Origin of the sequence: Pseudomonas sp. NS1(2017) (assembly GCF_002269425.1) — a bacterium.
Lineage (GTDB): Bacteria > Pseudomonadota > Gammaproteobacteria > Pseudomonadales > Pseudomonadaceae > Aquipseudomonas > Aquipseudomonas reactans.
On sequence record NZ_CP022960.1, the window covers coordinates 94429 to 179355 of the forward strand.

Consider the following 84927-nt stretch of genomic DNA (forward strand, 5'->3'; position numbering starts at 1 on the left):
GATTTCTTCAACAACTTCAACCACTTGCGCTTCAGATCTCTCGTCAGCGGGAGGCGAATAATACAGCTTTAAAATTCGTGGTCAACCCCCGCATGGAAATTCTTTTTCCTCACCGAAGACCCCGTCCGGGCGGCGCCGTCAGAAGCTGTACTTGAAACTGGTCATGAAATTCCGCGGTGCGCCATAAACACTCCAGCTGTCCGCATACGCATAGTAGCTACGATCAAATACGTTATTCACATTGAGTGTGGCGCTCAGGTTCTTGCTGATGTCGTACCGTGCCATCACGTTGGTCAGCGCATAACTCCCCTGCTCGAACGTATGCAGATCCATCCCCGTCTTGCTCTGCCAGTTCACGCCACCGCCCACGGTGACCTTGTTGAACACCCCTGGCAGCCGGTAAGTGGTGAACGTCTTTAAACTATGCCGCGGGCTGGTTGTGACAATGCGCTGATCGTCCTGATTGGTGCTCACGCTGTACGCATACCCCGCCGACGCCTGCCAGCCTTCGCTCAACTCACCGTTAAGCTCCAGTTCCACGCCCTTGGTGGTCGTGCCTTGTTCCAGGCGGTAGATATCCGGCGCTCGCACATACACCGCCAAGTTGTCCTGGTCGATCTTGAACAGCGCCAGGCTGGCATTGAGTTTGTCGTCGTTGAAGCTGCCTTTTACCCCAACCTCGTATCCGGTGCCTTCCTGCGGGTCGAGGGCCTTGTTGTTTTCGTCGTGGATACCATAGGCCTGCGGGTTGAAGATTTTGGTGTAGCTGGCGTACACCGCCCACGCCTCGCTCAGGTCGTAGACAATTCCGGCGTAGGGCAGGAACACGCCGTTACGGGTTTCCTTGCTTTCGGTGTTCTGGGACGGGTCGGCGTAGACGCTGACTTCGTTGTTGCGCTTCCAGTCGGTGACACGGCTGCCTAGGATGACAGCAGTGTTGTCGGTGACATGGAAGCGCGAGGTCAGGTAGGCGGAGTACTGGTTTTCTTCGATGTGCGTCTTGCCCACTGGCGTGGTATCCGGTCGATTGGCGCCACTGCCGTTCCAGTTGAAAATGTTGGGCACAGTGCCGTCGTAGCCGGTCCAGGAGCCGAACCAACCGCCGTGACTTGGGGTATTTTCGTTGTAGCGCGACATCGTGACGCCAGCGATCAACTCATGCTCGCGCCCAAACAGGCTGAAAGGGCCGGTAAGGTAGGCATCAAGGTTGTTCTGACGCGGCGTGCCAGACCAGCGGTTTGGATATAGATAGGCGCCCTGCCCCGTGGCCTGGTCGATATCACCATTCATATAGTTGATCAGTTCGTCGAATTCATTCTGGGTGTGACTGACTTCCACTTTGCCACTCCAGCCGTTATCGAACTGGTGCTCTATAGATGTGAAGACGTTGGTCTGCTTGCGGTCGTTGTACGCCCAGTCCGGTGCGCTGTTGGCCGAACGGCTGAAGTTTGTGCGATTGCCATTGCTGTAGAACATCTGGAAGCCGGTGCGCAGCGGGTCGTTGACCTGGTTGTTGATGTAGCTGAAGCCCACCGTGAGCATGGTGGCGTCGCTCAGGTCGAACTCGGAAATGCCGTACACCAGTTGCGAGTCGGTGTTGACGCGGTCGACCCAGGAGTTCTGCTTCTTATAGTCCACCACCAGGCGCCCGCGAATATTGCCGCTGTCGTTCAAGGGCCCGGACACATCAAAGCCGGTGCCATAACGGTCCCAACTGCCCGCCTCGCCAGTGATGCTGGCCTGGGCTTCGGCGGTCGGGCGCTTGCGGATCAGGTTGATGGTCGCTGAGGGCGTACCCGAACCGCTGATCAAGCCGGTGGCGCCGCGCACCACTTCAACACGGTCGTACATCGCGGTGTTCTGCGTGGTGTTGTCCAAGCGCGCCGAGGTGGGGACGCCATCGATTTCGAAGTTGTTGATCTGGAAGCCACGGGACCAGTAAGTATCGTTCTCCGCGCCCACGCCGACGCGCAGCACAGTGATGCCCGGCGTCGCTTCCAGCACTTCGGTAAGGTTGGTGAGTTTCTGGTCGTCGAGGCGCTGGCGGGTGATCACCGTGAGCGATTGCGGGGTTTCTTTCTGGGTCAGGTTCAGCCGCGTCGAACTGCTGGACGAATACGTGGTGTACAAACCGGTGCCTTCGGTTGTCGAACCCGGCGCCATGCCGGAGATCGACACCGCGCCCAATTGCAAAGCCCCGCCTGCACCCGGCTGCAGTTGATAGCGCCCCTCGCCGGCCTGCACCACCGTCAGGTCACTCCCCGCCAATAGCGTTTGCAGCGCCTGGTCAACCGTGTAACTGCCGCGCAGCGCCGCACCGGTCTTGCCGGCGGTGAGCGCGGCATTGCCCGCCAGGTAGATGCCGGCCTGGGTGGCGAGTTGGTTGAGTTGGTCGGCCAGGGCACCGGCTGGTAGATCGTAGGTCTGCACGCTCGATTGTTCAGCGGCTACCGCCAGTGGCGCCATGCTCAGGCTAGAGGGAATGGCCAAGGCAAACGCGATAGCCAGCGCCAAAGGTTGTGGTGAGTTACGCAGGAATGAGGACATAAAACAGTTCCGGTCGAAGGAGGCATCAAGCCGTTGTCCTTCTCTAATTCGAATGAGCAGCCAAAACCGGAAGCACGAGATGCAAAAAAATGTCAGCGCGCAACCACCGTGGTCCACCAGGCGAAGCGCCGCTCGATGCGCACGGGCAAGACCTGCTCAAGCATGGCCAGCACCTGATCGGTGTCTTGCAGTGGATAAGTGCCCATCACCCGAAGGTGGGCGACCTGAGGGTCGATGCCCAGATGGCCATGTCGGTAGCTGGCCAGTTCACCAATGAAGTCCCCCAGCCGCATATCGTTCGCCATCAATACGCCTTTTGCCCAAGCCTCGCGCCCAGGTTGGGCACGTTGCGTTACGGCCAGACGCTGTCGATCAAATAGAACGCCCTGCCCCGCCGATAGGATGCGGCGTTGATCAGTGTCCCCACAGGCAGCCTCTACGCTGCCCTCGAACACATTGAGCAACGTGTGCCCGTCCTGCTCACGCACGCTGAAGCGCGTACCCAACGGACGCAAGCGGCCTTGGGGTGTTTCCACCACGAACGGTCGCCCGTCCTTGCCGGTGTTGATCAGGACTTCGCCACTATAGAGTTTCAACTCGCGCTGGCCGGCGCTGAAATTCACATCCAACGCCGTACCGCTGTTAAGCCAGATGCGCGTCCCGTCAGCCAACCGTTGCTCACCCAACACCGTGGTGCTTGTATGGAAATCCGTGTTCCAGCCCCCCGACAACCAGCGCTGTTGCCAGCCGGCCCAACCCAACAAAGTGCCGCCCATGAGCACCGACAACCCGCGCAACACTTGGCGCCGCGAACGCTGAGAATGCCGCAGACTCTCCAGCGTCTTGCTGGCTCCCACAGCATCGTCCTGCAACGGCGCAAAGCGCTGGCCTACACGTGCGACATAGCTCCAGGCCAGCCGGTTGACCTCACTGTGGGCATGCCATTGGCGCCAGGCCTCATACAACGGCAAGGCATCGGGCTCGGCACTCAGGCGGGCGAACCAGTCGGCGGCTTGTTGCAGGGTGGCGTGATCGAGGCCACCAGGGTTGGTGCTCATGACAAGGCACCATCCAGTTCAGCCTCCAGCACCATGCACTGGAACATGGCCTGGCCAATATATTTGGTGACCGTGCGCTCGCTCACCCCAATACGCAGCGCGATCTCGCGATAGTTCAAGCCCTCGATCTGAGCCAGGCAGAATGCCTCGGACACCTTAGGCGGTAAGCGATCAAGCATCGCCTGCAAATGCACCAGGGCCTCCAGCACCAACGCGCGATGTTCTTCCGAAGGGACACAGTCTTCAGGCCGGCTCGCCAACACCTCAAGCCAGGCCTGCTCTACCTGCTTGCGTCGGAAGAAATCCACACACACATTGCGCGACAAAGTGCTGAGATATGCACGCGCATGTCCATCGCTGCCGAATTCACGCGGATGGCTCAACAACCTGACGAAGACATCGTGAGCCAGCTCGGCGGCATCACTGACATTGCCGAGTTTTCGGGCCAGCCAGCGTTGAATCCAGCCGTGATGGGCCGAATACAGGCTGCCAACACTGAAAGGTGCGGCGACGGGCTCGGGAAGCGGGGGCATACAAAGCCCTACGAATAAGAATTGTTCCCAATGGTAATGAGAAAAACTGGCCACTACAACGAGCAAAAGCCACCGCACTGCAACAGTAGGCGTGTAGCCCAGGTCTTTTTTTTCCGTCACAGAACAGGGATCATCACCCTCCCCTACTCCCCCCAAAGACGCCGAGGAAGCGAAACCATGGAATTGACGCTGGAAGCGGTTGCGCTCTTTGCACTGAAGCTGGTGCACGAGACGGACGGCGGCAGCCCGGTTTTACGGGATGATCCGGTGATGGAGGGGTATGACCGCGAGGTGTTTGGGTTGTTGGTGCGGCAGGGGGATTTGGTTGGGATTCAGATGAAGCTCAATGAATGCCTGACGCTGGCGCTCGATTCCCTGGGTGGCGCCGAGACCGTGATGGGCCGCGAACTGCAACGGCTGGCGGTGGATGCACACCAAGCGTCGACATTGGATGAACTCAACGCCCCGCTCGGCGCACTCAAGGACTATCTCAAAGCCGTCCTATAAAGCACAACTCAACGCCGCCCTTCCACCGCCATCCGCACCGCCAACCCCATCAACACCGACCCCATCAACCAACGCTGCACCACCTGCCACCCCGGCCGAGTGACGAAAAACACCGCGATGGAACCCGCCATCGTGGCAATCACCGCATTGACGCTCACACTGATAAAAATCTGCGTAAAACCCAGCACCAGCGATTGCGCCAGCACACTGCCGTGACCGTTCGGGTCGATGAATTGGGGCAGCAACGACAAGTACATCACCGCCACCTTGGGGTTCAGCAGGTTGGTGACCAGGCCCATGGTGAACAGCTTGCGCGGGCTGTCCTTGGGCAGGTCCCGCACCTGGAACGGTGAACGCCCACCCGGTCGGATCGCCTGCCAAGCCATATACGCCAAGTACATCGCCCCGCCGAAGCGCAACGCGTCGTAGGCAAAGGGCACCGCCATCACCAAAGCGGTGATCCCCAATGCCGCGCACAGCATATAAACCAGAAACCCCAACGCCACGCCGCCCAGGGAGATCAACCCGGCCGTGCGCCCCTGGCAGATCGAACGAGAAATGAGGTAGATCATATTCGGGCCGGGGGTGAGCACCATGCCGAGTGATATCAGCGCATAGGCCAGCCAGTTGGACAGTTCAGGCATGATGGGGCTCCGTTTTTTGAAACATCTGGCCAAGGTTGTAAGGTTGGCCGCCATGGTAGGGCGTTCAAAATGCCCGCGTTAGATACAGATCCGCGAGCCAAACGGCATACACCCAAGAGGCAGGCCCATGATCGACTTCAACAACAAAGGTTTCTTCAAACTCAAGCAAAACAACGAATACGCCGAACGCGTCGCCGACCTGCTGCTGGACGGTGAAGAAGTGGTGGATGCGTATAAAGCCATGCGTGATGGGGTGGTGTTTACCACCAAGCGGATTATCGCGGTGAATGTGCAGGGGATTACCGGTAGCAAGAAGGATTTCACGTCGCTGCCGTACAAGAACATCGTCGCGTATTCGGTGGAGACGTCCGGGACGTTTGATCTGGATTCGGAGTTGGAGATTTACTTTTCGTCGCTTGGGAAGGTGAAATTCGAATTTACCGGGAAGACCTCGATCGTCGAAATCTCGCGGTTGATTTCCAAGCACCTGTTGGGCTGATCAACAGGTAAGAAAAGACCTTGGCGTCCCAAGGTCTTCTTTACTGCAAACCCGAATTGAACAGATGCACCCTGCGTGGTTTGTCTGCAACAAATGAAAATCGCAGTCACCAAAATGGATCGTCAGGCTGAACCCATCACCCTTCTTCCGACACACATCCTCCAAGCACTACTTCACCACTCCCTTGCACCACCTTCGCCAGCAACAGCAATGAAACCAACACGCCTATGGCTCCCACCACCGGTAGAGCCCCCAACATCCCGGCTTGAATTACCAATCCCCCCACGATTGCACCCGCTGCCATGCCGAACTGAATCATCGACGTGTAGAAACTGAAGATGATGCTGGTTGATTCCGGCGCCAGGCTGATCAGGCGCAATTGCAATGCAGGTCCCGAGGACCACGCGGACAAGGACCAGGTAATCAGCAGGACGCACATGGCCCAGGCGATGTGCCCGAAGAATGCAAACAGCGCCAACGTTGCGCAATGAATCAGCAGCCCGCCCAACAGGGTAAAGACATAGCCCGACTTATCGGTGAACCGGCCACCCAGTTGCGAACCGATGATGCTGGCCACGCCGCACACCAGCAGCATCACACTGATTCCGCCCTCGGCCATGTATGTAATGCCGGACAAGTATGGGGTGATATAGGAATAGATGATGGAAAACGCGCTGATCCAGAACAGCGTCATTACGTAGAGGATGGAAATCTGTTTGTTCTTGAATAGCTTGAGTTGCTGGATGAGTGGAATCGCTGTTTCGCCTTCGGTATTGGGAATCCAGAGGAGGACTGCGACCAACGAGAATAAAGTAAGCGCACCGATACCGACGAAAATGAACCGCCAATCCATGAGGCTGGAGATAACCCGCCCCAACGGGACACCGACCACCAAGGCCGCGCTGAAGCCCATGACGACAGTTGCGATAGCACTGGCCTTTTTACCCGGTGGCGCCAACAGTGCCGCCAGGGTCAACAGCACCACTTCCACCACGCCAGCGCTAAGGCCCGCGACTGCGCGGGCGACGTTGAGCAGGCTGTAGCTACTGAACGCCAGCATGATCACGTTGGACGCTGCGAACATGAGCATGAACAGGACCAACAGTTTTTTACGGTCCATGCGTGCTGTGAGGGTAATCACAATCGGTGTGCCAACGGCAAAGGCGATAGAGAACACCGTGATCATCTGGCCAATCACCGGGATCGGCAGCTTCAAGTCTTGGGAAATCAGCCCCAGGATCCCAGCGATGATGTATTCGGCCGTCCCCAGCAGAAAACTGATAAACGCGAGCAGGAAAATTCTCATGGCGTTGGACATATCAGCGATTTCCCACGGTTGACGAGTGGGAAGGTTTTCTCGAATCGAATGGGTTCTCGGTGTTCATTACGTCACCCTTGTGCCTGCCCCATGGCGGAGCTGATAGGAAATTTATTCAATTAGTCAATTAGCTAATACACTAATTTTGTAGACAAATGAAAACCTTTAAAGCCACGCGTTCATATCGTTTTTACCGCCTCCGCAAACGCGTCCATCCCCCGTGGAACACGCTTGAAATAGGTGAACTTGCCGACCCGTAAGGAGCTCAGGAAGCCCGCTTGCACCAGAACCTTCAGATGGGCTGACGCTGTGGGCGCGGAGATGCCCAGCTTTTCGGAGATGTACAGGCCGCAAACCCCCTCATGCTCATCAAACTCGCCTACGGCGAAGTGCAGTTTTGGCTCCTTGAGCAATTCAAGGATCTGCAACCGGTTTGGGTTGGCGAGGGCGTTCGTCTGGATCAGGATTGAAGTCATGGCGAAAGATTAGTTTATTAGCTAATCGTTTGGCAACAAGAAATGGAAGGCCTGCGGAATAATTTCCCGCAGACTTTTCCCACGCACCCTATCGAACAAAGCCAATATCTGCCACCGGCTCCCCCTCGTACGCTCACTCCCTCGCACAAGGAAGTGAGCCGACATGTCAGAACGCTTTTACCCACCCACAGAAGAAGAGTTACGCAAACGACGGATCCTGACCCCGCAGCCATCGCGTGTGCCGTATTCGCCGTCTGTTGATTACTTCGAGGCATCCCCTGCCCCGCCACCCGCGACAGCCAAACCTCCCGGCTGCGTCTTTATCAAGCCCTGCCAACTGCCTGACGGCATCACTCATTACTTCAACCCAGCCGGTTATGTCCCGCTGGAGCTGATCAAGGAGTACAGCCATTTAAGCCTGTTGGGTGGGCGTGAAGTGGACAGTCGAGGGACGGTTACCTTACGCAAGATCAGTGGTAGCGCTTTGCCTGCTGGGTTGGGGCAATTGGCATTGCGTTCAGCAGTTTTGGAGTCCGCGGCTACTGCCGTCGTGTCCGCTGCTGGTGGATTGTTGACAGGTTTGGTGGCGCTGGCTTGGCCGTCGGAACTGGGCGATAGCGCGCTCTACAGCGAAGCGCAATTGCGCTCGATGCAACGGGCGCGTTCGCAGATGCGGATGCATATCGAGCAAAAGGAGGACGGCACGCTCAAGGGGTATGGTTTTTACACAGGCAACAACCCTGACTGGCAGATGATTGATGTGGTGCAGTTCCAACACCGTGGCGATCAGTTTGTGGGGGATTTGGGTGAGGGAGCGGAGCTGATTTGGACACCTGCCGTTGATCCCAGTGACACGTTAGGTATTCCGGCTTTGGAGGCTGCGCCGCAAGCGCCAGTGATATGGATTTACCCGCCGACGGAGAAAGCGGCGCAGATTCTGGTGAACCCGATTTATCCGCCGGAGTATCGGGATTTCATTCTAGTGTTCCCGGTGGAGTCGGGGGTTCGGCCGCTGTATGTGGTAGTGAGCATTAAGGCTGGGGATCACAAGTACCACAAAGCTCCGAGTACAGAAAAAATAACTGGATTTGAGAACCTGATAAAAGCAAAACCCATGACTCCCAGACAGGGAGGCGCCGGCCTAAGAGAGCGCTGGATTGAGGAAAAAGGGCGGAGGATCTTTGAATGGGACTCTCAGCATGGGGAGTTGGAAGTTTATCTAGCAAGTGATGGGAGCCATATCGGTGCGTTCGACTACGTAACCGGCGAGCAGTTAAAAGGGCCGAAGAAAAAACGAAACATCAAAAAATATCTGTGAGGGATACATGGGACTAAAGGTGAGATTGGAATGGTTCGACAGAACCACCGAGTGTCTAAGCGGTATGGAGGAGTCAGCGAATTTAGGAGACGATTACTCCGTGATTTCCAAGCTTGGGCTATCGGTAGATGAGGACGTCAACAACGGTATGTTTGAGCTACGGCGTGAGTGGCTGCCACAGATACAGGCGCACTTTTCTCATGAAATTAAGCTTTCAGAAAGTGACTACTTCATCGCGTTTGATTACGAAGATGCAAGCGAATGACACAGACGTAGAAGATTCAGCTTCATGCGCCGACTGTCACTGACCAATAAAAAACTCCGCAACGTCCCCAGGCATCTCAGAGCTTGCGAATGGGGGTTGGTCGTCCCCCTCGCCCCTTACCCCTCCTTCACCTCACTCCCCGCCCCCCCAATCAACACCCGATTCCCCGGATCCGTAATATCAAACACCTGCAGCGCACACGCCGAACGGTTGAGCAGGAACTGAAACTCCACCAAATACACCTTCGCCTTCTCCGGGCTGAACGTGCTCATCACCGGCCCGCAGCTGTAATAAGCCCCATTGCCCTGGCTTCTCGCCGAGCTGGACACGGTGAGTTTCTTGCCAGGGTCCGCCTGAATCTCCAACTGTGGAAACCGCTTGAACCCCGCACTCGCCACCGTTTGGTTCAGCTTGGCGATCCAGTTGAAGACCTTGCCTTCACCGGTATCCATCACAGTGCCGAGAGTTTCCAGGCGTTGGTCGGGGTCGCCTTCGCGGCGGATGGCGAACTCGACGGGGTTGGTGCCGCCGCTGGCCTTCATGATGACCTTGGCGTGCTCCGCATCTACGGCCACGGTTTTCTGCCGCAGTTGAATGCCGTCCTTGAGCAAGCTGGGCGATGAGTCGCGTTGGTTGGATTGGCAGGCGCCCAGAGCCAGGGCGAGGGAGAGCAGCGCGATTCGCTTCACGGGGGATGTCCTTATCGGGGTGAAAGTGAGTAATGACTGGACCCGCGCTTAAGCAGAATGTTCCTCCACTATGCCGATTCGTTAAACACCAACTGCGCGCACAACCCACCTCGCTCCCGGTTATGCAGTGCCAACCGACAGCCGATCTTGCCCACGATCATTTCGACAATCGCCAAGCTCCCCCCCGCGCCATTGGCGTTGCCTCGACGTTCAGAAACGTGCGCGAGTGATCACTTGGGCTGGAAGGTTTCCAGATACGCCAGGATGTTTTCAATTTTCTCCTGGTCACTGATGCCCCAGAAAATCATGCGCGTGCCGCTCACCACTTTCTTCGGTGCTTCGATGTAGGCGGCGAGTTTGTCGCGCGTCCAGACCACGCCGGAGTTTTTCATCGCGTCGGAGTACTGATAGTCCGTGGTGGTCCCGGCCGGCCTTCCGATGATGCCGTTGAGCTCTGGCCCGAACCCACCTCGCGCACCTTCGCCGATGCTGTGGCAGCCTCCGCAGGTCTTGGTGAAGAGCTTGCCGCCGGCCTCGGCATCGCCGGCTGCGAAGGCGGGGCTCGCGTTGAGGACCAAGGCGAGGGTGAACACGGCGTACTTCATGGACGGCTCCACAACAGGTAGAGAGAGGATTATGCCTGTTTGTCCGGCCCCAATGGCCACTCAGGTCATGATTCACGTAGCGCCGCAGCCCTCTGAACGACCACCCATCGCCTCAAATACATCCAATCGAACCTATCGGGCGGTGGTCTACTCCACCTTACTGAACCCTGATGGTGGAGTAACGATCATGGCTCAGCCATCGATTTTGGTATTGGAAGACGACGAAATCATTCGGGCGTTGATGGTGGATGTGCTGGAGGATTTCGGCGCGGTGGTGACGTCGTTTCCCTCGGCAGATGAAGGGATGATTTATCTGGAACGGGGCGATGATCCGGTGGACCTGATTGTCAGCGACATTCAGATGCCCGGTTTGCTCAACGGCTATGACTTGAGTCGGGTGGTGGCCCATCGTTGGCCAACCGTGCCGGTGCTGCTTACCTCCGGCAACACCAAGTTGGCCGCGCAACTGGGTGGTTCTGTGCGTTTTTTACCCAAACCGTGGAGCACCGAGATTTTGCTCAGGTGCGTGCAAACCGCCCTGACCCAGCAAGGATCGTCCATGCATTGATAGCGTCACGACATCATTTAAACCGAACTTCGCGCCAAGCGCTGCGGTCATTGATGAGCAAGGAGCGACTTTTCTGATCCGCTGGTCAGCCTTTTCGCCTTGTGCGTTCAGAAGAAGGCTTTGAGGTGTGTAGAATCGTCGCCCATTTCCACGCGTCATTCATGGTCGAAAGGCCCACAGTTCGAGCTTATTGAATGCATTCACAGGCCCCTGACGTTGGTGCGCCCTCATTGCTGGAAGCGTTGCGCACAGGCACGGCCCTGCTGCATGTGGCGCTGGAAAAGCGTCTGCCGTTTTTCTCAGAACGACTGGATGCTGATTGGTACCTGCGCTTACTCCAGGCGTATTACGGGTTTTATGGTGCAGTCGAGTCAGCACTGTACGACAGTGGCTTGGTTCCTGACGGCTACGACTGCGCGTTGCGTGTGAAAACGCCGACGCTGGTCAGTGATCTCAATGCCCTAGGCCTGGATGACCGAGCTGTCGACACCCTGCCCCGTTGCCTTGAACTCCCCACGTTCGACACTCCCGCTGCCTGCCTGGGCGCCTTGTATGTACTCGAAGGCGCGACCCTGGGCGGCCAGGTACTACGCCGGGAAATGAACCAGCGCCTGAGTGTGAATGCAGACAACGGTGGTGCGTTTCTCAATATCTATGGGGTTGAGACCGGCCGACGCTGGAAAGACTTTCTTGATTACCTGGCCGACCAGCCACTCGACGCGCCAGCCAAACAGCGCGCAGTGGACGCTGCCCGATCAACATTCAGCTGCTTTGAGCAATGGCTCGACAGCCAGGAGGTACTGCTATGAAACCCGAAGATTTTGAAGAGCTGCTTGCCAACTGTGCCGACGAGCCCATCCGTTTCCCCGGCGCCATCCAGCCCCACGGTGTGCTGCTGACGTTGTCGGAGCCGGACCTGAACATCATCCAGGTCAGCGCCAACATCGCCACGTTGTTCGGCCATGCCGCCGAGGCGTTGCTGGGCCAGTCACTGCACACGCTGGTAGGCGCGGAGCACGCCAAGGCGGTTGCCGTCATGGCCGAAAACCATACGTTCTTCGACGCCCCCCCTTTGCATGTCACATTCAACGGCGCGGAATTCGAAGGCCTGCTGCACCGCCATCAAAATGTGCTGGTGCTGGAGTTCGAACCGCTGCTCAAGGATTTCCGCCCACGGGCGCTGAATGGTCGCACCAGTGACCTGGGCAAAATGCTGCAGCGCTTGCAGTCGGCGAAAACCCTGCAAGCGCTGTACGAAATCAGCGTGACTGAAATCCAGGCCATGACCGGGTACGACCGGGTACTCATCTATCGCTTTGAAGACGAAGGCCATGGCCAAGTGATCGCCGAAGCGTCGGCGCCGTCCATGGAGCTGTTCAACGGGCTGTTCTTCCCTGCGTCCGACATCCCGGAGCAAGCCCGCGAGCTGTATCGCACCAATTGGCTACGCATCATCCCGAACGCGGCCTACGAGCCCGTGCCCCTGCTGCCCAAGCTGCGTCCGGACACCGGCCAGCCATTGGACTTGAGCTTCGCCACCCTGCGCAGCGTGTCGCCGATTCATTGCCAGTACATGCAGAACATGGGCGTGTTGTCGTCCATGAGTATCTCGCTGATGAAGGGCGACAGGCTGTGGGGCCTGATCAGTTGCGGCAACCGTGAGCCGCTGCTGGTGCCCAATGACCTGCGCACGGCCTGCCAGACCATCGGCCAGGTGCTGTCGCTGCAGATCAGCGCCATGGAAGCCCTGGACCTGAGCCGTCAGCGTGAAGAGAAAGTCGAGGCCCTGGCCTTGCTTGATCAGGCGATGAAGCGCTCGGAAGCAAACGTGTTCGACGGCCTGGCCCAGCAAGGTCAGTTGCTGATGGACCTGACCCTGTCCGGCGGTGTCGCGATCATTGAAGACAAGCAACTGCACCGCTACGGCAACTGCCCGGAGCCGGCGCAGATCCGTGCTTTGCACAAGTGGCTGCAAGAGGGTGGCGAGCCAGTGTTCTCCAGCCATAACCTGTCGTCGGTGTACCCGCCGGCCGCCGAGTTCCAGCAGGTCGCCAGTGGCGTGCTGGCCATGAGCCTGCCCAAGCCTGTGGATAACGGCGTGCTGTGGTTCCGCCCGGAAGTGAAGGAGAACATCAACTGGAGCGGCGACCCGAAAAAACCGCTGGATCTGGAAAACTCCGACGCCGGCTTGCGCCTTCGCCCACGCACCTCGTTTGAAATCTGGAAAGTGGAAATGGCCGGCATCTCCACCAAGTGGAGCCATGGCGATCACTTTGCCGCCAACGACCTGCGCCGTTCGGCCCTGGAAAACGACCTGGCCCGCCAGGTGCTCCGCGAACAACAAGCTGTGCGCGCCCGCGATGAACTGGTGGCGGTGGTGTCCCACGACCTGCGCAACCCGATGACGGTGATCTCGATGCTGTGCGGCATGATGCAGAAGGCCTTCAGCTCTGACGGCCCACACACATCGCGACGAATTTCCTCTGCCATCGACACCATGCAGCAGGCCGCCGGACGCATGAATGTGTTGCTGGAAGACTTGCTCGACACCTCGAAAATCGAGGCCGGGCGTTACGTGGTGCGGCCAGTGATCCTGGATGTCAGCCAGATTTTCGACGAGGCCTACTCACTGCTGGCGCCCCTGGCGATGGAGAAAGGCATCGACCTGTCGTTCAACGCCGAGCCTGGGCTGCAAATCAATGCCGACCCGGAGCGTCTGTTCCAGGTGCTGTCGAACCTGATCGGCAATGCCATCAAGTTCACCCCGCGCCAGGGCAACATCGGTATCAGCGCCATGAGCAATGGCGAAGAAATCGTGTTCTCGGTGCGTGACTCCGGTGAAGGTATTGCACCGGAACAACTGCCTCACGTGTTCGATCGCTACTGGACGCAAACAGAAAACAACCCGACCGGCAGCGGGCTGGGACTGTACATCACGCAAGGCATCGTCCAGGCCCATGGCGGCAAGATCGTTGCCGAGAGTGAGGTGGGTCGCGGCAGTGAGTTCCGGTTCACGGTGCCGAAGGTGATTGACGACTCGCATACCTGATGGACCTTGGGCTAAACAGGTAACACCACCACCGCCTCCAACCCTCCACCCTGGCGCTCGGCCAGGGTCAAGGTGCCGCCATGTTCCAGCACAATCGCCCGAGCGGTAGAGAGCCCCAAGCCGACACCGCCCGTGCTTTTGTTGCGTGACCCCTCAAGGCGATAGAACGGCAGAAACACCTGCTCACGATGCTCAACGGGAATGCCTGGCCCACGATCGAGTACGCGAACCACCACCTCTCCATTCCTCTGCTGCAACTCGATCTCCGGCGCGGTGCCGTAGTGAGTCGCGTTGTCCATCAGGTTGGTCATCACGCGCTTGAGGCCCAACGGTCGGCCGAAGTACACCAGGCGCGGCGGGCCGCGAAAGGTCAGGTCAATGGCCTGGTCGCGGTAGTCGTCGATCAGGGTTTGCAGCAATTCCGCGAGGTCCAGTTGGGTGGCTTGTTCCAGGCGAGCATCGTCGCGGAAGAATTCCAGGGCGGTGTTGATCATGGCCTGCATTTCATCCACATCGCGAAACAGCTTTTGCTGCTGATCAGCATCCTCGATGAACTCACCACGCAGGCGCAGGCGGGTCAACGGCGCGCGCAAGTCGTGGGAAATGGCCGCGAGCATTTGGGTGCGGTCCTGGATGAAATGCCGCAACTGCGCCTGCATGCTGTTGAAGGCGAGGATCGCCTGGCGGATTTCGTGCGGGCCGACCGGCTCGATGGGTGGTGCCCGAAAGTCGGCACCAAAGCGCCGTGCGCCTTGAGTGAAGTGCTGCAGAGGGCGGGCCAGGCGGCGAGTCGCGACCAGGGTGACCAGCGCGGTCGAGATCAGCACCAGCAGCACCACGATCAGGCTGCGTGCACCATCATCCAAACCCCAACTGCGCGACGGCGCGCTGAACATCAGCCAGGAGCGGTCAGCCAATTGCACCAGCAGCGCATAGCGGCCGTTGCCGCCGGGCCAGTCAGACGGCTCATACGCCTCCATCGGACGAGGTGGCCCTTGGAGCAGGTGCTTGAACACCTGCTCGCCCGAGTGGAAATCAGGATCGGCCAGAACGGGTAACCCCAATGCCTGGCGCTGCGCGGCCCAGGTCACCCTGAACCCTTCGTCACCTACCGCTTGGGCCAGACGTGAACGTTGCGACGGATCGGAGGCCTCGACCACGCGCACGACCACGGCGATCCTTTCCAACAACCCGATTTCAGTCAGCGGTGGTCGCGCCCACACACCTGCCATTTGCACAAACAACGCGTTGAACGCCAATGCAGTCAACATCGCAATCAGGATGGTCAGGGCGATCCAGCGCGCCACAGTATCGCGTGGGCGCCTCATGAGCGGGTCACACTGGCGGTGAATTGGTAGCCACCGTTGCGCACCGTGCGAATCATCGCCGGGCGCTTGGTATCGAATTCCAGCTTGCGCCGCAAGCGGCTCACTTGTACGTCGATGCTGCGGTCGAACGCATCATGGCTGTGGCCGCGCGCCAGGTTCAGCAGTTGCTCGCGACTGAGCACCCGTTGCGGGTGCTCGACAAACACCAGCAGCAGGTCAAACTCGCCGGATGACAATGGGATCATCACCTGGTCGGGCGAACGCAGCTCGCGGCGCGTGAGGTCCAGTTGCCAGCCGGCAAAACGGATCAGCGGGCGCGCGGCATCGCCCAAGGGCGGCCGGCTCTCCCCCGCCCGGCGCAACACCGCACGCACTCGGGCCAGCAATTCACGCGCGTCGAAAGGCTTGCTCAGGTAATCATCGGCGCCCATTTCCAGGCCCACCACGCGGTCACTGAGTTCGCCCATGGCGGTGAGCATGATCACCGGCGTGGCGTATTGCTGGCGCAAGCGCTGGCACAGCAACAGGCCGTTGTCGCCGGGGAGCATCAGGTCGAGGATGATCAGGTCGGCGGGCTGGCGCTCCATGGCCGCCCACAGCTCGATGCCACTGGCCACGGTCTCGACCGCATAGCCGTGTTGCAGGAAAAATTTCTTCAGCAGGGCGAGGACTTCAAGGTCATCGTCCACGATCAACAGGTTGCTCACCGACGGTCTTCACTGGGCTTGGACAAGGTGCCATCTAAAACCATTCGGCGCGGCGCGTCATATATTTCAACCGTGCAATAAAGCGTCAACGCCGCAATAAACCAGACATCTTTGCGCAAGACCGCAATGCCAGCATCGGCTTCCTTTTTGCGGAGACTGTACCCATGCGCTCGCTGACGTACCCCCAGCATCTGGCCCGCCAGGCCGTGCTCTTGCTGACCGTGTCTTACCTGACGGGCTGTGCGAGCCCGGCGCCCGTAACGCCCACTACGCAGTGCGCACAGGTGAACTACCCGGTGTATGACCCGGCGGAGCCGGTCAACCGTGGCGTGTTTGCATTCAACCGTGCGGTGGACGACTACGCACTGACTCCCGTGGCTCGCGGCTACCGCTACCTGCCGGATTTTTTCCAGCAGGGTGTGCATAACTTCGCGAGCAACTTCAGCGAGCCAAAGGTGTTTATCAACGACCTGCTGCAAGGCAATCCCCGGCGCTCGGTCAATACCCTGGGGCGTTTCGCAGTGAACACGACGGTGGGCGTGGTGGGGCTGTTCGACGTGTCCGACAGCCTGGGCATCCCGCGCCACACCGCTGACTTCGGCCAGACATTCGGCGTGTGGGGCATGGGTAACGGCCCCATTGTCGAGTTGCCATTGCTGGGCACCAGCAACAGCCGGGACGCTGCGGGAAAGGTCTTGAGCTTCCTGGTTTCGCCACTGGGGGACAGCGACACGGTGCAGACCCTGGGCACCGTCAGCCTGGTCGGCGGTACGGTCGATACACGGGCATCATTGCTGCCACTCACCGATAGCCTGCAGAAACTGCCGGATTACTACAGCGCGTTGCGTAATGTGGTGGCGGACAATCGTGCGGCGTTTGTGCGGGAGGGCAAGCAAGGCGCTACCTCTCCCGGCCTAGACAGTTGCGCGAACAGTGCCTCGGATGACTTCTGAAAGCGCCAGCCACCCCCTGGTCATACCTTGCAGCAGCGCGTTTATAGCTGACCCGTTTCGTCCTCTATAAGTTTGGCCTCACTTCGCTCCAACAGGCGAAGTAACCCTCTACTCACTAGAAGGAAACATCCATGCTTAGCGCAATCAATCACTCACTGGGCAGCTTTCAATACTCTCCCCTGCAGCAGGATGATGCAGAGCCCCAGCGCAGGAAGCGCAGCATTGAAGCAACACATACGCAACAGAGCGCCGCTGATCCTGAAGGCACGGCCGCCAATGATCGGCGCCGTAAAACCGGAGGTGGGCTAGACAGCCTCGGTAGAGGCAATCTGCTTTAAACCGCATTGGACGAAGGGCAGTGCACGGCCCTTCGTACTCTCCCTTAACAAAACCATGACATTCACTGGATTAATCTTGCCGGTCCAATCCAGCCTGGAAATCTTGCCTGCATGCCGCTCACCGACACACTGCCCGCCGTACTGGCTGGTCCACTGCTGCGACGCCTCGAACCACGGCGCCTGGTGGTGTGGCTGGTGGGGAGTCAAGCACTGGCATTGACCCTGCGGCTCCATCTGCCCTCACGAATCCTGGAGGTCCCCCTTGACCACTGTCAGGTCGTACCCGTGGGGCGCCATGCCTTTATCCATCTGATCGATGTGACACTGGACAACGCACTGCCCCTGGACGTGGAGATCAGCTACGACCTGCTGTTCGACAACACCGGCATCGCCGACTGGGCACCGCACCTGCTGTACGCCAACGCCCAGTTCCCGAGCTTCGTGCTGCACAGTCGCATCCATCAATTGGTTCACGGCTCATGCCGCAAACCCCATCACAGCGCCGACGAGGGTCTGCTGTGTGTCGATCGCCTGTTGGCCGCAGCCCAAACGCCTGCCGACCGTCCGGCGCTGCTGATGATGAGCGGCGACCAAGTCTACGCCGACGATGTCGCCGGGCCGATGCTGCGTGCAATCCATGCATTGATTGCACGCTTGGGTTTGTTCGATGAATACCTGGAGGGCGCTGTGGTAGATGACAGCGCCAGCCTGTATGGACACGGCGCCAGTTACTACCATCGCGCCGATTTGCTGCCGGCGCTGGACAGCAACGAAACCCTGCGCGAACGCTTCTTTGGCGGTGTGAAAAAGCCGATCTTTACCAGCAGTACCGCTGACAATCACCTGGTGACCTTCGCCGAAGTCATCGCAATGTACTTGCTGGTGTGGTCGCCGACGCCCTGGACGCTGATTGCGCCCCAACCTCCGCATCTGAACGCCGAACGAAAGCAGCGTTACGCCCGTGAGCAGGTCCAGATAGAGCGATTCCGCGACGGCCTGCCAGGCGTCGCACGGGTCTTTGCGCACCTATCCACCTTGATGATCTTTGATGATCACGACATCACCGATGACTGGAACCTCAGCGCCCAGTGGGAAGAAACCGCCTACGGCCACCCCTTTTCGAAGCGCATCATCGGCAACGCCCTGCTGGCCTACCTATTGTGCCAAGGCTGGGGCAACCAACCGGATGCGTTTGGGGAACTGATCAACCAGACCCAAGCGCTCACTGCTCAGCCGCAAGCCAACCATCTTGACGCCACCGCGCAGGATGAACTACTCGAAACACTGCTGAAATTTCAACGCTGGCACTACGTACTGCCCACCACCCCTGCCTTGGTAGTGCTCGACACCCGCACCCGGCGCTGGCGCAGCGAATTTACGCTCAAGCAACCTTCCGGCCTGCTGGACTGGGAAGCCTTGAGCGAACTGCAACAGGAACTGCTGGACCACCCCTCGGCCATCATCGTCTCACCCGCGCCGATCTTCGGCGTCAAGCTGATCGAGACGGTGCAGAAAATCTTCAGTTGGTGCGGCCACCCTTTGCTCGTCGATGCGGAAAACTGGATGGCCCATCGTGGCGCCGCCCAGGTGATCCTCAATATCTTCCGCCACTCGCGCACGCCGGGTAACTACGTGATCCTCTCCGGTGACGTGCACTACTCGTTCGTCTACGAAGTGCTGATCCGCCATCGCAACGCCGGCCCCAGGATCTGGCAGATCACCAGCAGCGGTATCAAGAACGAATTCCCACCACGCTTACTGGAGTGGTTCGACCGCCTCAACCGCTGGCTCTACTCACCCCGTTCGCCCCTAAATTGGTTTACGCGCCGCCGTACCATGCAGGTGGTGCCACATATTCCTGAGCATGCCGAAGCCGGTGAGCGGCTATGGAATTCGGCGGGGATTGGCCAGGTGTTTTTCAATGAGCGAGGTCAGCCTGAAGCGATTTACCAACACAATGCGGATGGGAAGGTGCCGACGAGGATGGTGGCGCCAAAGTAAACTTTCCCACGGGCATAAAACCGAGTTCATACCAAACTATCAGGGATGTCCCAATCAGATGTTTTAACTGAATTTTCCTGAATAAATTCAGTTCCTTAATCCACCAAAAAAAGTGCCAGGCTCTGACCATTCTTCGCGATAAGTCTCTTCAATCGCCGATGGTCACATGAACCTTTTTTGGTACACTCGCCCGTGAGTGGCTGATGGATCTACCAAAGGAAGCAAGAAAACTCATCGGGATAGACATCAAGTCCGTCCAATATGGGTGGCCACAGGGGATGCCTCTGGTTCGAAAGCTTGAACACCAGCTTTGGGAAATAAGAGTCGACCTTGGAAAAGGTATCGCACGGGTTATTTTTACGCTGGTTGATTGCGAGATGGTACTGCTACACGGCTTCATCAAAAAAAGCCAGAAAACGCCTTTGGTAGAGATGGACACCGCACGACGTCGCAAAGGCAACCTATGAGGTTTTTCCATGAACAAGCATATCGGTTCAAATTTCGATGAGTTCCTCAAAGATGAAGGGCTCATTGAAGAGGTATCTGCCGGTGCATTAAAGCGCGTTATCGCCTGGCAATTAGTCGAAGCAATGAAGTCTCAGAAAGTCAGTAAAAAAGCACTGGCTGAGCGCATGCATACCAGCCGCACCGCAGTGGACCGGGCATTGGATCAGAACGATGCTGGTATGACGCTCGCCACATTGGCCAGTGCGGCAAGGGCACTGGGCCAGCGAGTTGAAGTTCGGCTTGTACCTGATCCAGACGCAAGCCCTTCGTTCACCTGAACCACTCTCCATCAAACGATCAAAATAGAGTAATGGCAATCCGCCTTCCTCCTTAAGCCGCACATCTGCCCTATTCAAAGCCTCCAGCCCGCGTTGTACAGTAGCCCCAGCCACGGAGTATCGGCGACAACCATGGCAGGCTTCAGGTGCCTGCCTACGCAAGGAAATGCGCAGATGAACGAGACCTCCGACAATAATCCGTTAAAGCAGGATTTCTCTCACTTCAACGCCGACATGCTGCACACCGTCCTGGAGCTGGTCAGTGACGGGATCTGGGATTGGAACGCCAATACCGGGTTCGTCTACCGCAACCCAGGCTGGTACGAAATGCTGGGCTATCATCGCCATGCACTGGAGAACAGCGTATTCACTTGGGAGAACGTGATCCACCCGGATGACTACCCCCAGGTGATGAAAGTGTTCGACGACTACATCCACCGTCGCGCCCCTCACTACCAGGCCGAGTATCGTTGCCGCAAAAAGGATGACAGCTACCTGTGGATCGAAGACCGCGGCTACGTGATTGCGCGCAATGAGGATGGCTCGGTGGCGCGCATGGTGGGCGCCCACCGCGATATTCATCTAAGGAAATGCGCCGTCGAACAGTTGGAACGGCGCAATCAATCCCTTGAAGCGCTGGTGGCCGAACGCACCCGCGAGCTGTCACGGGTCAATCAACAGTTGCAACTGCAGTTGGATGAAAACCGCGCCTTGGCCGAAAGGGATGCCCTGACTCTGGTCGCCAATCGCTACCGCCTTGAAAAAGTGTTGCTGGAAGAGTGCGACCGCGCCCAGCGCTTTCGCCTGCCGCTGGCACTGATCGCCATGGACATCGATGATTTCAAGTCGATCAATGATCGATACGGTCACGGTGTGGGCGATCAGACGCTGGTGCAGGTGGTTGAATGCCTGCAAAGCTGTATTCGCCCAGGTGACCTGTTGGCTCGATGGGGTGGCGATGAGTTTGTGCTGATCCTGCCGAAAACCTCGGTGGAAATCGCAAAAACAATGGCGGCGAGTGTGCGTCTGAAGTTGAAGAACAGCCCGCTCCGGGACGACTTCAAGGTCACCCTGAGCCTGGGCGTGGCCGAGCGTCAAACGGATGAGGCCCCCGCCGCCTTGATTGCGCGCGCCGATCAGGCGTTGTATCGCGCCAAAGCGGCGGGGAAGGATGGAGTGTCCGAATAACACCCCAGCGTGTCAGCGAACCGGCGGTGCGTACTGGATGCCGCCGTTGTTCCACAGTGCATTAAGCCCGCGCTTGATCTTCAGCACGCTGCCTTGGCCGATGTTGCGCTCGAACACTTCGCCATAGTTACCCACCTGCTTGACGATCTGAACTACCCAATCCTTGCGCAGTTTCAGGTCCTTGCCGTATTCGCCGTCCGCCCCCAGCAACCGCGCGACATCCGGGTTCTTGGTGGTCTTGGCCTGCTCTTCGACGTTCTGCGAGGTGATGCCCATTTCCTCGGCGTTGAGCATCGCGAACAGGGTCCATTTGACGATGCTGAACCACTCGTCATCGCCTTTGCGCACCAACGGCCCCAGCGGTTCCTTGGAGATCACTTCCGGCAACACCACGAACTCATCCGGGTGGGCCATCTTGATGCGCTGGGCGTACAGGCCCGACTGGTCGGTGGTCAGCACGTCGCAACGCCCGGCCTCAAGGCCCTTGGCGCTTTCATCAGCGGTATCGAAGGTGATCGGCGTGTATTTCATCCCGTGGGTGCGGAAGTAATCGGACACGTTGAGTTCGGTGGTGGTGCCGGCCTGGATGCACACCGTCGCGCCGTCCAGTTGCTTGGCTGCGGTGACGCCCAGTTTGTTGTTCACCAGGAAGCCAATGCCGTCGTAATAGGTGACGCCGGTGAACACCAGGCCCATGCCCGAGTCGCGGGAACTGGTCCAGGTGGTGTTGCGTGAGATCAGGTCGATTTCACCGGATTGCAGCGCGGTGAAGCGTTCCTTGGCGGTCAACTGGGTGAATTTCACTTTCGACGCATCGCCGAAAACAGCCGCCGCTACCGCGTGGCACACGTCCACATCGATACCGGTCATCTTGCCCTTGCTGTCTGGTACGCCGAAGCCCGGCAGCCCGTCACTGACGCCGCACTGGATAAAGCCTTTTTTCTGGATAGCGTCCAGGGTCGTGCCCGCCTGGGCGGTGCTCGCCAAGCCCAGCACGGCGGTGGCGCCGATGGCGGCCAAAGTAGTTTTGAATGGGTTCATGCAAGGCGCTCCCTGTCATTCCTTATTATTCGGCGCCCCACAGCCCGCGCCGGTTTATAGTGCTGCCGGGCAGTATCAACGGCTTTGCGCCACTGCCACAAACGACCTTTAGGCAAAGGCTCCTTCCGATTTGGAATGAAGTGCATGATTTCAAAACGCTTGACCCCTTCGATGACGGCCCTGCAATGCTTCGAAGCCGCCGCCCGCCATTTGAGTTTCACCCGCGCCGCCGAAGAGCTGCACCTGACCCAGAGTGCGGTGAGCAAGCAGGTGGCACAGTTGGAAGAGATGCTTTGCCACAATCTTTTCGAACGGGTGCGTCAACGCCTGTACCTGTCGCCGGCGGGCTCGTTGTACCTGGCCGAGGTGCACAAGATCCTCACCCAGGTGGACATCTCCAGCCGCTACATCCTCACCTACGGCGGCGAGACTGAAGTGCTGCGCATCGCCACCCAGCCAACCTTCGGTGACCGCTGGCTGGTGCCCAAGCTCAAGGATTTCGCGGCGAAACATCCGAATATCCATCTGGACGTGCGCAACGAGCTGGAGCCTTTCGACGTGTTGCAGGCCAAGGCCGACATCGCGTTCTTCTTCGGCCAAGGCTCATGGCCGGGGGCGACCTGCATTGAGCTGTTCCGTGAGGCCGTGGTGCCGGTGTGTGCGCCAGGATTCGTCGCCGAAGGCAGCGATGCGTCGTCGCGCCACACCTTGCTGCAATGCACCTCGCGTCCGGAAGCCTGGCACGAATGGTTCCTGGAACAGGGCCTGCACTCGCAGAACAGCTACCACGGCCCGCGCTTCGACACGTTCTACATGTGCATCCGCGCGGCGCAATCGGGCTATGGCGTGGCGCTGGTGCCGCAGTATCTGGTGGCGGATGAACTGGCCCAGGGCAGCCTGATGATTCCCTGGAACTACGCGATGCCCAGCAGCGGCGCGCACTTCATCGCCCATGCCGAACATGCTGGCGAGATTCCCAAGGTGAAAGCCTTCCTCAACTGGATGGTGGAGTACGTCGGCGCACATCCCGACTTTCAGTCATGACCCGGCGACTTTATTTCGTTTGCGGCAAAGGCGGGTGCCCGGCTTAGATAAAAACAAGCCCGTCACTGCCGAGTCCCCGATTCATGAGCCGCGAAACCATCAGCCAATCGATTTCCATCGTTCACCCCATCAGCCTCAGCCACGGTAAAAACGCTGAGGTCTGGGACACCTCGGGTAAACGCTATATCGATTTTGTCGGCGGCATTGGTGTGCTCAACCTCGGGCATTGCCATCCCGGCGTGGTCGAGGCGATTCGTGACCAGGCGACCCAGCTGACCCACTACGCGTTCAATGCCGCCCCTCACGCGCCCTACATCGAGCTGATGGATCGTCTTACCGCATTTATGCCGGTGGACTACCCAATCAGCGGCATGCTCACCAACAGTGGCGCGGAAGCAGCGGAAAACGCACTGAAGATCGTGCGCGGCGCCACCGGCCGCACGGCGGTGATTGCGTTTGATGGCGCCTTCCACGGTCGTACCCTGGCCACACTCAACCTCAATGGCAAGGTTGCGCCCTACAAGCAAAAGGTCGGTGTACTACCCGGCCCGGTGTATCACCTGCCCTACCCCAGTGCCGATAACGGCGTGACCTGCGCCGAGGCACTGAAGGCCCTGGACCGCCTGCTCAGCGTGGAAATCGACGTCAACGACGTAGCCTGTTTCATCATTGAGCCGGTACAGGGCGAAGGGGGGTTCCTCGCGCTGGACATCGAATTCGCCCAGGCGCTGCGACGCTTTTGCGACGCGAACCATATCCTGCTGATTGCCGATGAAATCCAATCAGGCTTTGGCCGTACCGGCGAGCGTTTTGCTTTCTCGCGCCTGGGGATCGAGCCTGACTTGATCCTGCTAGGTAAAAGTATCGCCGGCGGTGTGCCGCTGGGCGCCGTCGTTGGGCGCAAGGCGCTGATGGACAATCTGCCCAAGGGTGGCCTGGGCGGTACCTACTCCGGCAACCCCATCGCCTGTGCGGCAGCATTGGCCACCCTCGACGCCATGACCGATGAACACCTGAAAACCTGGGGTTCACAGCAGCAAGAAGCCATCTTCAGTCGTTATGAGACCTGGCGTGCACAAGGCCTGACACCCTACCTCGGCCGCCTGACCGGCGTGGGCGCCATGCGCGGCATCGAACTGGCCAACGCCGACGGCACACCCGCACCGAAACAGCTGGCCCAGTTGCTCGGCCTGGCGCGGGACGCCGGTTTATTGCTGATGCCCAGTGGCAAGTCACGGCATATCATCCGCCTGCTGGCACCGCTGACCATCGAGCCTGCGGTGCTGGAGGAAGGCCTGGATATTCTCGAGGCCTGCCTCAAGCAGTTGGACTAGTAACGCGCATCGACAGGTTTACCGCCGTTCGGCCAGTCCTTGACCTTGTCCGGGAAGTCCGGCCGCGGTTGGCCTGAGAAATACGCCGCCACGTCCACCGCTTCCTGGTCCGACAAGCCACCCTGCCCCAACGGGAATTTTTCGTGAAAGCCGATCGGCATGTTGCGTTTGACGAACGCCGCTGCCGTGTAGGTGCGGGCCATGCCGGCACCTATATTGAACGATTGATCGCCCCACAGCGGCGGGTAGATCAGCTCTCCGTCGGCACGTGCCAGGCCCTGGCCGTTGTCGCCATGGCACACCGCACATTGCTTGGCGTAGACCTGTTTGCCATTGGCCAGGTCCGGCTTGATCGTCGGGTCGACCTTGCCCACACCGCGCCCGGCCACCTTGTCTTCGGGGCGGGTGTTGTTTTTCATCCAGTCGAAGTAGGCGACCATCGCTTGCATGTCTGCCGATTGCGGCGGCAGGGGTTTGCCATTCATCGAGCGGCGGAAGCAGCCATTGATGCGCTCTTCCAGGGTCACCACCTTGCCCGCGCGCGGCGCATAACTGGGGAAAAACGCAGAGACGCCCACAAACGGCGAGCCGTCCGCCACCGTGCCGGCGTTGAGATGGCAACTGGTGCAATTGAGTGAGTTGCCGACGTTGTTGGGCAGCAACTCCTTGGTTTGCAGGTGCAGGCGCATACCACGAACCACTTGGTCGGCGTTGGGCGCCGCAAGCAACTCGGCCAGACGCGGGGTTTTGAAGGCCGATGAATCGGTGGTGGCCGGGTTGAGTTGGTCACGCAGTTTCTTCACTTGGGCAGCGCTGATCGGCGTACCTTCGTTGCCCCAACGGGTGCGTACAAAGCTGAGGATCTCGGCGATTTCCTGATCCTTCAAACGGGCGAAACCCGGCATGGTGTAGACCCGTGGATGCGTCGCCGTTTGTGCGGTTTCCCAGCCGGTGAGGGTGATGTGCAGCAGTGACGTCGGGTTGCTGGACGCAATGCTCGGATTGCCGGCCAACGGTGGGAACAGACCTTTCACGCCCGTACCATCGCTGCGATGACAGTCGCTGCAGAACTGCATGTAACCCAGTCCGCCGCGACTGGTGAACAAATCTGCAGGTGGCACGGCAGGGGCCTGGGCCACGGACGGCATGGGCAAGTCGTCTTTACCGGGCGGTAGGGATTTCAAGTAGCTGGCGATTGCCGTCAGATCGTCGTCGCTGAAGTGCTGGGTGCTGTGGTGAATCACATCGGCCATGTTGCCGGCGACCGTGGCAAAACGGTTTTGTCCGGTCTTGAGCAGTTGCACGGTGTCTTCCACGGTCCACAGGTTGCGCAGGCTCAGGGCACGCCAATGCTCGACGGTTTCACCGGCCAAGTAGTGCTGGCCGCTGGAACCCTCGTCGCTCATGGCTTTTTCCTGGAACGCAATGCCCCGTGGCGTGTGGCATGAGCCGCAATGGCCCAGGCCCTGGACCAGGTAGGCGCCACGGTTGAGCAGCTCATTTCTTTGCGGATCCGGCATGAAGGGCTGTTTGTCGAGGAAGGCAAAGTTCCACAGTGCCAGCCCCCAGCGCTGGTTGAACGGGAAGCCCATGTCCGCCTCAAGATTGGCCTGCTGCACCGGCTCGACGCCTTGCATCAGGTAGGCAAACAGGGCACGCATGTCGGCTTCGCTCATCTTGGCGTAGGACGGGTATGGCATCGCCGGGTACAGGTTCATCCCCGTCGGCGTCACGCCTTCGCGCATGACGCGGTCGAACTGCTCGAAGGTGTAGGCGCCAATCCCTGTCTCACGGTCCGGCGTGATGTTGCTCGAATAGATCGTGCCCATCGGAGTATTCAGTTCCAGGCCGCCGGCCATCACCTTGCCTTGCTTGGCGGTGTGGCAGGCGATGCAGTCGCCCAGTTGCGCGACGTATTTGCCCTGTTCGATCAGCGAAGCGTCGGGAACGTTGGCGTGCAGGGGAAGAGACAAGCAGAGCGTCGCCCCCAGCAAGGCCAGGCGGGAAAGGGAAAGCGCCATCGCATTAGTCCTTTAATAACCTGGCGTGGAGCGGTCCCCTCAGCGCAGGTCAGTGGTCGTTTTTATGGGTTCATCAGGCCTCTGTGTTGTAACGGTTTTGTGGGCGGGGAGTGTTGATGTGGGTCAGGGGCAGATCACTGGACAAAGGCGTCAGTACTCAACGACTATCCGCCACCTCCCTACTGCACGGACGCACACCATGCTCGACATCCTCCAAGGCACGCCCATTTGGGTCTATGCCATTTACCTGTGGATTTGCTACTACGGCATCAAGGCCTGCGTGGGTGGACGCGAAAATCGTCGCTCGCTGGTGATCCTTCCGGTGGTGCTGGTGGTGTGGTCGTTGATGTCGTTGGCACCCTCAATCTTGTCGAGCGGCGCCTGGGTCGCCGGCGCGGTGCTGGGCAGCCTGGTGGGGATGGTGCTGTTCAACGTTGAAGGGGCGCAGCTGGATGCCAATGGCGAGACCCTGGTATTGCCGGGCACCTGGAAAACCCTGCTGATCTCGCAACTGTTCTTTGCGGTGAAGTACTACTTCGGTTACCAGCAAGCCGTGCATCCGCTGCTGCTGAGCACACCGACGATGTTGATGGCAGTTGGCGGCGTATCGGGGTTTACCGTAGGTCTGTTTTGCGGACGAGCCGTACGGCTGCAGCGGGTGCTGACGGCGTTGCGTCGGGATAAGGGCATTGTGCTGCCTTGACCTGACCTCCCTCCCCCCTGAAAATGCCCGACGCTTTTTTGTCCTCGTTTACTGAAGTAGTGAAATTTCAATGTCCGATTCTTACACCGAAAAATCCGCCCCCGAAGAATCCGTAGTCGCCTTGCCTTCCAAAGCCGACTACGAAAACGCCATCAATCTTTCACAGCATCTGCCTGCGGCCAAGATCATCAGTGAGATGGTGCTGGACGCTTTCCACACGTCCAAGGAAAGCGACCAGATCCGCGAACTGCGCGTGGCTATCCGTCAGGCCCACGATGCTTTCGACGACGACAAGGCCTACGACCTGATGGGCCAGCTCAAGCAACTCAAGGACGCCGAAGCCGCCGATAACGCTGCCCTGGAAGACCTGAGCAGCAAGTTTTCGATCAGCCGCATCCTGTCCAGCTTCAAGGACGATCCTGAATTCCAGGAGTTGGTCTACGGCCTGGCGTTGAAAGTGCTGAACCAGAGCCACCAGGCCATCAGCAACCCGAGCGCCGGCAAGAGCAAGGCCTCACGACCCAAGAAAGAAGCCGAAGTGTTTGTGATCAGTAAGGATGGCATCAGCGTCACCCTGCCGCTGCGCACGCCGCGGTCCAAGCTGAACGTCGACCGTGAGGCGTTCGAGTTCCTGGGTTTCAGCTTCGTGGGTGAAGGGGATGAAGCGGAGTTGGAAGTTGAGAGTTTTGTGGATAACACCGGCGCCGAGCAGCCGCTGAGCCGCAAGAGCGTGATCACTGCGCTGCAGCAGCAGAGTGCGTTTGATGGGTACAGCATCGCGCAGCAGTAACACCGCTAACCCCATGTGGGAGCGGGCTGGCTCGCTCCCACAGTTGTTTTGTGTTGCTTCAACTGACCTGCGCTGCAAACACCTCGCGAAACCGCGCCATACCCCGTTTGTCCCCCACCGTGACCCGTACCCACTGCGGCCAGCTGTCAAACACCCGACCAATCATCACGCCCTGCGCCGCCAGCTTCTCGATCACCTGCTCCGCGGGTTGCTTCACGTCGATCATGAAGCAATTGGCCTGGGAGGCGGTGCAGGTGAATCCACGCCCCTTCAACCAGGCCATGGTTTCATCACGCAGTTGATTGTTGAGCGCCTTGCGTTGTGGCAACAGCTTTACGTCCTCCAGGCTGGCAAGACCGCCGAGCAAGGTGGTGCCGGCCGGCACGTTGTCGCCGCCAAATACGGCGAGGCGCTCCAGCAACGCCGGATGCCCGACCGCCAAGCCCAGGCGGGCTCCGGCCATACCGTAGATTTTCGAGAAGGTGCGCAGCACCAGCAGCTCGTCGTGGTCCTTGACCCAACTGACCACGCTGGGTACGTCAGCGAAGTCGATGTAAGCCTCGTCCACCACCAGCACGCTGCCTTTGGGTTTGTTCGTCAACGCGTGGCGGATGGCGTCGACGGGCGTAACGGTGCCGGTGGGGTTATTGGGGTTGCACACGTAGAGCATGCCGGCTTGGGGATCGGCGGCGAGCATGGCCTCGATGTCGTGGCCGTGGTCGGCGTTCAGGCTGACTTCCTTCACCGGCGCCTTGTTCGCCTGCGCGGCCTGGCGCGGTACTTCGTAGGACGGCGCCGCCATCACCAGGCCGCGAGTTTCGGTGGTGAACGCCAGCACTGCATAGCGCAAGGCCGCCATCGAACCGGCAAAGACCGCCACCTGTTCTTCGGCAATCCCCTGCTGTTGGGCAAACAGTCCTGCCAACGCATACATATGCCCGTAGGGATAAAGCCCAGCGGTGGCGATACCTTGCCGCATCGCCTCACGCGCAGCGCTTGAGGGGCCATAGGGGCTTTCGTTGTAATTGAGCCGCACCTTGTCAGGCTTCGCCGGCGGTGGCGTCGCCATGGCCCAATCGAGGCGCCCCAGCAGTGGCAGGGCTGCGCCCAAGGCGAGAAGAGACCGACGACTAACGCTGACCATGTGGCAACTCCTTGTTGGCGAGGGATGGATTCGCACAGCACGTACAGAAGGGTATGACGATAAAAATACCCGGCGATTTAAACCTGCGCCCAAGAAAAAGCCCCGCGGTTCTCTCGAAGGCGGGGCTTTTTCACTGCGGGACCACTCAGTGAGCGTAAGTCAGCAACAGCTCTTTCGGCACTTGGAAATCCAGGGACATCATCACGCTGAGCGCGGTGATGGTGAAGATCGAGAACACGAACAGCTTGCGTGCCCAGACGGTGTCATCCACCGCCTTGTAGCCGGTCCAGGCCATGTACAACCAGTACATGCCCATGGCGGCGGCGACGGCAAGGTAGCTCATGCCGGCGTAGCCACTGAAGGTCAACATCAAGGTCGCCACGAGGAAGGCCAGGATGTACAGCAGGATGTGTTTCTTGGCGACCTGGATGCCACGTTTAACCGGAAGAACCGGAATCGACGCAGCCAGGTAGTCATTGAAGCGGAAAATCGCGATGGCGTAGGAATGCGGCATCTGCCACAGGCTGAACATCACCAGTAGCGTCAGCGCGGCCATGTCGAAGCTATTGGTTACAGCCACATAACCAATCACCGGCGGCATCGCCCCCGACAGACTGCCCACCAGCGTGCCGTGAACCGACTTGCGCTTGAGGTACAGGCTGTAGAGGCCGACGTAGATGACAAAGCCGATCACGGCAAACAGCGCCGCCAGCGGGTTGGCCACCTTGTACAACAACGCCACACCGGCAACACCCAGGACGGTCGCGTAGATCAGTGCCAGCTTCAGGGAGATAAGGCCCTGGACCAGCACGCGATTCTTGGTGCGCTCCATCTTGATATCGATGTCACGGTCGATGCAGTTGTTGAACACACAACCGGAAGCTACCACCAGGGATGTGCCGATCATTGCAGCCAGGAAGATGGCCAGATCGACATGTCCCTTGGAGGCCAGGAAGAAACCGCCCGCCACAGAAAGCACGTTACCGAAAATGATCCCCGGTTTGGTGATTTGGATAAAGTGCTTAAGCGACATCGGGTCTTACCTCACTTCGCCATCATGAACGTATGGATGCTGAACATGATCCATATCGACAGGCCAACCAGCAGTACGATTACGATCCCTGCGAACACGAACGCAACCACGTTGTCGCGCTGTTCTTTGGAACGGTCCAGGTGCAGGAAGTACACCAGGTGCACCAGTACCTGAATCACCGCGAATGCCAGCACGATCATCAAGGTGATCGACTTCGGCAGGGTCGGGTACATCACCAGACCGAACGGGATGAGCGTCAGGATTACCGACAGGATGAAGCCGATGGCGTACGACTTGACGCTACCGTGGCTCGCATCATGGCTGTCATGGTCATGGGAGTGTGCATTAGCCATTACAGAGTCCCCATCAGGTAAACAACGGTGAAGACGCAGATCCAGACCACGTCCAGGAAGTGCCAGAACAGGCTCAGGCAGGTCAGGCGAGTCTTGTTGGTGTTGGTCAGGCCGTGCTTATTGACCTGATACATCATCACCGCCATCCACAGCAGGCCGGCAGACACGTGCAGACCGTGGGTACCTACCAGCGTGAAGAACGCGGACAGGAAGCCGGAACGGTGCGGGCCGTAGCCTTCGGAGATCAGCAGGTGGAACTCGTTGATCTCCATGCCGATGAAGCCCAGACCGAACAGGAAGGTCAGTCCCAACCAGCTCAGTACGCCTTTCTTGTTGCCCTTGTAGAAGGCCAACATGGCGAAGCCGTAGGTGATCGAACTGAACAACAGCAAGGCGGTTTCGCCGAGCACGTAAGGCAGTTCGAAGATGTCGTGGCCCGACGGGCCACCCGCTACGTTGTTTACCAGTACCGCGTACACCGCGAAGATCGACGCAAACAAGATGCAGTCGGTCATCAGGTAGAGCCAGAAACCGAAAACGGTCATCGGCCCCGAGTCGTGGTGATGGTCATCGTGCCCATGGTCATCGACATGGGCGTGTCCAGCATTGGTCACTAAGTTCGACATGGTTTAAGCCTGTTCCAACGAGGTTTCTACACGGTTGGCCGGGATTTTCTTCTCGGCGACCAGGCGAGCGTGTTGCTCGGCTTCGATGCGTTCGATCGTCTCGACCGGCACCATGTAGCCTTGATCATCACGTGCAGCGTGGACAATGAAGTAGCCGATGGTGCCCACCAGGCTCGCGATTGCCAGCCACCAGATGTGCCAGATCATCGCGAAACCGAACACGGTCAACAGCGCGCCCATCACCACGCCAGTGGCGGTGTTGTTTGGCATGTGGATCGGTTCGTAGTGCTTAGGACGTTGGTACGCAGTACCGTCTTCCTTGGCTTCGGTGAACGCATCAATGGTGTTCGCAGTCGGGATCACGGCGAAGTTGTAGAACGGCGGTGGCGACGAAGTCGACCATTCCAGGGTGTGGCCATTCCATGGGTCACCGGAGTCGCAAGCGTTCTGCTTACGGTCACGGACACTCACGTACAGCTGGATCAGCTGGCAAGCGATACCCACAGCGATCATCACCGCACCGAACATGGCGACGTACAGGTACGGCACCCACTCAGGGTTGGTGGTGGCGTTCAGACGACGGGTCATGCCCATGAAGCCCAGAGCGTAGAGCGGCATGAACGCGACGAAGAATCCCGAGATCCAGAACCAGAATGCAGCCTTGCCCCAGCCTTCGTGCAGCTTGAAGCCGAACGCTTTCGGGAAGTAGAAGCTGAAACCAGCGATGTAACCGAATACCGCGCCGCCGATGATCACGTTGTGGAAGTGAGCGATCACGAACAGGCTGTTGTGCAGCACGAAGTCAGCACCCGGGATGGCCAGCAGTACGCCGGTCATGCCGCCGATGGCGAAGGTCACCATGAAGCCCAGGGTCCACAGGACCTGGCTGGTCATGCGCAGACGACCGTGGTAGATGGTGAACAGCCAGTTGAATAGCTTCACCCCCGTCGGGATGGAAATCAGCATCGTCGCCAGGCCGAAGAAGGCGTTGACGCTGGCCCCCGAACCCATGGTGAAGAAGTGGTGCAGCCACACCATGAAGCCCAGTACGGAGATTGCGCCCGATGCGTAAACCATCGAGTGGTGACCGAACAGGCGCTTGCCGGTAAAGGTCGAGATCACTTCGGAGAAGATACCGAACGCTGGCAGGATCAGGATGTACACCTCAGGGTGACCCCATGCCCAGAACAGGTTCACGTACATCATTGGATTGCCACCAAGTTCGTTGGTGAAAATGTGGAAATCCAGGTAACGGTCAAGCGACAGCAGCGCCATGGTAGCGGCCAGAATCGGGAACGAAGCCACGATCAGGACGTTGGCCCAGGTGCAGGTCCAGGTGAAGATCGGCATGTCCATCAGTTTCATGCCAGGGGCGCGCATTTTCAGGACGGTGGCCAGGAAGTTGACCCCCGTCAATGTCGTCCCGAGTCCTGATAACTGTAGGGCCCAGATGTAGTAGTCCACACCCACGCCAGGGCTGTATTGCAGGCCCGACAATGGCGGATACGCAACCCAACCGGTCTTGGCGAATTCGCCGACGCCCAGGGACACGTTGATCAGCACCACGCCGGAAACCAGCAGCCAGAAGCTCAGGGAGTTCAGGAACGGGTAGGCAACGTCACGCGCGCCAATCTGCAGCGGCAAGGCAAGGTTCATCAGGCCGGTGAAGAATGGCATCGCCATGAAGATGATCATGATCACACCGTGAGCGGTGAAGATCTGGTCATAGTGTTCAGGTGGCAGGTAGCCAGGCGAACCCTCGGTGGCCATGGCCAACTGGGTACGCATCATGATGGCGTCGGCAAAACCACGCAGCAGCATGACCATGGCAACGATGACGTACATGACGCCGATTTTCTTGTGGTCGACCGAAGTCAGCCACTCGGTCCACAGGTAGGTCCACTTCTTGAAGTACGTGATACCTGCAAACAGTGCCAGACCACCCAGCGCGATCATGGCGATAGTCACCATTACGATCGGCTCGTGGAACGGGACCGCATCCCAACTTAATTTACCAAACATCGTTTACTCCTCTGCCCCAGCAGTTGAATGCGAGCCCGTGTCAGAACCTTCAACCGCGGCCACTTCTTTCTTCTCGTGCTTGACCGGCTTGCCTGGCTTCATACCTTCGTACTTGTCGACGATTTTCTGAAACAGGTCCGGCTCATACGCGGAGTACAGAGCGACTGGGTTGTTCTGGCTTGGTTTGGTCAGGGCATCGTATTCAGCTTGATCAAGCTGTTTAGGTGCGGCCTTGACTTCGGCTACCCAGGCGTTGAAACCTTCCTGGCTCGTCGAGATCGCTTTGAATTTCATGCCGGTGAAGCCAGCGCCGCTGTAGTTTGCGGAGATGCCTTCCATTTCAGCTTTTTCGTTGGCGATCAGGTGCAGGCGAGTCTGCATGCCTGCCATCGCGTAGATCTGGCCGCCCAGGGCTGGGATGAAGAACGAGTTCATCACGGCGTCGGAGGTGATCCGGAAGTTAAGCGGAGTGTTCTCCGGGAACTGGATTTCGTTGACGGTGGCGATACCCAGGTCCGGGTAGATGAACAGCCACTTCCAGTCCAGCGCGACTACTTCGATGTTGATCGGCTTGACGTCGGATTCCAGCGGACGGTACGGGTCCAGCTCATGGGTCGACTTATAGGTGATGTAACCCAGGGCGATGATGATGAGGATTGGCACCAGCCACACTGCGACTTCAATCTTGGTGGAGTGCGACCACTTCGGCGCGTAGGTCGCGCTGGTGTTCGACGCGCGGTATTTCCAGGCGAAGGCGAAGGTCATGATGATCACAGGCACCACAACCAACAACATCAGCAGGGTGGCGGTGATGATCAGGTTTCGTTGATCCAGACCGATCTGTCCTTTTGGGTCCATCAAGGTCCACTTGCAGCCTCCCAGCATTAACATCATGCCAAGCAGCGGCAAAAAGCCTAGTAATCGGGGGTACCTGTTTTTACTCATCTCACGACCTCTAAAGCAGCTTGCGCAATGCAGTTGGGTTTTGATCGCCAACACTTCACCCTGCCAAGGGTTGGCATTTCTCTTCGATTGAATAAGAGCCTGCCCATCACGCCATTAGGTGGCGTTTCACGGACCTGCGGTGAGTTCTTATTCGATTTCGTGGTTAAAGGCCTTGTTACAGACCAATTCCATTTGGTGCGGATAGTTGAAAGGCTGTCGGAACCTTGGGGTCGCACAGAGCCGTCCATCTGCCCCTCGACCGCTCCAGTGCTCAAATATTGAACAGCACCGGACATTCAGTGCGGGCGATTGTAGTTAGCTAGCGATGTATAAACCATGTCTTATAAAGAAATAATTTTTATCGATTACAGCAATAATCCTTCACCAATATTGCAAAGGTTCGCGATCTTATCGCGTTCGATTCTCAACAAAAACCACAAAAATTGCCGTGTTATAGGGTAATCCGTTGCAGTCCTTACGCGCTGTAAGGGCATGCCAAACCGATGCAACCCCCCATAAAACAAGGCATTCGGACATCACCCAATTGCTGGCGTGGCCTGAGGTTCGTGGCCTCGCCGGAACCACGAACTGACAGCACATCTTGGCCGTTTTATGCAAATTTAAGCGGCCGTTTGGCGAGTCAGAAACGTCCTGCGGCAGCTTCCGTGTGACAACATGTCGCACACTGCGCGCACCCAAGATTGTCCCGCGTCACGTTCTATTCACAAATCCCTACAAACAAAAACGCCCCGGTCTTCCTTCAAGAAGGACCGGAGCGTTTCAGGGATGGGCTCAGGCTTTGCGCTGGCGATTCCGGTAAATGCCCAACGGCACCAGGATCACCGTCAATACGAACGCGACCAGCGCCCACTGCGCCAGGGACAGACCCAGCACAGGTGGATACGGGGTGCTGCAGAAGCCATCGACCTGGAACCCCAGGGGGAACACTTTGGCCAGTGGCAGGTCATCGACGATCGGTTGCAGCACATCAATGCCGCAGCTGACCTGGGGGAAGAACTGGGTGTACACGTGGTGACCGGCTGCGGCCACACCGCCGAGGGCGCTGAGTATCACCAGCCCTTCGAAAAACGTGAGCGCCCCTTTGGTGCGCATGGCCGCACCGATGAACGCGAAGATCGCGATCAACAGCAAGGCGTAGCGTTGCAGGATGCACAGCGGGCACGGCGCCTCGCCGAGTACCACCTGCATATAAAGCGCACCGCCGATCAGCGCCAGGCAGATGATGCCCAGCAACACCAGAAAGCGCCGCTCCCTGCCTAAACGCAATTCGTCACTCATTTCCGGTTCCCTTTGTTTGGTTGTGCCAATGGCCGCAAGTTTACACACAGGGAGTGGTTTAAACAGAGGGGGGTTAACGGGGGATTAATGCGCCTTTCTGTAGGAGCGAGCTTGCTCGCAAAAAACGCCAGGGCGCCGTATTCATTCTGGATGGGCGCGTTTTCGTTGGCGATCTTCGCGAGCAAGCTCGCTCCTACAGGGGGCTGGAGTTATTCCAGCGCCGCAGCCGGGCCGAAGAACTCATAGCGGCTTTGCTTCTCGGGTACACCCAGCGCCTTGAGATGACGCTTGATCGCGCCCATGAAGCCTTTAGGGCCAAGGAAGTAGGCATCGATGTCGCGCTGCTCCGGCAACCACGCCGCCAGTTGTTCCTGGCTGAGCAAACCCACCTTGTCCGCCGCCGGGCTCACACCATCATCCTCGGCGTAGCAATAGAAGCGCTTGAGCTGTGGGTGCTTGGCCGCTAGGGCATCGACCCAATCACGGAACGCATGCACCCCGCCGTTACGCGCGCAGTGGATGAAGTGCACCGGGCGCTGGGTAGCCAGGGCGGCTTCGAGCATCGGCAAGGTCGGCGTGATGCCCACTCCACCGCTGATCAGCACCAGCGGTTTGTCGCTGGCTGCCAGGGTGAACTCTCCCGAAGGCGGAAACAGGTCAATAGTCGCACCGACGTGCAGTTGGTCGTGCAGGTAGTTGGACACCCGCCCTCCGGCTTCGCGCTTGACGCTGATGCGGTACAGGCCCGAATCGGTCAGGGCTGACAGCGAATAGTTGCGGCGCACTTCCTCGCCATCCAGCACCAGTCTCATGCCGATGTATTGGCCCGGTGCAGCGGCAAGAATCGGACCGTTGTCCACCGGGGCAAAGTAGAAGGAGATAATCTCGTCACTCTCCACCACGCGCTTGACGATGATGAACGGCCGCGCCCCCCGCCAGCCACCCGGGGCCTGCGCTTTCTCTTCATAGATCGCCGCCTCGGCGCCGATCAGGATGTCGGCCAGTTGGCCATAGGCCGCGCCCCAGGCGTTCATCACCTCGGGCGTCGCAATCTCGCTGCCCAGCACTTCGGAAATCGCGCGCAGCAGGCAGGCGCCGACGATCGGGTAATGCTCCGGCAGGATCTGCAGGGCCACATGCTTGTTGATGATCTTGGCCACCAGGTCGCCCAGTTGATCCAACTGGTCGATATGCCGCGCATACATCAACACCCCGTTGGCCAAGGCGCGGGGTTGATCGCCGCTGGCCTGGTGGGCCTGGTTGAACAGCGGGCGAACTTCCGGGTACTCGGAAAGCATCATGCGGTAGAAATGGGTGATCAGCGCTTCGCCGCCGCTTTCCAGCAGGGGCACGGTGGATTTGACGATGGCACGGTCTTGGGCACTAAGCATGGGAGCCTCCTGGGCTTCTTTACTGATTGCCTTTACCTACTCAGTATTCGTGCCAACTAATAAACTCATATATTTCAATTAGTTATTCAGTATCTAGTCAATATGACTTCTTATAAAGTATAGTCATAAGGACTACAAGGAGTCATTATGACTGCGCAATCGCTGCTCACCACCCTGCTGCCCCTGGTCGCCGACCTGTCCCGTGAACTGCCCGAAGGCGAGCGTTATCGTCGTCTATTACAAGCCATGCGCGCCCTGCTGCCCTGTGACGCCGCCGCGCTGTTGCGCCTGGACGGCGAATGGCTGGTGCCGTTGGCCGTCGACGGTTTGAGCGCCGACACCCTGGGCCGGCGCTTCAAGGTCAGCGAACACCCGCGCTTCGCCGTGTTGCTGAGCAGCCCAGGCCCTACGCGTTTCGACAGTGACAGCGAATTGCCCGACCCCTATGACGGATTGGTGGATGGCCTTCACGGGCATCTGGAAGTCCACGATTGCATGGGTTGCCCGCTGTTCGTCGACGATCAGCCCTGGGGCCTGCTGACCCTGGACGCCCTCGACACCGAGCGCTTCGAGCGCGTGGAACTGGACGCCCTGCAAGCCTTCGCCAGCCTCGCCGCCGCCACCGTCAACGTGGCCGAACGTATCGAACGCCTGACCCTGCGCGCCGAAATCTACCGCGAGGCCAGCGGCCAGCAGCACAAGGAGATGATCGGCCAGAGCAAACCCCACAAGCGCCTGGTAGAAGAGATCAAGCTGGTGGGCGGCAGTGACCTCACCGTGCTGATCACCGGCGAAACCGGGGTAGGCAAGGAATTGGTGGCCCAGGCCATCCACGCGGCCTCGACGCGCGCGGATAAACCGCTGATCAGCCTCAACTGCGCCGCCCTGCCGGAAACCCTGGTGGAAAGCGAGCTGTTCGGCCATGTACGCGGGGCCTTTACCGGCGCGTTGAACGAGCGTCGCGGCAAGTTCGAACTGGCCAACGGCGGCACGCTGTTCCTCGATGAAGTGGGTGAATTGTCACTGACCGTGCAAGCCAAGCTGCTGCGGGTGCTGCAAAGCGGCCAGTTGCAGCGCCTGGGCTCGGACAAGGAACACCAGGTGGACGTGCGCCTGATCGCCGCCACCAACCGCGACCTCGCTGACGAAGTGCGCAATGGCCGCTACCGCGCCGACTTCTATCACCGCCTCAGCGTCTACCCGCTGCAAGTGCCGGCGTTGCGTGAACGCGGGCGCGATGTGTTGCTGCTGGCCGGTTTCTTCCTTGAACAGAACCGCTCACGCATGGGCCTCGGCAGCCTGCGCCTGACCAGCGATGCCCAGGCAGCGCTGCTGGCCTATAACTGGCCGGGGAATGTACGAGAGCTGGAGCATTTGATCGGACGCAGCGCGCTGAAAGCCTTGGGAAACTGTCGCGAGCGTCCGAAGATTCTCAGCTTGAATGCCCAGGACCTGGACCTGCCCGACGTCAGCGCCCCCGTGATCGAAGCACACACCGACGTGATACCCGTCGTAACCGGCGACCTGCGCCAGGCCACCGAACACTATCAACGCCAGATCATCAGCGCCTGCCTGGAGCGCCACCAGCACAACTGGGCCAGCGCCGCCCGAGAACTCGGCCTGGACCGCGCCAACCTCGGACGGATGGCCAAGCGCCTTGGAATGAAATAACCCAAACAACTCGGTCAAATGTGGGAGCGGGCTTGCTCGCGAATGCGGTCTGTCAGTCACCAAAGGTATCGACTGATCCACCGCTTTCGCGAGCAAGCCCGCTCCCACATTTAGATTTGTCGCGCCTTAAAGACAGGGTTCACACGCTTCGCCTTACGAAACACCAACACATTGCCCAGCATCACAAGGACCAACCCCGCCAACGCCGGCGCGGTCCACTGGTAGCCCTCGGCAAACGCCGAGACATTCAGCGCCACCACCGGGAACAACACGGTGCAATACGCCGCGCGCTCCGGCCCCATGCGCCCGACCAGGGTCAGGTACGCGGTAAAGCCGATTACCGAGCCTGGGATCACCAGGTACCACAGGGCTCCGACATACCGCGCGCTCCAGTCCATCTCAAACGGAATCCCGCGCACCATGCAATAGGTCGCCAGCATCAACGAACCATACAACATGCCCCAGGCATTGGTCGTCAGCGGCCTCAGACCGGCCTTCTGTTGCAGACTCGAGAGCATATTGCCCGCCGAGAAACACATCGTCCCCAGCAACGCCAACCCCAAGCCGAGCAAGGTTTGCGGGCTGGCGGTATGCCCCACCAGTTCCGGCCAGAACAGCAGGCCCAAGCCCATCAAACCCAGCCCGCCGCCCATCAACACATTGCGCGCCACCCGCTGGCCGAAAAACACCCGGGCATTCAGCGCATTCCACAGCGTGGCCGTGGAAAACACCACCGCCACCAGGCCGCTGGGAATCCACTGGCTGGCGGTAAGGAAGCACATGAAGTTGACGCAGAACAGACACAGGCCCTGCGCCACACAAATCAAATGCCCACGCCGATTCATCACCTGCAACTTGCGACTGAGCAGCAACAACACAAACAGCACCAGCGCCGCCAAACCGAAGCGATAGACGATGGACACCGGAATCGCCACCACGCCCAGTTGCCATTTGAGGGCGATCCAAGTGGTGCCCCAGATCAGCACGGTGAGTAAATACAGGGAAAGGTTCATAGCGGGCTCCATCGATTGAGCCACAGTGTGGCCCGCGATCCATGGCGCGCTCTTGCACAATCTTGCGCTTTTGTCGGGCGGTGGACGCACAGCACTCACCGCGCGGAGTAGGATGCAAGGCGTCGGAGAGTACGAACCATGCCTGATCTGGAATCCCTGCAAGTCTTTCAAGCCCTTAACCGCTCGCCCAATGCACGCCTCGAAGCCTGCGCCGAGCTCGGTGACGGCTTGTCTGCAGCCTTGTGGAGCAACCATCACGATGCCCAGGATTACCAGGCGCCCAGCCATCACACCTTGTCGTGCTACATCGGCGGCGGCACCGGCACCTTTCGGCGTGACCAGCCGGGCACCAAGGGCGGGCCCGACAAGCTGTGCATCCTGCCCGCCGAGCACCAGTCGGCGTGGGTGATCAACGGCGAAATCCGCCTGGCCCATGTGTACTTCAGCCCGGAGCAATTCGCCCTGGGCTGCGTCACCCTGCTCGACCGCGAACCGCGCACCCTGCAATTGCGCGAAAGCACCTTCCTGGAAGACGCCAGCCAGGCCCGGCGCTTTCACCAGTTGATCGCACTGAACTGGCACGAACCCGCCGAACGCCTGCTGACCAGCAGCCTGGCCCACGAAATGCTCAGCCATACCCTGCTCAGCCAGGTGGGTGCCCGCGAAGGATTACGGTTGAAAGGCGGGCTGGCGGCGCATCAGCGACGGCTGTTGGTGGAGTACATCGACCAGCACCTGGAAGACCCGATCAGCCTGGGCCAATTGGCCGGGATGTGTGCGCTGTCGGAATACCATTTCGCGCGGATGTTCCGCCAAAGCTTCGGCCTGCCGCCGCACCAATACCTGCTGGCGCGTCGCCTCACCCGCGCCCAGGCCCTGCTGCGCAGTGGCGCCCTGCCCTTGAGTGAAATTGCCTTGATGTGCGGTTTCTCCAGCGCCAGCCACTTCACCCATCGCTTCCGCCAAGCCATGGGCGCCACGCCCGGCGAGTACCGACAGGCGTTTTGCGCCTAGGTCATCAACCCCAATGTCTTGGCCTTGGCCACCGCTTGCGTGCGCCGCTCCACGCCGAGCTTGCTGTGGATACGCCGCGCGTGGGTCTTGACCGTATGCAGGGAGATAAACAGCCGGTCGGCGATTTCCAGGTTGGAGTTGCCCAGGGCGATCAACTGCAGCACCTCCAGCTCACGCTGGCTGAGCGGGCTCTCTGCCGCACCCGACACGGGCGCCTGTGGCTCCATGCCCAGCTCACTCAGTAATCCCGGCGAGCGCAGCCGCAGTTCGCGAATCGCTTGCTGCACTTGGCAGCGTGCCGCCAACGCCAGCCCGGTTTGCAGCGAGCGGCGCGCCAGCGCGCAATCACCGATTTGCCAGGCCACTTCGCCCAGCACCAGGTGCAGCTCGGTTTCCAGGCAGAGCATGCCGCGCTGGTGAGCGGTATCCAGTAGGGCCGTGAGCCGCGCCACCGGCTGATCGGCGCACCCCAGTTTCACTTCCGCCAGCACCAGCAGGTACTCCAGGCGCGGCACCAGTTCCAGGGTGGCCGGCGGTGCCTGCCTGGCCTGGGGCCCACGGAAGTGGCGAAGCACACGGCGCACCGCTTCCACCGTCAGTTCGGCACGCCCCTGCTGCAACCAGAAATGCCCGCTGACCAGCAGCAACACCGCGCGGTACACCGTGTCGGGCACCTGACGCTGCTGCATCAGCCGCTCGGCATCGCGCAATTGCACAAAGGCCTGGGCGTAATCGCCACGGTTGGCGGCCAGCAACGCCAGGCCGAGGAATCCGTAGAGCACGCGTTTGTCCTGGCTGTGCAGGCACATCTTCAAGCCCGCCTCGAAACACTCGGCAGCCAGGCTGTCCTGCCCTTGCCGCAACGCCAGGTGCCCGCGCCGCAGGGCGATGCGCCCGACCAAGGGCCCGGCCTTGAGTCGCTGTTTGAGCAACATCGCCTGCACATTTTCCAGCAGGCTTTGCGCCCGATAAGGGGCGCCGCGCTGCTCCAGCAGTTGCGCGTGATCCAGCTCCAACAGGGCTTCGAGCAGCAACGAGCCATGAGCACGGGCCAGGCACAAGGCTTCGCGGCTCAGGGCCTGGGCCACGTCCAGTTCACCGCGCAGCAAGGCTTGCTGGGTCAGGCCCGAAAGGCACATCAACCGCGACGTCCAGGCGCTGTCGGGCAAAGCTTGCAGCGCTTCGAGGAAGTGTTCGCGAGAACGTTCGGCATCGCCCCCCAGATGCAGCAACCAGCCCCACTGCGCCTGCCAGCGCGCCAGCAGGTAGCGCTGTTGCGCCGCCGTCGGTTGCGGCGCGAACCGCGCCAGTTGATGGATGCATTGCGCGGCCTGCTCGAAGCGACCGGCGAACAGCAACGCCGCCGTCAGTAGCCCGACCAATTGCGCCGAACCGAGCATCAGCTCATCGCCCTGCTGTTCATGCAGGCGCAACAGCAGCATCGCGTTCTGCTGGCGGAACAGGTCTTCGAAACTGAAGTGCTGCAACAGGCTCACCGCCACTTCATATTCTTCGGCGAGCAAGGCGTGTTCAAACGCGGCCTGCCAGTCCTGTTCGGCGGTGAACCATTGGCAGGCGCGGCGATGCCATGAACGCTTGGCTGGCCAGGGCTCGTCACGCAGCAAATCAGCGAGGGGTGGAAAGACCTGCAGCCACTCGGTGTCTTCCCAGGGTTGGACAAACGCGCCGAGGGCCTGCAGATCGTGCAGGTACTGATCACCGTCGCCAAAGCCGAACAGGTGTTCGCACAACCCCGCGTTGAAGCGCGGCAGATGCGCCAGCACGCGCCAGGCTTCCGCCAGTTCGGCTGGCAACGTGCTGAACAGCTCGTGTTGCAGGTAATCGAGCAAGGTCTTTTCCGGGTGGACGTCCCCCAGCAAGGCAATGCGCGTACCGGCACACCAGCCGGCACTGAACTGCAACACGCTGTCGACGGACTGCCCTGGGGCATGAACGAGCAATTGCTGGATCTCGGCAGGGCTGAACGCCAAGTCTGCGCCAAACTCCAGCAGCTCATCGTCCAGCAGCAACCTCGGCCAATTGCACAGCGGGCGACGCCGCGCGCCCAGCCACCACGTCAGGGCTGGACTGCTGGCGGTCAACAGGCGATCGAGCAAAGCGTCGGTGTCCGGCACGGGTAAGCGGCAGAAGTCATCGAGGAACACCCACGCCGGGGCCTGCCAACGCGCAAGGTCCGACAGCAGGGTCGCTTCATCGGTGAACGGCAAACCCAGGTTCTGCGCCAGGCGCTGGCAAAGATCGACGGGGCTCAGGGCAATACCATTGAGCGGCAACCAGTACACCGGGCAATCCTTGGGTGCCTGCAACGCGCACTCGGCGAACAGCGCGCTCTTGCCACTGCCGCCGGGCGCGCACAGCAACTTGACCCTGACCTGCGCCGCCAGCAAGGGCTCGGCCAAGCGTGGGCGCAACAAATGATGGGCGGACAGCCGAGGCATGAATCCAGGACGGTCCAGGCAGCGTGTCATGGCAGTCATTGCTGCATCCTGCTTTTTTATTGTTATGCAACGTGGCGCCTACCCTAGTCCTGTGGTCGGCGGTTGTTGAAGAAGTATTCAGCGGGGTGATTGGCAGGCATAAAAAAGCCGGGAGCCCAAAGGGTCCCGGCCAGGTAAAAGGGTGATCAACGAACCCCTTCGGCCCTCAATGCAGCCGGGGTGTAGTCCGCCGCCTTGGCCGCAAAACCGAACACGAAGCTGCGCTTCTCCTCGTTCTTCATGCCCAGCGCGATGTAGCGCCCGGCGATGATGTCGTAAAGGGTTTCCACGGTGTACGCCGGGGTCTGGTGGTCGTAATAGAACTGCGCATGACCTTCGGCGACACGCCACAGTTGGCCGCGGCCGTCGTAGTGATCCACCAGTGCCACCTGCCAGCTGTCCTCGTCGATGTACATGTGGCGCTTGGCGTAGATGTGCCGCTCACTCGGCTTGACCGTGCCGACCACTTCCCACACGCGGTGCAGTTCATAGCGGGTCAGGTCCTGGTTGATGTGGCCGGCCTTGATGATGTCGTCGTACTTGAGTGTCGGCTGGTCCAGCTTGTAGCTGTTGTAGGGGATGTACATCTCTTTCTTGCCCACCAGCTTCCAGTCATAGCGGTCCGGGGCGCCGGAGAACATGTCGAAGTTGTCCGAGGTGCGCAGACCGTCGGAGGCAGTGCCCGGCCCGTCATACGCCACTTGCGGCGCGCGGCGTACGCGACGCTGGCCGGCGTTGTAGATCCACGCCAGGCGCGGTTCCTTCACTTGGTCGAGGGTTTCATGCACCAGCAGCACGTTGCCCGCCAGGCGCGCCGGGGCCGTCACCGACTGCTTGAAGAAGGTCAGCACGTTGGCCGCCTTCGCCGGGTCCATGTCCGGGATCAGTTGCGGCACCGCCACTTCCTCTTCGAAGCGGATCGGCGTGTAGCTGCCGTTGGTCTGCGGCGTGGCCTGGGTGATGATGCGGCGCAGGTTGCCGCCGTGGTAGCGGGTGATGTGGTTCCACAGCACTTCCACGCCATTCTTCGGAATCGGAAACGCGTAATAGCGGTTACCGGTGAACCCTTCCAGTCCATTGCCGTCGTTGATCGGCTTGACGTTCAGCGCACTGCGCTTGATCGACTCGTAGATCTCCGGCGGCAGGTTGACCGTGCGGTGGGTTGGGTACACCGGGATCTTGTAGGTTTCGGGGTAGCGCTTGAACATCGCCACCTGGCCGTCGGAGAGTTTGTCCTTGTACTTGTCGACGGTGGCTGCGGTGATTACGAACAACGGTTTTTCACTGGCGAACGGGTCGGCCAGGAAACCCTTGCTGTCCACCGCACCGGCGTTTTTCGGGATGCCACCGGTCCAGGCCGGGATCGAGCCGTCGGCATTGCCGGCTTTTTCGGCGCCCACCGGGGTCAGGGTGGTGCCCAGCTTGGCCGCCTCTTCCGGCGACACCGCTGCCATTACGTGGGTAGCCAACAGGCTGAGGGCCAACACTGCAATTGTCTTACGCATGGATGCTTGTCCTTCTTTAAGCCAGATCAGAAGTTGACGCCGAAGCTGAGCGCGAGGAAGTCGCGGTCGGTCAGGGTGTTGTAGTCGCCGCCGAAAAAGTCGGTGTAACTGAGGCTGGCGGTGTAGGTGTTGCGATAGTCCGCATCCACGCCGACGCTGATCGCCTTGGCGCCTTTGTTGAACAGGCCATTGGGGCCGTAGCCGGCCACATCATGGGACCAGGACAGGTTGGGCTTGAGGTTGATCCCGGCGATCACGTTGTTGTAGTCCAGGATTGCCCGGGCGCGGTAACCCCAGGCGGTGGAGGTGACAAAACCGTCGGTGTCACCCTGAAACCCGTAGGCGCCGTACACCGAGTCGCGGCCGTAACGCAGTTTGGATTTATCTTCCAGGCCTGCAACGTGCACGATGGCCGCTTCACCGACGACCGTGAGGCGTTCAGCGCCCAGCACCTGGTCGAAAAACTGGGTCATGGTGCTCTGGATCTGGGTGATTTCCTTGCGGCGGTAGCCTTTGTTGTCGGAGCCGAAGTTGCTGCGAATAGGTGAGGCCGTTTGGCCGGCGATCGGGTTGATCAGGGCCAGGGTCAGGTCGGTGGTGTTGAGTTGTACCGGGGCATTGGGCCGGTAGCTGATTTCTCCGGTCCACGCCGTGCCGGTGGGCAAGGTGGTGGAGAAGCTGGCGCCGAACAGGCGGATATCTTCAGGGTAATCGAGGTAGTACTGGCCGCGACCGAGCATGGTGCTCTGGGCCAGGGCAGAACCAAAACCGGCAGGCGCGGCAGCGGCGATACCCCCGATAGTCGCGAGATTGGTGTTGGCCGTGATCGTGCCCACGGTCGGCGTGCGGCTGTGGTAATTCATGAAATACAGACCGTACTCGGTGTCATCGCCCAGCCAACGCAACGCGGCACCGAACTGGCCGGAATCCCGCGCATCACGGTCGCCTGCACGCTGTACCACCACGCCTTCGCGAGTCACCACGAAGCCTTGGCCGCGTGCCGCTGCAATCGGCTGCAAGGGCGCAATCGCCGGGTTGCCCACCGTGTAGTTATTGGTGCAACCGTCCGCCGCCACATCGCCACCAAAGAAAGTGCCGCAGTTATCCAGCACCGTCTGGTCCCACTCCAACTGGTAGAAACCTTCAACAGTCAGTTGGTTGGTCAGGCTTTGTGAAGCAAACAGCATGTTGACCGGAATCAACCCTTCCTTGATCTCGGCGCCCGGACGACGGAAGGCGGAAACGTCAATCGGGTTGATACTGTTGATGGAGTTGCCGATGAAGGTACTTTCCCCCCAACTGACCACCTGCTTACCGGCGCGCACGGTGCCCGGCAGGTCACCCAGCGAATAGTTGTGGTAGACGAAGGCATCGAGGATCTGCGCACCGCTGGATTTGGCGCCTTCCTTGCGGTTGTGGTCGCTGATCTGTTTGAACTCGCGGTCTTCGTCCTTCAGTTCGAAGTCGTACCAGTACTTGCCGCGCACGAACACGCCTGTGTCGCCGTACTTCAATTCCAGGTCGTGCAGGCCCTTGAAAATCTTGGAGAAGGTCTCGCCCTTCTTGAAATTCAAGCGACCGTCATCACCGGTAGACGCCTGGCCGGTGCCGCCATTGACCGTGCCCACCAGCTTTTTATCGGCGTCGCGCATGCCCCAGCTCGCGCCCACCGACAGCGAGGAATCGAATTGCCCTTCGATCTCGCCAATGTTGAACGAAACAGCCTGTGCCTGGGCACAGCACCCCAACGCAACCGCAGCGGCCAGCGCCTGTGGCCTGAAGATGGCGCGCATTGTTGTTCTTGTCATGCGTCTTCCCCGGTGAGTGACAGAAGGCCCCACCCTACTGCCGCCCATCAGGAGCGATAAGCGCACCAAGGAGGGATTCGTGTTGTCGCCCGAAAGGATGACAGGGCGCTCTGGCCTGGGCTTGGGGCACAGGCATGCATTGGGTGGATGGTGGCTTATCAGGGGAATGTATGGAGAGCGCTGAAACTGTTGCTTATTGTGCAACAGTCCTTGTCACGAATCGGCATTACTCATTTTGTTACAAGCGGCTATTCTTACCGGGCTTTCAGGGCAAACGGCCCGTTTCCACAACCGGAAGAAAAGCCAGATTCAAATGGATTGATGCCTGTTTTCAGTCTGTTACCCGTGTTCACTGACGTTGATTTGTCGCTCCTTGATCCAACGTCTTACTTCGGCCGCTGCCTATGCAGCGGCCTTTTTTATGCCTGGAATAAAACGGGGCGCCCTCAGCGCCCCGTAGGATTCAAGCTTATTCAAGCAACGATCACAGGCTGAATTTCTGCAAATTGGCCATCATCTCCTTCAACGCCTCGATGTTGTCCTTGGGGTGAGCCGCCCCTTCGAAGTCGCAAATCTGCTGCCAATGCGCCGCCACGTCTTCGGGCGAGAAGCCGGCCTCCGGATCAAAGCCCACGCCCAGGCTGCGCTCCCAGCGGGTCTTGCCGATCCAGCCACCGCCCACTTCAAACAGCCCCGAGGTTTCCTGGCAGGCGTCGCTGCCCAGGTAAACCACCAGCGGGCTGACCAGTTCCGGCTTGAGCCGCTCGAACACCTGCGGAGGGATCAGGCCTTCGGTCATCCGCGTGCCGCCCGTTGGGGCGATGGCGTTGACCAGGATGTTGTTTTTGCGGCCTTCCAGCGCCAGAGTGCGCGTCAGGCCGTACAGACCCAGCTTGGCCATGCCGTAGTTGGACTGGCCAAAGTTGCCGTAGATGCCTGAGGTGGACGCGGTAAAGATCACCCGACCGTAACCCTGCTCGCGCAGATGGGGCCAGGCGGCGCGGGTGACTTTGTAGGCGCCTTCGACATGCACCCGGTAAACCAGGTCCCAGTCGCTGTCGTCCATTTTGTGGAAGGTCTTGTCGCGCAGGATGCCCGCGTTGTTGACCACCACATCGACACGGCCAAACGCATCGAGGGCGTTCTGCACAATCTTGTCACCGTCGGTGACAGAGTCATGGTTGGCTTCAGCAATACCGCCAGCTTCGCGGATCTGCGCCACCACACGGTCGGCAGCCGAGGCATTGGCGCCTTCGCCCTGGGTGGAACCGCCCAGGTCGTTGACCAGCACCTTGGCGCCATGTTTGGCGAACAGCAGCGCATGCGCCCGGCCCAATCCGCCGCCGGCACCGGTGACGATCACGACCTTATCCTGGAACTGCACTGATTCACTCATACCGAACTCCAATGGCGACAATGGGAATAGATCGAGTGTCAGGCAAGGGGGCGCTGGTCACAATAAAGCCGGCCAGGGCTGAATGGTGTTCGATAAGGCTGGGGGATAATCGTCAGCTCAGGAATAGGCCAACCGCGGTGTCGGCTGCCCAATCCGGTCACGAAACGCCAGGTAGTGTTTGAGCACCTGCACCGGCGCCTCGATCTGTGGGTAGTGGCCGATGTTGGCCAGCAGCACCGTGTCGGCGTGGGGCACCAACTCGCGGTAACGCTCCACCATATGAGCGCCCGAAATCGGGTCGATTTCGCCATCGATCACCCGTAGCGGCACATCGCCCTGTTGCATCGCTGCCACCCAACGCTCACGCATACGGCGGCGTTGAGGGATGTAGGCAATGAGTTTGTGCAGGATGCGCGTGCCGTCATGGCAGTCGATCAGGCTCCAGAAATCATCCAGAGCGCTTTCGCTGGGGCGGGTGTTGGGGCCGAAGATCTGGCTGAAACTGTTCGCCAAGGCATTGCGCCCAAAGGCACGACCGATCATCCAACCCAGTGGGCTCAGCAAGAGCTTCTGTACCAGCGCCGGGCGATGGGTTTCGGGAAACAGCCCACCGTTGAGAAACACACAGCTGGCCATCTGAAAGCGCCCTTCGTAGTGCCGGGCCAGCAGTTCTTGGGCGACGCTGTCACCGTAGTCGTGGGCCAGCACATGCACCGGCTGCTCCACGCGCAAATGTTCCAGCAGGGCTTGTTGCAAATCCGCCTGCTCCAGCAGGCAGTAACCGTGGTCGAGTGGCTTGGCCGAGTCGCCGAAACCGAGCATGTCGCAGGCGATCACCAAGTTGCGCTGGGCCAAGGGCTGCCACACGTAGTGCCAGTCCCAACTGGCGGTGGGAAAGCCATGGATCAGCAGCAACGGCTCGCCCTGCCCCGCCACCCAATACCGGATGGTGCGGCCATGGAAGTCGAACGTTTGGCTGCGTTTGCGCCAGGCTCTCAGCGGGATCTCGGCGAGTGGCATCAGCTTCTATACCCAGGATCTTGAGTGTCCAGCTTGCGCAGCAACGCCGGCCAGGCCAGCGCGCCCCCCATACCTTGTGCGCTCTTTGTGACAGCCGCCACCATCGCCTTGGCGCCAGCGAGAATCTGCGGGCCGATGCTGATCAATTCAGCACCACCGTTTTGCGCCAGCACTTGGATATCGCAGGCGCGCTGGAACGTGAACATCATCAAAAAGGTATCGGCAATGGTGCTGCCGCAGGTCAGCAGGCCATGGTTGTGCAGCATCAGGAAGTTGTTGTCACCCAGATCGGCCTGCAGGCGGGCCTTCTCTTCGTGATTCAGCGCCACGCCTTCGTAGGCGTGATAGGCCAGGCTCGACAGCACGAATATCGATTGCTGGCTGATCGGCAACACGCCTTGCTTCTGCGCCGCCACCGCCACACCGGCAGCGGTGTGGGTGTGCAGCACGCAGGTCACGTCGTGGCGCACTTCGTGGATGGCGCTGTGAATGGTGTAGCCCGCCGGGTTGATCTCGTAGGGGCTGTCCATCAGCTTGTTGCCGGCCTGGTCGACCTTGACCAGGCTCGACGCGGTGATCTCGTGGAACATGAGGCCGTAGGGGTTGATCAGGAAGTCATCAGTGCCCGGCACCTTGGCCGAGATGTGGGTGAAGATCAGGTCATCCCAACCATGCATCGCCACCAGGCGATAGCAGGCAGCCAAGTCGACACGGGTCTGCCATTCGGCAGCGCTGACCTGATCTTTGACATTCTGTGACGATAGAACGGGGGCTAGGCTCACGGCAACGACCTCCTTGGCGCATTTTCTTGTTGTTTTTTTGAGTGATGGGCCAGTCTAGTCAGACGCCGTGGCCGCCGTAGTTGCCTTGGCAGCCAGCTTGATGACCGTACGAGTCAGCGTTGAGAATAGTTGAAATCCGTACACGCGACGTCAGAGAAGTGCCGCCAATAAAGGCGCGGCGAACAGGTTGAGCAAGCCCGTCAACACCATCACCAAGCCCGCGACGGAGCCCTCTTCACCGCCCACTTCGTGTGCTCGGCTCACGCCCGCGCCGTGAGCGCCCACGCCGAACAGCGCGCCGCGCGCCAAGGGTGTGCGCAATGGCAACCACTTGAGCAGCACACCGCCGAGCATGGCGCCGAACACACCGGTGAACATCACGAACACGGCCGTCAGTTCCGGCACGCCACCCAGGTCGGACGACACGGGCATGGCGAACGGTGTGGTGATGGAGCGCGGCACCAGGGACATCGTCACCGAGGTGTCCAACGCCAGCGCTTTGGCCAAGCCGAATGAGGTGGCGATGGAGGCCACGCTGCCGGCGATCATGCCCAGCAACAAGGCCGACCAGTATCGCGCCAGCAACGTGCGCTGCTGCCAGATCGGCACCGCGAAGGCCACGGTCACCGGGCCCAGCACCAGCATCAACCAATGGGTGTCAGCGGAGTATTCGGCGTAGGCGGTGTTCATCGGCACCGCCACGGCCAGCAAGAGTACCGGCACCAGGATCAGCGGCGACAACAGGTAACGCCCGGTGCGACGGTAGATCCAACGGCTGAAAATGTACGCACCCAAGGTCAAGGCGAGCCAGAACACTGGCATCAGCTCAAGCTTCATGGCGCAGCCTCCAGCGGCACACCAGTTCGACGGTAAACGCGGTCACCAGCATCACCGCCAAGGTGCTGAAGCCAATCACCAGCAGGATGCGCCAGCCGTCATTGCGCAACAGGCCGCCGTAGTCCAGCAGGCTCATCAGCGCAGGAATGAAGAACAGCAACATTTCAGCCATCAACACACCGGCGCCCAATTGCAGGGCCGCCGGTTTGACCAGGCCGCTGGCGAACGTTGCCAGCAGCAGGCCCAGGCCCACCACGCCGCCAGGAATCGGCAACGCCAGCCACACGGCCAGTTGGCAACCGAGCAGGTAAATGGCCAACAGCACGACCAGTTCAATCAATAGACGGGTGAAACGCTTCATGGGCTTTGGTTCCTCGCAGGCCTTCATTTTAGAGAGGCACACCCCATCCCCACAGCGAATTGTTAGACTGCCAGCTATTCCAAATGGGAATCCTGATCATGGAATTCAAACAGCTGCGCAGTTTTGTCGAAGTGATCCACCGCGGTGGCTTCACTCAAGCGGGAAAAACGCTGCACATCAGTCAATCCGCCGTCAGCAAACAAGTGGCGCAACTGGAGCAGAGCCTGGGCACACCGCTGTTGGAGCGCACCGGCTCACACATCCGCCTGACCGCCGCTGGAGAAGTGGTGCTGCTACGGGCTGAAGCCATGCTGCGCTTGCAGACGGAATTGCTGAGTGAGCTGGATGACATGCAGCAACTGGCCCGCGGCGAGTTGCGCCTGGGCCTGCCGCTATTGGCGGGGGACACGTTGTTTGCGGGACTGTTTGCCGAGTACCGCAGGCGCTACCCGAAGGTCACCATCCAGTTGCTGGAAGGCGGTAGCCGCACGATCGAACAGGCGATTCTCAATGGTGAACTGGATGTGGGTGGCTGCCTGAATTCCAGTGATCCAGCCTTCGCCCGGCAAGCCTTCTGCGATGAGCCGCTCGACGCCTTGCTGCCGATGGATCACCCGCTGGCACAGAACGCCCAGGTGCGCCTGGAGGAACTGGCGGACACGCCGTTCCTGATGTACCAGCGCAGCTTTGTGCTCAATGATCGGCTGATCCAGGCCTGCCAGCAGGTGGGCTTCACCCCGAGGGAAATCGGCCGTAGCGGCCAGGCAGACTTCCTCGCCGCCCTCGTCGCGGCCGGCCAGGGCGTGGTGCTGCTGCCCAGCGTGGTCGCCCGTGGGTTGGTGCGACCGGGCGTGGTGCGCCTGACGCTCAAGGCGCCCGACGACCTGCGCTGGGACATCGCGTTTACCTGGCGTGCGGGCGCCTATCTGTCGAAAGCCGCCCAGGCCTGGCTGGCGTTGCTGCGGGAATTTCCGGTCAGCCGCGCAGTGCAGTGACCAACTCGGCCAGCCACGGTTCGGCGTCGGCTTCCGGGGTGACGCTTTCGCTGGCGTCCAGGCGCAGCATCGGCAGCACTTCGCGCACGCCGAGTTCGCCAAACAGCTCGCGCATTTGCTCGCCGCCGCCGCAGAAGGTGTCGCCATAGCTGGCGTCGCCCAGGCCGATCACCGCGCCGGGCAGGCCGCGCCAGGCGGCGGGCAGTTGGTCGCGAATAGTCGAATACAAGGGTTGCAGGTTGTCGGGCAACTCGCCCATGCCGGTGGTGGATGTCACCGCAAGGAAAGCCTCGGGGCCGAAGGCTTGCACATCCGCCAGGCTGGCGCGCGGGTTGTGCCAGGCCTCGAAGCCGGCGGCCTTGAGAATGTCGGCGGCGTGGCGGGCGACTTCTTCAGCGGTGCCGTAGACCGAGCCGGAAAGGATGGCGACTTTCATCAATCTGATCCTGTAGTTGAGCGAAAGCCTGGGATATTAACAGCTAAGGCAAATATTTCGGCGCAGCCCGTGCAACATTCACCGCTTGCCATAAACTGCAAACTCCAAAATACAAGCCATGGACCGCTCAATGATTAACGCCAAGCTGATGCAACTGGTCGTCAATGCCTCCAATGACGGCATCGTCGTCGCCGAGCGTGAAGGTAAAGACAAGCCGCTGATCTACGTCAATCCGGCATTCGAGCGCCTGACCGGCTACACCCTGGATGAAATCCTCTATCAGGATTGCCGTTTCCTGCAATCGGGCGACCGTGACCAGCCTGCGCTGATGGCGATTCGGGAAGCGATGGAAAGTGGCGGGGCTTGCCGGGAAATCCTGCGCAACTACCGCAAGGACGGCACCCACTTCTGGAACGAGCTGTCGCTGTCGTCGGTGTACAACGACGCGGACAAACAGACGTACTTCGTCGGTGTGCAAAAGGACGTCACCCTGCAAGTCAAAGCCCAGCAGCGCGTCGCCCAACTGGAGACCGAACTGGCGCAGGTCAAGGCTGAACTGGCGGTGCTCAAAGCGACGAGTGGATCTAACAAAATTTAGAAAATGCGGTCATTAGGGGGGATAATGGCATTTTAATACCCCCTAATGAGCACGAGCGATGCAGCGTGACGCGCTTCTGACCCAGGATGAACTGGACTTCATTCAGAATATGCAACACAACCCGCAACTGAACCTGCGGGATGCGTCGTCGAGCCTGACCGTCAACGGCGGTGCGCAGATTCGCGACTTGCTGACCCGGCTCGCCGCTCATGACCATGTCACCCTCCAGGCGCAATTCGACAACCAGCAACTGACCTTCCCGTTGCACTTGGTGGAAGACGAGTTTCATGCAGTCCACTTACGTCTGGGCGTACCGAGCATTTTCGAAGACGGGCCGATGATTCGGCCGTGGCGCCTGGCGCTGGAGGCTCCCGTGGCGTTGGAAAATGTCAGGGGTAACCCGGGCGCGCTGTGGGTGCATGAAGTGTCGTTCAAGGGTGTGCTGGTGGAGATTCGGGGCCGGGTCAAGCCGCCGAAAACCTTTTCCCTGTGGTTCAGTCCTTCAGGTTACGAGCGCATTGCGTTGCGCGGAACCTTCGAACGGGAAACTGCACGCGGGCTGTTCGCTTATCGGCTGAGCCAGGGCGACGTCGACGAAACCGAGCGCCTGCGCCAGTTCATCCTGCACCAGCACCGCCTGGTCCATCCTGAAGTCCACGCCTGAGATCAGGTATCCAGGCCACCGCCCAGAAACTGCTGCAAGCGGCGCTGCATCAACCGGCCTTCATTACCCAGGCAGCCGATTGATGACCCGGCGAGGCTTTCCTGCGCCAAGTCCGCTGCATCACCGGCCAACAACAACGGGCAATCCAGGGTCAGCGCCAGACGCTTGAGCCGCAGCGGCAGCTCGCTGCTGGGGGCGCGATTGGAAAACAGCACCAAGGCTTGGGGCTGGGTCTTTTCACAGATCAGCGTCAACTCATCGAATGGCTGGCCCACGCCCAAGACCTTGACCGCTTGTTTTTCCCCAGACATCAACAACCCCGCGACCAGCAACTCCAGCTCGCGGCACTCCCCGGCAACGGCGGCCAGCAATACCCGGGGCCCCGGCGCAGCAGCAGCCATCTGCAAACGTTGCGCCGTACGCGAGCGCAGGAAATTATCAAAGAACAACCACTCGCTGGCCTGGCCGAAGCGGCCTTGGTGACGCAATATCGCCTGCCAGAGCGGCATGAGAATGTCCTGGAACACCACGGCGAGGGGATAGGCGGAAAAGATCTGGCCGTACAAACGGTCCAATTGGCGGTCATCGAACGCGCTGATTGCCTGGCGCAATTGCCCGTGCCACTGCTCCCACTCCACTTCCGCGCCGGGGGCGGCATCCGGTTCGCTGAACAACGCGTCGCGCGCCAGGATCCGGCCCACTTTGCTCACCGCCACACCGCGTTCAATCCAGTCGAGAATCCGGTGTACGGTGTCGATGTCTGTGCGCGAGTACAGCCGATGCCCGCTTTCGGTGCGGGTAGGCTGGATAAGACCGTAGCGCCGTTCCCAGGCGCGCAAGGTCACCGGGTTGACGCCGGTCAGCCGAGCGACTTCGCGGATCGGAAAAAGATCATCGGAAACGGTGCGGCTGTCAGAGGTCGTTTCGCGCTGAAGAGCAATAGTTTCGGGCATCAGAGGTCAAAAACATCCGTGTCGGTTTGGATCCCATTTAACGCTTTTTCGACTGAACGATTCAAGGAGCACGACGAGCCGACCAAAGTATCTGGCGTATTTCGCTAAAACAGGAATAATCCTTGCCTGTTTTTTCTACGTCGCTGCAACACCCCGCAGCCTCGTTCGTGTGCCGCCTACCCGGCCCAGCGCACTCGCTTATTTGGAGATACACAATGTCTACCTCTCCCGTCACCCTGATGGTTGCGCGCCGCGTGGCCAAGGGTCGCTATGAAGAACTGATGACCTGGCTGCGCGAAGGCGAGCAATTGGCCACGGACTTCCCCGGTTACCTGGGTTCAGGCGTCCTTGCACCGCCGCCCAACGATGATGAATTCCAGATCATTTTCCGCTTTGCCGATGAAAAGACCCTGCATGCCTGGGAATTTTCGGCCTCGCGCAGTACCTGGTTGAGCCGTGGCAGCGAGCTGTTTGCCAACCCGTCCGAGCACCGTGTACGCGGTATCGATGGCTGGTTTGGCGCAGTCGGCGCGCGCCCGCCGCGCTGGAAGCAGGCGGTGGCGATCTGGCTGGCGTTTTTCCCGGTGTCGCTGCTGTTCAACTTTGTCCTGGGTCCCTTGCTCAATGGGCTCGACCTGGCGCCGCGCGTACTGGTCAGCACCATGGCCCTTACGCCTCTGATGGTGTATTGGTTCATCCCGCTGTCGACCCATCTGTTGGCCAATTGGCTGCATCCTGTTCCGACCCCACGTAAGGCCGGCGAAGCCGCTGCTTGAGTACAGGGGCGCCCGGTCGCTGGTATAGTTTCAATCTGCCAGCGACTTGAGCCTCCCATGACTGCAACGAACGCCCCGATCCTGATCACCGGCGCCGGCCAGCGGGTCGGCCTGCATTGCGCCCTGCGCCTGCTGGACGACGGCCACCCAGTGATTTTCAGCTACCGCAGCGAACGGCCCGGCGTACAGGCCCTGCGCGAGCGCGGGGCGATCGGGGTGTTTGCCGATTTCTCCAGCGAGGCCGGCATCCTGGCGTTTATCGCTGAACTGAACACCCATACCCAGAGCCTGCGCGCGATCATCCACAACGCCTCGGCCTGGATCGCCGAAACGCCCGACGAAGAAAGTCGCGCCTTTACCGACATGTTCAGCGTGCACATGCTTGCGCCGTACTTGATCAACCTGCATTGTTCACCTTTGCTGCAACGCTCTTCCCCCGCCGACATCGTGCATATCAGCGATGACGTGGTGCGCAAGGGCAGCCGCCAGCACATTGCCTATTGCGCCACCAAGGCCGGCCTCGACAGCCTCACGTTGTCGTTTGCCGCGCAGTTCGCTCCGCAGATCAAGGTCAATGGCATTGCTCCGGCGATGGTGATGTTCAACGACGGCGACGACGCAGCCTACCGCGCCAAGGTACTGGCCAAGTCGGCACTGGGCATCGAACCCGGCCCCGAGGTGATCTACCAGAGCGTGCGCTATTTGCTGGATAACCCCTATGTCACCGGTACCACCCTGACCGTCAACGGCGGGCGGCATATCAAGTAAGCCGTTTGTGAGGATGTTGTATGACCCTGCCCCATCACTACCGCGAGATCCTCAAAGGCCTGGGCGAAGACCCGGAGCGCGAAGGCTTGCTCGACACCCCAAAGCGCGCCGCCAAGGCCATGCAGTACCTGTGTCACGGCTACGAGCAGAGCCTGGAAACGATCGTCAACGGTGCGCTGTTCACCTCCGACAATGACGAGATGGTGATCCTCAAGGACATCGAGTTGTACTCGTTGTGCGAGCACCACCTGCTGCCCTTCATCGGCAAGGCCCATGTGGCCTATATCCCCACCGGCAAGGTGCTGGGCCTGTCCAAGCTGGCGCGCATCGTCGACATGTTCGCCCGGCGCCTGCAGATCCAGGAAAACCTCACGCGGCAGATCGCCGACGCGATCCAGGACGTGACCCAGGCTGCCGGCGTGGCCGTGGTGATCGAAGCCCAGCACATGTGCATGATGATGCGCGGCGTGGAAAAACAGAATTCAACCATGAACACCTCGGTGATGCTCGGCGCGTTCCGCGAGTCGAACACCACGCGCATGGAGTTCCTGCAACTGATCGGACGGAGCAAGTAGCAATGCCACAACTTCAACCAGGCATGGCGCGCATCCGGGTCAAGGACCTGTGCCTGCGCACGTACATCGGCATCAACGAGGACGAGATCCTCAACAAGCAGGATGTGCTGATCAACCTGACCATCCTGTATGCCGCCCAGGAAGCCGTGCGCGACAACGACATTGATCATGCGCTGAACTACCGCACCATCACCAAGGCGATCATCGCCCACGTCGAGGGCAACCGCTTTGCCCTGCTGGAGCGCCTGACCCAGGAGCTGCTGGACCTGGTGATGAGCAATGAGTCTGTGCTGTACGCCGAAGTCGAAGTGGACAAGCCCCATGCCTTGCGCTTTGCCGAGTCGGTTTCGATTACCCTGGCGGCCAGCCGTTAACCCCTGAATTGTCAGTGAGCCCTATGAACGACCAACAACGCCTCGAACTCGAAGCCGCCGCCTTCCGCCGGCTGGTGGCGCACCTGGACAGCCGCAAGGATGTGCAGAACATCGACCTGATGAACCTCTCGGGCTTCTGCCGCAACTGCTTGTCCAAGTGGTACAAGGCCGAGGCGGACGAGCGCCAGATCGAGCTAAGCCTCGATGACGCCCGTGAAGTGGTGTACGGCATGCCGTACGCCGAGTGGAAAGCCCAATACCAGAAAGAAGCCAGCGCCGACCAACAGGCGGCGTTCGCCAAAGGAAAAACCCATGACTGATTTGAACACCCTGCGCGCCAGCCTCAACAGTGGCGAACATGTTTTTGCCGATACCCTGGCGTTTGTCGCTGCTGGTTACGACTATCAGCCGCAAGCCTTTACCAACGGCGACGTGGAAAACGCTGCCGGGCAGAACGAAGGATCGTGCAAGACCCTGGGCCTGGCGCTACTGGAGGGTCTGAGCGATCAGGAAGCACTGCTGGCGTTTGGTGAGCATTACCGCTCGGTAGTGGCGACGCCTAAGGGCAGTGACCACGGCAACATCCGTGCGCTGATTGCGAATGGATTGGCCGGCGTGAAGTTCAGCGCACAGCCACTGACCCGTCGCTGATCAAATCCTGCTCATAAAAAAACCGGCCTCGCAGCCGGTTTTTTTAGTTCAGCGGATTCAGAACGAAGCGTTCTGCAGACCGTCGAGGTAACGCTCGGCATCCAGTGCCGCCATGCAACCGGCGCCAGCCGAGGTGATGGCCTGGCGGTAGACGTGGTCGGCCACGTCACCGGCAGCGAAGATACCTTCGATGTTGGTGGCAGTCGCGTTGCCTTCACGGCCGCCCTGCACCACCAGGTAACCGTCTTTGGCTTCCAGCACACCTTCGAACAACGAAGTGTTCGGGGTGTGGCCGATGGCGATGAACACGCCGTCGACTTTCAGCTCGTCGAAGCTGCCGTCGTTGTTCTTCAGGCGGGCACCGGTCACGCCCATGTTGTCGCCCAGGACTTCGTCCAGGGTGGCGTTGAGCTTGAGGATGATCTTGCCTTCAGCCACACGGGCATGCAGCTTGTCGATCAGGATCTTCTCGGCGCGGAAGGTCTCGCGGCGGTGAACCAGGGTCACGGTGCTGGCGATGTTGGCCAGGTACAGTGCTTCTTCCACCGCGGTGTTGCCACCACCGACTACGGCGACCGGCTTGTTGCGGTAGAAGAAACCATCGCAGGTCGCGCAGGCCGAAACGCCTTTGCCCATGAACGCTTCTTCCGATGGCAGGCCCAGGTAGCGGGCGCTGGCGCCAGTGGCGATGATCAGCGCGTCACAGGTGTAAACGCCGCTGTCGCCGGTCAGGCTGTAAGGCTTCTTGGAGAAGTCGACCTGGTTGATGTGGTCAAACACGATCTCGGTTTCAAAACGTTCAGCGTGTTCTTTCATGCGCTCCATCAGCACCGGGCCGGTCAGGCCGTGGACGTCGCCTGGCCAGTTGTCGACTTCGGTGGTGGTGGTCAGTTGACCACCCGCCTGCATGCCAGTGATCAGCAGCGGCTTGAGGTTGGCACGGGCAGCGTAGACCGCAGCGCTGTAACCGGCAGGGCCGGAACCCAGGATAATCACTCGCGAATGACGGGTATCAGACATGACTCACTCCTATCGACCACCCAGACTACAAGGCGGCTGGAATAAAAAAGGGACCACGAAGCACTTGGGGAAGGCTTCAACTCGCAGACCCTGAAAAATAATGGGTGCAGCGTATCGAGGGGGGCAAGATTAAGGAAATACGGAATAACAATCCAGCTCATAGGTGGTCTCTATGCAGTCACCGCTGTTGATCAACACCTTTGTTACCACTGATGTCGCCGCTTTCGCCTGTTAAGCAAAGCCGGTAAGGTCGGCGCGTTCGTCACTTTGTTCGGAGTTCTCCATGCCCGCCCCTGCTCTTTCCGGCCCGCAATACCTGCGTGAAGGTCTCAAACTGGTGCTGAGCCCCGGCCTGCGTCTGTTTGTGCTGCTGCCGCTGGTGATCAACCTGGTGCTGTTCGTCGGCTTGATCTATTTCGCCGGTCATCAGTTCAGCCTGTGGGTCGATCATCTGATGCCGACGCTGCCGACTTGGCTGAGCTTTCTGAACTACCTGCTCTGGCCCCTGTTCGTCGTGCTGGTGGTGCTGATGGTGTTTTTCACTTTCACCATGCTCGCCAACATCATCGCGGCGCCCTTCAACGGTTTTCTCTCGGAGAAAGTGGAAGTGGTGGTACGCGGCACCGATGATTTCCCGGCCTTCAGCTGGGGCGAGTTGATCGCCATGGTCCCGCGCACCCTGGCCCGGGAGATGCGCAAGCTGGGCTACTTCCTGCCACGGGCCATCGGCCTGTTTATCCTGTCGTTCATACCCGTGGTCAACCTGATCGCCGCGCCGCTTTGGCTGTTGTTCGGCGTGTGGATGATGGCGATCCAATACATCGACTACCCTGCCGACAACCACAAGCTGGGCTGGAACGAGATGCTCGCCTGGCTGCGCCAGAAACGCTGGCAGAGCATGAGCTTCGGCGGGATCGTCTACCTGGTGCTGCTGGTGCCGGTGGTCAACCTGCTGATGATGCCGGCAGCGGTGGCGGGGGCGACATTGTTCTGGGTGCGTGAGCAAGGTGCCGAGGCGATGGTGCAGCAGCAAAAAGTGACCCAGTCATAAATCCATCATCTCGATGACACAATGACGACATGGCCCACGGTGACACTGTGGGTCATGACGACAGCCTCGCTTCACATCACCCTCATTACCGAAACCTTCCCGCCAGAGATCAACGGGGTGGCCAATACTCTTGGTCGCCTGTGCGAGGGTTTGCGTGCCCGTGGCCATCAAGTCGAGCTGGTGCGTCCGCGCCAGGGTGTCGATCAGAGCCGCGCCAGCGACGACGCCTTGCTGCTGTGCCGTGGCTGGCCGCTGCCGGGTTATCCGGGGCTGCAATGGGGGCAGTCGTCGATGCACAAATTGCTGCGGCGCTGGACCCGTCAGCGCCCGGACGTGCTGTACATCGCCACGGAAGGGCCGCTAGGTTTGTCCGCGCTGCGCGCCGCACGTCGCCTGGGGATCAGCGTGGTCAGCGGCTTTCACACCAACTTCCAGCAGTACTCGAACCAATATGGCATGAGCATGTTGAGCCGGATGGTCACTCACTATCTGCGCTGGTTCCATAACCGCTCGACCCTGACCCTGGTACCCAGCGCCAGCCAGCGCCTGGAGCTGGAGCGCAAGCATTTCGAGCGTCTGGGGATGTTAGCGCGCGGAGTGGACAGCCAGTTGTTCCACCCGGCCAAACGCGACAATGCATTGCGGGAAAGTTGGGCGCTGAACAGTGAGCAAACCGCCGTGCTCTATGTGGGCCGGCTGGCCCAGGAGAAAAACCTGGGGTTGCTCAAGCGCTGCTTCGAGACCTTGCAGGACACCTATCCTCTGCGTCAGATGAAGCTGATCATCGTCGGCGATGGCCCGCAACGCGCGACGATGGAAAAGGAACTGCCAGAGGCGATTTTCTGCGGCACCTTGCGCGGCGAAGAACTGGCACGGCATTACGCGTCAGGCGATGTGTTCCTGTTTCCCAGCCTGACTGAAACCTTCGGCAACGTGGTGCTGGAAGCGATGGCGTCGGGGTTGGGTGTGGTGGCCTACGATCAGGCAGCGGCGACCCAGCATATTCGCCATGGCTACAACGGCGTGCTGGCGATGCCGGGGGATGAGAACGCGTTTTGCGAGGCGGCCAATTGGCTACTGGAGGATGCCGAAAGCCTGCGTCGCATGCGCCTGAATGCGCGTCAGCATGCGAGTCGCCAGGGTTGGCCAGCGATCATCGAGCAATTCGAGCGTCAGTTACGGGGTGTGTGCGGCGAAAATTTCGCGCTTCCTACACAGCCTTACGTGCGATGAAACCCTAAGTATTTCCTTATATTTAAGTCAGGAACTGCTTAATGCGGAATACCAATTACTGATACCTGCTATCTGAGCAGGGCTTTCAATAATGGAGGTACGGTATATGTCAGTTTACGGAATGGGTGTACGCAATGGCGTCAACATGCCAAACGCCGAATGGACGCGTCAGCAACAATGGCTGGATAAATCCCGAGCAGAACCGCCTGTCTACGGCCAACCGGGGCATAAAGACCCGAACAAGACCGATCACACAAAAGAGCTGTACAAGGGGCCGCAGTACTAACGCCTAACGCCATAAAACTCCCTGTGTCATCACAGGGAGTCCAGCCGCTCACACCAGGGTCGTCAACGCCTCACGACTGAAGGGCAGGATGTCGCCCTCGCGGCCTTCGCGCACCTTCAACGCCCAATCCGGGTCGACCAGCAGCGCACGCCCTACCGCCACCAAGTCGAACTCATCGTTATTCAGGCGCTCCAGCAGCTTCTCGAGGCTGGCCGGTTGCGCAACCTTGTCGGTGTTGACCATGAACTGCAGGAACTCGCCATCCAGGCCGACGCTGCCCACGGTAATGGTCGGCTTGCCGGTGAGCTGGCGAGTCCAGCCGGCCAGGTTGAGGTCGGAACCTTCGAATTCAGGCTCCCAGAAACGGCGCGTGGAGCAGTGGAAAATATCCACACCTGCGTCAGATAACGGCTTGAGGAATTCGCCCAGCGCCTCAGGGGTTTGCACCAGGCGTGCAGTGTAGTCCTGCTGCTTCCACTGAGAGAAACGGAAGATGATCGGAAAGTCCGGGCCGACGGCGGCGCGGGTGGCCTGGATCAGTTCGATGGCAAAGCGCGAGCGGTTGGCAAGGCTGCCGCCGTATTCGTCAGTGCGCTGGTTGCTGCCTTCCCAGAAGAACTGATCGACCAGGTAGCCGTGGGCGCCGTGGATCTCAACGCCGTCCATGCCGATGCTTTGGGCATCCTTGGCGGCTTGGGCGAAGGCGTTGATCACCGCCTTGATGTCTTGATGGGTCATGCCGTGCACGACCACATTGCCGTCCTTGAGCTTTTCCATCGGCCCGTAGGCCGGCACGCTGGCATCCGGCTCGGTGCCGATACGACGCACGCTGCCCACATGCCACAGTTGCGGGACGATCTTGCCGCCTTCGGCGTGTACCGCGTCGACGACTTTCTTCCAGCCGGCCAGCGCCGCTTCACCGTAGAAATGCGGGACGTTGGGGTAACCGTTGGAGGCCTGGTGGCCGACCACGGTGCCCTCGGTGATGATCAGGCCCACACCGGCAGCGGCGCGGCGGCGGTAGTACTCGATCACCTTGGAGTTGGGAACGCCGCCTGGGGAGAACGAACGGGTCATCGGTGCCATGACCACACGGGTGGACAGTTGCAGAGCACCGAGCTGGAAGGGTTTGAACAAGGCTTGGACAGGCATGGGTGTACTCCACGTAAGGCGGGTTTATGACGTGGATAATATGGGGCTCGTGCAGGGCTGAACAGCACTATTGATCTGAGTGATTAAAGGGTAAAAGCGCCTTGATCACCGTAGGAGCGAGCTTGCTCGCGAAAATCGCCAACGCTAACGCGGGACATTCTGGGTGAACGTAGCGCTCTCAGGTTTTTCGCGAGCAAGCTCGCTCCTACAAGGGGAAGGGTTCAGCTCAGGGCTTTTTCGATGGCCTGGACGATCGTCGGATCATCCGGCGCAGTACGTGGGGAAAAGCGTGCGAGCACCCGCCCATCCTTGCCCAGCAGGAACTTCTCGAAGTTCCAGGTGATGTCCCCAGGAAACTCGGCCCCCTCCCCCGCCAGCAAGCGGTACAACTGATGACGATCAGGCCCGTTGACCTCAAGTTTGCTGCCCAACGGGAAGGTCACCCCGTAATTCAGGCTACAGAACTCCTGGATTTCTTCCTCGGTGCCCGGCTCCTGCCCGGCAAACTGGTTGCACGGCAGGCCAAGCACGGTAAACCCCTGGTCCTTGTACTGCTGGTAGAGGTTCTCCAGCGCGGCGTATTGCGGGGTCAAGCCACATTTGGAGGCCACGTTGACCACCAGCACCACTTGCCCCTTGAAGGGCGCCAGCGGTAGCTCTTGTCCGTCCAAAGCTTTGAGTTTCAGGTCGTGGAAAGCACTCATGACGAACTCCAGATATCCCATGTTCTTCGCATTGCGGCACGTCGAGATTACAACCCGCAAGCCTGCAATCATAGACGCCGATTGCAAAACCCGCCTGCGGGTTACTGAGCGGTCGGCCAGGGCAAAATAGGAATGGCGGTCACGGCGTTTTGCGGGCTGCCTTCGATCAGGCGGTCGCTGTACACCAGGTAAACCAAGGTGTTGCGCTTCTTGTCGAGGAAGCGCACCACCTGCATGGTCTTGAACACCAACGAGGTGCGTTCCTTGAACACTTCGTCGCCGTCCTTGAGCTCGCCCTTGAAGCGGATCGGGCCGACCTGACGGCAGGCAATCGAGGCTTCGGCGCGGTCTTCGGCCAGGCCAAGGCCGCCTTTGACACCGCCGGTCTTGGCGCGAGACAGGTAACAGGTTACGCCGTCGACCTTGGGGTCATCGAAGGCTTCAACCACGATCCGGTCGTTGGGGCCGACAAACTTGAACACTGTCGACACCTGACCGATTTCTTCAGCCGAGGCCAACAGTGGCATGGCCAACAGCAGGCCGAGCAATCCCTTCATGACACGCATGGTGTATTCCTTTGGTTAAACCAGGATCAGGTTGTCGCGGTGAACCAGTTCCGGTTCCGCCATGTAACCCAATAGTCCGACAATCGCATCGGAGGATTGTCCAATAATTTTCTGGGCTTCGAGGGCGCTGTAGTTGGCCAGACCACGGGCAATCTCACGACCGTCCGGCGCCACGCACACCACCATCTCGCCCCGGCGGAAGCTGCCCTGCACCAACTTGACGCCGACCGGCAGCAGGCTCTTGTTGCCTTGGGACAACGCCGATACGGCGCCATCGTCCAGCACCAGGGTGCCACGGGTTTGCAGATGACCGGCCAGCCATTGTTTGCGCGCCGCCAGCATGCCGCGTTCCGGCGACAACAGCGTACCGATGCGCTCGCCCGCCTTGAGCCGGTCCAGCACGCGCTCGATGCGCCCGCCAATGATGATGGTGTGGGCGCCGGAACGCGCCGCCAGGCGTGCTGCACGCAGCTTGGTCTGCATGCCGCCGCGGCCTAGGGCGCCGCCGACACTGCCGGCCACGGCGTCCAACGCCGGGTCATCGGCGCGAGCCTCATAAATAAGCTGGGCTTCGGGGTTGTTGCGCGGGTCGGCGTCGAACATGCCGTCGCGGTCGGTGAGGATCACCAGCAGGTCGGCTTCCACCAGGTTGGCCACCAGGGCGGCCAAGGTGTCGTTGTCGCCAAAGCGGATTTCGTCGGTCACCACGGTGTCGTTTTCGTTGATCACCGGAATGACTTTCAGCTCCACCAGCGCGCGCAAGGTGCTGCGGGCATTGAGGTAGCGCTTGCGGTCGGACAGGTCGTCGTGGGTCAGCAGGATCTGCGCCGTGTGACGGCCGTGCTCGGCAAAGCTGGATTCCCAGGCTTGCACCAGGCCCATCTGGCCGATGGCGGCGGCGGCTTGCAGTTCGTGCATCGCGCTGGGTCGCGCGGTCCAGCCGAGGCGGCTCATCCCGGCGGCAACCGCCCCGGACGACACCAGCACCAACTCCACACCGGCCTCATGCAAGGCCACCATCTGCTCGACCCAGACGCTCATGGCTGCGCGATCGAGCCCCTTGCCATCCGCCGTCAGCAACGCACTGCCGATCTTTACGACCCAGCGCTGCGCACCTGTCACTTTGCTCCGCATCATCTTCAACCTTAGATTGAGGGCTGCGCGACCCAGCGCGGCCCATAACGTTAAACCCGGATACTAAAACGCCGCTCTAACAGGAGCGGCGTTCAAGTTTATCGCAACGAATCAGTCGCGCACGTAAATGATTTCAGGACCGTCTTCATCATCCACGTCTTCTTCGTCCCAATCGTCGTCACCGATGTCATGGACCGACTTCACGCCGCTGCGGCGCAGGGCACGCTGGTCGTCCAGGGCTTGCAGCTGGGCACGGGCTTCGTCTTCGATCTGCTGATCGAGCTCAGCCAGTTCGGCCTTGAACACCGGATCGGCCGCCAGGCGGTCGGCGCGGTCTTCGAGGTAGCGCATGATGTCGCGGGTCAGGCGCTCGGTGCCTTCTTTGGCAATGGCCGAGATCACGTAGACCGGACCTTCCCACTCCAGGCGGTCAACGATTTCCTTGACGCGCTCTTCGTGCTCTTCTTCCAGGATCTGGTCGCACTTGTTCAGCACCAACCAGCGATCACGCTCGGCCAGGGCCGGGCTGAACTTGGTCAGTTCGCTGACGATCACTTCGGCGGCGTCTGGTGCGCTGGTGTCATCCAGCGGCGCCATGTCGACGAGGTGCAGCAGCAAACGGGTGCGCGACAAGTGCTTGAGGAAGCGAATCCCCAGACCGGCGCCGTCGGAAGCCCCTTCGATCAGGCCGGGAATGTCGGCGATCACGAAGCTTTTCCAACGGTCGACGCTGACCACACCGAGGTTTGGCACCAGGGTGGTGAACGGGTAGTCGGCGACTTTCGGCTTGGCGGCCGACACCGAGCGAATGAAGGTACTTTTGCCAGCGTTTGGCAGACCCAGCAGGCCCACGTCAGCCAGTACTTTCATTTCCAGCTTGAGATCACGCTGCTCGCCCGGCTTGCCTGGCGTGGTCTGGCGTGGCGCACGGTTGGTACTGGACTTGAATCGGGTGTTACCCAGACCGTGCCAGCCGCCCTGTACCACCATCAGCTTCTGGCCGGCCTTGGTCAGGTCGCCGATCACTTCCTGGGTCGCAGAATCGATAATCGTGGTACCGACCGGTACGCGCAGTACCAAGTCTTCACCTTTTTTACCGGTGCAGTCGGTGCTGCCGCCGTTGGAGCCACGCTCGGCATCGAAGTGCCGGGTGTAACGGTAGTCGACCAGGGTATTGAGGTTTTCGTCGGCCATCATGTAGATGGAACCGCCGTCACCGCCGTCACCGCCGTTGGGGCCACCGTTTTCGATGAATTTTTCGCGACGGAAACTCATGCAACCGTTACCGCCGTCGCCTGCTTTTACTCGGATGGAAACTTCATCAACGAACTTCATAACAAAACGCCTCTCGCCGCACGGACGAGCTTAAGAAACCAAGACATAAGACTCTTGCAAAAATGAGCGCAGCGACCTCAATCAGCGACCGCAAAACCAGCGCCTGAGCCCATTACAAACAGCTTTGCAAGAGACTCACCCCACAAACGAAAAAGCCCCGTCGCAAGACAGGGCTTTTCCAGCGATCTCGCAATTAAGCTGCGACAACGCTCACGTAACGGCGGTTGAACGCGCCTTTTACTTCAAACTTGATCACGCCTTCGATTTTCGCGAAGAGGGTGTGATCTTTACCCATGCCAACACCGTAACCGGCGTGGAATTGGGTGCCGCGCTGACGCACGATGATGTTGCCCGGAATGATTTTCTGGCCGCCATACATCTTCACGCCAAGGCGTTTGGCTTCTGAGTCGCGACCGTTACGGGTACTACCACCAGCTTTTTTGTGTGCCATGAGTCAATTCTCCTAGTGAGGAATTAGGCTGAAATTAAGCCTGAATACCGGTGATTTTGATCTCGGTGTACCACTGGCGGTGGCCCATACGCTTCATGTGGTGCTTACGACGACGGAACTTGATGATGCGGACTTTATCGTGACGACCTTGGGAGATCACTTCAGCCACAACGGTAGCGCCAGCAACAACTGGAGCGCCGATGTTCACGTCATCGCCATTGGCGACCAACAGAACGCGATCAAAAGTAACGGATTCGCCGGTAGCGACTTCCAGTTTTTCGATCTTCAGGTATTCACCTGGGGCGACTTTGTATTGCTTGCCACCAGTAACAATTACTGCGTACGACATGGTATTTCTCCGATAATCCTGCTCACCCAGCGCTTTATAAGAAGAGGTATTGGCTGGCATGGCTGCATGGGATGGACGTCCCGAATGCAATTGCGTAAGGCAGGTGCTGCCCAGGAAGTTCAGGGTGCGCGATTGTACGCAAGGTAAAGAGGTGTTGCAAGGGGCCGTCTATCGCGCCTTGACACTGGGGGGCCTGGGTCCTAGCATGCCGCGCAACCCTTCTGGAGCGACTGTCGCTGATGCAACCCCAAGCTTTCTACCGCGCGGTCGCGGACGATTTTAGCGCCGTCGACGGCATCATCAAGCAGCAGCTGACTTCTAAAGTGCCGCTGGTCTCCAAAATTGGCGACTATATTACGTCGGCGGGCGGTAAGCGCCTGCGTCCTTTATTAGTGCTGCTGTGCGGCAAGGCCCTGGGTCGCGAAGGCGATGACCTGCGCCTGCTGGCAGCCACGATCGAATTCCTGCACACCGCCACCCTGCTGCATGACGACGTCGTCGACATGTCCGGCATGCGCCGTGGCCGCGAGACCGCCAATGCCATGTGGGGCAATGCCCCAAGCGTGCTGGTGGGCGACTTCCTGTACTCGCGCTCGTTCGAAATGATGGTTGAACTCGGCTCGATGCCGGTGATGAAGATTCTTTCACAGGCCACCCGCATCATCGCCGAAGGCGAAGTGTTGCAGCTGTCGAAGGTCCGTGACGCCAGCACCACCGAAGAAACCTACATGGAAGTGATTCGCGGCAAAACCGCGATGCTCTTCGAAGCCTCCACCCACAGCGCCGCTGCGTTGTGCGAAGCAACGGTCGAACAGGCCGAGGCCTTGCGCACCTTTGGTGACCACCTGGGCGTCGCGTTCCAACTGGTCGACGACCTGCTCGACTACAAGGGCGACGCTGAAACCCTGGGCAAGAACGTCGGTGATGACCTGGCCGAAGGCAAGCCGACCCTGCCGCTGATCTACACCATGCGCGAAGGCACGCCGGAACAGGCAGCCCTGGTGCGCAAGGCGATCCAGAAAGGCGGGATCGAAGACCTGGAGGCCATCCGCGCCGCCGTGGAAGCCTCTGGTTCGCTGGAGTACACCGCCCAACTGGCGCGTGACTACGTGGCCCGTGCAATCAAATGCCTGGAAGCCCTTCCCGCCAGCGAATACCGCGACGCCCTGGTCGAGCTGAGTGAGTTCGCGGTCGCGCGTACTCACTAAAACGCGGACCTATGTGGGGGGGCCCCCTCCCACATTTAGATTTCATACAACCTGTAAGACCGCAAAACCCTATATAATGTGCGCCCTTTAGCCATCCTGACTCTCAAGGAGCCTTAGTGAGCACGTTGCCACCCTGCCCGAAATGCAATTCCGAATACACCTACGAAGACGGCGCCCAGCTGATCTGCCCGGAATGCGCCCATGAGTGGTCCGCCAATGGCGAGGCCGAAGCGGCCAGCGATGACGCCGTGAAAAAAGACTCCGTCGGCAATGTGCTGCAGGACGGCGACACCATCACCGTGATCAAGGACCTCAAGGTCAAGGGTACTTCCCTGGTCGTGAAGGTTGGCACCAAGGTCAAGAACATCCGCCTGTGCGACGGCGACCACGATATCGACTGCAAGATCGACGGTATTGGCCCGATGAAGCTTAAGTCCGAGTTCGTGCGCAAAGTCTGAATATGCTCCATTCCATCCCGCGCCCGCCGCGGGATGGCGTTTTGCCCTCTTGTTTGATCCCGCGCAATATCCACACAGAAAAACCCAGAAACCGCCAATAGGCACTTGCTATTCTACGAATAAGAATTATTCTCATTGAAACCCATCAAGGAGATGAGACCCATGACTTATTTGATAGATGCCTGGCTGGACCGCCCACACCCTTACCTGCGGATCCTGCATCGGGAAACCGGTGAAGTTTGTGCGGTGCTGGAAGAAGAAGCGCTGAATGAACTGCAAGACCAGGGCGACCTGGACGTCAATGGGCTGAGTTCGAGCGAACCTGGCGTGTTGAAGGAAGTGGTGCGCAATCTGTTTCTGTTCTGCTATGCCCGAGCGTTGCGCCCGGCGACGGAACTGAATGGCAAGTTCCATCCATGAGCGACCACGCAAAACACTGTAGGAGCGAGCTTGCTCGCGAAGAACTTCAACGATAACGCAGCGCTCTCACGTTTTTCGCGAGCAAGCTCGCTCCTACAGGTAATCAAAAACAGGTCTTACAGAACGTCGAGCAGCTCGACGTCGAACACCAAAACGCTGTGCGGCGGGATGCTGCCAACGCCTTGAGCGCCGTAAGCCAGTTCGCTCGGCACGTACAGGCGCCATTTGCTGCCGGCATTCATCAGTTGCAGGGCTTCGGTCCAGCCGGCGATCACGCCGCCTACCGGGAATTCTGCAGGCTGGCCGCGCTCGTAGGAGCTGTCGAACACAGTGCCGTCAATCAGGGTACCGTGGTAGTGAGTGCGCACTTGGTCTTCACGGGTCGGCTTGGCGCCGTCACCTGCGGTCAACACTTCGAATTGCAGGCCGGAGGCCAGAGTGGTGATGCCATCGCGCTTGGCGTTTTCAGCCAGGAAAGCCAGGCCAGCGCCAGCAGCCGCTTCAGCCTTGGCAGCCGCTTCGGCTTGCATGACTTCGCGGATCACTTTGAAGCTGGCGGCCATTTGCTCTTGGTCCACACGGCTTGGTTGGCCGGCGAAAGCGTCGGTCAGGCCAGCCAGGATCGCGTCCAGGCTCACGCCCGGTGGCGGGTTGTCGCGCAGTTGGTCGCCCAACTGACGGCCGATACCGTAGCTGACGCGGGTTTCGTCGGTGGACAGATTAACTTCGGACATGAAGAGGCTCCGCTGTAGGACAACACGGTTTCCCGCGCAATCCAGAACTAAAAGGGCCCGCAGACTAGCACACAAGACCGACCTCTGATCAGCCCCCCCGACCCGCCTACCACAGTGCCAGCTCGTAAGTCAGGTAGAGCCGATAGTTGTCGCGGTCACTGGCATAGGTCGAGCGATAGGTTGCCTTGCGCACCTCCACCCCCAGGCCTTTGAGGGTGCTGTCCTGGATCACGTAACGCAGGTTGGTGTCCGATTCCCACTCCCGCGCCTCGCGCCCCTTGTAATCACCGTTTTCGCCTTTGTAATAACGCGTCATGAAACTCAGGCCTGGGAGTACTGCGGCAAAATCATAGTCGTAGCGCAGCATCCAGGTTTGCTCACCCGCTTGGATGAATTTGCCTACACCTGCATTACTGAAGGAATACACCGTCGAGACACTGGCATAAGGCAGTGCTGTGTCTCCGCTGACCTTCTGGTAACCCACGCCCAGCGCCTGTGCACCCAAGCGGTAGGTAAACAAACCGCTGAACATGTCACTGTCCACAACCCCATTGCGTGCTTCCCCCGCGTCGCTGCTGATGAAGTAGCGCAGGTCACTGGTCAACGTGCCACTGCCCAGCGGTTGCTTATGCACAAGACCGAAGAACTGCTGGCGATAGAACTCGCGCATTTCGCCGTAGTACCAAGTGCCACTGAGTGTCGGCGTGAAGGCGTACGTTGCACCGGCAAAATCAAAGTCACTGCCCTTTTTGCCGCTGTAGCCCTGGGGATAGATATCCACACTGTCGGTGGAGTTACGCTGCTTGAATTTGTCCAAGTGCCCGACATGCAGGTACAAATCCTGAATACCCTTGTACTCCACTTGGGTGCCTTGGAAAGTCTGCGGCAACAGGCGGCCATCGTTGTGCACCAGCACTGGAATCTTCGGCAGCAGCGTGCCGGTTTTCACCACTGCCTCGCCCCAGCGTAACTTGGCGGTAACGCCTAGGCTGGAGAACTCACTGGCAGCGTGACCGTCATCGTGCACAGGCAACAAGCCTGTTCCGGCATGGGTCGGGCTGGAGTCGAGGCGTAGCCCCGCCAACCCCAGGGCATCCAGGCCAAACCCTACAGTGCCTTCGGTGTAACCCGATTGAAGGTTGAGCAGAAAACCCTGTGCCCACTCCTTACGGTCTTCGCCGCCATCCCGATAACCGTCGTTGAAGTAGAAATTGCGCAAGGTCAGACGCCCATGGGAATCCTCCCAAAACCCCTGGGCCATCAGTGTTGGCGACACGCTCGCCAACACCCCCGCACAGACCACTCCTCCCCTCGTGAAAAGCTCACGCATTACGTTTCCCTCAATGCCGTATTGTCGATTTTTTATGGGCAGTTGCACCGTGCGACAGGCTGGACGCGATGTCGCATTGGGGCGGACACTAACGGCTCCTCCACAGCCCCACAACGTTATGCGAGATGCGCATCAGGCTATGCGTGAAGCAGTGCCCGCCCTCGCCACGGACAGGAAAAACACGGTGAATCTCAAGCAACTCGAAGCCTTCAAAGCGATCATGGCCACCGGTTCGACCATCGGCGCAGCGACGCGTATGGGCCTCTCGCAATCGGCGGTCAGCCGCTTGCTGAGCCAACTGGAGGACACGTTGGGTTTCGCGTTGTTTCTGCGTAAAAAAGGCCGCCTGATGGCTACGCCGGAAGCCGAGGAATTACTGACCGAGGTCGCCGGGCTGGTGGACGGCATGCAGCGTATCCAGCGCCTGGCCGATGAAATGCGCGTAGGTCGCTCGCGCAAGAGCCTGCTCAAGGTCGGGGTGCCCACCAGCATGACTCAGGAACTGTTGCCGCAAATCGTCGCAGAGTTCCTCAAGCACCATGAAGACACCGTCGTCGAGTTGCTGACCGGCTCCTATGACATGATCGAGCGCGCCGTGCTGGACCGTTCCGCCGACCTGGGGTTTGTGCGCCTGCCAACCGAGATCCCTGACTTCGACATCGAGCCGGTGCTGCATACCGAAGGCGTGTGCGTCATGCCGGCAGGCCACCCATTGGCCCGACATGCGTGCATCGAAGTGCAGCACCTGCGTGACGTTCCCCTGGTGATGCTGGGCCGGCAACGGGCGCTGCGGGCGGAGCTGAACCAGGTTTTTCGCGCCGCCAACCTTACCCCCCAGGTACGGGTAGAGGTGCACTCGGTAGGCGCCGCCTGCAGCTTTGTCGCCGAAGGCCTCGGGGTATCGATCGTCAATGGGTTGCTGGCCAGCCACTTCCGACACTTGCCGATTGTCACCCGTCCCTTTCGCCCTGTGCTGCCATACACATTCGGCCTGGCCTTTCGCGCCAATGAGCCCAGGTCACAGGTCGTGATCGCGTTTGCCGAGCACCTCAAGCAGCGCTTGGCTGCACAAAACGCATAGCCCAACCCACCGTACGCATAACGTTGTCGTCGCAAAAGCTTTGCCCTAGTGTCCGCCCCACAAGCGTCCCCCCTACAACAACAACGGCGCACGCCGGGGCTACCAGCATGAGCGAATCGCAAAGCATTCCTACCCACGCGGCGGTGGACAAAACCACGCAACGCAAACAGATCAACCCCGCCATCATCCTGCTGAGCATCGTCTTGCTCGCTATCGCGTTCACCTACGCGGTGAACTCAGGGCAGTTTCAGCGCCAGAATGGCCTGGTGGTGCCGGGCTCCTACCAGGTGCTGGAGAAACACGATTCTCTTGGCCAGTTGCTTGCACTGGAACCGCGCAAAGCCGGCGACACCGTAGCCCGCCCGGTATCGCTGGTAGAGGGCTTCATGGCGATTCCCCAAGGCATCGAGAAACGTGCGGCGCTGATTTTCATGGTGCTGTTCATTGGTGGGATGTTCGGTGTGCTGAACAAGGCCGGCGTGATCGATGCAGGGTTGGAACGCTTGCTGGGGCTGACTCGCGGCAATATCTACGTGCTGGTACCGAGCCTGATGCTGGTGTTTTCTGCAGGCAGTACCTTCATGGGGCTGGCCAAGGAATTTATCCTGATTGTGCCGCTGATGGTCGCCATGGCCAATCGGCTGGGGCTGTCGAACCTGATCGGGCTGGCCATCGTCACCATCTCGGTGAAGATCGGCTACCTGGCGTCGATCTCTAATCCGGTGGCATTGTCGGTCGCCCAGCCCATGGTCGGGTTGCCGATATTCAGTGGTTTGAGTATGCGCGTCCTGGCCTACGGGACCTTCCTGTTGGTGGGGATTGCCTTTGTGCTGTGGAGCATCCGCCGGCACGGTTTTGATGCCAGCGCGCAGATCACATTCGAACGCAAACCCTTGCCCATGCGCCACCTGATCAACCTGAGCGTGCTGCTGACGGGCATCGGTTTCCTGGTGTACGCCTCCAACCGCTGGGGCTGGAAATACCATGAGCTGTCGGCGTTCTACCTGTTGCTGACCGTGGCCTTCAGCGTCATCGCCGGGCTGGGCGCAAGCGTCGCCGCGAGTGCCTTTGTCGACGGTATGAAGAAAGTGCTGATTGCCGGCGTGCTGATCGGTTTGGCCACTGCGGTAGAAATCATCCTCAGCACCGGCCAGGTACTGGATACCATCGTCAACAGCCTGGCCAACCTGGTCGGTGACCACGGCCCGATCGTTTCGGCCTACGGCATGTTCTTCGCGCAGTTGGGGTTGGATGTACTGATCCCCTCTACTTCCGGCCAGGCCGCCGTGACCATGCCGATCTTCGGCCCGCTGGGCCAACTGTCCGGCGTCAGCCCGCAGACCACCGTATTTGCCTTTCTGATGGGCAACGGCCTGACCAACATGATCACCCCGACCTCCAGCGGCTTGCTGGTGTTACTGGCCACCGCCAATGTCGGCTGGGGTCAATGGGCGCGCTTCATCCTGCCGTTGTTCTTGATTTATGCCGTGCTGGCCATGGTGTTATTGGCCATTGCGGTCACCAGCGGGTACTGAACCGATGAGCGTTTTCCAAGGAAATGTTTTAGCCATGCAAACCCTGTACGACCAAATGATCCCGATGCGCGACGGCGTCCGGTTGGCCACCGACATCTACTTGCCAGCCACCGGTGAAGGTCCCTTTCCAGTGGTGATCGAACGCACGCCCTACGACAAGTGCAAACCTTCGCGCTCGGAAAAACAGCTCGACGGCCAGCACCTCTCACGGGAGCAGATGGCCGCACGGTTTACCGCGCAAGGGTTTGTCGTGATCTTCCAGGACTGCCGTGGGCGCTATGCCTCCGAAGGCGTGTTCACCAAATACATCGCCGAGGGCGAGGATGGTTTCGACACCCTGGCCTGGATCGTCCGCCAGCCCTGGTGCAACGGCAAGATCGGCAGCATGGGCCTGTCCTACGCAGCCCACACACAGTTGGCGATGGCCTGCCTGCACCCGCCTGGGTTGAGCAGCATGGTGCTGGACAGCGGCGGTTTCGCCAACGCTTACCAATGCGGGATTCGCCAGGGCGGTGCCTTCGAACTCAAGCAGGCCACCTGGGCTTTTCGCCAGGCCAAGGAAAGCCCCACGGCCCTGGCCAATCCCGCCATTCGCGAAGCGCTGGAGCAGGAGGATATTCATCAGTGGTTTACGCGCATGCCGTGGCAGCCCGGCCAGTCGCCCTTGCGCCATGTTCCGGAATACGAAGCCTATCTGCTGGAGCAGTGGGCCCAGGGCGATTTCAGTGAGTACTGGCAGAAGGTCGGCCTGTACGCCGAAGGCCATTACCCGCAACTGCCCGATATTCCGGTGCTGTTCATGTCCAGTTGGTACGACGCTTATGTCAGTTCAACCCTGGCCAACTACCGCGCCTTCAACCATGCCGGTACCGCGCCCCAGCGGTTGGTCATGGGCCCATGGCTGCATGGCGATCGCAATATCAGCCACAGCGGCGATGTGGAATTCGGGCCTGACGCCGCATTCGATGGCCAGGTCGATGAAGACTGGCTGGGCTGTCGCCTGGCCTGGTTCGAACAATCCCTCAAGCCATCGCCTCGGGCGCAGGCGCGCGTGCAGGTGTTTCTGATGGGCGGAGGCAGCGGCACGCGCGACCACAACGGCCGCCTGCAGCACGGCGGGCGCTGGATTCAGTCGGCACAATGGCCCTTGCCGGGCAGCCAGGCAATGACCCTGTACCTCAATGCACAGGGCCAATTGAGCCGTACCGCACCGGACGAACCAGACGCCCATTTGAGTTACCTTGCCGACCCCGCCAACCCAGTCCCGACCCTCGGCGGCGCACTGACTTCCGGCGGTCCGGTTTTTGTGGGTGGTGCTTTCGACCAACGCGAACGTGCCGATTTTTTTGGCACCCAGGGTGACAATAGCGCCCTGTCCCAGCGTGCAGACGTACTGAGTTTTCAAACGCCCCCCCTCGACGACGACCTGATCGTCGCGGGTGACGTGCAGATCGAACTGTGGATCGACAGTGACGCGCCCGACACCGACTTCACCGCCAAACTGGTGGACGTGTACCCGCCCTGCGCCGATTACCCCGACGGCTTTGCGATGAACATCACCGACGGCATCCGCCGCTGCCGCTATCGCGACGACTGGAAGCACCCCACCCCTCTGACCCCGGGTGAACGAGTCAGGGTGCTGATCGAACCTTTTGCCACGTGCAATCGATTCAAGCGTGGCCATCGACTGCGCCTGGACATCGCCAGCAGCAACTTCCCGCGCTTTGACGTCAACCCCAACAGCGGCGAACCCTCAGGCCAGGCCCGCCAGCCCCAGATCGCGCGCAATACCGTGCACCTGAGCCGCGATGCGGCCTCCTGCCTCAGGCTGACGGTGGTGCCCACGGCGCACTTACCGGTCTGACGAACACTGATACCGGTCGCCATGGCTGCACCGCCTTGGCGACCCTTCGTCGCCCCACAGAACAAAAGCATTTCAGATTCACGCCATGCCGCCGATATACCGCTACACCTTGGCTGGCTCAAACAACAATACCGTCCAGCAGACAGACATCACTTTTGCGGAGCATTCGATGAATAGCTGGTTCGGCAACATCAGCGTCAACCTCAAACTGGGCCTGGGCTTCGGCCTGGTGCTGGTCCTTACCTCGATCCTGGCCCTCACCGGCTGGACCAGCCTGGGCGGCCTGATCGACCGCAGCAACTGGATGAGCGACATCACCCAGCTGAACGCGTCGCTGACCAAACTACGCATCGTGCGCCTGCAATACATGCTCGCCAATGGCGACGAAGCCGTGGCCCAGAACGTACAGACCAACCTGGATGCCTTCGCCGCCCAACAACAGAAACTGCTGGACAGCTTCAAGAGCCCGGAGAATCTCAAGCTGCTCAACGAGCAGAAATCCATCATCACCGCTTACCAGCAATCGCTGAACAAAATGCGCGAGGCCTACCGTAACGGCAACGCCTCGCGCCAGGTGATGGGCGACAAGGCGGATATCGCCAATGCACAGATCAACGCATTGGAAACCAGCGTGAAGCAAATGCCCGACAGTTCGGAGCACCTTGCGCAGTTCCAGGCGGTGGCCGATGCCAAGATGCAATTCCAGTTGGCTCGCTACGAAGTGCGTGGCTACACCGGCAACGTCAGCCCGGAGACAGAAGCCCGCGCTGCCGCACAGATTGAAAAAGCCATCGCCGGTTTGAAAGACCTTAGCGCCGCCTTCGGCGCCAGCCAGCAAAGCGCGCTGACCGCATTGGAAACCGCCCTGGGCGCCTATCGCAGCGCTGTGCAGAACTACAAGGCAGCCAACGCCAACATCGTCACCGCCCGTGCCGAAATGACCACCCAGGGCGCTGATATCGTCACGATCAGCGACAAACTGTATGAAATCCAGCTGACCCGTCGCGACGCCGAAAGCGCCCAGGCCCGCAGCCTGCAACTGATCAGCACCTTGCTGGCGTTGCTGGTGGGCGTCATTGCCGCATGGGTTATCACCCGCCAGATCACCCGCCCAATCCAGGAAACCCTGGCGGTGGTGGAGCGCATTGCCTCCGGCGACTTGAGCCACAACATTCAGGTCACTCGTCGCGATGAACTGGGCGTGCTGCAACAAGGCATCCAGCGCATGGGCACGACCCTGCGCGAATTGATCAGCGGTATTCGCGACGGTGTGACCCAGATCGCCAGCGCTGCCGAAGAACTGTCGGCCGTGACCGAGCAGACCAGCGCCGGCGTAAACAGCCAGAAGATCGAGACCGACCAGGTCGCCACGGCGATGCACGAAATGACTGCCACCGTGCAGGAAGTGGCGCGCAACGCAGAGCAGGCTTCCCTGGCCGCCGCCGATGCCGACGGCCAAGCCCGCGCAGGCGACAAGGTGGTGGCTGAAGCCATCGCCCAGATCGAGCGTCTGGCCGCTGAAGTGGCACGTTCCACTGACGCCATGACCCACCTGCAGCAAGAGAGCAACAAGATCGGCAGCGTGATGGACGTGATCAAGGCCGTCGCAGAACAGACCAACCTGCTGGCGCTCAACGCCGCGATCGAAGCAGCGCGGGCGGGTGAAGCCGGGCGGGGGTTTGCCGTAGTGGCTGACGAAGTACGCGGCCTCGCACAGCGCACGCAAAAATCCACCGAGGAAATCGAAGGCCTGGTCGCCGGGTTACAGAACGGCACCCAGCAAGTGGCCAACGTGATGAACAACAGCCGCAGCCTCACTGACAGCAGTGTCGAGTTGACGCGCAAGGCCGGTGTGTCACTGGAGAACATCACCCGTACGGTGTCGAATATCCAGTCGATGAACCAGCAAATTGCCGCCGCCGCCGAGCAGCAAAGCGCCGTGGCTGAAGAGATCAGCCGCAGCATTGTGAATGTGCGGGATGTGTCGGAGCAGACCGCTACGGCAAGTGACGAGACCGCCAAGTCGAGTGTTGAACTGGCACGGTTGGGTAGCCAGTTGCAGCAGATGGTCAGCCATTTCCGGGTGTAAGAAACCAAAAAGCCGCCTCAGCCTAAACCGGGGCGGCTCCACTTCTCAGACCTTAGCGGTCATCGAAGCTGTCCCGCAGGAACTTCCAGACGTAATAAGCACGCAGGCAGTTCACTACGAGGTTCCACGTACGTCGTGCAAACTTAGACATACTCGGCCCTCCTTAAGTTGGGCCTTACCTCCAGCGCACTTACCGGAACACGTGAGCCTTCGGACGCAGGTCGAATGCGTCCTTTGAGGTGGCTGGGCTAATGGTCCTTCCGCATCAATCCGGCACGGATTACTAGCCCGTGGCGGCCGGTCCAGAATTCTCGCGCATACCCAACTCACCTAAAAAGCGACAAACGCAGAACGGGGAAGAGCCTAACCAATATTCCCGCTGAAGGTGTGTCGTGCCGTGACCAAATATTCAGTATCGTCCGATAGATTCATTGCAAGCTTTTGCAGCCAAGTCGAGCAGAAGTAAAACGCCTGAAAACCCTCCATGTCGGTTATCGTTCGGTCTTGCGCGGTGACATGACCAGCGTTAATATCGGCTTGCAGGTCGAATGCGTCCTTTGAGATCGCAACCCCAGCCACTAACTGGGTTTGCAAAAAAAACCGCCCTACTAAGGCGGTTTTTTATTGCCTGCGATTTATCCCTCAGCCCTCGCCATCCTCAACAAACACCACCCGATTCCCAAACGGATCCTTGATGCTCATCTCCCGCGAGCCCCAAGGCGTTTCCTCAACCCCTGGCTTGGCGTACCGGTAATCCTTGCCAATCAATTGCTGCTGGTAGGCGTCCACACCCTGAGCCTGAATCCGCACCGCTGCGCCTGGAGATGCGTCACCATGATGCTCGGTCAGATGCAACACACACTCGCCCAGCGAAACCTGCAAATACAGCGGAAAATTCGCCTCGAAACGATGCTGCCAATCCACCTTGAACCCCAAAAAATCGACATAGAATTCCAACGCCTTGGCCTCGTCGAAAATCCGCAGGATGGGGATGACTTTTCCTAAGTGCATGGCAACCGCTCCGTTTAAATGAGCGCCCACTATAGAGACGAAAAACCCCGACGCAAATCCCCGCTGCGTGCCAGGAACCGACCCGGCCGCTGACCGTTCGCCTGCCCGTCGCTATAGCTCAACACGCCGTTGACCCACACCCCATCAATGCCCTCGGCCGCGCGTTGCGGTTCCTTGAAGTCCGCTACATCGCGCACGCGCAACGGGTCGAACAACACCAGGTCGGCCCAGTGCCCTTCGCGGATTTCGCCCCGCTCAGACAAACCAAACCGCGCCGCCGACAACCCCGTCATCTTGTGCACGGCGGTGTGCAGTGGGAACAGCCCCACATCCCGGCTGAAATGCCCCAGCACCCGTGGAAACGCCCCCCACAAACGCGGATGTGGGAACGGATCTTCCGGCAGCCCATCCGACCCGACCATCGACAACGGATGCGCCAGAATGCGCCGCACATCCGCCTCATCCATCCCGTAATACACCGCCCCTGCCGGTTGTAGCCGACGGGCTGCGTCCATCAACGAAACATCCCACTCAGCGGCAATATCCTGCAAATCACGCCCGCCCATTTCCGGGTGTGGTGTCGACCAGGTGATGGTGATCCGAAACGCGTCGGTCACCTGCTTGAGGTCCAGGGTCGAAGAACTCGCCGCATAGGGATAGCAATCACAGCCCACCGGGTGGGTTTTCGCCGCCAGCTCCAGCGACGCCAATAGCTGCGGACTACGCCCCCAATTACCAGCGCCAGCACATTTGAGGTGGGAAATGATCACCGGCGCCTTGGCATGCCGGCCGATCAGGAACGCCTCGTCCATCGCCTCCAACACCGGTTCGAACTCACTGCGCAAATGGGTGGTGTACACCGCACCGAACGCGGTGAGTTCCTCAGTGAGTTGTAGCACCTCGTCGGTCGAGGCATTGAACGCACTGGCGTAGGCCAGGCCTGTGGATAAACCGAGGGCCCCGGCTTCGAGGCTCTGTTGCAACTGCACGCGCATGGCGGCGATCTCATCCGATGAAGCGGTGCGATGCAGGTCGTCCATATGGTTGCTGCGCAGCGCCGTATGGCCGACCAACGCCGCGACGTTGACCGCCGGGTGAGCGTTCTCGACCGCCGCCCGATAGTCGCTGAAACGCGGATAAACAAACGCCGAAGCACTGCCCAGCAAGTTCATCGGGTCCGGCGGATCACTGCGCAACGTCACCGGCGACGCGCTGATGCCACAGTTGCCGACAATCACCGTGGTCACACCCTGGCTGAGCTTGGGCAGCATCTGCGGCTGGCGAATCACCACGGTGTCATCGTGGGTGTGCACGTCGATAAACCCCGGCGCCAACACGCGTCCGTTCGCATCGATTTCATGCTCGGCCGTCGCGGCAGACAGGTCACCGATCGTCTCGATGCGCCCGTCGCGCAGTCCCACATCGGCGACGTAGCCGGGGGTGTTGCTGCCATCAATGATCAGCGCCTGGCGGATCATCGTGTCGTACTTCATATCAGTCTCCAAGCGGCAGGCTGTCGGGGCCGCCGCGATAATCGTCCAGGGCCAGCTTGATCCGGCGCAGGCGTTCCTGGTTGTCGTCCGGCAGGGCCAAGGCCAACTCGGTGGCGAGCAAGTCGATGGCCAGCAGCATTCCGTAACGCGCCGCGGTGGGCTTGTAGATAAAACTGGTTTCGGCCGGTTGCAGCGGCAACAACACATCCGCCAACTGCGCCAAGGGCGAATCCGCCAGGGTGATGGCGACGATGCGCGCGTCGTAGTTGCGTGCCAGCGTTACCACGTCCAGCAACTCGGGGGTGATGCCGGTCAGAGAGCACACGATCAACACATGTTCCGGTCCCAGCGTCGCCGCCGTAACGCGCATCATCACCGGGTCATGGCAGGCGGCAATCGGATAGCCCAGGCGTACCAGGCGCACCTGCAACTCGTCGCTGCACAGGCTCGACGGGCCGCCCATGCCGAACGCATGGATCATCCGCGCCTTGCCTAACAGGCTCACCGCATCCACAAAACTCGCCTGGTTGAACCCCGACAAGTGCTGACGCAAGGTCCCTTCGATATCCCCCAGAATCTGCCGATGAAATGCCGACTGCTCCGGCAACCCCGCAGGGTCGAGGAAGCGACTGCCGACACCACTGGCCTGGGCTAATTGCAGACGCAAATCCCGCAGATCCCGGCAACCCACACTGCGCGCGAAGCGCGACAAGGTGGCCGTGCTGACCTCGGCCCGCTGGGACAACGCTTCCAGGCTGGCCGACGCGGCAAAGCCCACGTCATCGAGCATCAGCTTGGCGATACGCCCTTCGCCGGCGCTGAAGGAGTCCTGGCGGGCGCGGATCTGGTAGAGGATGTCCATGGGGGCTCCGGGTTACAAGATGCAGGACAGACCATACGTAAGACCGAAGGCGACCACCGATATCAGAGTCTCCAAAACGGTCCAGGTCTTGAAGGTCTGGATCACCGTCATATTGAAGTATTCCTTGATCAGCCAGAAGCCGCCGTCGTTCACGTGGGAAAAGATCACCGAACCCGCACCAGTGGCCAGCACCAGCAATTCGGGGTGTGGATAACCCAGGCCCATCGCAACCGGCGCCACCACACCGGACGCGGTGGTCATGGCGACGGTGGCCGAGCCCGTGGCAATACGCATCAGCGCAGCAAACAGCCAGCCCATCACCAACGGCGACAGGTGGAAAGCATGGGCTAAACCCAGAATCTCGTTGGTCACACCCGCATCCACCAGGATGCGATTCAAACCACCGCCCGCCCCCACCAGCAAGGTGATGCTCGCGGTCGGCGCCAGGCATTCATTGGTGAACTTGAGGATCGACTCGCGGTTGAAGCCTTGGGCGATACCCAAGGTCCAGAAGCTGACAAGGGTCGCCACCAGCAGCGCGATCACCGAGTTACCGATAAACAACAGGAACTGGTTGAAACCGGTGCCCGGCGTGGAAATCACGTTGGCCCAGCCGCCGATCATCATCAGCACCACCGGCAACAGGATGGTGCCCATGGTCAGCGCAAAACTCGGCAAGCGGGTACGCGGTTCGCGGTCGATGAACTGGCGTTCCAGTGGGTTTTCCGCCGGCAGGTGAATACGCGGCACGATGAATTTGGCGTAGACGGGACCTGCGATGATTGCCGTCGGAATACCGATCAGGATGGCGTAGAGCACCGTCTGCCCCACCGACGCGTTGTACGCCAGCACTGCCATCATCGCCGCCGGGTGCGGTGGCACCAGCGCATGCACCACCGACAGGCCGGCGACCATCGGCAAACCGACCATCAGGATCGACACGCCCACACGCCGCGCCACGGTAAAGGCAATCGGCACCAGCAGCACAAAACCGACCTCGAAAAACAGCGGCAGCCCTACCAGGAAGGCGATGCACACCATGGCCCAGTGCGCATTGCGCTCGCCAAAGCGGTTGATCAACGTGCGCGCCACCTGCTCGGCGCCGCCAGACTCGGCCATCATCTTGCCGAGCATGGTGCCCAGCGCCACGACCAGGGCGATATGCCCCAAGGTCTTGCCGACGCCCGCTTCATACGAGCCCATGATGGTGTCTGCCGGCATCCCGGCCATCAGCGCCAGGCCAATGGACACCAGGGTGATGACGATAAACGGGTTGAGCCGGTAACGTGCAATCAGCACGATCAAAGCAATGATGGCGATGGCAGCGTATGCCAATAGCCCGAAGCCCGGTGATGCGGCCATGCGGTACTCCTCGGAAAGGGTCACGTCGAATTGGTTGTGAAACTCATAAATCATTACCGAGGAGTATTTTCAATTTTTATGAAAGTAATTTTCGCCCACAGATAAGCGCTGTCGCGTTGGGATATGCCCAACGGTCGCCTATGAAAATTCGGGGGGTGTTCTTACATGAAGATCAGAGGATGCCGGAAACTCAAACGCCGCCATCGAGTCATAGAATGCGCCTCCCCTCACGCCCAGGAAAATCGACCATGATTCGCACCTCCCTCGCCGCCAGTGCTTTGTTTCTCGCCCTATGCGGCACGGCCTCGGCCGCCGATAACGCGGCATTGAAAAAATGCATGGACAGCGCCAATACGACCGCGGACATGGTCAATTGCAACGCCAAGGAAGCCAAGGTCCAGGACACGCGCCTGAACAAGGCCTACAAGACCGCCCTCGCCGCCCAGGAAGGTGCGCGCAAGCAGCAACTGCAAGACGTGCAGCGCCTGTGGATAAAATACCGTGATGCCAATTGCGGCTTCGCCGGCTCCGCGACCGGTGGCACCATCGACCAGGTCAACGGCTCCGCCTGCCTGCTGGACATGACCCAGACCCGCGCCCAGGAGCTGGAAGACCTGGTCGGGCCGTAAGGAATGGCCCCCTCCCCCTGTAGGAGCGAGCTTGCTCGCGAAAATCGTCAACGATAACGTGGGTGACCTGAGTGCATGCGGCGCACTCAAGTCTTTCGCGAGCAAGCTCGCTCCTACAAGTGGGTGTTCAGTCGTGGTGAACCTTGGCGCGCTTGAGCAGTTTCTTGCAGCGCTCCGACAGATGCAGTACCCGCAAGTGCTTGCCGGCCTTGGTGTAACGCTCACGCAGGGTCATCAGCGCGGCAATCGCTGAATAGTCGACAAAGCTCAGGTGACGGCAATCCAGCGTCACCTGGGCCGGGTCGTTGGCCGGGTCGAACTGGTTGAGGAACGGCGTGGTCGAGGCAAAGAACAAGGTGCCATGCAGGCGATAGAGCTTGCTGCCATCGGCTTCCAGATGCTCATCGGCATACAGCTCGCGTGCCTGTTGCCAGGCGAAGTTCAGCGCCGCAATCACAATCCCGCACAGCACGGCCGTGGCCAGGTCGGTGAACACAGTGATCACCGTCACCGCGATAATCACCAGCACGTCATTGAACGGCACCTTGTTGATCACCCGCAAGGACGCCCAGGCGAAGGTCTGCTGCGACACCACGAACATCACACCCACCAGCGCCGCCAGCGGGATCCGCTCGATAAACGGCGACAGGAACAGGATGAACAGCAGGATCATCACCCCGGCAAACACACCGGAAAAACGCCCGCGCCCGCCGGAGCTGAGGTTGATCACGGTTTGCCCGATCATCGCGCAACCGCCCATGCCGCCAAACAGGCCCGAAACCATATTCGCCGCGCCCAGGGCCACGCTTTCGCGATCCGGGTAGCCACGGGTCTCGGTGATTTCGTCGGTGAGGTTTAGGGTCAGCAGGGTTTCCAGCAGGCCGACCATGGCCATCAGAAAGGCGTACGGCGCGATGATGCCGAGGGTTTCCAGGGTCCAGGGGATCTGCGGCAGGGCGAACGTCGGCAGGCCGCCGGCGATGTGGGCCATGTCGCCCAAGGTGCGGGTCGGCAAGCCCAGCAGGTACACCGCCAGGCCCACGCCGAGGATCGCCACCAACGCAGGCGGCACCGCGCGGGTGATGCGCGGCAGCAGGTAGACGATGGCCATGGTCACCAGCACCAGGCCGATCATCACGTACAGCGGCGTGCCGCTGAGCCAGTGTTCACCGCTCTTGAAATGCTCCAACTGCGCCAGGGCAATGATGATCGCCAGGCCGTTGACGAACCCCAGCATTACCGGGTGCGGCACCATGCGTACCAGCTTGCCCAGGCGCAGCAGGCCGAAGACGACCATGATCAACCCGCCCAGCAACACCGTCGCCAGCAGGTATTCCACGCCGTGTTGCACCACCAGTGCCACGATCACCACGGCCATCGAGCCCGCCGCACCAGACACCATGCCGGGGCGCCCACCAAACAACGCGGTCAATGTGCAGATGATAAAGGCGCCATAGAGCCCCATCAGCGGGTTGAGATGGGCCACCAGGGCAAAGGCGATGCATTCGGGCAGCAACGCAAAAGACGTGGTGAGGCCGGCCAGGGCATCGGCGCGCAGACGGGTGAGGTTCATGAGATACCAGGGCATTGCGGGGGATAAGGCGGGGAATGGTACGGAATTGAGCGGGGCAGAACCAGATTTTTAAGGCGAGCTACACCCTGTGGTTATGTCTGTGGTTATGTCTGTGGCTGTGTCTGTGGCTGTGTCTGTGGCGAGCGGGCTTGCCCCGCGTTGGGCTGCGTAGCAGCCCCA

Annotated in this window: 84 protein-coding genes and 1 pseudogene; 39 read left to right on the top strand and 46 right to left on the bottom strand. The window is 60.0% G+C overall.

The genetic code is table 11. The features are described 5' to 3' along the window. Positions 1–138 precede the first annotated feature (138 nt). The 3 genes from CI807_RS00450 to CI807_RS00460 all read right to left on the bottom strand — a co-directional run bounded on the left by CI807_RS00450 (position 139) and on the right by CI807_RS00460 (position 4138). On the bottom strand, positions 139–2547 hold the full coding sequence (locus CI807_RS00450) for a TonB-dependent siderophore receptor (protein WP_095013462.1): 2409 nt from the start codon (positions 2545–2547) through the stop codon (positions 139–141). 92 nt (positions 2548–2639) lie between these two features. Next, positions 2640–3605: a FecR domain-containing protein gene (locus tag CI807_RS00455; protein ID WP_095013463.1), complete on the bottom strand. Its 966-nt coding sequence runs from the start codon at positions 3603–3605 to the stop codon at positions 2640–2642. Next, positions 3602–4138: a sigma-70 family RNA polymerase sigma factor gene (locus CI807_RS00460; RefSeq protein WP_095013464.1), complete on the bottom strand. Its 537-nt coding sequence runs from the start codon at positions 4136–4138 to the stop codon at positions 3602–3604. Before CI807_RS00460 ends, CI807_RS00455 begins: the two co-directional genes overlap by 4 nt. 177 nt (positions 4139–4315) lie before the next feature. On the opposite strand from CI807_RS00460, the gene CI807_RS00465 reads away from it, so the two are divergent. Further along, positions 4316–4645 carry a hypothetical protein gene (locus CI807_RS00465; RefSeq protein WP_095013465.1) on the top strand — a complete coding sequence of 110 codons (330 nt, stop codon included), beginning with the start codon at positions 4316–4318 and terminating at the stop codon, positions 4643–4645. An 8-nt stretch (positions 4646–4653) separates the two neighbouring features. Here the strand turns inward: CI807_RS00465 and CI807_RS00470 are convergent, their stop codons facing one another. After that, positions 4654–5289 carry a LysE family translocator gene (locus CI807_RS00470; protein ID WP_095013466.1) on the bottom strand — a complete coding sequence of 212 codons (636 nt, stop codon included), beginning with the start codon at positions 5287–5289 and terminating at the stop codon, positions 4654–4656. A 127-nt stretch (positions 5290–5416) separates the two neighbouring features. On the opposite strand from CI807_RS00470, the gene CI807_RS00475 reads away from it, so the two are divergent. Further along, positions 5417–5788: a PH domain-containing protein gene (locus CI807_RS00475; RefSeq protein WP_016979611.1), complete on the top strand. Its 372-nt coding sequence runs from the start codon at positions 5417–5419 to the stop codon at positions 5786–5788. Between the two features lie 136 nt (positions 5789–5924). Here the strand turns inward: CI807_RS00475 and CI807_RS00480 are convergent, their stop codons facing one another. Together CI807_RS00480 and CI807_RS00485 are read right to left on the bottom strand one after the other, a co-directional pair. Next, on the bottom strand, positions 5925–7106 hold the full coding sequence (locus tag CI807_RS00480; RefSeq protein WP_095013467.1) for an MFS transporter: 1182 nt from the start codon (positions 7104–7106) through the stop codon (positions 5925–5927). 179 nt (positions 7107–7285) lie between these two features. Next, positions 7286–7582: a helix-turn-helix transcriptional regulator gene (locus CI807_RS00485; protein WP_016979613.1), complete on the bottom strand. Its 297-nt coding sequence runs from the start codon at positions 7580–7582 to the stop codon at positions 7286–7288. A 163-nt stretch (positions 7583–7745) separates the two neighbouring features. Between CI807_RS00485 and CI807_RS00490 the strand changes: the two genes are divergently transcribed. After that, positions 7746–8900 (top strand): S-type pyocin domain-containing protein, encoded by a 1155-nt coding sequence (locus CI807_RS00490; protein WP_095013468.1) that lies wholly within the window; start codon positions 7746–7748, stop codon positions 8898–8900. 7 nt (positions 8901–8907) lie between these two features. Continuing rightward, positions 8908–9165: a colicin E3-like toxin immunity protein gene (locus CI807_RS00495; protein WP_095013469.1), complete on the top strand. Its 258-nt coding sequence runs from the start codon at positions 8908–8910 to the stop codon at positions 9163–9165. A gap of 116 nt (positions 9166–9281) precedes the next feature. Here the strand turns inward: CI807_RS00495 and CI807_RS00500 are convergent, their stop codons facing one another. Further along, positions 9282–9854 carry a hypothetical protein gene (locus CI807_RS00500; protein WP_095013470.1) on the bottom strand — a complete coding sequence of 191 codons (573 nt, stop codon included), beginning with the start codon at positions 9852–9854 and terminating at the stop codon, positions 9282–9284. A 230-nt stretch (positions 9855–10084) separates the two neighbouring features. Then, positions 10085–10459 carry a cytochrome c family protein gene (locus CI807_RS00505; RefSeq protein WP_016979624.1) on the bottom strand — a complete coding sequence of 125 codons (375 nt, stop codon included), beginning with the start codon at positions 10457–10459 and terminating at the stop codon, positions 10085–10087. Positions 10460–10646: 187 nt separating this feature from the next. On the opposite strand from CI807_RS00505, the gene CI807_RS00510 reads away from it, so the two are divergent. The 3 genes from CI807_RS00510 to CI807_RS00520 all read left to right on the top strand — a co-directional run bounded on the left by CI807_RS00510 (position 10647) and on the right by CI807_RS00520 (position 14076). Beyond that, positions 10647–11027 carry a response regulator gene (locus tag CI807_RS00510; protein WP_095013471.1) on the top strand — a complete coding sequence of 127 codons (381 nt, stop codon included), beginning with the start codon at positions 10647–10649 and terminating at the stop codon, positions 11025–11027. 194 nt (positions 11028–11221) lie between these two features. Next, positions 11222–11836 (top strand): biliverdin-producing heme oxygenase, encoded by a 615-nt coding sequence (locus CI807_RS00515; protein WP_095013472.1) that lies wholly within the window; start codon positions 11222–11224, stop codon positions 11834–11836. Continuing rightward, positions 11833–14076: an ATP-binding protein gene (locus CI807_RS00520; RefSeq protein ID WP_095013473.1), complete on the top strand. Its 2244-nt coding sequence runs from the start codon at positions 11833–11835 to the stop codon at positions 14074–14076. Before CI807_RS00515 ends, CI807_RS00520 begins: the two co-directional genes overlap by 4 nt. Positions 14077–14087: 11 nt before the next feature. Here CI807_RS00520 and CI807_RS00525 read toward each other — a convergent pair whose 3' ends face one another. Then, on the bottom strand, positions 14088–15404 hold the full coding sequence (locus CI807_RS00525; RefSeq protein WP_095013474.1) for a cell wall metabolism sensor histidine kinase WalK: 1317 nt from the start codon (positions 15402–15404) through the stop codon (positions 14088–14090). Then, complete coding sequence (locus CI807_RS00530; protein WP_016979629.1) at positions 15401–16111, bottom strand: response regulator; 711 nt, start codon at positions 16109–16111, stop codon at positions 15401–15403. Before CI807_RS00530 ends, CI807_RS00525 begins: the two co-directional genes overlap by 4 nt. A gap of 164 nt (positions 16112–16275) precedes the next feature. Between CI807_RS00530 and CI807_RS00535 the strand changes: the two genes are divergently transcribed. From CI807_RS00535 to CI807_RS00560, 5 genes are all read left to right on the top strand, one after another. Beyond that, on the top strand, positions 16276–17064 hold the full coding sequence (locus CI807_RS00535) for a VacJ family lipoprotein (RefSeq protein ID WP_095013475.1): 789 nt from the start codon (positions 16276–16278) through the stop codon (positions 17062–17064). Between the two features lie 449 nt (positions 17065–17513). Beyond that, positions 17514–19403 (top strand): alkaline phosphatase D family protein, encoded by a 1890-nt coding sequence (locus CI807_RS00545; RefSeq protein ID WP_095013477.1) that lies wholly within the window; start codon positions 17514–17516, stop codon positions 19401–19403. Positions 19404–19606: 203 nt separating this feature from the next. After that, a complete protein-coding gene (locus CI807_RS00550) occupies positions 19607–19870 on the top strand; it encodes a type II toxin-antitoxin system RelE/ParE family toxin (protein ID WP_095013478.1) in 264 nt (87 codons plus the stop codon). 9 nt (positions 19871–19879) lie between these two features. Next, on the top strand, positions 19880–20188 hold the full coding sequence (locus CI807_RS00555) for an XRE family transcriptional regulator (RefSeq protein WP_095013479.1): 309 nt from the start codon (positions 19880–19882) through the stop codon (positions 20186–20188). Between the two features lie 174 nt (positions 20189–20362). Beyond that, on the top strand, positions 20363–21376 hold the full coding sequence (locus tag CI807_RS00560; RefSeq protein ID WP_095013480.1) for a diguanylate cyclase: 1014 nt from the start codon (positions 20363–20365) through the stop codon (positions 21374–21376). A 12-nt stretch (positions 21377–21388) separates the two neighbouring features. On the opposite strand, the gene CI807_RS00565 is transcribed toward CI807_RS00560, so the two are convergent. Then, complete coding sequence (locus CI807_RS00565; RefSeq protein WP_033896227.1) at positions 21389–22417, bottom strand: amino acid ABC transporter substrate-binding protein; 1029 nt, start codon at positions 22415–22417, stop codon at positions 21389–21391. A gap of 144 nt (positions 22418–22561) precedes the next feature. On the opposite strand from CI807_RS00565, the gene CI807_RS00570 reads away from it, so the two are divergent. Both CI807_RS00570 and CI807_RS00575 read left to right on the top strand, forming a co-directional pair. Next, positions 22562–23461 carry a LysR substrate-binding domain-containing protein gene (locus tag CI807_RS00570; protein ID WP_095013481.1) on the top strand — a complete coding sequence of 300 codons (900 nt, stop codon included), beginning with the start codon at positions 22562–22564 and terminating at the stop codon, positions 23459–23461. Between the two features lie 83 nt (positions 23462–23544). Next, positions 23545–24795 carry an aspartate aminotransferase family protein gene (locus tag CI807_RS00575; RefSeq protein ID WP_095013482.1) on the top strand — a complete coding sequence of 417 codons (1251 nt, stop codon included), beginning with the start codon at positions 23545–23547 and terminating at the stop codon, positions 24793–24795. Here CI807_RS00575 and CI807_RS00580 read toward each other — a convergent pair. Continuing rightward, on the bottom strand, positions 24792–26816 hold the full coding sequence (locus tag CI807_RS00580) for a c-type cytochrome (RefSeq protein WP_095013483.1): 2025 nt from the start codon (positions 26814–26816) through the stop codon (positions 24792–24794). The genes CI807_RS00575 and CI807_RS00580 overlap by 4 nt on opposite strands. 64 nt (positions 26817–26880) lie before the next feature. On the opposite strand from CI807_RS00580, the gene CI807_RS00585 reads away from it, so the two are divergent. Both CI807_RS00585 and CI807_RS00590 read left to right on the top strand, forming a co-directional pair. Beyond that, on the top strand, positions 26881–27519 hold the full coding sequence (locus tag CI807_RS00585) for a DUF6622 family protein (RefSeq protein ID WP_371857991.1): 639 nt from the start codon (positions 26881–26883) through the stop codon (positions 27517–27519). A gap of 70 nt (positions 27520–27589) precedes the next feature. Further along, the gene (locus CI807_RS00590) at positions 27590–28309 is read left to right on the top strand and encodes a hypothetical protein (RefSeq protein WP_095013485.1); all 720 of its coding nucleotides are present in this window, start codon (positions 27590–27592) and stop codon (positions 28307–28309) included. A gap of 58 nt (positions 28310–28367) precedes the next feature. On the opposite strand, the gene CI807_RS00595 is transcribed toward CI807_RS00590, so the two are convergent. From CI807_RS00595 to hmpA, 8 genes are all read right to left on the bottom strand, one after another. Then, on the bottom strand, positions 28368–29453 hold the full coding sequence (locus CI807_RS00595; protein WP_095013486.1) for a pyridoxal phosphate-dependent aminotransferase: 1086 nt from the start codon (positions 29451–29453) through the stop codon (positions 28368–28370). Positions 29454–29598: 145 nt separating this feature from the next. Beyond that, positions 29599–30486 carry a heme o synthase gene (gene cyoE / locus CI807_RS00600; protein ID WP_003194050.1) on the bottom strand — a complete coding sequence of 296 codons (888 nt, stop codon included), beginning with the start codon at positions 30484–30486 and terminating at the stop codon, positions 29599–29601. An 11-nt stretch (positions 30487–30497) separates the two neighbouring features. Beyond that, positions 30498–30839: a cytochrome o ubiquinol oxidase subunit IV gene (gene cyoD / locus CI807_RS00605; RefSeq protein WP_016979640.1), complete on the bottom strand. Its 342-nt coding sequence runs from the start codon at positions 30837–30839 to the stop codon at positions 30498–30500. Next, positions 30839–31465, bottom strand: a complete 627-nt coding sequence (locus CI807_RS00610) for a cytochrome o ubiquinol oxidase subunit III (protein WP_016979641.1) — start codon at positions 31463–31465, stop codon at positions 30839–30841. The genes cyoD and CI807_RS00610 overlap by 1 nt, the downstream gene beginning before the upstream one ends. Before the next feature lie 3 nt (positions 31466–31468). Next, complete coding sequence (gene cyoB, locus CI807_RS00615; RefSeq protein WP_016979642.1) at positions 31469–33487, bottom strand: cytochrome o ubiquinol oxidase subunit I; 2019 nt, start codon at positions 33485–33487, stop codon at positions 31469–31471. Positions 33488–33490: 3 nt separating this feature from the next. Next, positions 33491–34432, bottom strand: coding sequence for a ubiquinol oxidase subunit II (gene cyoA / locus CI807_RS00620; RefSeq protein WP_026000009.1), 942 nt, complete (start codon positions 34430–34432; stop codon positions 33491–33493). A gap of 792 nt (positions 34433–35224) precedes the next feature. Continuing rightward, complete coding sequence (locus CI807_RS00630) at positions 35225–35731, bottom strand: disulfide bond formation protein B (protein ID WP_010206438.1); 507 nt, start codon at positions 35729–35731, stop codon at positions 35225–35227. Positions 35732–35940: 209 nt separating this feature from the next. Next, positions 35941–37122 carry an NO-inducible flavohemoprotein gene (gene hmpA, locus CI807_RS00640; RefSeq protein ID WP_095013488.1) on the bottom strand — a complete coding sequence of 394 codons (1182 nt, stop codon included), beginning with the start codon at positions 37120–37122 and terminating at the stop codon, positions 35941–35943. A gap of 147 nt (positions 37123–37269) precedes the next feature. On the opposite strand from hmpA, the gene norR reads away from it, so the two are divergent. Continuing rightward, positions 37270–38793 (top strand): nitric oxide reductase transcriptional regulator NorR, encoded by a 1524-nt coding sequence (gene norR / locus CI807_RS00645; protein ID WP_095013489.1) that lies wholly within the window; start codon positions 37270–37272, stop codon positions 38791–38793. A 110-nt stretch (positions 38794–38903) separates the two neighbouring features. Here norR and CI807_RS00650 read toward each other — a convergent pair whose 3' ends face one another. Further along, the gene (locus CI807_RS00650; RefSeq protein WP_095013490.1) at positions 38904–39806 is read right to left on the bottom strand and encodes a DMT family transporter; all 903 of its coding nucleotides are present in this window, start codon (positions 39804–39806) and stop codon (positions 38904–38906) included. Between the two features lie 138 nt (positions 39807–39944). Here CI807_RS00650 and CI807_RS00655 point away from each other — a divergent pair, with 138 nt between their 5' ends. Continuing rightward, on the top strand, positions 39945–40820 hold the full coding sequence (locus CI807_RS00655) for a helix-turn-helix domain-containing protein (protein ID WP_095013491.1): 876 nt from the start codon (positions 39945–39947) through the stop codon (positions 40818–40820). Here the strand turns inward: CI807_RS00655 and CI807_RS00660 are convergent. From CI807_RS00660 to CI807_RS00695, 8 genes are all read right to left on the bottom strand, one after another. Then, positions 40817–43318, bottom strand: coding sequence for a LuxR C-terminal-related transcriptional regulator (locus CI807_RS00660; protein ID WP_095013492.1), 2502 nt, complete (start codon positions 43316–43318; stop codon positions 40817–40819). The genes CI807_RS00655 and CI807_RS00660 overlap by 4 nt on opposite strands. Positions 43319–43464: 146 nt before the next feature. Further along, positions 43465–44823: a DUF1329 domain-containing protein gene (locus CI807_RS00665; RefSeq protein ID WP_095013493.1), complete on the bottom strand. Its 1359-nt coding sequence runs from the start codon at positions 44821–44823 to the stop codon at positions 43465–43467. 26 nt (positions 44824–44849) lie between these two features. After that, positions 44850–46631, bottom strand: coding sequence for a DUF1302 domain-containing protein (locus tag CI807_RS00670; RefSeq protein ID WP_095013494.1), 1782 nt, complete (start codon positions 46629–46631; stop codon positions 44850–44852). A gap of 484 nt (positions 46632–47115) precedes the next feature. Next, positions 47116–48027 (bottom strand): SDR family oxidoreductase, encoded by a 912-nt coding sequence (locus tag CI807_RS00675; RefSeq protein WP_095013495.1) that lies wholly within the window; start codon positions 48025–48027, stop codon positions 47116–47118. A gap of 117 nt (positions 48028–48144) precedes the next feature. Beyond that, positions 48145–49047 (bottom strand): alpha/beta fold hydrolase, encoded by a 903-nt coding sequence (locus CI807_RS00680; protein ID WP_095013496.1) that lies wholly within the window; start codon positions 49045–49047, stop codon positions 48145–48147. Further along, the gene (locus CI807_RS00685; RefSeq protein ID WP_095013497.1) at positions 49047–49829 is read right to left on the bottom strand and encodes a class II aldolase/adducin family protein; all 783 of its coding nucleotides are present in this window, start codon (positions 49827–49829) and stop codon (positions 49047–49049) included. The genes CI807_RS00680 and CI807_RS00685 overlap by 1 nt, the downstream gene beginning before the upstream one ends. Before the next feature lie 150 nt (positions 49830–49979). Then, positions 49980–50666, bottom strand: a complete 687-nt coding sequence (locus tag CI807_RS00690) for an LrgB family protein (protein WP_038842213.1) — start codon at positions 50664–50666, stop codon at positions 49980–49982. Continuing rightward, a complete protein-coding gene (locus CI807_RS00695) occupies positions 50656–51027 on the bottom strand; it encodes a CidA/LrgA family protein (RefSeq protein ID WP_095013498.1) in 372 nt (123 codons plus the stop codon). Before CI807_RS00695 ends, CI807_RS00690 begins: the two co-directional genes overlap by 11 nt. A gap of 98 nt (positions 51028–51125) precedes the next feature. Here CI807_RS00695 and CI807_RS00700 point away from each other — a divergent pair, with 98 nt between their 5' ends. After that, positions 51126–52022, top strand: coding sequence for a LysR family transcriptional regulator (locus CI807_RS00700; protein WP_095013499.1), 897 nt, complete (start codon positions 51126–51128; stop codon positions 52020–52022). On the opposite strand, the gene CI807_RS00705 is transcribed toward CI807_RS00700, so the two are convergent. Beyond that, complete coding sequence (locus CI807_RS00705) at positions 52003–52458, bottom strand: flavodoxin (RefSeq protein ID WP_095013500.1); 456 nt, start codon at positions 52456–52458, stop codon at positions 52003–52005. The two genes, CI807_RS00700 and CI807_RS00705, sit on opposite strands and share 20 nt — an antisense overlap. Before the next feature lie 130 nt (positions 52459–52588). Between CI807_RS00705 and CI807_RS00710 the strand changes: the two genes are divergently transcribed. Continuing rightward, complete coding sequence (locus CI807_RS00710) at positions 52589–53056, top strand: PAS domain-containing protein (protein ID WP_095013501.1); 468 nt, start codon at positions 52589–52591, stop codon at positions 53054–53056. A gap of 58 nt (positions 53057–53114) precedes the next feature. After that, positions 53115–53720 carry a hypothetical protein gene (locus CI807_RS00715; protein WP_095013502.1) on the top strand — a complete coding sequence of 202 codons (606 nt, stop codon included), beginning with the start codon at positions 53115–53117 and terminating at the stop codon, positions 53718–53720. 2 nt (positions 53721–53722) lie between these two features. Here the strand turns inward: CI807_RS00715 and CI807_RS00720 are convergent, their stop codons facing one another. Further along, positions 53723–54673 (bottom strand): MerR family transcriptional regulator, encoded by a 951-nt coding sequence (locus CI807_RS00720; protein WP_095013503.1) that lies wholly within the window; start codon positions 54671–54673, stop codon positions 53723–53725. A 215-nt stretch (positions 54674–54888) separates the two neighbouring features. On the opposite strand from CI807_RS00720, the gene CI807_RS00725 reads away from it, so the two are divergent. From CI807_RS00725 to CI807_RS00750, 6 genes are read left to right on the top strand one after another with little or no spacing between them, the layout of a single operon-like run. Then, positions 54889–55449, top strand: coding sequence for an antibiotic biosynthesis monooxygenase (locus tag CI807_RS00725; protein ID WP_095013504.1), 561 nt, complete (start codon positions 54889–54891; stop codon positions 55447–55449). A gap of 57 nt (positions 55450–55506) precedes the next feature. Continuing rightward, entirely contained in the window at positions 55507–56217 is a 711-nt protein-coding gene (folM, locus tag CI807_RS00730; RefSeq protein WP_095013505.1) for a dihydromonapterin reductase, read from the top strand. A gap of 20 nt (positions 56218–56237) precedes the next feature. Further along, the gene (gene folE, locus CI807_RS00735) at positions 56238–56792 is read left to right on the top strand and encodes a GTP cyclohydrolase I FolE (protein ID WP_033896195.1); all 555 of its coding nucleotides are present in this window, start codon (positions 56238–56240) and stop codon (positions 56790–56792) included. 2 nt (positions 56793–56794) lie between these two features. Then, on the top strand, positions 56795–57166 hold the full coding sequence (gene folX, locus CI807_RS00740) for a dihydroneopterin triphosphate 2'-epimerase (protein WP_003176029.1): 372 nt from the start codon (positions 56795–56797) through the stop codon (positions 57164–57166). Between the two features lie 23 nt (positions 57167–57189). Beyond that, positions 57190–57486: a DUF1244 domain-containing protein gene (locus CI807_RS00745; protein WP_010206472.1), complete on the top strand. Its 297-nt coding sequence runs from the start codon at positions 57190–57192 to the stop codon at positions 57484–57486. Beyond that, positions 57479–57817, top strand: coding sequence for a HopJ type III effector protein (locus tag CI807_RS00750; RefSeq protein WP_177409558.1), 339 nt, complete (start codon positions 57479–57481; stop codon positions 57815–57817). Before CI807_RS00745 ends, CI807_RS00750 begins: the two co-directional genes overlap by 8 nt. 57 nt (positions 57818–57874) lie before the next feature. Here CI807_RS00750 and trxB read toward each other — a convergent pair whose 3' ends face one another. Beyond that, positions 57875–58837: a thioredoxin-disulfide reductase gene (gene trxB / locus CI807_RS00755; protein ID WP_016976180.1), complete on the bottom strand. Its 963-nt coding sequence runs from the start codon at positions 58835–58837 to the stop codon at positions 57875–57877. A 283-nt stretch (positions 58838–59120) separates the two neighbouring features. On the opposite strand from trxB, the gene cysZ reads away from it, so the two are divergent. The 3 genes from cysZ to CI807_RS00775 all read left to right on the top strand — a co-directional run bounded on the left by cysZ (position 59121) and on the right by CI807_RS00775 (position 61407). Further along, a complete protein-coding gene (gene cysZ / locus CI807_RS00765) occupies positions 59121–59888 on the top strand; it encodes a sulfate transporter CysZ (RefSeq protein ID WP_095013507.1) in 768 nt (255 codons plus the stop codon). A 54-nt stretch (positions 59889–59942) separates the two neighbouring features. Beyond that, positions 59943–61121 carry a glycosyltransferase family 1 protein gene (locus tag CI807_RS00770; RefSeq protein WP_095013508.1) on the top strand — a complete coding sequence of 393 codons (1179 nt, stop codon included), beginning with the start codon at positions 59943–59945 and terminating at the stop codon, positions 61119–61121. 106 nt (positions 61122–61227) lie between these two features. After that, on the top strand, positions 61228–61407 hold the full coding sequence (locus CI807_RS00775) for a hypothetical protein (protein WP_095013509.1): 180 nt from the start codon (positions 61228–61230) through the stop codon (positions 61405–61407). A gap of 48 nt (positions 61408–61455) precedes the next feature. Here CI807_RS00775 and CI807_RS00780 read toward each other — a convergent pair whose 3' ends face one another. The 7 genes from CI807_RS00780 to rplU form a co-directional block, all read right to left on the bottom strand. Continuing rightward, on the bottom strand, positions 61456–62559 hold the full coding sequence (locus CI807_RS00780) for an NADH:flavin oxidoreductase (RefSeq protein ID WP_095013510.1): 1104 nt from the start codon (positions 62557–62559) through the stop codon (positions 61456–61458). 221 nt (positions 62560–62780) lie between these two features. Then, positions 62781–63263, bottom strand: coding sequence for a glutathione peroxidase (locus CI807_RS00785; protein WP_071489177.1), 483 nt, complete (start codon positions 63261–63263; stop codon positions 62781–62783). A 101-nt stretch (positions 63264–63364) separates the two neighbouring features. After that, a complete protein-coding gene (locus CI807_RS00790; RefSeq protein WP_015885841.1) occupies positions 63365–63829 on the bottom strand; it encodes a CreA family protein in 465 nt (154 codons plus the stop codon). Between the two features lie 15 nt (positions 63830–63844). Then, on the bottom strand, positions 63845–64963 hold the full coding sequence (gene proB / locus CI807_RS00795; RefSeq protein ID WP_025999729.1) for a glutamate 5-kinase: 1119 nt from the start codon (positions 64961–64963) through the stop codon (positions 63845–63847). A gap of 111 nt (positions 64964–65074) precedes the next feature. Then, entirely contained in the window at positions 65075–66298 is a 1224-nt protein-coding gene (cgtA, locus tag CI807_RS00800; RefSeq protein ID WP_016976186.1) for an Obg family GTPase CgtA, read from the bottom strand. 193 nt (positions 66299–66491) lie between these two features. Beyond that, positions 66492–66749, bottom strand: a complete 258-nt coding sequence (rpmA, locus tag CI807_RS00805; protein WP_003176049.1) for a 50S ribosomal protein L27 — start codon at positions 66747–66749, stop codon at positions 66492–66494. Between the two features lie 34 nt (positions 66750–66783). Continuing rightward, positions 66784–67098, bottom strand: coding sequence for a 50S ribosomal protein L21 (rplU, locus tag CI807_RS00810; protein ID WP_007950961.1), 315 nt, complete (start codon positions 67096–67098; stop codon positions 66784–66786). Positions 67099–67337: 239 nt separating this feature from the next. On the opposite strand from rplU, the gene CI807_RS00815 reads away from it, so the two are divergent. From CI807_RS00815 to CI807_RS00825, 3 genes are all read left to right on the top strand, one after another. Next, positions 67338–68306: a polyprenyl synthetase family protein gene (locus tag CI807_RS00815; protein WP_095013511.1), complete on the top strand. Its 969-nt coding sequence runs from the start codon at positions 67338–67340 to the stop codon at positions 68304–68306. A 116-nt stretch (positions 68307–68422) separates the two neighbouring features. Further along, complete coding sequence (locus tag CI807_RS00820) at positions 68423–68764, top strand: zinc ribbon domain-containing protein YjdM (protein WP_008022504.1); 342 nt, start codon at positions 68423–68425, stop codon at positions 68762–68764. Between the two features lie 162 nt (positions 68765–68926). Continuing rightward, the gene (locus CI807_RS00825; protein WP_003194088.1) at positions 68927–69184 is read left to right on the top strand and encodes a hypothetical protein; all 258 of its coding nucleotides are present in this window, start codon (positions 68927–68929) and stop codon (positions 69182–69184) included. A 116-nt stretch (positions 69185–69300) separates the two neighbouring features. On the opposite strand, the gene CI807_RS00830 is transcribed toward CI807_RS00825, so the two are convergent. Further along, positions 69301–69918, bottom strand: coding sequence for an FKBP-type peptidyl-prolyl cis-trans isomerase (locus tag CI807_RS00830; protein ID WP_016976188.1), 618 nt, complete (start codon positions 69916–69918; stop codon positions 69301–69303). Positions 69919–70024: 106 nt separating this feature from the next. Continuing rightward, complete coding sequence (locus CI807_RS00835; protein ID WP_095013512.1) at positions 70025–71248, bottom strand: OprD family porin; 1224 nt, start codon at positions 71246–71248, stop codon at positions 70025–70027. 184 nt (positions 71249–71432) lie between these two features. On the opposite strand from CI807_RS00835, the gene CI807_RS00840 reads away from it, so the two are divergent. The 5 genes and pseudogenes from CI807_RS00840 to CI807_RS32045 all read left to right on the top strand — a co-directional run bounded on the left by CI807_RS00840 (position 71433) and on the right by CI807_RS32045 (position 77817). Next, on the top strand, positions 71433–72329 hold the full coding sequence (locus CI807_RS00840) for a LysR family transcriptional regulator (RefSeq protein WP_095013513.1): 897 nt from the start codon (positions 71433–71435) through the stop codon (positions 72327–72329). Positions 72330–72436: 107 nt separating this feature from the next. Further along, positions 72437–73864 carry a YfcC family protein gene (locus tag CI807_RS00845; RefSeq protein WP_095013514.1) on the top strand — a complete coding sequence of 476 codons (1428 nt, stop codon included), beginning with the start codon at positions 72437–72439 and terminating at the stop codon, positions 73862–73864. A 34-nt stretch (positions 73865–73898) separates the two neighbouring features. Further along, on the top strand, positions 73899–75728 hold the full coding sequence (locus CI807_RS00850) for a CocE/NonD family hydrolase (protein WP_095013515.1): 1830 nt from the start codon (positions 73899–73901) through the stop codon (positions 75726–75728). Positions 75729–76032: 304 nt separating this feature from the next. Further along, positions 76033–76962, top strand: a pseudogene (locus CI807_RS32040) (methyl-accepting chemotaxis protein); the annotation flags it as partial. Continuing rightward, complete coding sequence (locus tag CI807_RS32045; RefSeq protein WP_370636473.1) at positions 76954–77817, top strand: methyl-accepting chemotaxis protein; 864 nt, start codon at positions 76954–76956, stop codon at positions 77815–77817. The pseudogene CI807_RS32040 and the gene CI807_RS32045, both read left to right, overlap by 9 nt. A gap of 642 nt (positions 77818–78459) precedes the next feature. Here CI807_RS32045 and CI807_RS00865 read toward each other — a convergent pair. From CI807_RS00865 to CI807_RS00880, 4 genes are read right to left on the bottom strand one after another with little or no spacing between them, the layout of a single operon-like run. Further along, positions 78460–78828 carry a glyoxalase superfamily protein gene (locus CI807_RS00865; RefSeq protein ID WP_095013517.1) on the bottom strand — a complete coding sequence of 123 codons (369 nt, stop codon included), beginning with the start codon at positions 78826–78828 and terminating at the stop codon, positions 78460–78462. Between the two features lie 29 nt (positions 78829–78857). After that, positions 78858–80321, bottom strand: a complete 1464-nt coding sequence (locus CI807_RS00870) for an amidohydrolase family protein (protein ID WP_095013518.1) — start codon at positions 80319–80321, stop codon at positions 78858–78860. A gap of 1 nt (position 80322) precedes the next feature. Next, positions 80323–81183 (bottom strand): MurR/RpiR family transcriptional regulator, encoded by an 861-nt coding sequence (locus CI807_RS00875; protein WP_095013519.1) that lies wholly within the window; start codon positions 81181–81183, stop codon positions 80323–80325. 12 nt (positions 81184–81195) lie between these two features. Next, positions 81196–82545: a gluconate:H+ symporter gene (locus CI807_RS00880; RefSeq protein WP_038842258.1), complete on the bottom strand. Its 1350-nt coding sequence runs from the start codon at positions 82543–82545 to the stop codon at positions 81196–81198. 248 nt (positions 82546–82793) lie between these two features. On the opposite strand from CI807_RS00880, the gene CI807_RS00885 reads away from it, so the two are divergent. After that, positions 82794–83174, top strand: coding sequence for a lysozyme inhibitor LprI family protein (locus CI807_RS00885; protein ID WP_095013520.1), 381 nt, complete (start codon positions 82794–82796; stop codon positions 83172–83174). Between the two features lie 127 nt (positions 83175–83301). Here CI807_RS00885 and CI807_RS00895 read toward each other — a convergent pair whose 3' ends face one another. Next, complete coding sequence (locus tag CI807_RS00895) at positions 83302–84747, bottom strand: SulP family inorganic anion transporter (protein WP_095013521.1); 1446 nt, start codon at positions 84745–84747, stop codon at positions 83302–83304. Positions 84748–84927 lie beyond the last annotated feature (180 nt).

Coding starts and splice junctions, on each gene's coding strand:
- CI807_RS00450 (WP_095013462.1), bottom strand. CDS start 2,547: ATGTCCTCATTCCTGCGTAACTCACCACAACCTTTGGCGCTGGCTATC.
- CI807_RS00455 (WP_095013463.1), bottom strand. CDS start 3,605: ATGAGCACCAACCCTGGTGGCCTCGATCACGCCACCCTGCAACAAGCC.
- CI807_RS00460 (WP_095013464.1), bottom strand. CDS start 4,138: ATGCCCCCGCTTCCCGAGCCCGTCGCCGCACCTTTCAGTGTTGGCAGC.
- CI807_RS00465 (WP_095013465.1), top strand. CDS start 4,316: ATGGAATTGACGCTGGAAGCGGTTGCGCTCTTTGCACTGAAGCTGGTG.
- CI807_RS00470 (WP_095013466.1), bottom strand. CDS start 5,289: ATGCCTGAACTGTCCAACTGGCTGGCCTATGCGCTGATATCACTCGGC.
- CI807_RS00475 (WP_016979611.1), top strand. CDS start 5,417: ATGATCGACTTCAACAACAAAGGTTTCTTCAAACTCAAGCAAAACAAC.
- CI807_RS00480 (WP_095013467.1), bottom strand. CDS start 7,106: ATGTCCAACGCCATGAGAATTTTCCTGCTCGCGTTTATCAGTTTTCTG.
- CI807_RS00485 (WP_016979613.1), bottom strand. CDS start 7,582: ATGACTTCAATCCTGATCCAGACGAACGCCCTCGCCAACCCAAACCGG.
- CI807_RS00490 (WP_095013468.1), top strand. CDS start 7,746: ATGTCAGAACGCTTTTACCCACCCACAGAAGAAGAGTTACGCAAACGA.
- CI807_RS00495 (WP_095013469.1), top strand. CDS start 8,908: ATGGGACTAAAGGTGAGATTGGAATGGTTCGACAGAACCACCGAGTGT.
- CI807_RS00505 (WP_016979624.1), bottom strand. CDS start 10,459: ATGAAGTACGCCGTGTTCACCCTCGCCTTGGTCCTCAACGCGAGCCCC.
- CI807_RS00510 (WP_095013471.1), top strand. CDS start 10,647: ATGGCTCAGCCATCGATTTTGGTATTGGAAGACGACGAAATCATTCGG.
- CI807_RS00515 (WP_095013472.1), top strand. CDS start 11,222: ATGCATTCACAGGCCCCTGACGTTGGTGCGCCCTCATTGCTGGAAGCG.
- CI807_RS00520 (WP_095013473.1), top strand. CDS start 11,833: ATGAAACCCGAAGATTTTGAAGAGCTGCTTGCCAACTGTGCCGACGAG.
- CI807_RS00525 (WP_095013474.1), bottom strand. CDS start 15,404: ATGAGGCGCCCACGCGATACTGTGGCGCGCTGGATCGCCCTGACCATC.
- CI807_RS00535 (WP_095013475.1), top strand. CDS start 16,276: ATGCGCTCGCTGACGTACCCCCAGCATCTGGCCCGCCAGGCCGTGCTC.
- CI807_RS00545 (WP_095013477.1), top strand. CDS start 17,514: ATGCCGCTCACCGACACACTGCCCGCCGTACTGGCTGGTCCACTGCTG.
- CI807_RS00550 (WP_095013478.1), top strand. CDS start 19,607: ATGGATCTACCAAAGGAAGCAAGAAAACTCATCGGGATAGACATCAAG.
- CI807_RS00555 (WP_095013479.1), top strand. CDS start 19,880: ATGAACAAGCATATCGGTTCAAATTTCGATGAGTTCCTCAAAGATGAA.
- CI807_RS00560 (WP_095013480.1), top strand. CDS start 20,363: ATGAACGAGACCTCCGACAATAATCCGTTAAAGCAGGATTTCTCTCAC.
- CI807_RS00565 (WP_033896227.1), bottom strand. CDS start 22,417: ATGAACCCATTCAAAACTACTTTGGCCGCCATCGGCGCCACCGCCGTG.
- CI807_RS00570 (WP_095013481.1), top strand. CDS start 22,562: ATGATTTCAAAACGCTTGACCCCTTCGATGACGGCCCTGCAATGCTTC.
- CI807_RS00575 (WP_095013482.1), top strand. CDS start 23,545: ATGAGCCGCGAAACCATCAGCCAATCGATTTCCATCGTTCACCCCATC.
- CI807_RS00580 (WP_095013483.1), bottom strand. CDS start 26,816: ATGGCGCTTTCCCTTTCCCGCCTGGCCTTGCTGGGGGCGACGCTCTGC.
- CI807_RS00585 (WP_371857991.1), top strand. CDS start 26,881: ATGGGTTCATCAGGCCTCTGTGTTGTAACGGTTTTGTGGGCGGGGAGT.
- CI807_RS00590 (WP_095013485.1), top strand. CDS start 27,590: ATGTCCGATTCTTACACCGAAAAATCCGCCCCCGAAGAATCCGTAGTC.
- CI807_RS00595 (WP_095013486.1), bottom strand. CDS start 29,453: ATGGTCAGCGTTAGTCGTCGGTCTCTTCTCGCCTTGGGCGCAGCCCTG.
- cyoE (WP_003194050.1), bottom strand. CDS start 30,486: ATGTCGCTTAAGCACTTTATCCAAATCACCAAACCGGGGATCATTTTC.
- cyoD (WP_016979640.1), bottom strand. CDS start 30,839: ATGGCTAATGCACACTCCCATGACCATGACAGCCATGATGCGAGCCAC.
- CI807_RS00610 (WP_016979641.1), bottom strand. CDS start 31,465: ATGTCGAACTTAGTGACCAATGCTGGACACGCCCATGTCGATGACCAT.
- cyoB (WP_016979642.1), bottom strand. CDS start 33,487: ATGTTTGGTAAATTAAGTTGGGATGCGGTCCCGTTCCACGAGCCGATC.
- cyoA (WP_026000009.1), bottom strand. CDS start 34,432: ATGAGTAAAAACAGGTACCCCCGATTACTAGGCTTTTTGCCGCTGCTT.
- CI807_RS00630 (WP_010206438.1), bottom strand. CDS start 35,731: ATGAGTGACGAATTGCGTTTAGGCAGGGAGCGGCGCTTTCTGGTGTTG.
- hmpA (WP_095013488.1), bottom strand. CDS start 37,122: ATGCTTAGTGCCCAAGACCGTGCCATCGTCAAATCCACCGTGCCCCTG.
- norR (WP_095013489.1), top strand. CDS start 37,270: ATGACTGCGCAATCGCTGCTCACCACCCTGCTGCCCCTGGTCGCCGAC.
- CI807_RS00650 (WP_095013490.1), bottom strand. CDS start 39,806: ATGAACCTTTCCCTGTATTTACTCACCGTGCTGATCTGGGGCACCACT.
- CI807_RS00655 (WP_095013491.1), top strand. CDS start 39,945: ATGCCTGATCTGGAATCCCTGCAAGTCTTTCAAGCCCTTAACCGCTCG.
- CI807_RS00660 (WP_095013492.1), bottom strand. CDS start 43,318: ATGACTGCCATGACACGCTGCCTGGACCGTCCTGGATTCATGCCTCGG.
- CI807_RS00665 (WP_095013493.1), bottom strand. CDS start 44,823: ATGCGTAAGACAATTGCAGTGTTGGCCCTCAGCCTGTTGGCTACCCAC.
- CI807_RS00670 (WP_095013494.1), bottom strand. CDS start 46,631: ATGACAAGAACAACAATGCGCGCCATCTTCAGGCCACAGGCGCTGGCC.
- CI807_RS00675 (WP_095013495.1), bottom strand. CDS start 48,027: ATGAGTGAATCAGTGCAGTTCCAGGATAAGGTCGTGATCGTCACCGGT.
- CI807_RS00680 (WP_095013496.1), bottom strand. CDS start 49,047: ATGCCACTCGCCGAGATCCCGCTGAGAGCCTGGCGCAAACGCAGCCAA.
- CI807_RS00690 (WP_038842213.1), bottom strand. CDS start 50,666: ATGAAGCTTGAGCTGATGCCAGTGTTCTGGCTCGCCTTGACCTTGGGT.
- CI807_RS00695 (WP_095013498.1), bottom strand. CDS start 51,027: ATGAAGCGTTTCACCCGTCTATTGATTGAACTGGTCGTGCTGTTGGCC.
- CI807_RS00700 (WP_095013499.1), top strand. CDS start 51,126: ATGGAATTCAAACAGCTGCGCAGTTTTGTCGAAGTGATCCACCGCGGT.
- CI807_RS00705 (WP_095013500.1), bottom strand. CDS start 52,458: ATGAAAGTCGCCATCCTTTCCGGCTCGGTCTACGGCACCGCTGAAGAA.
- CI807_RS00710 (WP_095013501.1), top strand. CDS start 52,589: ATGATTAACGCCAAGCTGATGCAACTGGTCGTCAATGCCTCCAATGAC.
- CI807_RS00715 (WP_095013502.1), top strand. CDS start 53,115: ATGCAGCGTGACGCGCTTCTGACCCAGGATGAACTGGACTTCATTCAG.
- CI807_RS00720 (WP_095013503.1), bottom strand. CDS start 54,673: ATGCCCGAAACTATTGCTCTTCAGCGCGAAACGACCTCTGACAGCCGC.
- CI807_RS00725 (WP_095013504.1), top strand. CDS start 54,889: ATGTCTACCTCTCCCGTCACCCTGATGGTTGCGCGCCGCGTGGCCAAG.
- folM (WP_095013505.1), top strand. CDS start 55,507: ATGACTGCAACGAACGCCCCGATCCTGATCACCGGCGCCGGCCAGCGG.
- folE (WP_033896195.1), top strand. CDS start 56,238: ATGACCCTGCCCCATCACTACCGCGAGATCCTCAAAGGCCTGGGCGAA.
- folX (WP_003176029.1), top strand. CDS start 56,795: ATGCCACAACTTCAACCAGGCATGGCGCGCATCCGGGTCAAGGACCTG.
- CI807_RS00745 (WP_010206472.1), top strand. CDS start 57,190: ATGAACGACCAACAACGCCTCGAACTCGAAGCCGCCGCCTTCCGCCGG.
- CI807_RS00750 (WP_177409558.1), top strand. CDS start 57,479: ATGACTGATTTGAACACCCTGCGCGCCAGCCTCAACAGTGGCGAACAT.
- trxB (WP_016976180.1), bottom strand. CDS start 58,837: ATGTCTGATACCCGTCATTCGCGAGTGATTATCCTGGGTTCCGGCCCT.
- cysZ (WP_095013507.1), top strand. CDS start 59,121: ATGCCCGCCCCTGCTCTTTCCGGCCCGCAATACCTGCGTGAAGGTCTC.
- CI807_RS00770 (WP_095013508.1), top strand. CDS start 59,943: ATGACGACAGCCTCGCTTCACATCACCCTCATTACCGAAACCTTCCCG.
- CI807_RS00775 (WP_095013509.1), top strand. CDS start 61,228: ATGTCAGTTTACGGAATGGGTGTACGCAATGGCGTCAACATGCCAAAC.
- CI807_RS00780 (WP_095013510.1), bottom strand. CDS start 62,559: ATGCCTGTCCAAGCCTTGTTCAAACCCTTCCAGCTCGGTGCTCTGCAA.
- CI807_RS00785 (WP_071489177.1), bottom strand. CDS start 63,263: ATGAGTGCTTTCCACGACCTGAAACTCAAAGCTTTGGACGGACAAGAG.
- CI807_RS00790 (WP_015885841.1), bottom strand. CDS start 63,829: ATGCGTGTCATGAAGGGATTGCTCGGCCTGCTGTTGGCCATGCCACTG.
- proB (WP_025999729.1), bottom strand. CDS start 64,963: ATGCGGAGCAAAGTGACAGGTGCGCAGCGCTGGGTCGTAAAGATCGGC.
- cgtA (WP_016976186.1), bottom strand. CDS start 66,298: ATGAAGTTCGTTGATGAAGTTTCCATCCGAGTAAAAGCAGGCGACGGC.
- rpmA (WP_003176049.1), bottom strand. CDS start 66,749: ATGGCACACAAAAAAGCTGGTGGTAGTACCCGTAACGGTCGCGACTCA.
- rplU (WP_007950961.1), bottom strand. CDS start 67,098: ATGTCGTACGCAGTAATTGTTACTGGTGGCAAGCAATACAAAGTCGCC.
- CI807_RS00815 (WP_095013511.1), top strand. CDS start 67,338: ATGCAACCCCAAGCTTTCTACCGCGCGGTCGCGGACGATTTTAGCGCC.
- CI807_RS00825 (WP_003194088.1), top strand. CDS start 68,927: ATGACTTATTTGATAGATGCCTGGCTGGACCGCCCACACCCTTACCTG.
- CI807_RS00830 (WP_016976188.1), bottom strand. CDS start 69,918: ATGTCCGAAGTTAATCTGTCCACCGACGAAACCCGCGTCAGCTACGGT.
- CI807_RS00835 (WP_095013512.1), bottom strand. CDS start 71,248: ATGCGTGAGCTTTTCACGAGGGGAGGAGTGGTCTGTGCGGGGGTGTTG.
- CI807_RS00845 (WP_095013514.1), top strand. CDS start 72,437: ATGAGCGAATCGCAAAGCATTCCTACCCACGCGGCGGTGGACAAAACC.
- CI807_RS00850 (WP_095013515.1), top strand. CDS start 73,899: ATGCAAACCCTGTACGACCAAATGATCCCGATGCGCGACGGCGTCCGG.
- CI807_RS32045 (WP_370636473.1), top strand. CDS start 76,954: ATGGGCACGACCCTGCGCGAATTGATCAGCGGTATTCGCGACGGTGTG.
- CI807_RS00865 (WP_095013517.1), bottom strand. CDS start 78,828: ATGCACTTAGGAAAAGTCATCCCCATCCTGCGGATTTTCGACGAGGCC.
- CI807_RS00870 (WP_095013518.1), bottom strand. CDS start 80,321: ATGAAGTACGACACGATGATCCGCCAGGCGCTGATCATTGATGGCAGC.
- CI807_RS00875 (WP_095013519.1), bottom strand. CDS start 81,183: ATGGACATCCTCTACCAGATCCGCGCCCGCCAGGACTCCTTCAGCGCC.
- CI807_RS00880 (WP_038842258.1), bottom strand. CDS start 82,545: ATGGCCGCATCACCGGGCTTCGGGCTATTGGCATACGCTGCCATCGCC.
- CI807_RS00885 (WP_095013520.1), top strand. CDS start 82,794: ATGATTCGCACCTCCCTCGCCGCCAGTGCTTTGTTTCTCGCCCTATGC.
- CI807_RS00895 (WP_095013521.1), bottom strand. CDS start 84,747: ATGAACCTCACCCGTCTGCGCGCCGATGCCCTGGCCGGCCTCACCACG.